The sequence below is a fragment of the Mesorhizobium sp. B3-2-1 genome (assembly GCF_006439515.1).
Lineage (GTDB): Bacteria > Pseudomonadota > Alphaproteobacteria > Rhizobiales > Rhizobiaceae > Mesorhizobium.
On record NZ_VFTI01000018.1, the window covers coordinates 1 to 111,263 of the forward strand.

Sequence of the window (111,263 nt, forward strand, 5' to 3'; positions counted from 1 at the left end):
GCCCGACCGGACAATCTGCATCGCGCGTTGAATGCTGCGGCGGATCGGCTGCGTGACGTGCTGTGCAAGCGGGAGCAACGTTATGTCGGCGAGCAATTGTCGTTCTCCTACGAACGCAGGCAAATCATGCTTGAGAAGAACGAGCTTTCGTGCGGACTGGTCGGCAAATACGTCGATATCTACGAGTTCGCCGACGGTCGGCTGGACGTTCGCTGGAAGGCGTGTTCCTTGCCCTACACCGTGTTCGACAAGGAGCAGCGCATCACGCACACGGCGGTCACCGAGAACAAGCGGCTCGGCGAAGTGCTGACTTGGATCAAGGCTCAGCAGGACGAGGCGCGGCCTGCGCCGAAGATCAAGACCAACAGCGAGCAGACCGCCTACAAGAAGCGCGGAACGAAACCGGGCCGCAGGACGGATTTCATAAACGATCCTGCAGTTATCGCGCGACGAGAACAGGCACTGGCAAGGTTGACCGCTGCCGAGTGAAGCGGCTCTCAAAGCTAAAGCCAGGGAGCCAAGCTGGAACGCCCCCGATCGGGCTGCGCAACCCGGACCAGCTTACGCCCGATCGGGCGCTCATGTCGGCGCCAGGAAGTGCGTCACTGTCGCATTTCTAACTTGCTGCACCCTGCCCCTTTGGAACGGCCAATGCGACATTTCTACTTTGCAGAGCGAGCGACATTTCTACATCGCCGCCACATCTGCCATAAGTCGGTGGATGGCGAAATGCGATGCCACGCGCGCGCTCGCGTCGCGCCCCGCACGCAATCTGCATACCTCTGGCAATTTTCAAATTGCGCCCAAACCTTCACTTACAGTTCTGGCGGCTTGGGGTATCCTGAAGCAACTTGGGATGGAGATTTGCGCCATGGCTAAGCTCGTCTTCGGAATGAACCTGTCCTTGGATGGCTATGTCGACCACCAGGCATTTGGGCCCGATGCCACGCTCTTCCGTCATTGGATCGAGCACGTCCGCGGCCTGACGGGCAGCGTGTACGGTCGCGGCATGTACGAGGTCATGCGCTATTGGGATGAAGACCATCCGGAGTGGACGCCGGATTTACGCGAGTTCGCGGCGGCATGGCGACGGCAACCGAAATGGGTTGTCTCGCGCTCGCTGAAGTCGGTCGGCCCTAACGCCACGCTTGTCGCTGATGACACGGAGGCTGCGATACGCAGGCTGAAAGATCAGCTGACGGGTGAGATTTCCGTTTCCGGACCAGACCTGGCGCGAAGCCTGACCGGTTTCATCGATGAGTATCGACTCTACTTCCATCCTGCCGTGCTCGGTCACGGCAAGCCGTTCTTCGCCGGTCCCCGGCCACCGCTCCGCCTCGTGGCCAGCGACCGGATCGGCAAGGACGTGGTCAGATTGACATACGTTTCTGCCTGATCAGGACCCTCAATGTCCCAGCCAAAAGGTGCCTCAAAGCCAAGACCGGCGGAACCCTCCGGGCGGCGATTTCGGCAATGGAATCCGGCCGGCGAAGCAATTACCCTGTCCCAAACTGCTCATCAGGCTTCGGCTGGATTTCAAGGCAATCAGATGATCACTCGATCTTCCTTTCTCGGCCTGCCCGATCGCCTCGCCGATGGCACGGTGCCCCGTGCGGTGATCTTCGGTGCCGGTCACGGCAGCACCTATCCCGGCAAAGACAGCGGCGGCCACGCCTTGGCCGCCGATGCCATCCGTGTTGCAAGCCAGGATGATGCTGCGCTCTTCGAGCATTGGGATTTCGATCTCGGCGGCCCGTTGTTCGACGGCAGGCCGATCTGCTGCGTCGACGCCGGCGACATCCTGACCATCATGCATGACAATGCCGGCAACCGCGCCCGGATCGAGGCGAAGACGCGCGAAGTCCTGACCTTGCCGGCCGTGCCCATCCTGCTCGGCGGCGACGATTCCGTGGTCAGTCCCTTCCTCGCCGGCTTCGCGGATCACGGACCTGTCTGGATCCTGCAGATCGACGCCCATATCGACTGGCGTGACGAAGTGCATGGCGAACGCCACGGTTACTCCAGCCCGATGCGCCGGGCGAGCGAGATGGCGCATGTCGCCGGCATGGTGCAGGTCGGACTGCGCAGCGTCGGCAGCGCACGCCTCACGGAGATCGAAGCGGCGCGGCACTATGGCAGCCGTTTCGTCACCGCCCGCGAGGTCCACGCCCAAGGTGTCGAAGCGGCGCTCAGCCATATTCCGGAAGGCGCGCGGGTCGTCGTCACCTTCGACTGCGACAGTCTCGACCCAGGCATCATGCCCGGCGTGGCCGCGCGTACGCCCGGCGGCCTCACTTACACGCATGTCATCGATCTCATCGCAGGCCTCGGCAAGCGGGCGAGGATCGCCGGATTCGATCTTGTCGAGCTCTATCCGCCAGCCGACATTGACGGCCTGTCGGCGCTCATCGCCGCGCGCCTTCTCGTCAATGTGATCGGCGCCGTGGTCCGGCAGGTTTGAAACCCGACCTGAGGTCGAATATGCCCCCGGTCCGGCTTGCAGGAAACTTTACCGAGGCCCCTGCTCCAGCCTGATCCGGTAACTCAACGAACGCTTCGCGCCCGGCGCGATCAGCATCAGGCCCGGCTTGTCGATGAACTCTCCATCGAAATCCAGCGGGCTGGCAATGCCGTGCCAAGGCTCGATGCACAGGAACGGTGCGCCGCCGGGTTTGGACCAGATGCCCAGTTCCTGAAGTCCCTGCCACGAGACCTCAATCGCCGGGCCGTGACCGGCGCCGTAGCGAATGCTGTTGCTGGCCGGCCGGTCCATGATCACGGCGTCGTCCTCGAAAAGCCCTTCGGAGAGCTCGAGGATATTGCCTTTGACAGGCGTTGGCTGCGGCGTCGCGGTGAGCAGGCCATCCTTCAGCCGGCGGATCGGCGCTGGCTCGTCATCGGAAAAGATCAGCCGATAATCCGTTTTGGCCACACCGGGCAGAAGTGGCCAGTTGAATGCCGGATGCGCCCCGATCGAGGCCGGCAACGGCTCGTCGCCGGTGTTGGTGATCTCTAATCCTATGTCGAGTTGACCCTCGCCCAGCGTATAGGTCACAGCCAGGCGGAATGCGAACGGGTAGTGCGTTCGGGTTTCCGCGTCATCGGCGAGCACCAGCGTGCAGGATCGAGGCCCCCTCTCCGCCCAGGCAAATGGCATATCGCGGGCGAAGCCGTGCTGCGTCATCGGATAGGTCTGGCCGCGATGGCGCAGTTGATCGCCCTTCAGCCGGCCGACGATCGGAAACAGCACCGGTGAATGGCGCCGCCAGGCTGGTCCGGCCTGCCACAGGAACTCAAATCCTTGCGCATCCCTCAGCGAAACCAGTTCGGCGCCCTGCCCGGCAATGGTTGCCGATATACCGTCGCCGTGAAGCGTCAGGCTGTCCTGTTCCATTTGTCCTCGCGGTCTGTCTGGCATGGCCGGCAGGTTAGCAAATGGCCGGGCGTGAACTCAAGGCGGCGGACGGCGTTTGCATTTCACACAGTCGCGATGAACGTCGATGGCGCCAAGGGCCAGGCGCCCTTTCGAATGAAAATGGCCGGAGGTTTCCCTCCGGCCACGGCAGGATGCCAGATGTTGCCTGCTACGGTTCTGACTATTCCCGCTCGCCGGTGAAATTCAACAGCAGCTGGAAGATGTTGATGAAGTTCAGATAGAGCGAGAAGGCGCCGAAGACGGCGAGCTTCTGGCGCGACTCCGCGTCGAAGTTCTCCGCATACTGCTCCTTGATCGTCTGCGTGTCCCAGGCGGTCAGGCCGATGAATACGGCGATGCCGATCACCGAAATGGCGAACTGCAGCGCGGTCGAGCCGAGGAAGATGTTGACAATGCTGGCGATCACCACGCCGATCAGGCCCATGATCAGGAAGGACGAGAACTGGGTCAGGTCGCGCCTGGTCGTGTAGCCATAGAGGCTGGTGGCACCGAACATGGTAGCGGCGATGAAGAAGGTGCGCGCGATGCTGGTTCCGGTGAAGACCAGGAACACCGAGGCCAGCGACAGGCCCATGACGGCACAAAAGGCCCAGAACATTGCCTGCGCGCTTGCCGCCGACATGGTCTGCATCTTGAACGAGAACAGGAGCACGAAGGCGAGCGGCGCCAGCATCACCACCCATTTCAGCGGGCTGGAAAAGATCGGCACATAGAGGGCGGGCGTCGACGACACCAGGAAGGCGACAAGGCCGGTAACCACCAGGCCGAGGCCCATATAATTGTAGACGCGCAGCATGTGCTGGCGCAGGCCCTCGTCATAGACGGCTCCGGTCCGGGCGCCCGCGCCGACGCGGTATCCAAGATTGGGCGTATTCATTTTCAGGTCTCCTTTGAGGATCGGTCAGTAAAGCGTTCTGGCGAGCGTTTCGGCGGCGCGGTCGAGATCGTGAACCTCGCTCTTCGCGACAACCGCGTAGGCGACATCGCCGATCTGGAAGTAGGCCGAGGAGATATCGCCGGAGGGCGCGACGGTCGGTTTGACCACATCGAAAGTGCCCGGCCGGATCGCGAACAGCGACACCAGGCCCATCTCCTTCGTTTCAACCGCAATCTCGACGCTCGGGCCGAAGCGCGACGGATAGATCTGCACGTCGCGGACTTTCCAGTCCTTCGGCAGCGATGGCATGACGATGGCGGTGGCGGCGCGGATCTCGCCGGCATTGTAATTGGGCGCCTCGGTCTGCGAGGGCATGTTTTCGCGCAGCAGCGTCGTCCTGTGTGCCTGTACCGCCTCGTCGACATAGGCGGGCGGCTGCGGCGAAGCGACGACCTTGGTCACCGACATCGGCCCGACGATGCCGTTGGCCAGCCAGCCGGCGGCAACGAAAGCGGCGACCGCCGCCGCGCGTTGCAGCACGCCGAAGATGCGGCCCCGGCCAAGGCCCCTCTCCAGCCGCCGCGCGGCATCGGCCGTCGCGGGTCGCGCCATGCCCTCGGAGCCGGCCAGCGCCACGCGCAGTTCGTCGCGGGTGCGCAGATCCGCCATCACGCGCGCGGCCGCCTCCGGACGCGCGGACAGGAAAGCTTCGACCTCGATGCGGCGAGCGACATCAAGCTGGTCGTCGACATAGGCGTCGAGATCGGCGTCCGTAACCGGGTCGACAAGAGCGATCATGAGTCACCTCCCACGATCCTGAGATGATTTTTGCCCCGCGCCGGCGCCTCTTCCAGCTGGCGCAGGGCCGCGCGCGCCCTGCCGATACGCGACATCAGCGTGCCCAGCGGCACGCCGCTGGCATTTGCCGCCTGCTGGTAGGAGAGCCCCTCGATGGCGACCAGATGCAGCGCCGATCGCTGCTCTTCCGGCAGGCTGAAAAAGGCTTCGCGCACCTGCGCCAGGCGCACGGAATGTTCCTGCGGCGCCGGCGTGCTGCCGTCGGCCAGATATCCGGCCTGTTCGAGACGTGCCGCTTCCGAGCGGCGTGAGCGCATGCGGTCGATGAAGGTGTTGTGGACGATCGACAGCAGCCATGCCCGCAGGTTTCCGCCGGAGCGGAAGGTGCCGCGCCGCTCATAGGCGCGTACCAGCGCGTCATGCACGAGATCCTCGGCCTCGACGCCGTCGCGCGTCAGCGAACGCGCGTAGCGCCGCAGCGACCCGAGCTGTCCTATGATGTCAAAGCGTGGCATCGACGGTTTCATGCCCTGTTTACGGAGCATGTGGGGATTCTAATCCCGGCGGCTGTCTTTTTCTTCGCCGATATCCAGCTCTGCTCTTCAGTCCCGACGCGGACTTGCCCGTTTGGGAGCGCTCACGCCGCAGGCGCGCAGCATCCACCTGCGGCCGTCGCTGCGAAAATCGGTGATGCTCAGCGGCTCGATGTCGATCTTCCAACCGGCGGCAAGCGGCGCGCTGAGAACGTGCAGGATCGCGGCGCGGATGACGCTGGCATGCGTCACGGCGATCGTGTGACCACGTTCGGCGATCAATCGATCCATCAAACCAGCGGCCCGTTGGGCAATGTCGGCCAGCGATTCACCACCATGCGGGGCCGCACTCGGATCCGTGCGCCAGGCGGCGATCTCGTCCGGGTGTAGCGCCTGCACCTCGTCAAAGCTCTTGCCTGCCCATCGTCCGCAATTCTGGTCCGCCAGCATCGTATCGACAGACGCATCCAGCGATAGCGCCTCAGCGGTCTGACAGGCGCGAAGCGCAGGGCCCGTCAACACACGGTCGGCGCGGCGCAGCGTCCCGCGCATCGCCTTTGCCAATGTCAGCGATCGTGGTTCCAGCGGTTCATCCGAAGGAAACGATCCTTTGCGGGTCGCCGCCGTGGCGCCGGCGCAGATCATGGTCAGACGGACGAGCATGGAGAATGCTTTCTCTGAGTAGGTGGAAGCTATCCCGACAGGTGCCGCTTTTCGTGTCGGCGCACCGAAACCGCTGGTGAAACCTGGCCAATTTGCGTATCACTCCGCCGCGCCAACGGAACCATAATGATGTTCGAACACCTGCAGCCAGCTCCCGCCGACAAGATTCTTGCGCTGATCGGGCTTTATCGCGCCGATCCGCGCCCTGGCAAGGTCGACCTCGGCGTCGGCGTCTACAAGGATCGCGACGGCAAGACGCCGGTCATGCGCGCCGTGCGCGAAGCCGAGAAGCGGCTGCTGGAGGGACAGGATACCAAGACCTATCTCGGCCTTGCCGGCGATACCGCTTTCAACACTGTGATGGCCAAGCTCGCCTTCGGTCCGGGTGCGGACCTGTCGCGCATCCGTGCGGCGCAGGCGCCTGGCGGCTCCGGCGCGTTACGGCTGGTGGCCGAACTGCTCAAGCGCACACGATCGGACGCGACGGTCTGGGTCTCCGATCCGACCTGGCCGAACCATATGCCGGTGATGCGTGCCGCCGGCCTGCAGATTCGCGAATATCCCTATTTCGATGCAGCCTCGGGTGCGGTTCGTTTCGACGACATGCTGGCGGCATTGCGGACGGCAGACAGCGGTGACGTGGTGCTGCTGCATGGCTGCTGCCACAACCCGACCGGCGCCAATCTGGATGTGGCTCAGTGGGAGGCCGTCACCGATCTCATCGTCGAGCGTGGCTTGCTGCCATTTGTCGACATCGCCTATCAGGGCTTTGGCGACGGCCTCGAGGCCGATGCGCTCGGCTTGCGGCTGCTGGCCGCGAAACTCCCGGAAATGGTCGTCGCATCGAGTTGCTCGAAGAATTTCGCCGTCTACCGTGATCGTGTCGGCGCGGCGATGGTCCTGGCCAGGGACGGCGCGCACGCCGACGTCGCGATGAGCCAGATGCTGTCGGCGGCGCGCGCGATGTATTCGATGCCGCCGGACCATGGCGCGGCCGCGGTGCGCATCGTGCTGGAAGACGCCACGCTGCGTGCCGACTGGGAAGCAGAGTTGGAAGAGATGCGCCTGCGTATGCTGAGGCTTAGGGTCGCGTTCGCCGAGGCTCTGCGCCGGCAATCCAATTCCGACCGTTTCGACTTCGTTGCCAGCCATCGCGGCATGTTCTCCCGGCTTGGCCTCACGGAAGCGCAGGTCGAACGGCTGCGCGCCGAGCACGCCGTCTACATGGTCGGCGACAGCCGCATCAACGTGGCCGGCCTGCCCGAGGACGGCATGGATGGCCTCGCCAAGGCGATCGTTTCCGTGCTGGACTGACGAAGCGGGTACGGTGCAACTGTGGACAAGGCCCCCTCGCCGGCTGACAGCGTTGGCCGCGCGGCGGTTCGCGCGATAGCATCCGCCGCATGACGCCATCGAAAGACATTTCACGCCTGATCGAGATCATGGCCGCGTTGCGCGCGCCGAAGACCGGCTGCCCGTGGGACATCGAGCAGAATTTCTCCACCATCGCCCCCTATACGATCGAGGAGGCCTATGAGGTGGCGGACGCCATTGCGCGCGCCGATCTCGACGACCTGCGCGACGAGCTTGGCGACCTCCTGCTGCAGGTCGTCTACCATGCCCAGATGGCGCAGGAGGCCGGTGAATTCGCGTTCCCTGACGTGGTCCAGGCCATCACCACCAAGATGATCCGCCGCCATCCACACGTCTTTGGCGACGAGAAGGCTCGCAGCGCCGGCATGGCCAAGGGCATGTGGGAGAAGATCAAGGCGCAGGAGAAGGCCGAGAAGCGGCAAGCCCGCCTCGCGCGTGGCCTCGACCCCGAGGACAATGGCAAGGGATTCCTGGACAGTGTTCCGGTCGCCCTGCCCGCCTTGACGCGAGCCTTGAAACTTCAGGAAAAGGCCGCCCGTGTCGGCTTCGACTGGAGCGAGGCTGCTCCCATCCTGGACAAGATCGAGGAAGAGATCGGGGAGTTGCGCGAGGCTCTGGCCAAGGGTGAAACGGCTGAGATCAAGGACGAGTTCGGCGACATGTTGTTTGCCGTCGTCAATCTTGGGCGTCACCTGAAGCTCGATTCGGAAGCGGCGCTGAGCGGCACCAACGAGAAATTCCGCTCACGCTTCCACTATGTCGAGCAGGCCCTGGAAAAGGCAGGCGGCTCGCTGGAGGAAGCTACCCTGGAGGAAATGGAAGCGCTCTGGCAGGAAGCAAAAAACGCGAAGTAGCACTTCTTCCTGGATTGCTGCGCGTTAGCCATTGTTTCTGCGGCGCAATCGGCTTTCGATCTCTTCACGGGCGCTTTGCGTGGCCCGGAGCGAGATGGTGGCGCTGCCGTCGTCATTGTCGGTTCGCGAAACGACATCGCCATTGCGGTAAAGCCAATCGAGAAGGCCAAACTGGGCCGGCTCGATCGTCACCGTCAGATCTCGCAGCTCGCCGGCCATCCGCGTTTCGATGATCGCCTTCAGCGCATCGATGCCTTCGCCCGATACCGCCGATACGGCGATTGGCGGCTCCTTGCCGCCGCCGGCGCCGTCGGCGAGCAGCCGTTGCCTGTTGCCTTCGTCCAGCAGGTCGATCTTGTTCCAGACTTCGATCATGCGCTTGGTGTCGCTGGCGTCGACGCCGAGGTCGGCGAGGATGCGTTCGACATCTTCGGCCTGCGCCGCCGTATCGGGATCGGAAATGTCGCGCAGATGGATAACGAGATCGGCCTCTACGACCTCTTCCAAGGTCGCGCGGAACGCCGCAATCAGATGCGTCGGCAGGTCCGAAATGAAGCCCACCGTGTCGGAAAGAATGATCGGCGTGCCATGCGGCAGCCGCACGCGGCGCAGTGTCGGATCAAGCGTGGCAAACAGCATGTCCTGCGCCAGCACCCCTGCCCCGGTCAGCTTGTTGAACAGCGTCGACTTCCCGGCGTTGGTGTAGCCGACGATCGCCACCACCGGAAATGGCACCTTCTTGCGCTTGGCGCGATGCAGGTCGCGGGTGCGGCGCACGGTTTCCAGCTCGTGCTTCAGCTTTATGATCTTTTCCTGCAACTGCCGCCGATCGGATTCGATCTGCGTTTCACCGGGGCCGCCGAGGAAGCCGGCACCGCCACGCTGACGCTCCAGGTGGGTCCAGCTGCGCACCAGGCGGCCCTTCTGGTAGTTGAGATGGGCAAGCTCGACTTGCAGCGTGCCTTCCTTGGTGCGCGCCCGCTCGCCGAAAATCTCCAGGATCAGCCCCGTGCGATCCAGCACCTTGGCGTTGAATTCCTTCTCGAGATTGCGCTGCTGCACCGGCGTCAGCGGATGGTCGACGATGACCACTTCCGCGTGCCCTTCCTTGACGATCCCGGCGAACTCCTCGACCTTGCCGCTGCCCAGCAATGTCGCCGGACGCGGGTCGTTGACGGTGACGACCGCCGTATGGATCAGATCAAGGTCGATGGCGCGGGCAAGGCCGACTGCTTCATCATGGCGCGCCTCGGCCGAGCGTGTCAGCCGGGGACGGCTCGTGTCATCGTCATTGCGCGGTTGGCGGGTAAGCACAGGCACAATGACAACGGCCCGGGTCGGGGCTTCGGCTTCCGTCCCGGGATGATGCGCTGATTTTCCGCGAACCGTGCCGTCCGCGTCTCTCTCACGTGCCAATCAGGCGCCCTGGCTTTCCTCGCCATCGAACATCTGAACCGGCTGGCTCGGCATGATCGTGGAAATGGCGTGCTTGTAGACGAGCTGGGAGTGGCCGTCGCGGCGCAACAGGACGCAGAAATTGTCGAAGGAGGTGACCACGCCGGTCAGCTTCACGCCGTTGATGAGGAAGATGGTGAGCGGGTTCTTGCTCTTGCGAACTGAATTCAGGAACAGGTCCTGAAGGTTTTGCGATCGTTCCGCCATTGTTTTTGTCTTTCGCCGATCCCCTTCGGTTTGCAGCCAATGCGCCAAATTACCGGGCACATGTCAAGCGCGCAAACAGCCTCTTGCCGTCAGTAACGACAAGCAGAACGAGATATATTGATGTTCATTCCACCTGTGCGGTTATCAGGCTGGACTTTTTTCCGCAATGTCAAAAAAGGCCTGCCGCAACGAAAGTGTTATTGAGCCGGGGTGTCCATTGGCTATGGGATCACCGTCAATGGTCACGATCGGCATGGCAATAGTCGTCGCCGAACTGATGAATGCTTCGCGAGCCGCCTTGGCCTCGGCAACGGAAAATCCACGCTCCTCGATCTTCAGGCCGAGCTTTGCCGCGACTTCGAACATGGTGGTGCGCGTGATGCCGCGCAGAATGCCATGTTCGGCCGGCCTGGTGACCAGAACGCCATCCCTGGTAACGATCCAGGCATTCGACGAGCCGCCTTCCTTGACGTTGCCATCCGTGTCCACGAACCAGGCTTCCTGGGCACCGGCTTCCCTGGCCTTCTGCTTGGCCAATACATTGGGCAGCAAACCGGTACTCTTGATGTCGACGCGATCCCAACGGTTCTCGGGCACGGTGATGACCGCGATACCCGTCTCGGCCCGTTTCGTGCCGGCGGCAGGATCCGCCTTCTTGGCGGTCACCACCAGAGCCGGCTTCGTGTCCGCCGACGGAAAAACGAAATCGCGGCTGGCGACCCCGCGCGTCACCTGGACATAGACCAGGCCGTTGGCGACATGATTGCGGTTGACCACTTCGCGCAGGATCAGCGGCAATACGTTGCGCGTCACCGGCCAGGCGATCGACAGTTCGGTCAGCGAGCGGTTCAGCCGGGCAAGGTGACGCGGCATGTCGACGATGAAGCCGCGTGCCACCTCGCAGACCTCGTAGACGCCGTCGGCGAACTGGTAACCGCGATCCTCGATATGCACGGAAGCGTCCGCATGAGCGACGTAGCGCCCGTTGACATAGGCAATGCGCGGCATTGGCAACCCCTGGAAAATTCTCGGGCTTTCTTATGCGATTCCGCCGCCGCCGTAACCGGCAAATGCTTGGCCCAGGCGCGGCCGATGGACGCCGCGCGTCAGACGCCCAGCGACTTCAGCTTGCGATGCAAAGCGGAGCGCTCCATGCCGATGAACTCGGCCGTCTTCGAGATGTTGCCGCCGAACCGGTTGATCTGGGCGATCAGATAGTCCTTTTCGAACTGTTCGCGTGCCTCGCGCAGCGGAAGCGCCATGATGTGCTGGTCCGACTGGTTGGGCGTGCGCGGCATGACATCGCCGATTTCGGACGGCAGCAGATCCGCGGTGATCGGCGCGTCGACATCCTCGCCGCGCGCCAGGATCATCAGCCGCTCGACGTTGTTGCGGAGCTGACGCACGTTGCCCGGCCAGTTGTGCGCCTGCAGCACGGCCAGCGCATCGTCGCCGATGCGGCGCGGCTTGATGCCGGCTTGGCGGGCGATCTGCTTCATGAAATTGTCGACGAGATAGGGAATGTCCTCGCGCCGTTCGGCCAGCCCTGGCACCATGACCGGAACCACGGCGAGCCGATGGTAAAGATCCTCGCGGAATCGCCCGTCGGCGATCATCGCCTCCAGGTTCTGCGAGGTTGAGGAAATGATGCGGACATCGACCTTGACCCGCTTTGTACCGCCCACCCGCTCGAACTGCTGTTCGACCAGCACGCGCAAAATCTTGTTCTGCGTTTCGCGCGGCATGTCGGCCACTTCGTCGATGTAGAGAATACCGCGATGGGCTTCCTCCAGCGCTCCCACCTTGCGCTCGACTCCGTTCGATTCGGTGCCGAACAGTTCGATCTCCATGCGTTCGGGCGTGATGTTGGCGGCGCTCAGCGTCACGAACGGCGCGCCCTTGCGGGCCGAAAGCGTATGGATGGCGCGCGCTGCCAGCTCCTTGCCCGAACCGGAGGGCCCAACGATCATCACGCGGCTGTTGGTCGGCGCGACACGCTCGATGGTCTGGCGCAACTGGCTCATCGCCGACGACATGCCGATCAGGTCGAAGGTCTCGCCGCTACGCAGCTTGAGATCGGAAACCTCGCGGCGCAATTTCGAGGTCTCGAGCGCACGTTCGGCGATGAGGATCAGCCTGTCGGCCTTGAACGGCTTCTCGATGAAGTCATAGGCGCCGCGACGGATGGCGGAAACCGCGGTTTCGATGTTGCCGTGGCCTGAAATCATCACCACGGGCAGGTTCGGGTGCATGGTCTTGATCTCGTCCAGCAGCGCCAACCCGTCCAGGCGCGAACCTTGCAGCCAGATGTCCAGGAAGATCAGCCTCGGCGCTCGATCGGCGATGGCCGCCAGGGCGCTGTCGGCATCGAATGCCGTACGGGTTTCGTGACCCTCGTCACTCAGGATGCCCGCGACGAGTTCGCGGATGTCTTCCTCGTCATCGACGATCAGAATATCAGACGCCATTACCGACCTTTTCAGTTTCTCTTTCGTGGTCCGCCCTGCTTTCGCCCCGCGGCAGAGTGCTGGCCGCGGGCGGCAGGATGATGCTGATCATCGCGCCGCGCCCGCCATGGAAGTCCGCAGGCGCGTCATGGAGTTCCAGCCTGCCGCCATGGTCCTCCACGATCTTTTTGACGATAGCGAGACCAAGCCCGGTGCCCTTTTCGCGTGTGGTCATATAAGGCTCCAGCAACCGCTGGCGATTCTCGCGCGGCAGGCCTTTGCCATTGTCGATGACGTCGATGCGAATCGCGCCATTCTGGCGCCCGGCTTGAATCCGGATTATGCCGTGCGAACCATCCTTCTGTTCCAGCCCGTCGATCGCCTCGGCGGCATTCTTGATCACATTGCCGAAGGCCTGGGCCATCAACCGGCTGTCGAAAGTGCCCTTGAGCGGCTCATTGCCGAATATCCGCTCGAAGGTGATGTCGGCACGGCTGACTTCGACCAGGAAGGAAGCCTCGCGCAGCGATTCGCGCAGGTCGATGGCCTTCATCTCGGGCTTTGGCATGCGCGCAAAGGCCGAGAACTCGTCGACCATGCGGCCGATATCCTCCACCTGCCGGATGATCGTGTCGGTACATTGGTCGAAAACTTCGCGGTCCTCGGTGATGACCTTGCCGTAGCGGCGCTTGATACGCTCGGCGGAAAGTTGGATCGGCGTCAGTGGATTCTTGATCTCGTGGGCGATGCGCCGCGCCACGTCGGCCCAGGCGGACGAACGCTGGGCCTGAACCAGGTCGGTAATGTCATCCACCGTCACGACGTAGGACTTTTCCTCGGAGCCGTCGTCGCCGGCCTCGATGGTGACCTGCACATTGAAGGTCCGCTCGGCACCGGCGCGATAGAAGGTCACCTGCTCGCGATAGACCGGCTTGCCGGACTTACGGCCGATCTCGAAGACGCGGCCGACATGAGGCAGGATCGCGGAAAGGTTCTGCCCGAGTGCCGCGCTGGCGGAAATGGCCAGCATCGATTCGGCGGAACGGTTGACGATGGTGATGATGCCGTAGGGGTCGACGCCGATGACGCCGGCGGTGACACCGGCAAGCACGGCTTCCGAAAAACGCCGCCTCTCGTCGATCAGGTCCTTCGCCGACAGGATCTCGTTGCGCTGTGATTTGAGCTCCAGCAGCATCTTGTTGAACGTATCGCCGAGCGAGGCGACGTCGCCATCGGATGGCCGCACCGGCACCGCGACGTCGAGATTGCCGGTCGCGACTTCATCGGCAGCGCCGATCAGCTGACGGATTGGCCGCACCAGTCGGTCGGCAACGGCTATGCCGGTCCAGATTGCCGACAGGATGATGATCAGGGTCAGCGACAGATAGGGCAGCGCAAATGCCACTTGCGAGGTGCGCCTGTTGTCCTCGAGATTGCGATACTCGTCGGTGTTGGACCTGACGATCTGCCGCGCCTTGATCACCTCTGGGTCGACCAGACGGATGGTGTAGAGATAGAGGCCCTCGATCTGGCGCAACTTGACGATGGCGCCCATGATGTTGCGCGTGCGCGGCTCGATCAGCACCGGCTTACCGTCGGTGGCGGTGGCAACCGCTCCTTCCGGCGGTTCCGGCATGGCGAAATCGGCATCGGTCTTGGCGCTCATGACGAAGGAGCCGTCGGGCTTGATCAGCGCGGCGTGCGCCAGCGAGCGGCCCACGGCTTCCTTGTTCATGAGGTCGAGAAAGCCGGTGCGATCGAGGCCGTACAGCGTGCGGGAGGCATCGAGATCGTAGGCCATCGACAGCGTCGTGCCCTGCAGGTTGCGGGCGTTTTCCTGGACATAGGCATCGGCGATCGACAACGAAGAATTGACGATCGTCTTGGTGCGAATCTCGAACCAGCGATCAAGGCCGATATCGAGCGTGATCGAGGCGATGATCGCCACCATGATGGCGGGAATGGCGGCAACCAGCGCGAACATGGCAACGATGCGCACATGCAGCCGGGAAGCCGCCTTGCCGTGGCGGCGGGCCATGACGATGCGATGCACCTCGCGCCCGACCAGCGCGATGAGAACGAGCACGAAGGCGGCGTTGAGAGCGATCAGCGCCCACGTCGCCTTGGCGTCCGGCGCGATCGGTGTCGCACCGACCAGGATCGCGAACGAGATAGCCGCCATGATCAGGGCGCCGACGACCGCGATCACGCCCGGCAGCGCCAGCAGCCGGCGTCCGTCGCGCGCGCCTGGTTCGCTGAAAAGCGGTTGGTTGGGTACAGGTGCCTGCGGAGCCATGTCGCCGTGTAGAGCCAATGATTGCGTCCGATCTATGCAACGCATTGTGGCGATTATGCAACAAGTGTGACAGCGACGGGACTCTTTCCCCGTTCGGTCCCCTGAAAAAGATCGTGTGCCCGGCGCCGGCTCAGGCCTGGCGGGACGACTTATAGACGTTGACGCCCAACTCGCGAATCTTCTTGCGCAAGGTGTTGCGGTTGAGGCCCAAAAGCTCCGCGGCCTTGATCTGGTTGCCGCGGGTTGCCGTCATCGAAGCCAGCACCAACGGGTATTCGACTTCGGATAGAATACGTTCGTAGAGGCCAGCGGGCGGCAATTCGCCTGCAAAGGAGGCGAAATAGCGCTGCAGGAAGTGCTCCACCGCCTGGCCGATGGAAAGATCGTCGGGAATGAGGTTGCCGGCGCCTGGCACCACCGGGCGTTCCCCTGTCTTGAGCTCCGCCTCGATGATCTCGGCGGAAATCTCGTCCTGCGAATAAAGCGCGGCGAGCCTGCGAACGAGGTTTTCCAGCTCGCGCACATTGCCTGGCCATGGATAGCGCTTCATCAATTCGATGCCGCCGGAAGAGATACGCTTGGTCTGCAGCCCCTCCATCTCGCCAAGCTTGAAGAAATGGCGCACCAGATCTGGCACGTCCTCGGAGCGCTCGCGCAGCGCCGGCAACCTGAGCGGTACGACGTTGAGACGGTAGAAAAGGTCCTCGCGGAAAAGACCCTGGTTGATCAGCGTGCGCAGGTCCTTGTTGGTGGCAGCGACGATGCGCACATCGGTCTTGATCGGCGTACGGCCGCCAACCGTCGTGTACTCGCCCTGCTGCAGGACGCGCAGCAGGCGCGTCTGCGCCTCCATCGGCATGTCGCCGATCTCGTCGAGGAACAGCGTGCCGCCCTCTGCCTGCTCGAAGCGGCCGGTCGAGCGGTTCTGAGCGCCGGTGAAGGCGCCCTTCTCGTGGCCGAACAATTCCGATTCGATCAGGTCGCGCGGGATCGCCGCCATGTTGATGGCAACGAACGGACCGCCACGACGGCGTCCATATTCATGCAGCGCGCGCGCCACCAGTTCCTTGCCAGTGCCCGATTCGCCCGAGATCATGACCGTCAGGTCGGTCTGCATCATGCGCGCCAGCATACGGTAGATGTCCTGCATGGCCGCCGAACGGCCGACCAGCGGCATCGTTTCGGGCTGCTCTTCCTGCCGGGCATCGATCTTGGGCCGCCGGGGCTCGGACAGTGCTCGGTTGACGATGTTGAGGAGTTCAGTGAGGTCGAAAGGCTTCGGCAGATATTCGTAGGCGCCGGTTTCGGAAGCGCGGATCGCCGTCATGAACGTATTCTGGGCGCTCATGACGATGACGGGCAGTTCCGGCCGCGCCTTCTTGATGCGCGGCAGCATGTCGAAAGCGTTCTCGTCCGGCATCACGACGTCGGTGATGACGAGGTCACCCTCGCCGGCGGCCACCCAGCGCCACAGCGTCGAGGCGTTGGAGGTCACGCGCACCTCGTGACCGACACGCGACAGCGCCTGATTGAGCACGGTGCGGATCGCCGCGTCGTCGTCGGCGACGAGAATATTGCCGCGAACGGTCATTTGCGGTCTCCTTCGCCGTCTTGATCGGCGCCCAGCGCCGTTTCCTTCCAGGCCGGCATCAGGACCCGGAACGTTGTCGCGCGCGGCGTCGAATCGCACTCGATGATGCCGCCATGCTCACCGACGATCTTGGCGACCAGCGCCAGCCCGAGACCCGAGCCGTTCGGCTTGGTGGTGATGAAGGGATCGAACAGGATCGGCAGGATATCTTCCGAGACGCCGGAACCATTGTCGCGCACGCAGAACTCCAGCGGCAGCGATACACGATCCTGCGTGCCCGGGACCGAAACCCGAATACCGGGCCGGAAGGCGGTGGACAGCACGATTTCGCCCTGTGGATCGCTGCCGATTGCCTCGGCGGCGTTCTTGATCAGGTTGAGGAACACCTGGATCAGCTGGTCGCGGTTTGCAAATACTGGAGGCAATGATGGATCATAATCCTCCAATATCTTGATTTTCTTCGCGAAACCGTTCTTTGCGATTGCCTTCACGTGATCGAGCACGACATGGATGTTGACGGGATAGCGATCGATCGGCCGCTCGTCGGAAAAAACCTCCATACGATCGACCAGCGACACGATACGGTCCGTTTCGTCGGTGATCAGCCGCGTCAGCGCGCGATCCTCATCGGAGGCGGACAGTTCGAGCAGTTGGGCCGCCCCCCTGATGCCGGAAAGCGGATTCTTGATCTCATGCGCTAGCATCGCCGCCAGGCCGGTCACCGAGCGCGCCGCGCCGCGATGCGTCATCTGCCGGTCGATCTTGTCGGCCATCGACCGCTCCTGGAACATGACCACGACGGAGCCCGGAAACTCCGGCACCGGCGCGACATAGAGATCGACGACCTTCTCGATGCCGAGGCGGGGTGACGAGACGTCGACCCGATACTCGTTGACGGGCGCTCGGCGCTCGCGCACCTGGTCGACCAGCGTCAGCAACGGGCTGCCGAAGGGTATGAGCTTGGAAAGGGTGTTGCGCGCCAGCATGGTCGCGCTGGAGCGAAAGAAATCCTCAGCATCGGCGTTGGCGAAGGTGATGAAGCCTTCCTCGCTGATCATGATCACCGGGCGGCGGATCGTATTCAGCACGATCTGGGCGGCATCCGCCATTTCAACGCTCTGGCTAGCGGTGGCGGTCATGCGGCACTCCGCAGGTTCATGGTTTGCGGATCGCGCGAAAACACATCGCGTAGCAAGGCGATGACACGGGCTGGTTCGAACGCGGTCATTATCGCCTTTCTACCGTCGCCAGCGACGCACCCGGCATGTCGATCAAGATACCAGCCCAGATGCTTGCGGGCCTGGCGCAGGCCGCTCTCGGCGCCGTAAAGCGCCAGCATGTCCTCGTAATGGGCAACGACATAGTCGGCGAGCGCTTGCGGGGTCTCGGGAATGCCGGGCGAAAATGCCCCGGCGGCAGCCGCAGCGATGCTGCCGGCGACCCACGGCGCGCCATAGTGGGCGCGGCCGACCATCACTGCGTCGGCGCCGGACTGTTCGAGAATGACCGAGGCTTCAGCCGGGGAGCAGACATCGCCATTGGCGACGACCGGGATGGATACGGCCTCCTTGACGCGAGCGATGGCGCGCCAATCCGCCTTACCTTGGTAGAACTGGCAGCGTGTGCGGCCATGGACCGTGACCATCTTGACGCCCGCCTGCTCGGCACGGCGCGCCAGGACGGGAGCGTTGAGTGCCGCCTCGTCCCAACCCAGCCGCATCTTGACCGTGACCGGCACCTTGACCGCGCCGACCACGGCCTCGATCAGCGAGATCGCGTGGTCGAGGTCCAGCATCAATGCCGAACCGGCATAGCCACCGGTGACCTTCTTGGCCGGGCAGCCCATGTTGATGTCGATGATGTCGGCGCCCTCGCCGGCGGCGATCCGTGCGCCTTCGGCCATATGGATCGCCTCGCGGCCGGCAAGCTGCACCATATGGACGGGCAGGCCGGAATGACGTATGCGCAGGTCGCAGCCGGCCCTGCCCTTGGCGAGTTCGCCGCTGGCCACCATTTCGGACACGACTAGGCCGGCGCCATGCGCATGGGCGCGCTGCCTGAACGCCTCGTCGGTAATCCCAGACATCGGCGCGAGGAAGACGCGGTTGCGGATTCTCACACCGCCGACGTCGAGAGGCGCGGCCAATCTGATCAAGTTAACCATGCACAAAAACCAAGCATGTCCATTCGCTGCACATTCTCTAGCCAGATCGAGAGAAATGTGCAACGCGGAATGACGCCACATTAAGGCGCAATTGGGAAAATGCTGGCCTTCGGCCTTGGCCGCGACTAGGACCAGACTAAATGATTGGCGCAACTGAAAATCAGGCTTCGGATCCGGGTGGCAAAGTCGCGGTGGTTATCGTCGCGGCCGGCCGCGGCGCGCGCGCCGGACAGGCCGATGGCCCGAAGCAATATCAACGAATTGCCGGCCGCGCCGTCATCGCTCGTGTCATCGATATTTTTCTGGCGCACCCGCTCATCGGCCGGATCGTCGTGGCCATTCATGCCGAGGACCAGGAGCTTTTTCGGCAGGCGGTGGGCACCGATGCCGATCGGGTGACGGCAATCGCCGGAGGCGCGACTAGGCAGGATTCGGTTCGGCTCGGGCTGCACGCGTTAAGAAGCTACGCGCCGGACAAGGTCCTCATCCACGACGCCGCGCGCCCTTTTGTCGACATGGATCTCATCGACCGCACCATCGCGGCCATCGGCGAGCGTGAAGGCGCGCTTCCCGCCCTGCCCGTTGCCGACACGCTGAAACGCGAATCGGCCAGCGGCATGGTTGGCGAAACAGTCCCCAGAAACGGGCTGCACGCGGCGCAAACGCCGCAAGGCTTTCCCTTCCTCGCGATCATGACGATGCATGAAGAAGCCTATAACCGAGGCAAAACCGACTTTACCGACGACGCGTCGATTGCCGAATGGATGCAAATGCCGGTGAAGCTCGTTCCCGGCTCGCCGGACAATATCAAACTCACATGGGCACGGGACATCGCCATGGCGCACCAGCGACTTTCCAGCGAGCGGGCACACTTCCCCGATATCCGCACCGGCAACGGCTATGACGTCCATGCCTTCGAGCCGGGAGACCATGTCACGCTCTGCGGCGTCGCCATTCCGCACGACAGGAAATTGTCGGGCCATTCCGACGCCGATGTCGGCCTGCACGCCCTGACCGACGCGCTGCTGGCGACCTGCGGGGCCGGCGACATCGGCACGCACTTCCCGCCGTCCGATCCGCAGTGGAAAGGCGCTGCGTCGCGGATATTCGTCGAACATGCGGCAAGACTAGTGCGGGAGCGCGGCGGGCGCATCGCCAATGCCGACATCACGCTGATCTGCGAGGCACCGCGTGTCGGCCCGCACCGCGAGGCGATGACGGCGGTTCTTTCCCTGATGCTGGGCATTTCCGCCGACCGAATCTCGATCAAGGCGACAACCAACGAGAAGCTCGGCTTCGTCGGCCGCGAGGAAGGCATTGCGGCGATCGCCACCGCCAGCGTGGTGTTTCCCGGCGAGGTTCCGGAATGACCGACAGCGGCCTGGCAAACGCGCTGCTCAAGGCCTGCCGCGAGCGCGGCATCATGCTTGCGACCGCCGAAAGCTGCACCGGCGGCATGATCATCGCCGCGCTGACCGACATCGCCGGTTCTTCGGCCGTGGTCGATCGCGGCTTCATCACCTATTCCAACGAAGCTAAGATGGACATGCTCGGCGTGCGAACAACCACGCTCGACGCGCATGGCGCGGTTTCCCGCGAGACAGCCATCGAGATGGCAAAGGGCGCGCTCACCCGTTCACGCGCCGGGCTGACTCTGGCCGTTACCGGCATTGCCGGTCCGGGTGGCGGTTCTGCCGAAAAGCCGGTCGGGCTGGTCTGGTTTGGCGTTGCGGTGAACGGCCAACCCGTGACGGCCGAATACAAGCTGTTTGCCGACAATGGCCGTGACTTCATCCGCCGGGAAACGGTCGACCATGCGCTCAAGCTCGGCTTGCAGACGCTTGGCGGGAGTCAGGCCGCCGGTGTCTTGCCGTAGATGACGTCGGCGCGCTTTTCGAAAGCCTCGGCGAACATGCGGAAGGCACGGTCGAACATCGTGCCCATCAGCGCGCCCAAGATGCGGCTCTTGAATTCGTAGTCGATGAAGAAGCGCACGACACAGCCGGCACCGTCTGGCTCGAAACGCCAGACATTGCTCAGATATTTGAACGGGCCATCGATGTATTTCACATCGATGGCGTTCTCGTCGGGCTTCAGCAGCACCTGCGTGGTGAAGGTCTCGCGGATCGCCTTGTAGCCAATGCTCATATCGGCGACGAGGATGGTGCGTCCGTCACGCTCCTTGTGCGAACGAACCGTCAGTGCTTCGCAAAGCGGCAGGAATTGCGGGTAAGTCTCGATGTCGGCGACCAGCGCGAACATCTGCTCAGGCGTATGGGCAACGTGGCGGGTGGCTTCGAATTTCGGCATGAACCCGGCTCTAGAGCGCGTCGCGTCGAAGACGCATCAGAGCGATTTCGCGAGCTGCGCTTCGCGCGCCGCGCGCAGCCTGGCGAAATCGTCGCCGGCGTGATGCGACGAGCGCGTCAGCGGGCTCGATGCCACCAGCAGGAAACCCTTGGTCTTGCCAATCGTCTCGAAGGACTTGAATTCCTCGGGCGTGACGAAGCGGATCACCGGATGGTGCTTTTTCGAAGGCTGCAGGTATTGGCCGATGGTCATGAAGTCGACATTGGCCGAACGCAGGTCGTCCATCAACTGCAGGATTTCGTTCCGCTCTTCGCCCAGACCCACCATGATGCCGGACTTGGTGAAGATCGACGGATCGAGTTCCTTGACCCGCTGCAGCAGCCGGATCGAGTGGAAATAGCGGGCGCCCGGCCGGACCTTCAGATAATTCGACGGCACGGTTTCGAGATTGTGGTTGAAGACGTCGGGCCTGGCCGCCACGACGATCTCCAGCGCGCCGTCCTTGCGCAGGAAATCCGGCGTCAGGATTTCGATCGTCGTCAGAGGCGTTGCCGCCCGAATCTCACGGATGACATCGGCGAAGTGCTGCGCGCCGCCATCGGCGAGATCGTCGCGGTCGACCGAGGTGATGACGACATGGGTAAGGCCCATCTGCTTGACGGCATGGGCGACGCGGGCCGGCTCGTCGGGATCGAGCGCGGTCGGAATGCCGGTGGCGACATTGCAGAAGGCGCAGGCGCGCGTGCAGATCTCGCCCATTATCATGAAGGTGGCGTGCTTCTTTTCCCAGCACTCACCGATGTTCGGGCAACCGGCTTCTTCGCACACGGTCACCAGCTTGTGGGATTTGACGATCTCGCGCGTCTCGGCATAGCCCTTCGAGACCGGCGCCTTGACGCGGATCCAGTCCGGCTTGCGCAACACCTCCTGGTCGGGCTTATGCGCTTTCTCGGGATGCCGCAGCCGCGGCGCGTTGGCGATCGTGTCGAGGACAATGACCATCTGAACCCTGGCTTTTTTCTCGCGACCGCCGTCGGCGATCGTCACTTTCACGTCATCTAGGACTTTTCAACACAAAGAAAAAGGCTGCAGCGGCGCATGCCGCCACAACCGTTTTCGCATAGCCGGAACGATATCGACTAGCGGCGCACCAGGCGACCGACCCAGATCAGCAGGCAGGCACCGATAAAGCCGGTGATCAGATAGGCGGTCCAGCCTACGCCGAACACGCCGATGTTGAGCGCCTGCAGGATGGCGTTCAGCACCACAGCGCCAAGGATCCCCATGATAATGTTCACGAATATGCCGGTGTTGCTCTTCATGACCATTTCGGCCAACCAGCCTGCCAGGCCGCCGATGATGATGGCTGCGATCCAGCCCACGCCGTTCAAGTGCATATGCCTTCTCCTTGCGCCAGTAAAAATGCATCCGGAAACGAACTGCCTCGCCGTCGCGACCCTGCGGCTTTCGAAGCTGAGTCTCCCGCGGCGAATCTATCATGCGTTCAAGGCGCGGCCATAGGCGTCGAGCACGCTTTCCTTCATCATCTCCGACAGCGTCGGGTGCGGGAAAATCGTGTGCATCAGCTCTTCCTCGGTCGTTTCGAGGTTCATCGCCACGACAAAGCCCTGGATCAATTCGGTGACTTCGGCGCCGACCATGTGCGCGCCGAGCAACTGACCGGTCTTCTTGTCGAAGATGGTCTTGATGAAGCCCTGGTCTTCGCCAAGCGCGATCGCCTTGCCATTGGCTGCGAACTGGAAGCGGCCGACGCGAATATCCCAGCCTTCGGCCTTGGCCTTGGCTTCCGTCAAGCCAACCGACGCGACCTGTGGATTGCAGTAGGTGCAACCGGGGATCTTGAGCTTGTCGATGGCGTGAACACCGGGGAAGTTCGCAATCTTCTCGACGCACACGACGCCCTCATGCTCGGCCTTGTGGGCAAGCATCGGCGGGCCGGCGACATCGCCGATGGCGTAAATGCCAGGCACATTGGTCTTGCCGTAACCATCGACGACAACGCAGCCACGGTCCGTCTTCACGCCGAGCGCCTCAAGGCCGAGATTCTCGATGTTGCCTTGGACGCCGACGGCCGAAATCATGCGGTCGGCTGATATCTTCTCGACCTTGCCGTCCTTCATCTCGACATGCGCGGTGACCGAGTTCGCCCCCTTCTCGACCTTGGTCACCTTGGCCTCGAGGATGATCTTCATGCCTTGCTTCTCGAACTGCTTTTGCGCGAATTTCGAGACTTCGGCATCCTCGACAGGCATCACAGCCGGCAGCAGCTCGACCACGGTCACGTCGGCGCCCATTGTGCGGTAGAAGGAGGCGAATTCGATACCGATTGCGCCCGAGCCCATCACCAGCAGAGATTTCGGCATCTCCTTGGGCACCATGGCCTCGAAATAGGTCCAGATCAGCTTGCCATCCGGCTCGATGCCGGGCAGCGCGCGCGGCCGCGCGCCGGTCGCCAGGATGATGTGCTTGGCGGTGTAGGTGCCCTCGCCCTTGACGCCTTTCGGCACCGGCGGCTGCGGCTCCATCGGCTTCTTGGCCGTCTTGGAGACCACGATCTCGCCGGGCTTCGACAATTTGGCCTCGCCCCAGATGACGTCGACCTTGTTCTTCTTCATCAGGAAGGCGACGCCGCCATTGAGCCTGAGCGACACTTTTCGCGACCGATCGACGACAGCGGCGGTATCGGCACTGATCTTGCCGCCGTCGAGCTTCAGGCCATAATCCTTCAGGTGATCCGAATAGTGCATGATCTCGGCCGAGCGCAGCAGCGCCTTGGTCGGAATGCAGCCCCAGTTCAGGCAGATGCCGCCCAGATGCTCGCGCTCGACGATGGCCGTCTTGAAGCCGAGCTGGGCGGAACGCACCGCCGCGACATAGCCGCCGGGACCGGAGCCGATGATGATGACGTCGTAGTTCTCAGCCACGGGTTTTTCTCCTTCAATCACAATTCCAGCATGACGCGCACGACTGACGTCAGCGCCTTGCCGATGTTTCGCGTGTTTTCGATGTCGAGGTGGACGCCATCGAGAGGTGTTGTTTGCGCCACCGTGCCAGCGTCGAAAAAGCCGCAACCGACTTCGTCGGCGAGTGCTGCGTATTGCGGTGCAAGCTGCTTCGAGGCGTCATCCCCGCCGGCGAACATCTCCTTGAAGTCGGCATTTTCGGTGCGACTGACAAGAGGCGGCGAAACGATCAGGATCTGCGGCGCCGGCCAGTCGAACGGATAATCGTGGCCACGCACGATGTCGATCAGCCGCTGGATGCCTTGCTTGGCGGCAACCGGCTTGCCATGGATCCACGGCTTCATGTCGTTGGCGCCGAGCATGATGACGATCAGGTCGATCGGCGCATGCGTCGTCAGCACCGTCGGCAGCAGCCGCGCACCGTTGCGGTCGGCTCCGGCCAGATGATCGTCGAAGGCGGTGGTGCGGCCGTTGAGGCCGTCGGCGATAACCTGAACGTCTTCGCCAAGTCCAGCTTGCAGCACGCTTGGCCAGCGATCCCCGAGCGCATGACGCCCGCCTTCGGCATTGTAGCCCCAGGTCAGCGAGTCGCCGTAACAAAGAACCGTCTTCATTCGTTCAACCCGCCTTTATGTCGGCCACATCGCGCTTCACGCGCCAGCGCACGAACAACCAATGGATGATGATCGTCACCAGGCCCGGCAGACCAAGACCGGCAACCACCGGCATGTCTCTCCTGACCACCGCGGCGCTGCTGTCGCTGTAGAGGATCAGCGCGACCAAGAGGAGAAGCAGCGCCACAAATACAATCAGCGTCCACTTTCCCGCCGTCGCCACGGCCGCGACCGGATCGTTCGTCAATTGCGCGACGAAGAAGACGAAGGTGACGACAAAAGTCACCAGCACCGAGAACATGAAGACGATGATGTATTCTTCCTCGGCGCCGGTGGCGACGGCCAACCATTGCGCGATCAGCCCGCCGGCCAACCCGGAAATGAGAAAGGTAAAAAGGCTGGTGAAGAATATCCGCACAGCCTTTTCCTTTCCTACACCAGCATGCCCATCGGGTTCTCGATCAGCTTCTTGAAGGCGACCAGCAGTTCGGCCCCCAGGGCTCCGTCGACCGCACGATGATCGGTCGACAGCGTCACCGACATCACGGTGGCTATCTTGATCTCGCCATTCCTGACCACCGCCCGCTCCTCGCCGGCGCCCACCGCCAGGATCGTCGCATGCGGCGGATTGATCACCGCGGCAAAGTCCTTGATGCCGAACATGCCGAGATTGGAGACCGCCGTGGTGCCGCCCTGATACTCCTCGGGCTTCAGCTTGCGGCTGCGGGCACGGCTCGCCAGATCCTTCATCTCGTTGGAGATGACGGACAGCGTCTTTTCGTCCGCATGCCGGATGATCGGCGTGATCAGGCCGCCGGGAATGGACACGGCAACGCCGACATCGGCATGCTTGTGCTTGACCATGGCGCTCTCGGTCCACGAGGCATTGGCATCCGGCACCGCCTTCAGGGCCATGGCCATCGCCTTGATCACCATGTCGTTGACCGACAGCTTGTAGGCTGGGGCCTCACCCTTGTCGGTCTTCTTCACCGGTGCGGCGGCATTGAGCTGCGTGCGCAGCGAAAGCAGCGCATCGAGTTCGCACTCGAGCGTCAGGTAGAAATGCGGGATGGTGGTTTTGGCTTCGACCAGGCGCCGCGCGATGGTCTTGCGCATGTTGTCATGCGGGACGAGGTCATAAGAGCCCTGCTCGAACAGCTTCAGCACCTGATCGTCCGACATTGCCTTTACTGCCGGCGCGGCGGCTACTGCGCCAGCCGGAGCCTTGGAGGCGGTCGCTGCCTTGGCACCACCGCCGGAGATCGCGGCATCAACGTCTGCTTTCACCACCCGGCCATGCGGGCCGGTGCCGGTCACGGCCGACACATCGACCCCCGCCTCCTTGGCGATGCGGCGCGCGAGCGGCGATGCAAAGGTGCGGTCGCCAGCCGCATGACCGTTGGCGGCCGGAGCTGCCGAGGCGGGCTCGGGCTTCGATGTCTCGGTCTTTGGCGCCTCGGGCTGCGGCACTTCAGCCTTGGCAGCTTCAGCCTTCGGTGCCTCGGCTTTCGCCGGCGCGGCATCGCCACCGCTCTTGGCGGCGGCGCCCGCATCCTCGCCTTCGGCGGCAAGCACGGCGATCAGCGCGTTGACCTTGACCCCTTCGGTTCCGGCCGGCACGACCAGCTTGGCAACCGTACCCTCATCGACGGCCTCGACCTCCATCGTCGCCTTGTCGGTCTCGATCTCGGCGATCACATCGCCCGGCGAAACCTTGTCGCCTTCCTTGACCAGCCATTTTGACAGATTGCCTTCTTCCATCGTGGGCGATAGCGCCGGCATGGTGATGTTGATTGGCATTTTGTCCTCCCGCCCGGTTCAGCGATATGCGACGGCTTTGACGGCCTCGATGACCTCGCCGACGTTCGGCAATGCCAGCTTTTCGAGGTTGGCCGCATAGGGCATCGGCACGTCCTTGCCGGCAATGGTGATGACCGGTGCGTCGAGGAAATCGAAAGCGCGCTGCGAGACCTGGTTGGCGATATGGTCGCCGACCGAATTCTGCGGGTAGCCTTCTTCGACCACGACCAGCCGGTTGGTCTTCTTGACCGAGGTGATGACGGTGTCGAGATCGAGCGGACGGATGGTCCTGAGATCGATGATCTCGGCCTCGATACCCATGCCGCGCAGCTCGGCTTCAGCCTTGACGGCATAGGTCATGCCGATGCCGAAGGAGACGATGGTGACGTCCTTGCCTGCCTTGTGGATGCGCGCCTTGCCGATCGGCAGCACGAAGTCGTCCAGCTTCGGCACGTCGAAGGACTGGCCGTAGAGGATCTCGTTCTCGAGGAAGATGATCGGGTTCGGATCGCGGATCGCCGCCTTGAGCAAACCCTTGGCGTCGGCGGCCGTATACGGCATCACGACCTTCAGGCCCGGAATGTGGCTGTACCAGGCGGCATAGCACTGCGAGTGCTGGGCGGCGACGCGGGCCGCGGCGCCGTTCGGCCCACGGAACACAATCGGCGCGCCCATCTGGCCGCCCGACATATAGAGCGTCTTGGCGGCGGAGTTGATGATCTGGTCGATCGCCTGCATGGCGAAGTTGAAGGTCATGAACTCGACGATCGGCTTCAGGCCGGCCATCGCCGCACCGACGCCAACGCCGGCAAAACCATGTTCGGTGATCGGCGTGTCGACGACGCGACGCGGTCCGAATTCCTGCAGCAGGCCTTGCGTGATCTTGTAGGCGCCCTGGTATTCGGCGACTTCCTCACCCATGACGAAGACATCGCCGTCGCGGCGCATTTCCTCGGCCATGGCATCGCGCAGCGCTTCACGCACGGTGGTCGAGACCATCTCGGTACCGGCCGGAATGTCCGGATTGGCGGCAATTTCCGTTTTCGGGGCAGCCGCGACGGGTGCGGCGGCTGGCTTTGCCACCTCCGCCTTGTCCTGGGCCGGCGCTTCCGCCTTTGCCGGCGCTTCCGCCTTGGCAGGAGCCGCGGACTTGGCGACATCGGCGGCGCTCTCGCCGTCCTGCAGCAGAACGGCGATCACCGCGTTGACCTTGACGCCTTCGGTGCCGGCGGGAACCACGATCTTGCCCAGCGTACCTTCGTCGACGGCTTCGACCTCCATCGTCGCCTTGTCAGTTTCGATCTCGGCGAGGACGTCACCCGCGACGACCTTGTCGCCCTCGTTCTTCAACCACTTGGAAAGATTGCCCTCTTCCATGGTCGGCGAGAGAGCGGGCATGAGAATTTCGATCGGCATGTCCTGGCCCTCCCCTTACAATACGATATCGGTCCAGAGCTCGGACGGATCCGGCTCTGCATCGTTCTGGGCAAATTCGGCGGCATCGGCGACGATGTCGCGAACCTCCTTGTCGATGGTCTTGAGCTCGTCCTCGATCGCCCACTTCTTCTCGATCAGCCGCGCCTTGACCTGCTCGATCGGGTCGTGCTCGGAGCGCATCTTCTGCACTTCTTCCTTCGACCGGTATTTTGCGGGATCGGACATCGAGTGGCCGCGATAACGGTAGGTCTGCATTTCGAGGATCAGCGGGCCATTGCCGGCGCGGCACCATTCGGTCGCGAGATCGCCGGCGGCCTTGACCGCGCGTACGTCCATGCCGTCGACCTGAATGCCGGGAATCTTGAAGGAAGCGCCGCGATGCGAGAAGTCTGTCTCCGCTGAAGAGCGCGAAACCGAGGTGCCCATGGCGTAGCGGTTGTTCTCGATGATGTAGATCACCGGCAGCTTCCACAGCGAGGCCATGTTGAAGCTTTCATAGACCTGGCCCTGGTTGGCGGCGCCGTCGCCGAAATAGGTCAGCGAGACATTGTTGTTGTCGCGGTAGCGGTTGGCGAAGGCCAGACCCGTGCCGAGCGACACCTGCGCACCGACAATGCCGTGACCGCCATAAAAATGCTTCTCCTTGGAGAACATGTGCATGGAGCCGCCCTTGCCCCTCGACAAGCCGCCGCGGCGTCCGGTCAACTCGGCCATCACGCCACGCGGCGACAACTCCATCGCCAGCATGTGACCGTGGTCGCGATAGGCCGTGATCATCTGGTCGCCGTCGATCAGCGCCATCTTCATGCCGGTGACGACGGCTTCCTGGCCGATATAGAGGTGGCAGAAGCCACCGATGAAGCCCATGCCGTAGAGCTGGCCGGCCTTTTCCTCGAAGCGGCGGATGAGCAGCATGTGCCGGTAGGCGGCAAGCTCTTCGTCCTTGGTGAAGTCAGCAGGCTTGGGTGCCGACAGACCGGATTTGCCGTCGGATTTCGATTTGGCAGGCGCTTTTCTGGCTGCGGTGGCCATGCATCACTCCCTGTTGGCGTCTCTTTGCGGACACTGGAGCAAGATGAACCTGCTCCGGGGAGATCGCCCTCCCCTTCGATTTATGGGAGGCTAACACGTAGAAAGGCGTTCCGCCATGTCGAAATTGCATAGCTGGCATGCACCTAAGCAATTAAAATCATTGAAAATATTGGTGATTAACCTGATATCGGTTATTTTGTCGGAGCCGGCAGCATGATGGTGATCTCATCGGCCTGGGACAGATTGAGCGCCTTACGCGCCTGCTCGTCGAGCATGTCCTTCTCCAGCGTGCCATCGTGCATGAGCTTGACGCGCCGCTCAAGCTCCATCCTGCGCGCCTTGATCGCATCGAGCTGACCCTGCAGCGCGGCCGTCTCGGCCTCCAGCTTGTATTTCGAATTGATGCCGAATTCGCCGTGATAGGCGTGGAAGCCGAAATAGGCCAGGAACACCACGCACAGCGAGGGAATGATCAGGCGCCCGGTGTTTCTCTGCTTGTGCTGACGCGTCCACATGACCGATTCCCCGTGGCCGCGAACTCAAACGGCTCGAAGCCTTTTTCACCTGATTGTGCTTAACGGACGGTTACGGGGGCCGCCCCAGGCCGGGCCTGAAATAAAAAAGGGCGGGATGTCCCGCCCTCTCCGTATCGACGATGTCCGGCCGGATCAGCTCTTGATCACCGATCTGCCGGCGTAACGCGCCTGCTTGCCGAGTTCTTCCTCGATGCGGATCAGTTGGTTGTATTTGGCCATGCGGTCGGAGCGCGACAGCGAGCCGGTCTTGATCTGCCCGCAATTGGTGGCGACGGCGAGATCGGCGATGGTCGAATCCTCGGTCTCGCCCGAACGGTGCGACATGACGGCGGTGTAGGCAGCCTTGTGCGCGGTCTCGACCGCGTCGAGCGTCTCGGTCAGCGAGCCGATCTGATTGACCTTGACCAGGATCGAATTGGCGACGCCCATGCGAATGCCGTCGCGCAGGCGAGCCGTGTTGGTGACGAAGAGATCGTCGCCGACAAGCTGCGTCTTCTTGCCGATCAGGTCGGTCAGATATTTCCAGCCTTCCCAGTCATCCTCGGCAAGGCCGTCCTCGATCGAGATGATCGGGTAGTCGGCGGCGAGCTTGGCGAGGTACTTGGCCTGCGCCTTGGGGTCACGCGTCTTCTTCTCGCCCTCGTAGACATAGTTGCCGTCCTTGAAGAACTCGGTCGCGGCGCAATCGAGGCCGAGCGCGATCTCTTCGCCCGGCTTGAATCCGGCCTTCTCGATCGATTCCATGATGAAGTCGAGCGCCACCGGCGCGCTCTTCAGGTTCGGCGCGAAGCCACCCTCGTCGCCGACATTGGTGTTGTGGCCGGCATCCTTCAGCTTCTTGCGTAGCGTGTGGAAGATTTCCGAACCCCAGCGCACGCCTTCGCGCAGCGTCGGCGCGCCGACCGGCAGGATCATGAATTCCTGGAAGTCGATCGGATTGTCGGCATGCGCGCCGCCATTGATGATGTTCATCATCGGCACCGGCAGGACATGCGCCTTGGTGCCGCCGACATAGCGATAGAGCGGCAGGCCGGCGGCATCGGCCGCGGCCTTCGCCACCGCCAGCGAAACGCCCAGGATGGCGTTGGCGCCGAGCCGGCTCTTGTTGGGCGTGCCGTCAAGCTCGATCATGGTCTGATCGATATGGATCTGGTTTTCGGCCTCCATGCCGCCGATCGCCTCGAACAGTTCGCCGTTGACAGCTTCGACGGCCTTGAGCACGCCCTTGCCAAGATAGCGGGCGCCGCCGTCGCGAAGCTCGACGGCTTCGTGGGCGCCGGTCGAGGCACCCGACGGCACCGCGGCGCGGCCCATCGAACCGTCTTCGAGAACGACATCGACCTCGACGGTCGGGTTTCCACGGCTGTCCAGGATTTCACGCCCGACAATATCGATGATGGCGGTCATTGCGATGTCCTCGATTGATCTGGAGAAAGGGTCGCGCCCGTCTTAGCCAAAGCGACGCAAAAGGCAATCGGGCGCTGGCCGAATATTGCCGTTCGCTCGATTCACGAAGCGCAAGTTTCCGTCATCATAAGTCATGCCACCAGACGCGCATTCCGGGTTATAGATGTTGTCGCGCGGGGCGAAACAGGAGGAGTTTCGCCATGTCTGAGTTGAGCGGTATCGTCAGTCTGTTCCTGATCGCCGCGGCGTTCCTGACGTCGTGCGACAATCAGCAGTCACCGCCAAAGGCCATCGCGCCTTTGCCGGCCTTGCACACTAGCGAGTAGCGTTGCGTTGAATCGAAAAGGGGGGCCGTCGAAACGACCCCCTTTTTCAATTGTGGCGTCAATGCCAATAGGGCCTGACTTTGTAATACTGATAGGATTCGTCGCGCGCGCTCTCGCCATCCGCGCCGGCCAGTTCGTTGATCGAATGGGCAGGCGCTGCCTTCAGCTGTTCCTTGGTGAAGGGCACGACATAGCCGCCCTTATCCTCGTCGTAGTCGAGGCTCGCCCATGGAATGGCATGGTACTTTTCGCTGATGCCGAGAAAGCCGCCAAACCCGATCACAGCGAACATGATGCCGTTCGACGTCTTGTCGAGCATGACGTCCTCGATGCTGCCGATGCTGTCGCCTTGGGTGTTGTAGACGCTGGTGCCGATCACCCGCGAAGCGGCAATGGCTTCGGTGTGGCCTGTCTGGGTTGTCATAATCATACTCCTCGTTGTCGTTGAACTCTGCCTGACAATGAGGGGCGTCGGCGAAAGTTCCCGACTTTTTTGGCGGCTGCCTGATCACTCCGCGAGGATGAAAGTCACCTTCATGTTGACGCGATAGGCCGCGATCTTGCCGTCCTCGACAACGATCTTCTGGTCCTGAATCCAAGCGCCCTCGACGTTCTTCAGGGTCTTCGAGGCGCGCGCAATTCCCTGCTCGATGGCGTCCTGAAAGCTCTTGCTGGACGACGAGGTGATTTCGGTGACGCGGGCTACGGACATGGCTTCCTCCTGCCAAACGCTTATTTGCCGGACAAGCGTACAACTGGGGCTTGTTTGCTACAAGACGTTGGCTTTTCAGCCCTTTGCAATCCTGTCGAAGGCCATCAGCCGTTCCAGAAGTGCCGGCATGTCTTTCAGCGGCAGCATATTCGGGCCGTCGGACGAGGTCGAATTGTCAGGGTCCTGGTGGGTCTCGATAAAGACGCCGGCAACCCCAACGGCAACGGCCGCGCGGGCCAGCGTCTCGACAAAGCGGCGCTCGCCGCCAGACGACCCGCCCTGCCCGCCCGGCTGCTGCACCGAATGCGTGGCGTCGAAGATCACCGGGGCGCCGATCTCGGCCATGACAGGCAGAGCGCGCATATCCGACACCAGCGTGTTGTAGCCGAAAGAAGCGCCGCGCTCGGTGGTCAGCACATTGGCATTGCCCGAACCGGTGATCTTGGCGACCACGTTCTTCATGTCCCAGGGGGCAAGGAACTGCCCCTTCTTGACATTGATGACCTTGCCCGTCCTTGCGGCGGCGACCAGCATATCTGTCTGGCGCGACAGGAAAGCCGGTATCTGCAGCACATCGACATGCGGCGCAACGATCGCGCACTGTTCCTCGGTGTGAACATCGGTCAGCACGGGAAGCGAGAATTCCTTGCGCAATTCGTCGAAGACCGGAAGTGCGGCGTCCATGCCGGCGCCTCGCGTCGCCGACAGCGAAGTGCGGTTGGCCTTGTCGTAGCTCGTCTTGTAGACGAGGCCGATGCCGAGCCTGCCGGTCAGTTCCTTCAGCGTACCGGCCATGTCGAAGGCGTGCTGGCGCGATTCGAACTGGCATGGACCGGCGATCAGCGCCAGGGGTGCCGCATTGTCGAAGACGACATTGCCGACGGTTACCGACGAATTGGGCGCCAGGGGGTTGTTCATTGTATCTCCCGAAAGATGAAAGCCGCGCCCTGCCCGGATGCCGGCCGCACGATGATGTCATTGCCCGACATATCGTGCTGGATGGCATTGGCCGCAAGCAGGCTTGCGGCGGCGCCAATGTCACGGATCGAAAATATCACGGCCGCGAAGCGCAATTCCGATGGCACCCCGGCCGGTATTCCAAAGCGCGCCGTGAAAGAGGCGGCGTCCAGCACGGTCAAGACCACATTCGGCAGATGAAAAGCGCCGCCTTGCGCATCGGCGGACGGGTCGTTGACCGCCACTGAAATCAGCCGGTGCTGCTCGGCGGGAGCGCCGCTGATTGCAATCACCTCGACAATTCCGTCGACGCCATTGGGGTGAGCCTGCAATGCTGCACGGTCCACTTTCGGCGCATTGATGCGCTGGCAGGCAAAAAGAAATGCGTCCGTTTGGCCATGAGCCGCAGCAAAGGCGAGTTTGAACGACGCCGTGTCGCTTTTCCCCGCCGTGTCGGTGAAGGCTCGCGAGAACCTCAGCGTGTCTCCCGCCGACAGGCCGGCTTCGACATAGCGTTCATGGTCGCCATCGGCATTGTCCGTGCCAAGAACCACCGCGGAAAATCCCTCATCGCCACGACTTTCGCGATAAAGGCAGTCGCGCGCGACAAAGACATTGCCCTCGGCGCAGGCCCTCGCCGCCGCTTGCCGATCACCGATCGCGAGCGGCTCCAGATAGGTGCCGTCGGCGAAGAAGACACAGCAATTTTCCGTACCGAACGGATGGATGCCTGCCGGCGCAACGACGAAGCCAAGTGCGTTGAGCCGGGCGCGCGCCGCATCGAGGCTCTGCGTCGGCAGAACCAGATGATCGAGCGGATGAATGCCTGATGAGGTCATGGAAGCGCGATGTGCATCATTCGGAAGATCGGTTCAAGACTTGATCGCCGGCGGCGGCATCGCGTGGACTTTGCCTTTGGCGTCGCGCTGGCCGAATTGAGGGCCTGGCGGAAGGCCAATAACCTTCCCGGCGGCCTTCACGTGCTGCCCGGCTACTTCATGGGGCGCCGCGAACGGCACCTTCTGGAGCAAGCGCTGGATCAGCTTCCGGCCACGACATCGGCGGAATAGCGCAGTTCGCGCATTGGTTTGACCTTGCTGGTGGTCTGCGCATAGAGCGGGTGCGCCTTGTAGGCGGCCAGCGCCGCATCATCGGCGAATTCCGCGTAGACAACGACATCGACTTCATCCGACAGCGGGTCGACCTTGGTGTTCAACGTGACCTCGAAGAGGCTGGAATGAGGAATATCGCCAAGCGCCAGCAGACCCGTGCGAACTGCTTCCACATCTTCCTTGCGCCCTGCGCTGAAGAAAACGATATGCCGGATCAATCCCGCCTCCTCGATCTGAATGTCGGGGTCTTTTGTGACGGCGGTCTCTTCGCGTCAACCGGTCATGGCGCCACGCGTCCTTGCGACGCGCCTCGACCGATGCTGGACCTCAGCTGCCCAATTTGAAGGGGATGTCTAGGTCTTGCCGGTGACGTAGCGGACCGCATGGGAAACCTCCCTGACCGTGACGTCGAGATACCGGCCCTGATTGTAGAGGCCATCCCAGATCAGGAAGAACGCGATGGCGGCAATGACAATTACATAACGCATGGCTAAAGCTATCGCACCAGCGCTGCTGCTGCCATAGGGGTTTTTGATTTCGGGCTGCAGCAACCTTACACAAGGCGTCGGATGCCGGCGCCGCGTGGCACAGTTCAGCTCTCGGCATGCCTCTTGAAGTTCCCCCTCATGACGTGGAAGATTGTGGCAGGCATTCACTGGAAGCGCTGAAGCTCTGGCCAAAAGGGGTGTGCGCTTTGTTCGAGCCCGCCTGTCGCCGGATTCGCAAGCTGCCGGTCGAGGCAAGGCGTTCGAACCCGGCGGATGATCCAAGAGAACCGTGGCTCGGCAATTGCACCGACACCACGGAGATCCAGGGGCATGGAATGGGACACGGGGAACATCACGGCATAGCGCCGGGCGACGCGGTCAGGCTCGATGAATTCAACTTCGCCGAGATCGTCAAGGGACTGCCGGCCAAGGCGCGCATGGTACTGTCGGCGGCCATGAACTTGCCGCGCGGTTCGCTGAAGGTCAGAATGCCGGACGGCCGCGCCGTTCTCGTCGGCGGCAAGGCGCCGGGTCCCGACGCCGAACTCGTGCTCAAGAACTGGCGCTTGCCGGGCCGCGCCTTTTCGGGCGGCACGATCGGCGTTGCCGAATCCTATATGGACGGCGATTGGGAAAGCCCTGACGTCACCAGCTTCCTCGAACTGTTCGTGGTCAATTCGGCGATTGGCGAACGCGTCGCGGGCGGCGCCAACTGGCTCATCAACACGGTCCAGCGCATCCGCCACTGGTTCAACGAGAACACACGCACGGGGTCGAAGCGCAATATTTCGGCGCATTACGATCTCGGCAACGCCTTCTATAATGAATGGCTCGACCCGAGCATGACCTATTCCTCGGCGCTTTATGCCAATGGCGCCGATGATCTCGAGAGCGCCCAGGCCGCCAAGTACAGGGCGCTGGCCAGGGATACGGGTATCGGCGGAAAGGATCATGTGCTGGAGATAGGCTGCGGCTGGGGCGGCTTTGCCGAATTCGCGGCACGCGAAATCGGCTGCCGGGTTACCGGATTGACCATCAGCCGCGAGCAGCATGACTTCGCCAAGGCGCGCATCGCCAGGGCCGGGCTGACGGACAAGGTCGACATCAAGTTGCAGGATTACCGCGACGAAACCGGCACCTACGATCGCATCGCCTCGATCGAGATGTTCGAAGCGGTCGGCGAGAAATACTGGCCGGTATTCTTCTCCAAGATGAAGACCTGCCTGAAGCCTGGCGGCACTGCGGGCCTCCAGATCATCACCATCAACGAAGCCGCCTACGACACCTATCGCGCCAGGCCGGATTTCATCCAGCGCTACGTCTTCCCGGGCGGCATGCTGCCAACGCCGTCCATCTTGAAGTCGCTTGGCGCCACGCATGGCCTTGCCCATTTACGCGAACACGTTTTCCCCGAGGACTATGCCCGCACGCTTGCAGAATGGCGCCAGCGCTTCCGGGAGTCGTGGGAGAAGATCGTGCCGCTCGGCTTCGACGATCGTTTCAAGAAGCTATGGGAATTCTACCTGCATTACTGCGAGGCCGGTTTCCGCACCAGCTATATCGACGTGCGCCAGGTGGTCTACAAGGCGTAGGCTGGGCACGCACGTCGACTTCCTTGCCAATGCGAATATCTGGCATGATCTCGACATCGCCCTTTTGAAGCATTGGCTTCGTGGCTGACTAGGGGCCTGGAGATGCGGCCAAGACTGACCGCATCCGGCTTTGACGGCCTTATCCGAGAAGGATGCGGTATCTGGCAAAACCAGCTTCACCCTCGCCGGCCGGCTCGATCTTCAGCGACTTCACATCGGCAATGAAGTCCTTTGCCTTGACACCTGTTTCGAAGACGACGCTGGTTCCCGGCAACGGCGCGAACGACCAGTTGCCATCCGCCGAGGGGTTGATGGTGCCTTGGCTGACGACGTAGCGGACGATGACGTCGCGGTTGGTGTCCGGCGCCTCGTAGATGATCTTCGAGGCATTGATGTCGGGAAAATTGCCGCCGCCGCCGGCACGGTAGTTGTTGGTCGCAACGACGAATTTCGCGACTGGATCAATTGGCTTGCCGTCGAATTTCAGGTCGACAATGCGATTGGAACCGGCATTGGCGATCCCGCCCTTGGCATCGTATTTCGGCGGCTGCGACAAGTCGATCCTGTAGCTGACACCGTCGATCACGTCGAAATTGTAGGATGGGAATTCGGTGTCGATCAGCGGCTGGTCGGCCTTCCCTGCCTCGATCTTCTTGAAGATGCCGGCCGACATCTCCAGCCATTCCTTCACCTGCGCACCAGTGATCTCAACCGCGCGAACCGTGTTCGGATAGAGATAGAGGTCGGCGACGTTCTTGATTGCGATATCGCCCACCGGCACGTCGGTGTAGTAGTCGGCGCCGCTGCGCCCGCCGGCCTTGAAGGGCGCCGCCGCCGACAACATCGGCACGTCCTTCCACTGGGTGCTCTTCAGGATATCCTTGAGATACCAGCTCTGCGCCTGGTTGACGATTTGCACCGACGGATCATCGGCCACCAGCGCGAAATAGGAATAGAGTGGAGCCGAGGTCTTGCCGACAGGGCGGCGCACATAGGCGAGCGTCGCCTCGTGGTCCTGCTCGAGAGCGGCGATGATGCGCTTGTCGTCCGGGACAGTCGGCTTGTTCTTGTTGTCGACCCGCTCGAAGATCGGCCGTGCCTCCGATGTCGCCGAGACCACTTTCCACTTCGACCCGTCGCGTTCCAGCATCAGGTCGATCAGGCCCATATGCGAGCCCCAGAAACCGCCCATGACGGCGGGCTTGCCCTGCAGCGTCCCCTTCTGGGCGTCAACGCCCTCGAGCGCCTGGAAATCCTTCTTGCCGGGGAAGACCAGGTGCTGGTGGCCGGTGAAGACCGCGTCGATGCCTTCGACACCGGCGACGAAGAACGAGGCGTTCTCCATCATGTCGCCCTGCTTGACGTCGATGCCGGAATGCGAGAGCGCGATGACGATATCGGCGCCCTCCTCCTTCATCTGCGGCACCCAGGCCTTCGCCGCCTCGACGATGTCGCGCGTCTTGACGTTGCCTTCGAGATTCTTGAGGTCCCAGACCATGATCTGCGGCGGTACGAAGCCGATGATGCCGATCCTGATCGGCTGCTCCGCGCCTGACCCGTCCTTGATCTTCTTGTCCAGGATTATGTAGGGCTTAAGGTAGAGCTTGTCGTCGCGTGGGTTGGCGGCAAGCACGGTGCCCCGGATCAGATTGGCGCAGACAAACGGGAAATTGGCGCCGGCCAGCACCTTGTCCAGAAAAGACAGGCCGTAGTTGAACTCGTGGTTGCCAAGTGTCGAACACTCGTAGCCGAGCAGGTTCATGCCTTTCATGATCGGATGGAGATCGCCCTCCTTCAGCCCCTTCTCATAGGCGATGTAGTCGCCCATCGGGTTGCCCTGCAAAAGGTCGCCATTGTCGATCAGCATCGAATTGGCGGCTTCCTTGCGCACCGCATCGATCAGCGACGCCGTGCGCGACAGGCCCATCGTGTCATTGGCTTTGTCGGCGTAGTAATCATAGGGCAGCACGTTCACATGGATATCGGTGGTTTCCATGATTCTCAGATGCGCCTGGTTGGCCTGCGCACGGGCGGAGAAGGGATGAAGCATGATTAGCGCCCCTGTGACGGCGGCCCCCGCAAGGAGACCACGGCGAGAGACGGGATGGAGCAGTTGCGACATGGTTTCTCCTTCTTCGACGACCTGACAAGCCCTGCCCCGAAGCGAACTTCGCGCCGAAATCGGCTCAAGTCCACTCAAGAAGTCGCACGCATCGGCACGCCAATCCATCAGCAACAGATGACGGCCAGATGAAAAGCGCGGTGAAGAAAGTCAGCTCTTGTCGTCGTCACCCTGTGTGATCAGCCGGGCGCTGCGCTGGCCTGTGACGTATATCCATAGCCAGCTCAGCGAAACCGCAAGCCGGTTGCGGAAACCGATCAGGAAATAGATATGGGCGATGCCCCACAGCCACCAGGCGAGCCAGCCGGTCAGCTTGATCCAGCCGAAATCGATCGCGGCGGCGCGCTTGCCAATCGTCGCCAGATCACCGGCATGCTTGTAGTGGAAAGGCCGCGGGCTCGTATCGCCGGCAAGCCTGGTCCTGACGGTCGCGGCAACATGCCGTCCCTCCTGCTTGGCGGAAGGCGCCACGCCGGGCACCGGCCGTCCGTCGGGCCGCAGCACAAGTGCTGCGTCGCCGATGACAAAAATTTCCGGGCTTCCGGGCACGCTGAGATCAGGCTCGACCAATACCCTGCCGGCCCGGTCCGCCTTCGCTCCCAGCCATTCGGCGGCTGGCGAAGCGGCAACCCCGGCTGCCCACAGGATCGTGCGGGCCGGCAGAACCGTGTCGCCAAAAACCACGCCTTCGGCATCGCAGCGCGTAACGGCCCGGCCAAGTTCGACCACAACACCAAGCCGTTCCAGCGCCTTCCCGGCATAATCGGAGAGCTTCGGCGCGAAATTGGCCAGAATGCGGTCGCCGGCCTCGATCAGCACCACGCGCGTCTGGCGCGTATCGATGTTGCGGAATTCGCCGCGCAGCGTGTCATGTGCCAGTTCGGCAATGGTTCCGGCGAGTTCGACGCCGGTCGGCCCGCCGCCGACGATGGCAATGGTCAGCAGCGCCTGGCGCCTTGCGGGGTCGGGTTCCCGCTCCGCCTGCTCGAAGGCCAGAAGGATGCGGCGCCGAATGGTGGTGGCGTCCTCCAACGTCTTTAGGCCCGGCGCGAAAGGCTCCCATTCGTCATGGCCGAAATAGGCATGGCGTGCCCCGGTGGCGAGCACCAGCGTATCGTAAGTGACGGCGCTGCCGTCCTCCAGCAAAACACGTCTGCCGGTCCGGTCGACCCCCGTGACATTGGCCAGCAGCGTGGTCGCATCCTTGCGCTTGCGCAGGAGATGGCGGATCGGCCAGGCCACCTCCGAGGTCGCCAGCGCCGTGGTTGCCACCTGATAGAGCAGCGGCTGAAACAGATGATGGTTGCGCTTGTCGATCATGGTGATGCGCACCGGCACGCCAGCCAGAGCGCGGGTGAATTCGAGGCCGCCGAACCCGGCACCGACGACGACGACATGATGTCTGGCATCGCTCATTTCATTCACCCTTGATGGGCAAAATTGCCTGGCTAGATGTAGGTGGTTTTGTGCAATGCAACAATGGCGGGACAGTGTGCGAGACTCGTCGTTCCATGTCGTGAATGCACATGTTGTATCGTATCGCGAGGTATAGCGTCATCGAACACGAGATGAGGTGAAGCATGGCTAAAGATCATGACGAACAGGGTCCGGCACAGTATGCCTCGTCGCCCTGCTTCATGCATGAACTCGATCCCGCGTTCCAAGCACCGCTCAGCGACTGGACCGACGTCAGACGCTGGCGCAAGGCCGAGCGTGAACGCCTGATCGCGGCACGCCTTGCCGTTTCCGCCGATGCGCGAACGGCAATGTCGCAACGCATTGCGGAAGGCCTCGACGCCGTGATCGGTGGCATGGCAGGCCTGATGGTCAGCCTCTACTGGCCGTTTCGCGGCGAGCCGGATTTGCGGCCATGGATGGCGTCGATCAACGCGCACGGCGGCCGCACCGCGTTGCCCGTCGTCGTCGAAAAGGGTCAGCCGTTGATCTTTCGCGCCTACAAACCGGGCGACCGCCTGGAAAAAGGTGTCTGGAACATACCGATCCCGGCCGAAGGCGATCCAGTGCTGCCGGACATCGTCATCTCACCCATTGTCGGCATTGATCCCGCAAGCTATCGGCTGGGCTATGGCGGCGGCTTCTTCGACCGCACGCTGGCCGCCATGTCGTTCAAGCCATTGGTCATCGGCGTCGGCTACGAATTGCAGCGCATCGCCACCATCTATCCGCAGTGGCACGACATCCCCATGGACCGGATCGTGACGGAGGCTGCCACGGCGTAAGTTGGAGCCGGTTTCGAAGCTCGTTCATGAAAGAGGTTTCGGACGGGCGCTAGGCCATTTCCGGCTTCAGCCCCATGGCCGTCCGGTCGACGATTTCGCGCAAGGCGAAGGACGAGTTGATCTTCGTTACATGCGGCATCGCCGACAGCCATTCCTTGTGAATGCGCTCATAGTCGACGAGATCCTTGGCCGCGACCCTCAGGATATAGTCGTACTCGCCCGACATCAGGTGGCACGACAGCACATTCGGACAGCGTTTGATCGCCGCCTCGAAGTCCGACAGCGTCTTCTCGAACTGGCCGGACAGGGATATGTGGACGATTGCAGTCATCTGGTGGCCAAGGGCTGCGTTGGAAAGCCGGGCGTGATAACCGCGGATGGTTCCGGATTTTTCCAGATTGTCGAGCCGGCGCGAGCAGGCCGACTGCGACAGGCCGACCTTTTCGGCAAGGGCTGCGTTCGGCATCCGGCCATCCTTCTGCAATGTCTCCAGAATGGCGATATCAATCCTGTCGAGCGGCATTCTTCGTGATTCCTGCGAATATCAGTGTATTTTGCGCAACGATTATCGAAGGACGCGCTCTCCTGCAAGCGCATTCGCAAACACCTGCGCGCCGATTCATGGTTCACTGAAGCAATACAGGGAGTGAGCCCCAGAGGGCCCGGATCAGGAGAAGAAAATGCGCGTCGGATGCCCCAAGGAAATCAAGAATCACGAATACCGTGTCGGCCTCACGCCGGGCTCGGTCCGCGAATATGTCGCCCATGGCCATGAAGTATTGGTCGAAGCCGGCGCAGGCGCCGGCATCGGCGCCGATGACAACGCCTATCGCGCCGCCGGCGCCACCATTGCCAAGACGGCAGCCGACGTGTTCGCCAAGTCGGACATGATCGTCAAGGTCAAGGAACCGCAGCCCAGTGAATGGGCGCAGCTGCGCGAAGGCCAGATCCTGTACACCTATCTCCACCTGGCCCCGGATCCGGAGCAGACCAAGGGCCTGCTCGCTTCGGGCGTGACGGCAATCGCTTACGAAACCGTGACCGACGATCGTGGCGGGCTGCCGCTGCTGGCGCCGATGTCGGAAGTCGCCGGCCGCCTGTCGATCCAGGCCGGCGCCACGGCGTTGCAGAAGGCCAATGGCGGCCGCGGCGTGCTGCTTGGCGGCGTACCCGGCGTGCTGCCAGGCAAGGTCACCGTGCTCGGCGGTGGCGTCGTTGGCCTCCACGCGGCCCGCATGGCCGCCGGCCTTGGCGCCGACGTGACCATCATCGACCGCTCGATCCCGCGGCTGCGCCAGCTCGACGACCTCTTCGCCGGCCGGGTCCACACCCGTTACTCGACAGTCGAGGCGCTCGAGGAAGAATGTTTCTCGGCCGACATCGTCGTCGGCGCCGTGCTCATCCCGGGCGCTGCCGCACCGAAGCTCGTCACCCGCGAAATGCTGTCCGGCATGAAGAAGGGCTCGGTATTGGTCGATGTCGCCATCGACCAGGGCGGATGCTTCGAGACCTCGCACGCGACCACCCATGCCGAGCCGACCTACGAAGTCGACGGCGTCATCCACTACTGCGTCGCCAACATGCCAGGTGCCGTGCCGGTCACTTCCGCCCATGCGCTGAACAACGCGACGCTGCATTACGGCCTGCAGCTCGCCGACAAGGGCCTGAAGGCCCTGGTCGACGACCATCACCTGCGCAACGGTCTCAACGTCCACAAGGGCAAGATCACCAACCGCGCGGTCGCCGAAGCGCTCGGCTATGAACTGGTCGAGCCGAAAGCAGTGCTAGCGGCCTAATACACCCAGAAAAAGTCAACTTATACTCTTGCCCGCCGGTTTGCTCCGGCGGGCTTTTTCTTTGGCGATGATGCGCCAAATCTGCTTCCCAGAAGATCCATTGAAGCACGTGCCGTAAGGGCACTTCGCCCCCCATTGTTGCATTTTTGTCATACCTGTATTGGCCATCTCCCTGCTAGAAACATCTTGGGCTTATTAATTAGGGGTACGGGCTATGTTTGTTCGCGTTTCAGCGAAATCTATTCTTCTCGGTGCGGTTTCGGCGGCGGCACTTATGTCAGCCGCGCATGCGGCCGACGTCGTGCAGCCGGTGGAAGCATCCGGTTTTAACTGGAGCGGAGCTTATGTCGGCATCGGTGGCGGGTTCGGCGCAAACGTGCACAAGTTCAGTGTCGCTCCAGTGTTCGAGCTCAACGGCGTCGGTGGGAATGGCGTATTCGGTGAGCTGACCGCTGGCTACGACTATATGGTCAACGAACGCTTCCTCCTCGGCGGCTTTATCGATGCCAATTTCGGGAATATCGGCCCGTCGATCAGCGTCCCAGGCGTCGACATCGACCTGACCAATTCCTACGGTTTCGACGTCGGCCTGCGCGCTGGCTATCTCCTCAATCCCAGCACGCTCGGCTACGTGCTCGGCGGCTACAGCTGGCAGCATTTCAAGCTTGATGGATCGGGCGGTGCTGATGGGTTGAACTTTACAGAAAACCGCAGCGGCTACGTGCTCGGCGTCGGCGTGGAAACCGTGCTGCGCGGCAACTGGACGCTGAAGACCGAATACCGGTACGCGAACTTTGGCGACAAGTCGCTGATCGATCTGGGTGGCGCTTCGTTGAACGGGGAACCGTCCTCCCACACCTTCCATATCGCCGCGAACTATCGCTTCGGTGCGCAGAACGGTGGCGGCGCTTCATTTGCTGCCCCGGCCTACAACTGGACCGGTTTCTATGCGGGTGGCGCGCTCGGAGCCGGCACGGCGGTCCACGACTTGGGCGTCGACCTTGGTGGCGGCACTCTCGATGTCAACGGCATTGGCAGCGAAGGCGTGTTTGGCGAGTTGAGCGCGGGCTACGACTACGATTTCGGCACTTGGGTCGCCGGCGTGCAAATCGACGGTCGCTATTCTGGAATTCGATCGAAACTCGACATTTTCGGCACTTCCGTCAAACTCGATTCCGACTACGGCTTCGATGCTTTGGCCCGCGTCGGCGCCAAGGTCAACGAGTCGACCTTGGCCTACGTAATCGGCGGCTACAGCTACCAGCATTTCGACCTCAAGGCATCAGATCCGATCGGCGACATCATCGATTGGGGCAAGAGCGGCTTCACGATCGGTGGCGGCCTGGAAACCGCAGTCACCAGCAACATGACCGTCGGTCTCGAATACCGTTACTCGCAGTTTGGCAAGAAGGATTTCTCGTCCGAATTCGGTGCGCCGGATGGCACGCTGACCGACAAGGCCTCGTTCCAGACCGTTCGCATCGGCGCGAAGTACAAGTTCAACTAAGCCCCTCCAGGCAAACAGTCGAAGCCCGTCGGCATGCCGGCGGGCTTTTCTTTGCGGCGATGACTTGGGCTGAACGCAGGCAACAAAAAAGCGGAGCCAAGGCCCTGCTTCCTCGATATCGAGATTGCCGCCGGTTCATCCGCGGTCGGCCAATCGATCGACAATCTCTTTCTAGCGCGTCCATGCGACAGCAGTGCGACAGAAGCTTTCTGCCGCCAATCCTGGACCTCATGCGCGCTCTATGCGGCACTGGTAACAATTGTTGCGCGCCGAGCGGACATGCACATAGGCAATGTCTTCACGCTCGAACAAGGTTTCTGCCCGCGTCACAATAGCGTCGGTTGGAATGATGCCGCCGCTGCCGTAGACGATACGATCATCGCTGCCATAGCCGCGCACGATATAGTCCGGGCTGTCGAGAATCTCCGGCGGTAGCCTAGCCCCGACGGCACGCTCGCATTCCTGGGCATGCAGGAAGATCGGCCCCGTTTCGGCATAGGGCTGAGGGTTCGGAAACGGACGGTAGGCGAGGATGAGGTAGACATCGCCGGCGGCGATATTCCTGAGGCAATGCCGGCAAGGCATGCCGTCACCGTCAGAGATTTTCCGCTCGGGCGGCCGGCCATAGGCATCGGGGCCGCCGCGCTGCAAGGCCCTTACATTTTCGGTCGGCAGAGCTGTGAACTGGATGGTCATGGCAATATCTCCGGTGCTGTCGACCGGAAATTACGTGCTCGCGACAGGGCTTCCCACCCGATTCCCGCCAACCATCCGGGAGCCGATCCGACTTGGGGATCGGTCCCCGTCGACCTTCGATAGGGATCACCAGCATCGTCAAGCCGGCTAATCAATTCGACAACTCCTTGACGAAATCGTCGAAGCGGCGGTCAGATTCCAGCTGGAGTTACGGCCGCATCACGCTGGCCGAGCGCTCGGCGAAAGGCAGAGGATGCACGACTTCCTTCTTCTGTGCGACCGGCTTGAAACCGAGCTTCTGGTAGAGCGGCAGGGCTGCGGGGTGGTCGAGCGTGCAGGTCTGCACCGTCACCCTTTTCGGCCCGTACGACCATGCTGCCGCGATCGCCGAGCCAAGGAACCAGCGGCCGATGCCTTGCCCGGTGGCGTGTTCCATCATGCCAAAATAAGCGAGTTCGACTTCCTCCGGCAGATGCGGCTTGAGGTCGAAGAAGCCTGCCGGCGAACCGTCGAGGTAGAGCACCCTGATGTCGCGATCCTCGCGGTGGATTCCGGCCGACAGCTCATCATCATTCAGCCTCAGAACATTCACCCAGTGCCATTTGCGCCCCACCCGGTCCATCAGGTAGCGGTAGAAATGCAAGGGTATGTCCCTGGTCTTCAGCAATGCGACCTGGCGGTTGTAGGGCACTGGTGGCGAGGCGGCGGGTGGAGCATGCATTTCGAGAAAAGTCACGGTGACTTCAATATCCTGCAGCACGCCGTTTTCCATCAATTCATTCCTTGCCGGCGGGGCCGGTCACGACCGGCGTATCGGACAGCCCGCCCCACTCGGTCCATGAGCCGTCATAAAGCCTGTTGTCGGTATGGCCAAGCGTCTCAAGCGCCAGCGTGACCACCGCGGCGGTGACGCCGGAACCGCAGGATGTAACGACGGGTTTGGACAGGTCGATACCGGCGTCCTCCATCACCTTGCGCAAACGGTCGTTCGGCAGCAGCGTGCCGTTTTCGGAAAGCGCCGAATAGGGGATATTGCGTGCGCCTGGCATGTGACCGGAGCGAATGCCGGCACGGGGCTCGGGTTCGGCGCCGGTAAAGCGGCCCGGCCCGCGGGCGTCGGCAATCTGGCTTGCCTTCGTATCGACGATCCGGCGCATGTCGGCCAGACCGACGACGCGACCGGCGTCGAAATCGGCATGAAAGACGCTTGGCGCGATCTTGGTCGGCTCGGCCGTTACCGGCCGGCCGGACGCCTTCCAGCCGTCAAAGCCGCCGTCCAGAATATAGGTCTGGAAAACGCCCATGATGCGGAACATCCACCATGCCCGGGGTGCGGAGAAGAAACCCGGGCCATCATAGACGACGATGGTGTCATCGGCCGAAACGCCCATCGCGCCGACATACTGGGCAAAATGCCGCGGCGATGCGAGCGTATGCGGCAAGGCGGCGTCTGGATCCGAAACGGCATCCTGGTCCAGGAAACGGGCGCCTGGAATATGGGCTGCATCATACTCGGCGCGCGCGTCACGTTTTTGTGCCGGCAGATACCAGGAGGCGTCTATGATCGTCAGGCCCGGCTGACCCAGGCGCTCCTGCAGCCAGTCCGCATCGACGGTGAAAGGACTGTCTTCGGCCATTTTGTTTCTCTCTATTCCGGTTCAGGCAAAGTTTGTCGTATCAGGCCGCCGGCATCGGACCAAAGCGGATGCGGAAGCGCCTGTTCTCCCGACCTTTCTTCTCGATCTTGCCGATGTGGATTTCGCCGATTTCGCCGGTGCTCTTCACATGGGTGCCGCCGCAGGGTTGGCTGTCCACCGAGGCGCTTTCGCCGATGCAGACCAGGCGGATCTTCCCCGTGCCAACGGGCGGTCGGACATTCTTGGATTTCACCAGGCCGGGATTCGCGGCCAATTCCTCGTCGCTGATCAACCTGGTGAAAATCGGATGATCAGCCCGCACCAGATCCATCAGGCTCGCCGTCACCTCCTCCTTGCTGAAGCTGGCGTCGGGAATGTCGAAATCGACACGGCTGTCGTCCTCGGAAACCGCCGCACCGGTGATCGGGAACGGACAGACGACGGTGAGCAGGTGGCAGGCAGCGTGCATGCGCATCAGAAGATGCCGACGCTCCCAGTCGATCGCCAGGTTCACCCGCTCGCCGATCTGCGGCGTGGCCTGCTCCGGTGCCGGGACATGGATGATCTCGTCCTTGGTCTCGCCGGTGATCGTGGCGGCGATCGCGATGCGGCTACCATCGGCGCGTTCGAGATAACCGGAATCGCCCGGTTGACCGCCCGAGGTGGCATAAAAGATGGTCCGCTCGAGGATGATGCCGCCGCGCTCATTGATGGCGACGACCGTGGCGTCAGCCGTCCTGAGATAGGCGTCGTCGCGAAACAGCGCTTCTGTCTTGTGCGCCATCATGCGACCTTTTCGAACGGCACCGAAATCTTGCTCTGCAGTTCCATCCAGCCCGGCACCGGCAGCTGCTTGTCGCGCAGGAATTCCGGGTTGAACAATTTCGACTGATAACGCGTGCCGTAGTCACAAAGGATCGTCACGATGGTGTGGCCCGGGCCCAATTCCCTGGCCAGCCGCATGGCGCCGGCAATGTTGATGCCGGTCGAGCCGCCCACACACAGGCCTTCTTCCTGGATCAGATCGAAGACGATCGGCAGCGCGTCCTCATCCTTGACCTGGTAGGAGAAGTCAGGCGTGAAGCCTTCGAGATTGGCGGTGATGCGCCCCTGCCCGATGCCTTCGGTTATCGAACTGCCTTCGGATTTCAGCTCACCGCTGGTGTAGAAACTGTAGAGGGCGGCGCCGAGTGGGTCGGCGAGCGCAATCTTGACGTTCCTGCTCTTGGCCCTCAAACCGAGCCCGACACCGGCCAGCGTACCGCCCGACCCCACCGCCGAGACAAAACCGTCGACCTTGCCGCCGGTCTGGGCCCAGATTTCCTCGGCCGTGGTGCGGATATGGCCATCGCGGTTGGCGACATTGTCGAACTGGTTGGCCCAGATGGCGCCGTTCGACTCGGTTCTCGCCATCTGCTCGGCCAGCCGCCCCGACAGCTTCACGTAGTTGTTGGGGTTCTTGTAAGGCACGGCAGGCACTTCGATCAATTCGGCGCCGAGCAGCCTGATCGTGTCCTTCTTTTCCTGGCTTTGCGTATCCGGGATGACGATGACGGTGCGATAGCCGAGCGCCTTGGCGACGAGCGTCAACCCAATACCAGTGTTGCCGGCTGTCCCCTCGACGATGACACCGCCCGGCTTCAACAGGCCGCGTTGTTCGGCGTCGCGGATGATGAACAGGCCGGCGCGATCCTTGACCGACTGGCCCGGATTCATGAACTCGGCCTTGCCCAGGATCTCGCAGCCGGTCTCTTCGGAAGCTTTATTGAGGCGGATCAGAGGCGTGTTGCCGATCGCGTCGATCACAGAACGGGGCATTCAGGATTCCTTGTGTACGTGCGCCGAAACCCTAGAAACCCAACGCTGCGGTTTCAAGGCAAGAATTCGTCTGGTCCAGTCGCATTTCCGGCGCTGCGGTGTATGGATGTCGCTGGGGACCGGATGGACACAGGACAGTTCATTTGCACCCGGCGTCGAGAAGCACTCTTTTCATTCGATTTCTTCGCCGCTAGAGCAAGGCACCAACAACTCGGCAGGGCGCAGCATGACACTCTATCGGGCCGATCCGAAACACGGCGTCGCCTGGGTCACGGGCGGCAGCAGCGGTATCGGCCGCTCGCTGGCCAGGGATCTGGCGTCACAAGGCTATGCGGTGGCGGTGACGGCGCTGGACGACGATCCGATCGACACGCTCATCGTCGAGACCGCGCAGATGCCGGGCAAGGTCGTGTCCTTTCCCTGCGACGTCACCGACGAGCCGCGCATGGCGAGAACTGTCGCCGCGATCGAGAAGGACCTCGGGCCGATCGTGCTCGCCATATTCAATGCCGGAAATTACATCCCGACACCCGGAGAGTCCCTCGTCGTCAAGGACTTCCGCCGCTCCTTCGAGGTCAACTATTTCGGCATCATCAATGGGCTGGTGCCGGTCGTCGAGTATATGCGGGTGCGCGCGCGTGGCCATGTCGTCCTTGTCGGCTCGGTGACCGCCTATTTCGGCTGGCCGACCACTGCGGCCTATGGCGGCACCAAGGCGGCGATCAACATTCTGGCCGAGTCGCTGAAATATGATTTCGACAAGATGAACATCCGCGTCCAGGTGATAAACCCCGGTTTCGTCGACACGCCATTGACCGAAAAGAACATGCTGCCGATGCCGGGCCTGATGCCGGTCGGCCGCGCGACGCGCCGCATGGTGAAGGGAATCAAGTCCGGCCGCTTCGAAGTCACCTTCCCGTACCGGACGAGCTGGCCGCTGAAATTTCTCGGCATGCTGCCAAGGCCGCTATGCAGATGGGTGATCACCCTGACGACCAGTTGGAAGGCACGGCCACTGCATTACGAGCGCAAACCGCCGAACCAATAGATGCCCACAGGATTGGTGGCATGGCTGCCTGAACGGCCGTTGCCTGTTCATGGCCATAGTTTGAATATTGTTGCGTGGAGTCTGCGATGGGGCGACGGATCGTGCTTGCTGTGCTGGGCCTGATCGCCGTCCTTGCACTGGCCTTCCTATTGGGTCCACGCGTACCCGTCGACACCACGATCCGTTTCGATCCTTCCGTCATCGGCGACGACCCACAGGCTTATGTGGCAAAGGTGGAAGCCGCCGTGCCCGGTATCCGCGACGGGCTGGAAAAGGAGATCGTCTGGGCGAACCCGATGGTGCACGCCAAGACGCCGCTGTCGATCGTCTACATCCACGGCTTTTCCGCATCGAAGGGCGAGGTCCGGCCCTTGCCCGACGACGTTGCCGACCAGCTCGACGCCAACCTGTTCTACACCCGCCTCACCGGTCACGGGCAGGACGGCGATGCGATGACGCAAGGCAGCGTCAATGCCTGGATCAACGACTATGAAGAGGCGCTCGCCATCGGCCGGGCCATCGGCGACAAGGTGGTCGTCATCTCGACATCGACCGGCGGCTCGCTGGCGGCCTGGGCCGCAACGCAGCCCGGAGCTTCGGACGGAGTAGCGGCCATTGCATTCATTTCGCCCAATTTCGGCGTGAAGGCATCCGGCGCCGAAATCCTGACCATGCCATGGGGCAAGCAGATCGCCGAACTCGTCGCCGGCAAGGAACGCAGCTTCGTGCCGCGCAACGCGCTGCACGAGAAGTTCTGGACCAGCCGATATCCGATCGCCGCGACAATGCCGATGCAGGCCCTGACGGAGCTTGCCTATGGCGCGCCCGTGGAGAAGGCGACCATCCCGGCTTTGTTGATCTTCTCGGATTTGGACAGAGTGGTGCGGCCCGACCGGACCCGCGAAATCGCCTCACGCTGGGGTGGAGCGCATGAGCTGGTCCCCATCGAAAGCACTGGCGATCCCGACAATCATGTCATCGCCGGCGACGCGTTGTCGCCATCCACCACGGCATTCCTGGCGCAACGGATTGCCGTCTGGATCGCAGCGGTGGCGAAGTAGACTTCAAGACGAAAAGGGCTGATGAAGCATTGCTTCATCAGCCCTTTTCTTCGCTTAGTCAGTCACCAGCCAACCGCCCGGATTGGCCGACCGCCATGAGACGTATCAAGCAGCCCGTGCCGCCGGACGCTTGCCGCCGAAGCGGCGTTTGTTGTTGCCCTTGAAGGGTTTTGCACCTTCCGGCTTACGCTCACCGGCAAACGCCGGCTTGTCGCCGAAGCGCTTCTTGCCGAAGCCGTGGTTCTGCTTCTTTTCGCCGCCCGGCCGCCGGCCGTCGCGACGACCATTACGGTCGCTGCGATCGTTGGCGGGTTCGAAGCGCTCGTTCTTTTCCGCCGGATTGCGTGCCGGATCGGGGCTGCCGAGATGGTCGGCAACGATTGGCAGCTTGGTGCGGATGATCCGCTCGACCTGACGCAGCTTGCTGTTCTCCGAAGGATCGCAAAGCGTGATCGCGATGCCATCCATGCCGTTGCGACCGGTGCGGCCGATGCGGTGGACGTAGCTTTCGGCCTCGTCCGGCAGGTCGAAATTCACGACATGGCTGATGCCGGGCACGTCGATACCGCGCGCCGCGATGTCGGTCGCGACCAGGATGCGTACCGAGCCGTCGCGGAAGTCATTCAATGCCTTCTGACGGGCATTTTGCGACTTGTTGCCGTGGATGACGGCGGCCTTGAAGCCGTCGCGCTCTAGGTCCTTGGTCACCCGGTCCGCACCATGCTTGGTGCGCGAAAAGATGATGACGGACTTCATCGCCGCGTCGGCGAGCATCGTCGACAACACCTGGCGCTTCTGCTTGGTGCGGGCGAAGACGACGCCCTGGACGATTTCGGCGGCCGCGGTGCTTTGCGGCGAGACTTCGACACGGACAGGGTTCTTCAAGAGGCCCTTGGCCAGTTCAGCGATCTCGTCCGGCATGGTGGCCGAGAACAGCGCCGTCTGGCGATCGGGTGCGGTCGCCTTGGCAATGCGCTTGACGTCGTTGATGAAGCCCATGTCGAGCATGCGATCGCCCTCGTCGAGCACCAGCCATTTGGTGTCGGAGAGGATGAGGTCGCCCTCACGCACCAGATCGGTCAACCGGCCGGGTGTGGCGATGAGGATATCAACGCCGGGAGCAACCTTCTTCACCTGGCTGAAGCGCGAGACGCCGCCCAGCACGAGCGCCGTCGAAACATGCGCGCCCTTGGCGAGGATCTTGATGGTGTCCTCGATCTGCACGGCGAGTTCGCGGGTCGGCGCCAGGATCAGCGCCCGGGTCGTCTTGGCGCGCCGCTTGGTGCCGAGCGCGATGATCTTCGACAGGATCGGCAGCGCGAAGGCCGCGGTCTTGCCGGAGCCGGTCTGCGCGATGCCGAAAATATCACGGCCTTCCAGCTGCGGCGGGATCGCCTGCATCTGGATCGGCTTCGGCTCGGTGAAGCCGGCATTGTGGGTGGCCTTGAGCAGCGCACCGGTAATTCCCAGCGCCGCGAAACCGGAGAGTTCCGCGGTGTCGTTGCCGGGCAAAGTGTTTTCGTTGGTCAAAATAATCTTCTTTCACGCGGCCTCTGGCCGCAAATATCAATGGCGGCAGGGCGCAACCTGCCGTCGGATAAACTGTCATGGAACGACAAGGCGGCGGACAGGATTGTCCGCGCGGCTGCGCTGTCGTGCCCGCAGGCGTCATGCCACGGGGCTTTTTCGCCGCTTTGTGATGTACCGGAAAGAGGGGCCGATATACCGGAAAGAGGGAAAACAGACGCAACCAGTCTCATTCGTCGAGAAGGCCGGTGAGTCCGGCCCAAGCGCCTATGTCGCTGCATATGGCTGAGTTCGCCCCGAAATGCAAGGGCTCGATGTTGCAGCGCAGCAAAAACGGACCAAAAGCCGACGCTTGCGCTCCCCGACGGGCATCATTACCACAAACGCAGCTTCCGTTTTCTGGGGACCGAGCGATGAAGGACGTGCTGAAGGAACTCGAGCGGCGGCGCGACATCGCCCGCATGGGTGGCGGCCAGGCGCGCATCGACGCCCAGCACAAGAAAGGCAAGCTCACCGCGCGCGAACGCATCGAGGTCTTTCTCGACGAAGGTTCGTTCGAGGAGTTCGACATGTATGTCGAGCACCGCTCGACCGATTTCGGCATGGAGAAGACCAAGATCGCCGGCGATGGCGTCGTCACCGGCTGGGGCACGGTCAACGGCCGTCCCGTCTATCTCTTCGCCAAGGATTTCACCGTGTTCGGCGGCTCGCTGTCGGAAGCCCATGCCGAAAAGGTCATCAAGGTGCAGGAGATGGCGCTGCGCAACCGGGCGCCGATCATCGGCCTCTACGATGCCGGCGGCGCACGCATCCAGGAGGGCGTCGCTGCCCTTGGCGGTTATGCCGAAATCTTCCAGCGCAACGTGCTCGCTTCCGGCGTCATTCCGCAAATCTCCGTCATCATGGGCCCTTGTGCCGGCGGTGACGTCTATTCGCCCGCCATGACCGACTTCATCTTCATGGTGCGCGACACTTCCTACATGTTCGTCACCGGGCCGGACGTGGTGAAGACCGTGACCAACGAGACGGTGACCGCCGAGAGCCTCGGCGGCGCTTCCGTCCACACGACGAAATCCTCGATCGCCGACGGCGCCTATGACAATGACGTCGAAGCACTCTTGCAGATGCGCCGTCTGATCGACCTGCTGCCAGCTTCCAACACGGCCGAGGTCCCCGAGATCGAATGCTACCAGTCGGTCACCGACCACGACATGTCGCTCGACCGGCTGATCCCCGACAATGCCAACAAGCCCTACGACATCAAGGAATTGATCCTGAAGGTCGCCGACGAGGGTGATTTCTTCGAGATCCAGCAGAGTTTCGCGAAGAACATCGTCACCGGTTTCGGCCGGGTCGAGGGCCGCACGGTCGGCTTCGTCGCCAACCAGCCAATGGTGCTGGCGGGCGTGCTCGATTCCGACGCCAGCCGCAAGGCGGCCCGCTTCGTGCGCTTCTGCGACTGTTTTTCTATTCCCATCGTCACCTTCGTCGATGTTCCCGGCTTTCTGCCGGGCACCGCGCAGGAGTATGGCGGGCTGATCAAGCATGGCGCCAAGCTGCTCTTCGCCTATGCCGAGGCGACCGTGCCGAAGATCACCGTCATCACCCGCAAAGCCTATGGCGGCGCCTATGACGTCATGGCGTCAAAGCATCTGCGCGGCGACATGAACTATGCCTGGCCGACGGCGCAGATCGCCGTCATGGGTGCGAGAGGCGCGGTCGAGATCATCTACCGCAAGGACATCGGCGATGCCGAAAAAATTGCTGCCCATACAAAGGCTTACGAGGACCGCTTCCTGTCGCCTTTCGTCGCTGCCGAACGCGGCTATGTCGACGAGGTGATCATGCCGCACTCGACCCGCCGCCGTATCGCCCGGGCGCTTCGCATGCTGCGCAACAAGGACATGCAGAACCCCTGGAAGAAGCACGACAACATCCCGCTGTGAACTGGTGTCGCGGGCGTTGCGGTTGATCAGCGCCCGCTTTCGGCAGCAACCAGTTCGCGCAGCACCGGCACCAGTGCTAGCGGCAAATCCTCGGCGATCAGTCCCGGCCCGAACCGACTCCCGGCCTCGGCATGGATCCAGACCGCCGCGCAGGCCGCTTCGAAAGCCGGCACGCCCTGGGCAAGCAGTCCGGCCGTGATGCCGGACAACACGTCGCCCGACCCTGCGGTGGCAAGCCACGCCGCGCCATTGGAATTGATTGCTGCCCTGCCGTCCGGAGCGGCGATCACCGTATCGGCGCCCTTGTAGACGAGGACGGCATTGGCAGCCGCTGCAGCCACGCGAGCCTTGTCCAGCTTCGACAAGGCATTGTCATCGGCGATGCCAGGAAACAGCCTGGCGAACTCGCCTTCATGCGGTGTCATCACCAGCGCGGGCGCGTCCGGCCTGCGGGCGGCGTCGAACAAAATATCTGGCGCCTCACGAAACGAAGTGATCGCGTCTGCGTCGAAGACCAGGCCGTCAATTCCGGTGGAGGCGCCCGCCGACTGGCCCGACGCGAGCAGCGCAAGCGCGAACGCCCGGGTTTTTTCACCGATGCCAAAGCCGGGCCCGAGAACAAAGGCCGATGGCCGGCGCTCGCCGACAAATGTCTCAATGTCGGCAGCGTCGTCGGCCCTGCGCAACATGATCGAAGTCAGGTGCGCGGCATTGACCTGCATGGCGTTGCCCGGCGACAGAACCGTCACCGCCCCTGCCCCGCTTCGGGCAGCGCCAAGCGCCGAGAGCCGCGCCGCGCCCGTGGCATCGGGGCCACCGGAAAAGACACCGACATGGCCGCGCTTGTATTTGTGCGCGTCGACGGCCGGCACCGGCAAATCGCGCAACCAAAGTGCCGGTCCGTTCTCGAATGTCCGGGGCTGGAGCCTTGCAATGATCTGCGCGCCGATGCCGATATCGGCGAGCACGATCTCTCCGCATCGTTCCCGGCCCGGCAGGAGCAGATGGCCGGGCTTCTTGCGCGCAAAGGTCACGGTGAGGTCGGCTGAAAACGATGTGCCGAGCACCTTGCCGCTGTCGCCGGAGATGCCGGAAGGCAGGTCTGCCGCGACAACCGGCAGATGCAGGTCGGTGACCAGATCGACCGCCCTGGCGGCCTCGCCCGACAGCGGCTTGGACAGCCCCGCCCCGTAAAGCGCATCGACCACGATCGAGCCGAGACCTGCATCAAAATCCGATAGCGGCCGGGGCTTGATTGGGCATTCCGCGGCGGCGAGTGCCGCGTCGCTATCCGGCCTCGGCGGGCCAGACGCCCAGACCGTGGTGGCGACGCCGCTGCCAGCCAGGATGCGAGCGACGACGTAGCCGTCGCCACCATTGTTGCCCGGGCCGCACAACACGTGGACGTGCGCCGCCGCAGGATAGCGCCTGAGCACTTCGGCCGCGACGGCTTGCCCTGCACGGCGCATCAATCCAATGCCGTCGGTTGGACCCGCTGCAATTGTCCGCCGATCCGCTTCGCCCATCTCGGCGGAAGTAAGAAGTTCGTGGCTCATGGATTGCCGATCCGCATTCGATCAAGCATTGTCCAGTTTTCGATCCGACGCAAACTGGGAGGAGCTGGCACTGTCATGACCACGTCGATCAGCGCGAGGATCGAAGGCACCAAGCTGCCCGCCAGATGAGCAATTTGCCCAGATATTGGGCAGACATGCACGGTGGCGCCGGATAGGCTACGGCCATTCATGCCGCTTCCAATGCAGCGAACGACGCGAATTTGCATCTGGGGGTGACATGGCTTTGAAATCGTATGACACCGCTTCTGTTCCCTCCGACTGGCACAGTTCGTGCTTGATTGAGGCGCAAGCGGGGGCTCACAACCCGTTTTTTTGGCAGTGGAGGCCACTTTTTACATGAAAAAGATCGAAGCGATCATCAAGCCATTCAAGCTGGACGAAGTGAAGGAAGCGCTTCAGGAGGCCGGACTGCAAGGCATCACCGTGACCGAGGCCAAGGGTTTCGGGCGCCAGAAGGGTCACACCGAACTCTACCGCGGCGCCGAATATGTCGTCGACTTCCTGCCCAAGGTGAAGATCGAGGTCGTGCTCGGCGACGATGCCGTGGAAGGCGCGATCGAGGCCATCCGCAAGGCGGCCCAGACCGGCCGCATCGGCGACGGCAAGATCTTCGTCTCCAACATCGAGGAAGTCGTGCGCATCCGCACCGGCGAAACCGGAATGGACGCGGTTTGATCCGACCCGGCCATCCTCTAAGAAACGTCATCCATCAAAAAACGTCAGCACACAGGGATACATGACATGACGACAGCCAAAGACATCATGAAGCAGATCAAGGACAACGACGTGAAATTCGTCGACCTGCGCTTCACCGACCCGAAGGGCAAGCTGCAGCACGTGACCATGGATGTCGTCGAGGTCGAGGAAGACATGTTCGCCGACGGCGTCATGTTCGACGGCTCCTCGATCGCCGGCTGGAAGGCCATCAACGAGTCCGACATGGTGCTGATGCCCGATCCGGACACGGTCCACATGGATCCGTTCTTCGCGCAGTCGACCATGGTCATCCTGTGCGACATCCTCGATCCGGTCTCGGGCGAATCCTACAACCGCGATCCGCGCGGCACGGCCAAGAAGGCCGAGGCTTACATGAAGTCGGAAGGCATCGGCGACACCATCTATGTCGGTCCGGAAGCCGAATTCTTCGTGTTCGATGACGTCAAGTACAAGGCCGATCCCTACAACACCGGCTTCAAGCTCGATTCGACCGAACTGCCGTCGAATGACGACACCGATTACGAGACCGGCAATCTCGGCCACCGCCCGCGCATCAAGGGCGGCTATTTCCCGGTGCCGCCGATCGATTCGGCACAGGACATGCGCTCCGAAATGCTGACGGTGCTGGCCGAAATGGGGGTCCGCGTCGAAAAGCATCACCACGAGGTGGCCGCCGCCCAGCACGAGCTCGGCATCAAGTTCGACACGCTGGTCCGCAACGCCGACAAGATGCTGATCTACAAGTACGTCGTGCACCAGGTCGCCAACGCCTATGGCAAGACGGCGACCTTCATGCCGAAGCCGATCTTCGGCGACAATGGCTCGGGCATGCACGTCCACCAGTCGATCTGGAAGGGCGGCAAGCCGACCTTCGCCGGCAATGAATATGCCGGTCTGTCGGAGAGCTGCCTGTTCTACATCGGCGGCATCATCAAGCATGCCAAGGCGATCAATGCCTTCACCAACCCGCTGACCAACTCCTACAAGCGTCTGGTGCCGGGCTACGAGGCGCCGGTGCTGCTCGCCTATTCGGCGCGCAACCGCTCGGCGTCCTGCCGCATCCCGTTCGGCAGTTCACCGAAAGCCAAGCGCGTCGAGGTCCGCTTTCCCGATCCGGGCGCGAACCCCTATCTCGCTTTCGCCGCCATGCTGATGGCCGGCCTCGATGGCATCAAGAACAAGATCCATCCGGGACAGCCGATGGACAAGGATCTCTACGACCTGCCGCCGAAGGAGTTGAAGAAGATCCCGACCGTCTGCGGTTCGCTGCGCGAAGCGCTGCAGAGCCTCGACAAGGACCGAGGCTTCCTGAAGGCCGGCGGCGTCTTCGATGACGATCAGATCGACAGCTATATCGAGCTCAAGATGGCTGAAGTGATGCGCTTCGAAATGACCCCGCACCCAGTCGAATACGACATGTACTATTCGGTGTAAGGTTTCGTTCGGACGGTGTTTCAAAGCCCTTGAAGGATTTCCCCCTTCAAGGGCTTTTTTGCTGATCCAGCGGGCCCCATCAATGGATGGCGTGCGGCCAGCCCGCAACGATGGTCAACTTGCTTTTTTTGGGGACGCATCACAACTGGAGCAGCCAGGCCTTGTGGCCGCAGGCAGAAGACCCCAGGTCAAGGTGGCAAGACCCAGCCAGCGCCCCGTTCAAGCAATTTGGCGGATGGCCTTTCGGGCGCAATCAAACGCCAGGAGCGAGCGGCACACTGCCTCAGGCTGCAATGCCCGCTCGTCCGGCGCCCCCGCCAATGCCGTCGTTCACGAAACCCCCGCCCCGTTCGAACAGCATCGCTTTGGCGTAACCCCCGAGGCCACGAATACGCATGCGGCGGCGTGGCCTGTCAACGCCGCCGGCCGGAGGCATAAATCGCCGATTTCGATGTATTACCAGCAGCTTATATAAAGATTCGTTGGTGTACTGACGAGCTGAAAAAGGCTGTTTTCCGGGCTTTTTCGACGAAACTCGGAAACGCACGAGACGAGCGGCGGCAAGGGGCGCCGACCAAAGCCTCTTGTTCCGCTAAAATTGCTCGTCCCTTTTCAACCTGACTTTTTTTGGGGGAATTCGCCGATCCGGGCCAATCCGGCAAAAAGGCCCGGGCGTTTCCGCCCGGGCCTTTTCCATAACGAGCATCCGTGCGCGGTGCGGAGCTGCCCGCGCCGCAAAGAGGATCAGGCGGCGGCCGAAACCTCTGCGCTCGCCGGCACCGAAGCGATCGTCTTCAGGATCTGCGAGGCGATCTGGTAGGGGTCGCCCTGCGAGTTCGGGCGGCGGTCTTCCAGATAGCCCTTGTAGTCGTTCTTGACGAACGAATGCGGGACGCGGATCGAGGCGCCGCGATCGGCGATGCCATAGCTGAACCTGTTCCACGGCGCGGTCTCGTGCTTGCCGGTCAAACGCTTGTCGTTGTCCGGGCCGTAGACGGCGATGTGGTCCATCAGGTTCTTGTCGAAGGCCGCCATCAGCGCTTCGAAATAGGCCTTGCCGCCGACTTCACGCATATAGGACGTCGAGAAATTGGCATGCATGCCCGAGCCATTCCAGTCGGTGTCGCCGAGCGGCTTGCAGTGGTATTCGATGTCGATGCCGTACTTTTCGGTCAGGCGCTGCATCAGATAGCGGGCCATCCACATCTGGTCGGCGGCCTTCTTGGAACCCTTGCCGAAAATCTGGAATTCCCACTGGCCCTTGGCCACTTCGGCGTTGATGCCTTCGTGGTTGATGCCGGCCGCAAGGCAGAGATCGAGATGCTCCTCGACGATCTGACGCGCAACGGAGCCGACATTCGAATAGCCGACGCCGGTATAGTACGGACCCTGCGGTGCGGGATAGCCGCTCTCGGGGAAGCCGAGCGGACGGCCGTCCTTGTAGAAGAAATACTCCTGCTCGAAGCCGAACCAGGCGCCTTCGTCGTCGAGGATGGTGGCGCGCTTGTTGGATGCGTGCGGCGTAACGCCATCGGGCATCATGACTTCGCACATGACGAGAACGCCGTTGGTGCGGGCCGGATCCGGATAGACGGCGACCGGCTTCAGCACGCAATCGGAGCTATGCCCCTCGGCCTGCTGCGTCGAGGACCCGTCGAAGCCCCACAGCGGCAGCTGCTCGAGCGTCGGGAACTCGGCGAATTCCTTGATCTGCGTCTTGCCGCGAAGATTGGGGACCGGGGTGTATCCATCGAGCCAGATATACTCGAGCTTGTATTTGGTCATTCTAGAGCCTCTCGTTGCTTGGACACCGCAAGCAGGCGATGTCGATGCATGGCCGAAACAGGCCGGCCTGCCGGTGATTAAAAAGCAATTCGTATGCCACTCGGCTTTCGCGGGGTGCGGCAAAATGGTCATGCCAAGGCTTTGATTTTGCTGAGCCGTCTCAGCAATGCGTCAAGATCGTCCAAACGGCAATATTGCTTAAATGCTAGGCAAATCATGATCTTTTCGTAGGCATATTGCCTAAATGAATCGCAGAACCTATTTTGATGAGAATTGAATCGGCTAGCTTCTGAAAAAGTAGGGAGACCGGCAATGCAAGTCACGCAGTCGCGTCCGTCGGCGAAAATCCTGATGTTCCCACTGGCAGCGCGCAAGTCTGCCTTAACTTTAGGCGCCAAGGCCAAATTCGCGGCAGAGCTTGCCGCGCTTCGCGGCGAGCATACCGATTTCGATGGCTGGTATCACGAGGCCGCCGTCGAGGCAGAAAACCCGCAACGGAAGAGCTGAAGCCCTTCCACGTCGATCTCATATGAAGAAGCCCGGCGCGATCGCTCGCGCCGGGCTTTTCGTTCGTATCGGCCGACCGGCTCTACTGCTTGGTGTGCAGGTCTGTTCCGAGCGTGTCCTTGACGAAGATCATGCCGATGACCAGCGTGAACGCCGCGATCACCACCGGATACCAAAGGCCGTAGTAGATGTCGCCCTTGTAGGCGCTGAGCGCGAACACCGTCGCCGGCAGCAGGCCGCCGAACCAGCCATTGCCGATGTGATAGGGCAACGACATGCCGGTGTAGCGAATGCGGGTCGGGAACATCTCGACAAGGATCGCCGCGATCGGCCCGTAGACCATGGTCACGAACAGCACCAGGATGAACAGGATGCCGATTGTCATCGGCCAGTTCACCGCTGCCGGATCGGCGAACATGGCAAAGGCACCGCCGCCCGGTATGTTGTAGACGGTGACCTCGGGTGCACCCGCTGCCTCGTCGATGGTCAAGAGCTTGTCCTTGACCGCCTGATCAATCGGCACGGTCGCCTTCTCACTGGCACGGATTGCGGCAGCGTCCAGCTTCAGTTCCGGGTTCGCGGCAACAAACGCATCGAGTTTCTGGTCCGCAACCTTGGTCGCCGCACGCTTCAGCGGATAACCGTTGTCCTGCAGGGACATGTTGACGGCCTTGACGAAGGCCGCGTCCTTGGCCTTGGCCTGATCGCCGGCGGCGACCGCGTCGTAGGACGCCACCGTCTCTGTACCAATCTTGACTGACGCAGCCGTCCCGGGCGCAGCCGTCGACACCACGTCGTACGGAACCGAGTTCTTGGTCAGGAACGAAGTCGCGATGTCGCAGGACGTCGTGAATTTCGCGGTTCCGACCGGATTGAACTGGAACCTGCAGTCGCCGGGGGCCGCCGTCACAGTTGCCCGAGTGCTCTGTTGTGCCTTGGCGAGCGCCGGATTGGCGGCCCAGGTCAACGCCTTGAACAGTGGGAAGGTGCAGACGACGGCGAGCGCAAGGCCAGCCATGATGATCGGCTTGCGACCGATCTTGTCGGAGAGCCAGCCGAACACGACGAAGAAGATCGAGCCGAGCGCCAGCGCGATGGCGATCATGATGTTGACCGACTGGGCATCGACCTTCAGCACGTTCTGCAGGAAGAACAGCGCGTAGAACTGGCCATTGTACCAGACGACGGCCTGACCGGCGGTGAGGCCGAGCAGCGCCAGGAGCGCGATCTTGGCGTTCTTCCACTGGCCAAAGGCCTCCGAGAGCGGCGCCTTGGAGCCCTTGCCTTCGTCCTTCATCTTCTGGAAAGTCGGAGACTCCGAGAGGGACAACCGGATCCAGATCGAAACGGCGAGCAGGAGGAAAGAGACGATGAAAGGAATGCGCCAGCCCCAGGCGGCGTACGTCTCCTTGCTCAACGATCCCTGCACGATCAGGATCACGATCAGCGACAGGAACAGGCCGAGTGTCGCTGTCGTCTGGATCCATGAGGTGTAGAAGCCGCGGCGGTCATCGGGCGCGTGCTCGGCGACATAGGTCGCCGCACCACCATATTCGCCGCCCAGCGCCAAGCCCTGCAGCATGCGCAGCCCGATCAGGATCACAGGAGCCGCGATACCCAAGGTTGCGTAGCCGGGCAGCAGGCCGACCAGGAAGGTCGACAGGCCCATGATCGTCATGGTGACCAGGAACGTGTATTTGCGGCCGACGAGGTCGCCGATGCGACCGAACAGCAGCGCGCCGAACGGGCGCACCAGAAAGCCTGCGGCAAAGGCCAGCAACGCGAAGATGTTGCGCGTTGCCTCGGGAATCGTCGGACTGAAAAAGGTCGAGCCGATGAAAGCCGCCAGCGAGCCGTAGAGATAGAAATCGTACCATTCGAAAACGGTGCCGAGCGAGGAAGCGAAGATGACTTTCTTCTCCTCCCGCGTCATGCCGCGGCTCGTTCCGCGGGCGGTCGATGCCATTGCCATTGAGTTATCCTCCCGTGAGACCCAGTCCTCGATGCTGTGCGCCACCGTCCGCGTTCTCCTCCGAACGCGGACTCAAAAAACGCAGCCAGCACAAGAGAAATGGCAGAAAGCGCCGGGGAAAGGCACCGCGACGATGGGATTATGACTTTGGTATTAGGTGCAGTGCGAAGGCGGCGCGAAGCGCTCAGGCCCGCAGCGCTTCGAGCAATTTGACGGCGGCCATCATGTCTCGTTTGCGGGCGGCACGACGCGCGACTGCTTCGGCGTCCTGTCCCCACTGCGCTATCTGCCAGTCCTCGTCGACATGGCCGGCGGCCCAGGCCTCCTCGCCATCGAGCTCGCCGAAATCGACCGCCAACGCCAGCAATGCCGACCCGGTCAGCGAAGTCATGACGTGAATGGCGGCAAGGCGCAGCGGCTCGGCGCGCTGAGCCATATGGCTGCCCAGCACGGCAATGGTTTCGCGCGGCTGCTCGACATGGATGATGCCTTCGGCGAGGTTGAAGCGAACCCCAAGTGCGGTGCGTGCCCAGTCGATGACGGGATCCCACTGCTCGTTCTGGCGCCCGACCAGCCCTTGCGGGGCGTCGGCGCGGTAACAGAGCAGATCCGACGAGGCAAAACGCAGAATGTCTTCCAGCACCGCCTGCGGATCGCTGGCCACGCCATCGATGGCGGTGTTGACCAGCCGCATCACCGGCATCGTCACCGGATTGATCGTCTCGCCCTGTTGCGCAAACTCGGCGGCAACCAGCGCCGCGGCCGCCTCGGTCGGCAGCGCCAGCAGAGCCTTTCCCGGCGTGCGCACCGGCCTGCCGTCGAGTTGCACGGCAAAGCCGGCTTCCACCGGCGCGACCGAGACCTCCTTGTAGAAGCGTTTGGGCAGCGGCGTCTTCATCTGGATCTGGGCGCGACGCACCGGATCCGGATCGGAAAGATACTTGCCCGTTTCGAGGTCGTTGAGGATGTCACGCATGAAGAAACTTTCTCACACCGGTGTCAGCTTGCGTGCCGGCCGGTTGACGATGATCAGCCCCGCCGCAATCAAGCCAAGTGCCAGAAAGATGCGGATGGTCAGCGGCTCGTTCAAGATGATCGCACCGCATAAAACACCGAAGACCGGCGACAGGAAGGTGAAGCTAGACAGGCCCGAGGCGGGATAGCGGCGCAGCAGCCAGAACCACAGCACGTAGGTAACGGCGACGATATAGATCGCCTGGAAAAGCAGTGCCAATGTCGGCACCAAGGCTGGATCGCGAACCGGCGGGCCGGCGAGAGGCATCACCAACACGCCAACGATTGCGGCGCCGGCGAGTTGATAGAGCAGCAGCTTCTCCGCGCTTGCCTCGACCAGTTTCGATCGTTTGATGAGGATATTGGTCAATGCCCAGAAAAACCCGGAAACAAGGCTCAGGAGGTCGCCGAACAGCATGTCTCCGCCACCGCCGAGCTTGTCGGAAAAAACAGTGGCAAGGCCGGCAAAGGCCAACAGCAGGCCAAGGAACTTGCGCGTGGTGATCTGTTCGCCGAGCAGGAAATGGCCGCCGATCAGCATCCAGAACGGCATCGAGTTGACCAGCAGCGTGTTGCGGGCCACGGTCGTGTGCTCCAGGCCGACATAGAGGCAAAGGAACTCGATGCCGAAAAGCACGCCGACCGCGATGCCGGCCAGCAATGTCCCATCCCTGGTGAACAGCGCAATGCCGCGCCAGCGGCACCAGAGAAAGACGCAGAAACCACCGATGACCGAACGTGCGATCGACAGGAAGACGGGGTCGTAGCCGGCATAGGAGATCTTGGCGGCGACGTAGTTCAGGCCCCAGGAAAAGGTCAGGCCGACCATGATGGCGGCCGCCGCCATGTCGACCGTGTCGCGCCGATCGAGCGCGTCGGTGGCGCCGCTCACGGTCAATCCTCAGCGCTGGCGTCGTCGAAGCCGATCAGGTTCCAGCTCTGGCGCATATGCGGCGGCATCGGCGCGGTGACGTCGATGACGCCCTTGTCCGGGTGCGGAATAATGATGCGGCGCGCGTGCAGGTGCAGGCGGTTTTGAATGCCGCCGGGAAAATCCCAGTTGGTGTCGGCTTCGAAGTATTTCGGATCGCCGATGATCGGGCAGCCGATATAGGCGGCATGGACGCGGAGCTGGTGGGTGCGTCCCGTGTAAGGCTCCATCTCCAACCAGGTCATGGTCTGCGCCGCCTGCTCGATGATGCGGTAGTAGGACACGGCATGGTCGGCGCCCTTTTCACCATGGGCGGCGACGCGCACACGGTCGCCGTCCGGCGTAGCCTCCTTGATCAGCCAGGTCGAGATCTTGTCCTCTCGCTTGGTCGGCACGCCCTTGACCAGCGCCCAGTAGGTCTTCTTGGTTTCCCGCGCCCGGAACGCCTCGGAGAGCTTCATGGCGGCCAGCCTGGTGCGGGCGACGACCAGCACGCCCGACGTATCGCGGTCGAGCCGATGCACCAGCCGCGGCTTCTCGCCCTTCTGGTTGCGCCAGGCTTCCAGCATGTCGTCGACATTGCGCGTGACGCCGGAGCCGCCCTGAACGGCGAGGCCCGCCGGCTTGTTGAAGACGAAGACCTTAGGGTCCTCATGGATCAGCATCTTGGCGAGTACATCGGCGTCGCCCTGGTTGCGGATCGAGTGACCCGTCAGCGCGCTCTCGCCCTTCTTGTCCACCTCGAGCGGCGGTACACGCACCATCTGGCCCGGCTCGACACGGGTGTCGGCCTTGACCCGGCCGCCATCGACGCGGATCTGGCCGGAGCGCAGCAGTTTCTGCAGATGGCCGAAGCCAAGACCCGGGAAATGCGTTTTGAACCAGCGATCGAGCCGCATGCCCGCCTCGCCGGCCTCCACCGTGATCTGTTCAACGCCTGCCATGTTTTTTCGCTTGTCCGTTTCCCGAGCAGGGCTCTTGGCCCGCGCTAGGCGCGGCAATAGCACTAATGCATGCCGCCCAAAACCACAAAGCACGCCATGGCGTGCTTTATGGCAGGCTTCTTACCAACCAAAGACCCAAAAGCAGGGCGACAATGGCGACAATGACCCTGGCCAGTGCGTAATCAAACGCGGGCAGCGTGGCCCCCGCTCCCACAACAGCCCCATCGCGAAGGAGCCGATGATGTTGATCGCCATCGTGCCACAGGGGTAGTTGGCGCCGAGAGGCGCAGCGCGCCCATACTGGTCAAATAGCGGACGCCAGCACGGATGCCGCCGCCGACAACAACAAGAGGCAGATTGAACGTAGCCGTTACTGCCGGTGCGAGGGTGCCGGCGTCAATCCCTGAATCCGGTGCCCTTGAATCCGGTGCCCTTGGAGCCGGTGACGCTGCTTCGGGATGCCACGGACAGTCGACCCATCAGGAAACGCGCTTCCAACCCAGGTTGCGATATCGGGCGATCATCGCCAGATCGCGGTTCACCAGACAGGCGTTGTCCAGTCCGGATATTCCTTCCGGAATTCGCCGTACAGCGCGTTGAGTTCCTGCTGCGTGACGGGGCGAATCTGCTCATACAGATAGGCGGTAACGCCGCCGGACAATTGGTACCGCGCAACGCGCTTGTAGGCGGCACCGATGCCTTGCCCGTCAAGAATATATTGGTTCGGAAGCGTGACGCAAATCTGCGCACCCGGTTGCAGATGAGTAACCGGCGGGTCGGTCACAATCACAAATCTGGATTGCAATGCGTTCGGCCGAAACCCATCACGACTGTCCACCTGGCAAATCCAGCCGACATGAGGAACGAGGTCCCGATCCATCCCGAACAACAGCGCATCGCTCATCACAGCTCCCGAGGCAAAAACCGAAAAGCGATCCTCTGGTCCCAATCTGCTGGTCAGATCATCGATCATGCGCCTGTATTCGGGGAGATTGTCGAGATGGAGCGGGAGCGTGGCCTCTCGCGCAAAAACGAAATCGACCGGAGACAGGAGTTGACGACCCGTCGGGAAAAATGTGCCCAAGAAAGCGAGTCCAGCGACGACCGCCATGCCGGCGGTCCACCATCGCGATTTCAAGGCGGGTACGGAAACGATCGCGACGATGGCCTGGGCGTATGCGGGAAAAAGCCAAAGAAACATCGGCAGTGAATGATGGCGGTCCGGATCCTGCGTCCGGGTGAAAATCAAAAATGTGAGCATCGAGACGATGGCGCAGAATAGGGAGAACCTGTTGCGGCGGACAATGGAGATGTAAAGCCCGGCAATGATCAGCAGCCAATTTACATAGCTGAGCCGGCTCCCCATTTCACCGAGCTGGGTGACAAAGGTCGTCTTGTATCCGCTGTAGAGGTCGCCGTAGCTCGTTCCCACAATTCTGGCGATCAGCGGCAGTTGAAAGCTCAATGCGGTTGCGGCGATAACGAAGGTCGCGCACAGGCCACCCCCTACCGCCGCACGGAACGCCGGAAGGTCTCGATCCCTTGCGATCCGCAGCAAACCCAGGAACGCCGCGGAAAGGGCAACCCCGATAGCGGCGTAGGCGTACCAGCGACGCAGCGTGAACGCCAACCATAGGCTCGCGCCGACGGATATTCCGCTCACCACCGGTTCGCGGGTCAGGAATTTGGACTTCCACAGGAAATAGGTTGCCGCGGTGAGAGCGAGGCAACCGGCAACATCAGGCATTCCACGAAGTGTCGGCGCCCAGAACGGCGTGTAGAGCAAGGCCGCGATCCAGACGGCTGGCCAGCTTCGAGAAGGTGCTTCGGAAACCGCCTCGAGATAACTTATCCTGCCTATGAAGAGAGCCGCTGGAGCCAGGTAGACCGACACTATTCCAGCAACGAAGGAAAGCCTCGAACCACCGAAGACGATGTGAAAGGGCATCAACGGCACCAGGATCGCCACACCATAATCTTCCGTGGCGATGGAGGTGGCCAACTGGCTCAGCCAGTCCAAGGGGTTCTCGACCAGGAGCGCTCCCTGCCGGTTGAACACATTGAAATAAGCAGCGTTGTCCCAATAATAGACTGGTTCTTCAAGCTTTATGTACGCGGCGCTGATGGCAATGCCTAGCATCACGGTGCATATGTAGGCTCCCGTCCAGAATCCGAAGACTTTGTTCTTTGACACTTGGATCCGCCAAGGAAGGAAGAGGGACAGAACTGCCGACGGCAGAATCGAGACGCCCTGACGCAGCCGTAGCCATTCGGGCAAATGCGAATCCTGCTACACAGTTCATATAATGAATTGTCGGTAGCCCAAAGAGGTCGAGGTCTGAACCAACGTAACGCTAAAGCTGCCCGTCTTGGAGGAGCATAGCCTGGCGGCCCTCAATACACCTGCGCCGGCAGCGACTCTTGTCTTGACGCAATACCCTGCGGAAAGTCGTCTGCATTTCATGGAATTGCGCCAAATTCCATAGTGGGATGCTGCCGGCTTCGCCGACAGCACCGATAGATATTCAACTCAGGTGGTTTCGACCTTCTTTGGCTTTGTGGAGCCAATCATTTTCCAGTTCTTGTAGAACATCGAATTGATGCGCTCGACGCTCACCGAGACGACCGCGAGCATGCCAGCGATCAGGCGAGGCACCGGGGACGGCCTGATAATATCCATGAACACGCAGTAGCGGCGGCCATCATACTCGTTGACCGAGCGATGCAGCAGCGTGTCGTCGAAAATGAACTGCGGATTGTCGTACCAGTAGTTCTTGACGTTGCCGCATTCGACGAAAATCTCAGCTTTCACCGGGATCAGATTGTAGAGGATGCGTAGGCTGAGCCGCAGCGGCCCGAAATGCCAGGAGGTCGATTCGCGCTTGCTGAAGACGGAAACGGCAATCGTCTTGATGTATTTGAAATCCTTATTGAATTCCTCGACGTTGTCTATCCTGTGCTTGCCATACCACTGGTAGACATACATGCCGCGCCGGCCGGCGCCGAAATTGGCGTCGATATCGGCGATGATCTCATCCTTGCGCGCCTTGAAGACATCAAGGACCTCGTTGACTTCACGCTGATAGTCGGCGGGAAACTGCTCCAGCTTCCACACGCCCGGATTCCTGTAGCACAGAAGATCGACCAACAGGTTGAAGGGTGAAAGCAACCAGGTGAAGAGCCCGTTGCCAAGGAAGTAGCCGCTGAACAGCGCCAGATCCTTCCTGTCGTTGCGCAGCACGTCGATCAGGCCACAGACGATGAAGATCGTCGTCAGGATCGGGATGAAATAGAAGCCAAGGGCAAGAAGCGGGATGGCAATGGCGAACTTGCGAAGGGATTTGCGAAGGTTTTTTGTCATTTTTCCACGCGCGAAGCGCGATCCTGTTGCGAATGAGGTGCCCAAATCATGGCAACGGCCACCGCCCGACCGTGCGCCTTGATAAGGTTTTTTGGGTGACCGCACAACGGCCATGGTATCTGGCCGGGCTGGCTGCCTGGTGGAGCCTGCCGGGCCGTCAGTGCACTTCCGGCAAGCCAAGCTCGTCCCATTTATCCCTGGACACGGGATCGCCGACCAGGAATTCAAAGCCAATCACGCTTTCGCCGTCCTGCGCGAGCAGGCATTTGAACTTCAAACTGTACCAGTTTCTACGGCTGCGAAAAGCCGCACCGTCAGCGGCGATCGTCGTGCCGGTGATCTTTTCCTCGGCGGTTGCGTAGGGCACCACCTGCTCCGGCCGGAAATCCGCGCGCCATTGGCGGATCTGATCCATGGCCTCCAGATTGCAAAGCTGCACCATGCGCTCGTCGGATGCGAAGGTCTCGAGATCGGCGCGCGCCTGCTTGCTACGCGGATCGGCCAGGGTCTTGGCCGACAGCATCCGCGTCGGACGAATCATGGCAGGCGCGACGGGCGGTTGAGTTTTGGGCGGGTTCGAAGCAGGTGGTGGCTCTGCCGCCCGCGCCTCCGGTACCGCTGGAGCCGCAGGGGCCGGCGGCGGTTTCGTCGATGCCTCGAACTGTTCAGGCGTCAGGATGTCGACCGACACCCGCTCGTCCTCCAGCCGGGTCGGCCGCTTCGGCAACGGCATCAATGCCAGTGTCGCGGCGAACAGTATATGGAGGACGACCGAAGTTGAAATGCCCCAGGGCGAAGCCTCGTCCCGAAGCGTGACGACCACCGGGCCACGCAAACCGGTTATTCCCGCTCTTTGCGCAGCTTTGCCCAGTAGTCGAGCCGCTTTCTAATATCGCGCTCGAAACCACGCTCGGGCGGATCGTAGAAGGTTTGTCGACCCATCTTCTCGGGAAAATAGTCCTGGCCTGAAAAGGCGTCCGGCTCATCATGGTCGTAACGGTAGCCGGCGCCGTAATCCTCCTCTTTCATCAGCTTGGTCGGCGCGTTGAGGATGTGCTTCGGCGGCAGCAGCGAGCCATGTTCCTTCGCGGCCCGCGTAGCTGCCTTGAAAGCCGTATAGACGGCGTTGGATTTCGGCGCGGTGGCGAGATAGACAGTGGCCTCGGCGAAAGCGAGTTCGCCCTCCGGAGAGCCGAGATAGTCATAGGCATCCTTGGCGGCGTTGGCGACGACCAGTGCCTGCGGATCGGCCAGCCCGATGTCCTCCATCGCCATGCGCACCAGCCGGCGGCCGAGATAGAGCGGATCCTCGCCGGCATCGAACATGCGCGCGAGATAGTAGAGTGCGGCATCCGGATCCGAGCCGCGCACCGACTTGTGCAGCGCCGAGATCAGATTGTAGTGGCCGTCCTGGCCCTTGTCGTAGATCGGCGCGCGGCGCTGCACGATGCGCTGCAGCCCCTCGGGATCGAATATCTCGCCAGGCTTGGCCGCACGCCAGACTTCCTCGGCCAGCGTTAGCGATGCGCGTCCGTCGCCATCGCTCATGCGGATCAGCATCGCCCGCGCCTCGTCATCGAGCGGCAGCGCCCTGCCCTCGGTCTCCTCCGCCCGCGTCATCAGCTTGGCGATGCTGTCTTCGCCGAGCGAATGAAAGACCATGACCCGCGCGCGCGACAACAAGGCCGCGTTGAGTTCGAAGGACGGGTTTTCAGTCGTGGCGCCGACCAGGACAACCGTTCCATCCTCCATGACGGGAAGAAAAGAATCCTGCTGGGCACGGTTGAAGCGGTGAATCTCGTCGACGAAGAGGAGGGTTTGGCGGCCGTTGGCGCGGCGCAGCTTGGCCGCCTCGAACACCTTCTTCAGATCGGCGACGCCGGAAAAGACGGCGGATATCTGCTCGAACGCAAGGCTGGTCTCGCCGGCAAGCAATCGCGCCACCGTGGTCTTGCCGGTGCCGGGCGGCCCCCAGAAGATCATCGAGCCCAGCGAACCGGAGCCGATCAGCCGGGTCAGCGCGCCGTCGGGACCCGTCAGATGCTCCTGGCCGACGACCTCGCCAAGGTTCTTCGGACGCAACCTGTCGGCCAGCGGCCGCCCGGGCGACACCTTTTCCGGTTCGTCAACGCTGAACAGATCGGCCATGCACTTCTTTTAGGTTTGGAGCGCGATCCTTCAGGGGATCGAACTCAGTAACGCAACACCTGGCGTAGTATCTGCCCACCGCGCTCGACGGTAAAGCGCCACCAGCGCGTATCCTGCTGGGCTACCTGCGCCAGGACAGCTGCCGTATCGATAGTCGTACCGTTGACCTCGCGCACGATGTCGCCCGGCTGGAAGCCGAAATCGGCGGCCGGCGAATCACGGTTGATGTCGATCACGGTCACGCCCTTGAGATCGGTCCGCAGGCCGAGTTTCTGGGCAAGCCGCGGCGACAGTTCCGAGACCTTGGCGCCAGAGAACGGGCTGCGGCCATGCAGCGTCACTTCCGAGGCTTTCGCACCCTCCGGCGCACGCTCCAGCGCGATATCCATCGCTGCCTGCTGGCCCTTGGTCAGGATCGCGAAATTCGCCTTGGTGCCGATCGACAGCGTCGCCATGCGATAGTCCAGCGCCTCGATGCTCTCGACCGGCTTGCCGTTGATCTGCAGCACGACATCGCCGGGCTTCAGCCCTGCCTTGCCGGCGGGACCCGTCGCGTCGACCGAGGAGACCAGCGCTCCGGTCGGTTTTTCCATGCCGAGCGATTCGGCGATCTGCGGTGTCACCGCTTCGAACTCGGCGCCGATATAGGGGCGTTCGAAGAAATCGAGACCGGCTTTGGCGGCATCGGCAAAAGCCCGCACCATGTTGGCGGGGATGGCAAAGCCGATACCGATCGAGCCGCCGCTGCGGCTGTAGATGGCGGTGTTGATGCCGACGAGCTGGCCGCCCATGTTGATCAGCGCACCGCCGGAATTGCCGGGATTGATGGCGGCGTCGGTCTGGATGAAATAGCCCGAATCCGAGACGCCGATATGGCTGCGCGCAAGCGCGGAAACGATGCCGCTGGTGGTGGTCTGGCCAACGCCGAAGGGATTGCCGATGGCCAGCACCAGGTCGCCCACCTCGAGCGCGTCGGAATCGCCGATGGCGATCACCGGGAACGGTTTGTCGGACTCGATCTTGAGCACGGCAAGGTCGAGCGTCTCATCCTTCAGCATCACCTTGCTGGTGAATTCGCGGCCGTCGGCGGTCGCCACCTTCACCTCGTCGGCGTCCTTGATGACGTGGAAATTGGTGACGATGACACCGCTCGGATCGACCAGCACGCCCGAGCCCAGCGAAGACTGCGCGCGCGGCTGGGCACGGCCGAAAAACTCCTCGAAGAAGGGGTCGCCTTCAAAGGGTGACGTCACCTTGGCCGTCTGCGAGGCATAGACGTTGACCACGGCGGGCGCCGTCTGCTTGACCAGCGGCGCGAAGGAAAGCTGGACCTCCTCGCGGCCGAACGGCACGCGCTTGTCCGGGCCGGAAGTGGCATTCTCGCCTTCGACGCCATGCAGCAAGTCGGTCAGCACATCGGAGAGCCCGGGATCGGCTGGCTTGGCGGCGTCCTCGGCCAGCGCCTGCCGGACTGCCGGTGCGGCTGCGAACACCATGAAGGCGCAGAGCAGAACAAGGGACAGTCTTTTGGCGCGCATTGCGAATCCTCCAAGCGAGTTCGGGCGCATTGTCCCGACGAATGTGCAAAATGAAAGGCTAAGCCGCTGAAATCCGATTATTTTAAGCAGCAAAGCAGCTACAGTTGGGCTTGAACATGAAAACCTTCGTTGGCCCCCATGAAAAAACAACTCCTGTCATTCCGTGACTTTTTGAAGACCGGCAAATTGGGTCCAGTCTCCCCCGGCATGACAATGGCCGAGATCGCTGCGGTGCTCGGCGCGCCTGAGCACGCCGATCCGAATTACTGGACGTTCGGAAAGCTCGAAATCTCATTTGATGGTGAGGCACCTTACCAGATGAATTGGTTCCAAATCGAGGAGGCCGGTTACCTGAAAGGCGACGTGGAGGTTCTCGCTGATGGCCTTGCGCTTTCCCTGGATGGGTTCAGTGGAAAGACAAAGGCATCGAAATTTCTGGGTGTTGGCCTTTGGACCGCGGATCAGGCCAAGGTTTTCTATGCACCTTGCGATGATAGTATCCTGCTGAACATCTGCGCCGGACCAATTCAGATGCACTTTCGCGTTGATGCCGACTTCACCGGCGACCAAAACGCCGAAACATATTTAAACAGTTCCGTCATATCGCAATTGATAGCCGAGATCGATTCCCGAGCCATCCTCGACAGTATCTATTCATATCCTTACCCGAAGACCGAGATGGTACCGGGTTCGTTCAATTGGAAGCTGTTGAGCGGCAGCCAATACCTGACTCTGTCCGCTGGACAACCAACACCGGCGAACGGAAAAGGGGCCCGCGGGCCCCTTTGAATTCAATCTGAAAAGTCGAAACCTTATGCGGCCGCGGCTTCGTCCGTGCCTTCCGCCTCGAGGCGGGCGCGGTCGCCGGCGCCCTTGGCGTCGGTGTCGCGGTCGACGAACTCGATGACCGCCATCGCGGCATTGTCGCCGTGACGGAAGCCCGCCTTCATGATGCGCAAATAGCCGCCGTTGCGGGTGGCATAGCGCGGGGCGATGGTGTCGAACAGGCGCTTGACGACGCCTTCATTGCCTATCTGGGCGATCACCTGGCGGCGGGCGTGCAGGTCGCCGCGCTTGCCGAGCGTCACCAGCTTCTCGACGATCGGACGCAGGTCCTTCGCCTTCGGCAAGGTGGTGACGATCTGCTCGTGTTCGAGCAGCGACACCGCCAGGTTGGCGAACATCGACTTGCGGTGGCTTATGCTGCGGGCGAAGCGGCGGCCTTTGAAACCGTGGCGCATGGCTCTTTTCCTTCTTCAGTTGTTCAAGAGGCCACGGCCTCTGATGGTTTTCCGCACGACCGTCGGATCGAGCGGCTCACGCCGCCGATCCTTGGAGTTCATGCTCAATATTGGTCTTCGTAACGTTTTGCGAGGTCTTCGATATTTTCCGGCGGCCAGTCCGGCACTTCCATACCGAGGTGCAGGCCCATCGCCGCCAGCACTTCCTTGATCTCGTTCAGCGACTTGCGGCCGAAGTTCGGGGTGCGCAGCATCTCGGCTTCGGTCTTCTGGATGAGATCGCCGATGTAGACGATGTTGTCGTTCTTCAGGCAGTTGGCCGAACGCACCGAAAGCTCGAGCTCGTCGACCTTCTTGAGCAGCGCCGGATTGAAGGCGAGTTCGGTGACGGCTTCCGCGGCGACTTCCTTCTGCGGCTCGTCGAAGTTGACGAACAGGCCAAGCTGATCCTGCAGGATGCGGGCGGCGAAAGCCACCGCGTCCTCGCCCGAGATCGAACCGTCGGTCTCGATGGTCATGGTCAGCTTGTCATAGTCGAGAACCTGGCCCTCGCGGGTGTTCTCGACCTTGTAGGAGACCTTCTTGACCGGCGAATAGAGGCTGTCGACGGGAATCAGGCCAATCGGCGCGTCCTCGGCGCGGTTGCGCTCGGCCGGCACGTAGCCCTTGCCGGTGTCGACGGTGAATTCCATGCGGATTTCAGCGCCTTCGTCCAGCGTGCAGATGACGTGGTCGGGGTTGAGGATCTCGACATCGCCAACCGTCTGGATGTCGCCGGCGAGAACCGCGCCCGGGCCCTGCTTGCGCACGACCATGCGCTTGGGGCCATCGCCTTCCATGCGGATGGCGATTTCCTTGATGTTGAGGACGATGTCGGTCACGTCCTCGCGCACACCGGCGATGGACGAGAATTCATGCAGAACGCCGTCGATCTGCACGGCGGTGACGGCCGCACCGCGCAGCGAAGACAGAAGCACGCGGCGCAGCGCGTTGCCGAGCGTGAGACCAAAGCCACGCTCGAGCGGCTCGGCGACCAGCGTGGTCAGCGTCTTCTTCTTCGACGAGAACTCGATCTTGTTCGGCTTGATCAGTTCCTGCCAATTTTTCTGGATCATGATGCTTTCCTTCCGTTGACCCGCCACCATCCAATCGTGGCGGGCGACCTGGAATACCGTGGAGGAACGCTCTGGGCGCTCACACGGCGTTCGATAGTGTTAGACGCGGCGCTTCTTGCGCGGGCGGCAGCCATTGTGCGGGATCGGCGTCACATCACGGATCGAGGTGATGGTGAAGCCGGCCGCCTGCAGGGCGCGCAGCGCCGATTCGCGACCGGAGCCTGGTCCGCAGACCTCGACTTCGAGCATGCGCATGCCGTGTTCCTGGGCCTTCTTGGCAACGTCCTCGGCAGCCATCTGGGCGGCGAACGGGGTCGACTTGCGCGAACCCTTGAAGCCCTGGGCACCGGCCGACGACCAGGCGATCGAATTGCCCTGCGCGTCGGTGATGGTGATCATCGTGTTGTTGAAGGTCGAATTGACGTGGGCAACGCCCGACGAGATGTTCTTGCGTTCGCGGCGGCGAACACGTGCGGCTTCCTTGGCCATGGTAGTCCTTTCAATTGATCTCTACACCGCCGTAATGCCAGCGGCTCCACCTGGAAAAGTGAGCAGTGAATTAGTGAGTAGTGACAGTGCAGGCGTCAACGCCGCAATCCACTACCCACTACCAGCTACTCACTCTCTTACTTCTTCTTGCCGGCGATCGATTTGGCCGGGCCCTTGCGGGTACGAGCATTGGTATGGGTGCGCTGACCGCGAACCGGCAGCGAGCGGCGATGACGCAGACCGCGGTAGCAGCCGAGATCCATCAGGCGCTTGATGTTCATCGACACTTCGCGGCGCAGGTCGCCTTCGACCTGGTAATCGCGGTCGATGGTCTCGCGGATCTGCAGCACTTCCGCGTCGGTCAACTGGTTGACGCGGCGCTCGGCCGGGATGCCGACCTTGTCGACGATCTCCTGGGCGAACTTCTTGCCAATGCCGTGAATGTACTGAAGCGCGATGACGACGCGCTTGTTGGTCGGAATGTTGACGCCGGCTATACGAGCCATGTTCTTCTCTTCTCCATATGGGCCGGCCACCCCTCGAAAACAAGGCAGATCCAGCGCTGTCCACATTGCCCCGCGTCCGGTGGAGGCCGGCCCTTGCGGGAGTTTCCAGTTCAAAGCGACTACCTTGCCCTTGCGGACAAGCAAAGTGCGCATCTGACAGGAAGACGGGCCGCCATACCGCAGCGAACCGTCTCCGTCAAGCTCAATCTTTAAATTCCCTTACCGCGCCTTTGTAGCCGCCGCGAGCACGGCTTCGATCTCGGCTGTTACCGCGTCGATACTAGCCATGCCGTCCACAGTCTTGAGCTTGCCCTTGGCGTAATAGTAGCCGGTCAGCGGAGCGGTCTTCTTGTAGTATTCCCGCAGGCGCTCTTCGAACACAGCCGGATTGTCGTCCTTGCGCACCGGCTGGCCGGCCGCCTTGGCATCATCGGCGCGCTTGACGATCCGGCCGACCAGGGCCCTGTCGTCGACGACGAGTTCGACAACCGTGTCGAGGCCGATGCCACGCTCCGAGAGCATCGATTCAACCGCATCGGCCTGCACCAGCGTACGCGGGTAGCCGTCGAGGATAAACCCCCTGGCGCAGTCGGCCTGATCGATACGCTCGGCGACGATGGCGTTGACGATGGCGTCGGAGACCAGCTCGCCGGCATCCATCACCGCCTTGGCACGCTTGCCGACCTCGGTACCCGCCTGGACGGCAGCACGCAGCATGTCACCCGTCGAGAGCTGGGGTATGCCGTGTTTTTCTACCAGTCTTTGTGCTTGTGTCCCCTTGCCCGCCCCCGGCGGCCCAAGCAAAATCAACCTCATCTGGCTTTCTTCCCCCCGCGCAGCTTCGACTTCTTGATCAGCCCTTCATACTGGTGCGCGATCAGGTGACCCTGAATCTGCGCAACCGTATCGAGCGTGACACTGACCACGATCAGAAGCGATGTGCCACCGAGGTAGAATGGTACGCCAGTCGCCGAGATCAGGAACTCCGGCAGCAGGCACACCAGCACCAGATAGATGGCGCCGACGACGGTGATGCGGGTGAGAACGTAATCGATGTAATCGGCGGTGCGCTCGCCCGGCCGGTAGCCCGGGATGAAGCCCGAATGCTTCTTGAGCTGGTCGGCGGTGTCCTTCGGGTTGAAGACAATCGCAGTGTAGAAGAAGGCGAAGAACACGATCATCGCCGCGTAGAATGCCATGTAGAGCGGCTGGCCGTGGCCGAGCGAGGCCAGGATGGTGCTGGCCCAGGCCGGCATGTTGGTCGCCTGCGAGAAACCGGCGACGGTCGCCGGCAGCAAGAGCAGCGACGACGCGAAGATCGGCGGGATGACGCCCGACGTGTTGAGCTTGAGCGGCAGGTGCGAGGTATCGCCCTGGAACATGCGATTGCCGACTTGGCGCTTCGGATACTGGATCAGCAGGCGGCGCTGAGCCCGCTCGAAGAAGACGATGAGCGCGATGACGACAATGGCCAGCACGATGATCGCCAGGATCAGGCCGGTCGACAGCGCGCCGGTGCGGCCGAGTTCCAGTGTCCCCGATATGGCGCGCGGCAGGCCGGCGACGATGCCGGAGAAGATGATCAGCGAAATGCCGTTGCCGATGCCGCGCGCGGTGATCTGTTCGCCGAGCCACATCAGGAACATGGTGCCGCCGACCAGCGTGACGACGGTCGAGAGACGGAAGAACATGCCGGGATCATTGACGATGCCGTTGCCGTTCTCCAGTCCCACCGAAATACCATAGGCCTGCACGAGCGCCAGGAGCACGGTGCCGTAGCGCGTATATTGGTTGATGACCTTGCGGCCCTGTTCGCCTTCCTTCTTCAGTGCTTCCAGCGAGGGAATGACCGAGGTCATCAGCTGCATGATGATGGAGGCGGAGATATAGGGCATGATGCCGAGCGCGAAGATCGCCATGCGCTGCACGGCACCGCCGGCGAACATGTTGAACATGCCGAGCACGCCCTTGCTCTGCGAGGAGAAGGCATGGGCGAAGGCGTCGGGATTGATCCCGGGAAGCGGGATGTAGGTGCCGAGACGGTAGACGAGCAACGCGCCGATGGTGAACCAGATTCGTTTCTTCAGGTCCTCCGCCTTGGCGAAGGCCGAGAAATTCAGATTCGAGGCTAGTTGTTCAGCAGCCGAAGCCATGCCTGATTCTCCGCTTGGTAACGCTTGATGGCCCGTGGGGTCAGGCGGTGCGTTTCACCGAAGCTCACGAGATAAGCTCCGGGCTGTAAACATGCAAGCGGCCGCGTTGACGCGGCCGCTAAATTGAGCAGATCAAAGCGCGATCGAAAGCAAAAACGAATGCCACTCTTGCCGGCCGCGCTTCAAATTGCCGTTACTCGGCAGCTGCCTTTTCCGGCAGCTTGACCGAACCGCCGGCCTTTTCGATCTTCTCGATCGCGGCCTTGGAGGCGCCGGCGACGTCGAAGGCGAGCTTGGCCTTGAGTTCGCCATCGGACAACACGCGCACGCCATCCTTGACGCGACGGATGACGCCGGCAGCGACAAGCGCCTCGGCCGTCACGGTTGCCTTGACGTCAAGCTTCTTGGCATCGACGGCTTCCTGAATGCGGGCCAGCGACACGACAACGAAGCTCTTGGCGAAGATGTTGTTGAAGCCACGCTTCGGCAGGCGCCGATAGAGCGGCATCTGGCCACCCTCGAAGCCGTTGACGGCAACGCCGGAGCGCGCCTTCTGGCCCTTGACGCCGCGACCGGCGGTCTTGCCCGAACCGGAGCCGATACCGCGGCCGAGACGCTTCTTGGAGTGCGTCGCGCCGTCCTTGTCACGCAGATCGTTGAGTTTCATCTTGCTTCTCCTGCGCTTTGGCTCAGCCCTCGTCCACGACGCGGACGAGATGCTGGACGGCAGCGATCATGCCGCGCACGGAGGGCGTATCTTCCAGCGTGCGCTGCTTGTGCATCTTGTTGAGGCCGAGGCCGACCAGCGTCGCGCGCTGTTCCTTCGGACGGCGGATCGGCGAGCCGATCTGCTCAACGGTGATGGTCTTGGTTGCTTTCTTGGCCATGGTCAAAATCCCTGGTCAGATCGACTATTCTTCAGCCGCAACGGCGGTGCCGCGGCGGGCCTGAAGGGTCGAATACTTGATGCCGCGCGCAGCAGCCACATCCTTGGGATGCATCTGGCTCTTCAGCGCGTCGAAGGTGGCGCGAACCATGTTGTAGGGGTTCGACGAACCCATCGACTTGGCGACCACGTCATGCATGCCGAGCGTCTCGAAGACGGCGCGCATCGGGCCGCCGGCGATGATGCCGGTACCCTGCTTGGCGGCGCGCAGCAGCACGCGGCCCGCACCCCAGCGTCCTTCGACGTCGTGATGCAGCGTGCGGCCCGAGCGCAGCGGCACGAAGATCATGTCGCGCTTGGCCGATTCGGTCGCCTTGCGGATGGCTTCCGGCACTTCGCGCGCCTTGCCGTGACCGAAGCCGACACGGCCCTTCTGGTCGCCGACGACGACGAGTGCGGCGAAGCCGAAGCGGCGGCCACCCTTGACGACCTTGGCGACGCGATTGATGTGGACGAGCTTGTCCACCATGCCATCGTCGCGCTCTTCACGCTCGCGGCCGCGGCCGCCTTCCCTACGTTCCTGTGCCATATCCTGTTCCTTGTTCTTTTCCGGAAGCACGGGTTGCTGATTGCTGACGCCACTTTTGGGTCGTCAGCGGTGAACTTCTCCTTTGCATGATCTTGTCCGAAAAGTCTGCAACTTTTCGGGATCATGCATTAGAAGCTGAGACCGCCTTCGCGGGCTGCCTCGGCCAGCGCCTTGACGCGGCCGTGATAGATGTACGGGCCACGATCGAAGACGACCTCCTTGACGCCGGCCTTGGCGGCGCGCTCGGCGATCAGCTTGCCGATCGCGGCCGCCGCGGCGGTGTCGGCGCCGGTCTTGAGCGAACCCTTGAGGTCCTTCTCGAGCGTCGAGGCGGCAGCGATGGTGTGCCCCTTGGCGTCGTCGATCACCTGGACATAGATGTTTTTCGACGTGCGGTGCACCGAAAGACGCGGACGTTCGCCGGCGACTTTCTTGATCTGGCGACGGACGCGTTGCGCACGGCGCTGGATGGCTTCCTTGGTACCCATGATGTCTTCCTTGCCTTCAAAAAACGGGGGCCGCCATATGCGGTAGGCGAAACGCCTCCCGCGACCGCTCCCCGCGGCGTTACACTTCCGTGGCTTGGCCGGGTCCGAAAAGTCCGCGACTTTTCAGGGCCAAGCCGACTACTTCTTCTTGCCTTCCTTGCGGACGATCTTCTCGCCGGCGTAACGGACACCCTTGCCCTTGTAAGGCTCGGGACCGCGGTATTCGCGGATCTCCGCGGCAACCTGGCCGACCTGCTGCTTGTCGATGCCGGCCACGGTGATTTCGGTCGGCTTCGGCACGGTGATCGTGATGCCGGCAGGCGTCTCGTAGACGACATCGTGGCTGAAGCCAAGAGCCAGCTGCAGGTTCTTACCCTGCAAGGCAGCGCGATAGCCGACGCCGGTGATCTCGAGCTTCTTCTCGAAACCGTCCTTGACACCCTGCAGGATGTTGACGATCTGCGTGCGCGACATGCCCCACTTGGAGCGGGCAGTCTTGGTCTGGTCGCGCGGCTGGACAGCGATCTCGCTGCCTTCCATCTTGACCAGCACTTCGTCGTTCACCACGAACTTCAGCTCGCCCTTGGGGCCCTTCGCCGTCACGGTCTGGCCGTTGACGGTCGCGGTCACGCCCTGCGGCAGCGAAACGGGTTTCTTTCCAATACGAGACATTTTGTTGTCCTCGTCACTTCTCTTGTTTCAGGTCTCTGTCTTCGGAACGATCCGCAGACCGGATTCCAATTTGCGGTGAGCTGCCAGATCAAAAGATCTGGCAGAGGATCTCGCCGCCGACGTTCTGCTCGCGTGCTTCGTGGTCGGCCATCACGCCCTTCGGTGTCGAAAGGATGGCGATCCCGAGGCCGTTGGCGACGTGCGGGATCGACTTGGCCGAAACGTAAACGCGGCGGCCGGGCTTCGAAACGCGGGCTATTTCGCGCACGACCGGAGCACCGTCGAAATACTTCAGCTCGATTTCGATTTCGGACTTGCCGTTGTCGAAGTCGGTCTGGCTGTAATCGCGGATATAGCCTTCAGCCTTCAGCACGTCGAGGACACGGGTGCGCAGACGCGAGGCCGGCGTCGAGACACTCGACTTCTTGCGGCCATAGGCGTTGCGGATGCGGGTCAGCATATCGCCGAGAGGATCGCTCAATGACATGTTATGTCCTCCTTACCAGCTCGACTTGACCAGGCCCGGGATCTGGCCGTTATTGCCGAGATCCCGAAGCGCGATGCGCGATACTTTGAGCTTGCGATAGTAGGCGCGCGGACGGCCGGTGACTTCGCAGCGGTTGCGGATGCGGATCTTGGCCGAGTTGCGCGGCAGGGCAGCAAGCTTCAGCTGAGCGCGGAAGCGCTCTTCCATCGGCTTGGACTGATCCATGATGATCGCCTTCAGCGCGGCGCGCTTGGGACCGTACTGGTCGGCAAGCTTGCGGCGCCTGTTGTTCTTCTCGACTGAGCTGGTCTTTGCCATTTCAGATTTTTCCTTTTCTCGCTGCCGTTACTGGCGGAAGGGGAAGTTGAAAGCCTTGAGCAAAGCCCTGGCTTCGTCATCCGTCTTCGCAGTCGTACAAACGATGACGTCCATGCCCCAGATCTGATCAACCTTGTCGTAGTTGATCTCCGGAAACACGATGTGTTCCTTGATGCCCATGGCGTAGTTGCCACGGCCATCGAAGCTCTTGGGGTTCAGTCCGCGGAAGTCGCGGACGCGCGGCAGCGCGATGTTCACGAGGCGGTCGAGGAACTCGTACATACGTTCCTTGCGCAGCGTGACTTTGGCGCCGATCGGCATGTTCTCGCGGACCTTGAAGCCAGCGATCGAATTGCGAGCGCGGGTGACGACGGCCTTCTGGCCGGCGATCATCGCCAGGTCCTCGGCCGCGACCGAAGGCTTCTTCGAATCGGCGGTCGCTTCGCCGACACCCATGTTCAGCACGATCTTGTCGAGGCGCGGAACCTGCATGTCGTTGTCGTAGCCGAACTGCTCCTGCAGCGCCTTGCGAATGGTCTCGTTATAGACCTGCTTGAGGCGCGGCGTGTTGTTGGCAGTCGCCTGCTTGGTTTGAGCCTTAGCCATTGATGACTTCTCCCGAGCGCTTGGCGACGCGCACCTTCTTGCCGTCCTTCTGGAAGATGAATCCGACACGGGTCGGCTTGCCATCCTTCGGGTCGGCCAGCGCGATGTTCGACAGCTGGATCGGCGCTTCCTTGGTGATGATCCCGCCCTCTTGGGACTGGGACTGCTTCTGGTGACGACGGATCATGTTGACGCCGCGCACCAGCGCGGTGTCATCCTTCGGCTGAACCGAGAGGACTTCGCCCGAACGGCCCTTGTCCTTGCCGGCCAGCACGACGACCTTGTCGCCTTTTCTAATCTTTTGCATTGGTCCGGCTCCTTACAGCACTTCAGGCGCGAGCGAGATGATCTTCATGTGGTTCTTGGCGCGGAGTTCGCGCGGAACCGGTCCGAAGATACGCGTGCCGATCGGCTCTTTCTTGTTGTCGACGAGAACGGCCGCGTTCTTGTCGAAACGGATCACGCTGCCGTCCGGGCGGCGGATGTCCTTGGCCGTGCGAACCACGACCGCCTTCATCACATCGCCCTTCTTAACGCGGCCGCGCGGAATGGCTTCCTTGATCGACACCACGATGATGTCGCCCACGGAAGCGTATTTCCGCTTCGAGCCGCCCAGCACCTTGATGCACATGACACGACGCGCGCCGGAATTATCCGCCACGTCGAGGTTTGTTTGCATCTGAATCATGACTGGCCGCCTTCTTCTTTTCTAACGGGACGGGCTCGAAGCCCCTCCCCGGTCTGTCCAAAATTCGTTGTTTACGCCCAGAGGTCAGGCTTGGTCCGAGGACACGACGATCCAGCGCTTGTCCTTGGAAATCGGCTTCGATTCCTGGATGAACACCTGATCGCCGACCTTGTGGGCGTTGTTCTCGTCGTGCGCCTTGTACTTCTTGGTCATGCGCACGGTCTTCTTCATCACGGGATGCGTGAAGCGCCGTTCGACCTTGACGACAACCGTCTTCTCGTTCTTGTCGCTGACGACGGTGCCCTGCAGAATGCGCTTTGGCATGGTTTTCGTCCTTAAGCCTTCTTGGCCGCGGACTTTTCCGCAGCGATGGTCTTGATACGCGCAATGTCCTTGCGAACCTGCCTCACGCGCGCGGTCTTCTCGAGCTGGCCGGTGGCCTTCTGGAAGCGCAGGTTGAACTGCTCCTTCTTCAGGCTGGCCAGGTCGTCGGTCAGCTGGTCCTGGGTCTTGGTCCGGATGTCTTCGGCTTTCATGATCAGCCCGTCCTTATTCTGCGATGCGCTGTACGAAGCGCGTCCTGACCGAGAGCTTGGCCGCGCCGAGACGCAGCGCCTCACGGGCGGTTTCTTCATTGACGCCGTCGATCTCGAACATGATGCGGCCCGGCTTGACGCGCGCGGCCCAGTAGTCGACCGCGCCCTTGCCCTTGCCCATGCGGACTTCGGTCGGCTTCGAGGTGACCGGCACATCCGGGAAAATACGGATCCAGACGCGGCCAGCGCGCTTCATTTCGCGAGTGATCGCGCGGCGGGCCGCCTCGATCTCACGCGCGGTGACGCGGTTCGGCTCAAGCGCCTTCAGCCCGAAACCACCGAAATCCAGGTTGGTGCCGCCCTTTGCGGTACCATGGATACGGCCCTTGAACTGCTTGCGGAACTTTGTGCGCTTTGGCTGCAGCATCGTTCTAACTCCAAATTCCTAAATGTCTCAGGCGTTTTCGCGACGACGACCGCGTTCGCGATCACCACCACCGCCATGCGCAGCATCACCCTCGGTCGCACGACGCTCCGAAGCCATCGGATCGTGCTCGAGGATCTCGCCCTTGAATACCCAGACCTTGACGCCGCAAATGCCGTAGGCCGTATTCGCCTCGGCCGTGCCGTAGTCGACATCGGCGCGCAGCGTATGCAGCGGCACGCGACCTTCACGATACCATTCCATGCGCGCGATCTCGGCGCCGCCAAGGCGGCCGGCGCAGTTGATGCGGATGCCTTCGGCACCGAGGCGCATGGCCGACTGCACGGCACGCTTCATGGCGCGGCGGAACGCGATGCGGCGCTCGAGCTGCTGGGCGATCGACTGGGCGACCAGGGTCGCGTCGATTTCCGGCTTGCGCACTTCGACGATGTTGAGGTGCGTCTCGGACTTCGTCATCTCCATCAGCTTCTTGCGAAGCTTCTCGATGTCGGCGCCCTTCTTGCCGATGATCAGACCCGGGCGCGCGGCATGGATGGTGACGCGGCACTTCTTGTGCGGACGCTCGATCACGACCTTCGAGATGGCAGCCTGCTTGAGCTCCTTCTCAAGATACTTGCGGATCTTGATGTCCTCGTGCAGCAGCTTGCCGTACTCGCCGGTGTTCGCGAACCAGCGCGAATCCCAGGTGCGGTTGATGCCGAGGCGAAGACCGATCGGATTGACTTTCTGGCCCATTATGCGGCCTCCCCTTTTTCTTCGACTTCACGAACGACGATCGTGAGGTGCGAGAACGGCTTCTCGATACGGCTGGCGCGACCACGGCCACGAGCGTGGAACCGCTTCATGACGATCGACTTGCCGACATAGGCTTCCGCCACGATCAGTGCATCGACGTCGAGGTCGTGGTTGTTTTCCGCGTTGGCGATTGCCGATTCCAGCGTCTTCTTGACCGTGCCGGAAATCCGCTTGGCCGAGAATTCGAGATCGGAAAGCGCTGTCGCGACCTTCTTGCCGCGGATCAGCGCGGCAACCAGGTTCAGCTTCTGCGGGCTGATACGGATCGTGCGCAACACGGCGCGCGCTTCGTTGTCAGCAAGCCTGCGCGGAGCTTTGGCCTTGCCCATGATTATTTCCTCTTCGCCTTCTTATCCGCGCCGTGACCGTAATAGGTCCGCGTCGGAGCGAATTCACCGAACTTGTGACCGACCATGTCCTCGTTCACCGCGACGGGAACATGCTTCTGGCCGTTGTAGACACCGAAGGTGAAGCCGACGAACTGCGGCAGGATGGTGGAGCGACGGCTCCACATCTTGATCACCTCATTGCGACCACCTTCACGAACCTTGTCCACCTTCTTGAGAAGGTAGCCGTCGATGAAGGGGCCTTTCCAAATAGAACGAGTCACTTGGCGTTACCTCTTCTTAGCTCTTGCGCTGATGGCGCGAGCGCAGGATGAACTTGTCGGTCGCCTTGTTGGACCGCGTCTTCTTGCCTTTGGTCGGCTTGCCCCACGGGCTGACCGGATGACGGCCACCAGAGGTGCGGCCTTCGCCGCCGCCATGCGGGTGGTCGACCGGGTTCATGGTCACGCCGCGATTGTGCGGACGCTTGCCACGCCAAACCGTGCGGCCGGCCTTGCCGTCGTTGATGTTGCCGTGGTCCGGATTGGACACGGCACCGACGGTGGCCATGCAGGAGCCGTGAACGACACGCTGCTCGCCCGAGTTGAGGCGCAGGATCGCCATACCCTGGTCGCGGCCGACCAGCTGGCCGTAACCACCTGCCGACCGGGCGACCTGGGCGCCTTTGCCTGGCTTCAGCTCGATGTTGTGGACGATGGTGCCGACCGGCATCGAGGCCAACGGCATCGCATTGCCCGGCTTCACGTCGACCGCTTCGCCGGCCACGATCTTGTCGCCGGGAGCCAGACGCTGCGGAGCGATGATGTAGGACAGCTCACCGTCATCATACTTGATCAGCGCGATGAAGGCGGTGCGGTTCGGATCATATTCGATGCGCTCGACCGTGCCGACAACGTCGAACTTGCGGCGCTTGAAGTCGATGATGCGGTACGAACGCTTGTGACCGCCGCCGATGAAGCGGGCCGTGATGCGGCCGTGATTGTTGCGGCCGCCCGACTTGGTCAGGCCTTCGGTCAGGCCCTTGACGGGCTTGCCCTTGTAGAGACCCGAGCGGTCGACGATGACCAGCTGGCGGGTGCTCGGCGTTATCGGGTTGAATTTCTTAAGTGCCATTGTCCTGTCCTCGCGGCCTTGCTCAGAGACCCGTCGCGACGTCGATCGACTGGCCGTCGGCCAGCGTCACGATCGCCTTCTTGACGTCGCTCTGGCGGCCGATCGTGCCGCGGAAGCGCTTGATCTTGCCCTTGCGGACAAGCGTGTTCACGGCCATCACCTTGACGCCGAACAGCGCTTCGACGGCGGCCTTGATTTCTGGCTTCGACGCCTTCTTGGCGACGTTGAAGACGACCTGGTTCTGCTCGGAGGCCATGGTCGACTTTTCGGTGATCGCCGGCGAGACGATCACGTCGTAGTGACGAAGGTCGGTCATTTAAAGCGCTCCTCGAGAGCCTCGACGGCGGCCTTCGAAAGGACCAGCGTGCCGCGGCGCAGAATGTCGTAGACGTTGATGCCCTGGATGGGCAGCACGTCGATGTTGGGGATGTTGGTGGCTGCCAGCTTGAAGTTCTTGTCAAGCTCGGCGCCGCCAATCACCAAGGCGTTGGTCAGGCCCAGCGTCGCGAAATTCGCGATCAGCGCCTTCGTCTTGGCCTCGGTCAGCTTCAACTCGTCGATGATGATGATCGACGCGCTCTTGGCCTTGGCCGAGAGAGCATGCTTGAGGCCAAGCGCACGAACCTTCTTGGGCAGTTCGTGCTCATGGCTGCGAACGACCGGGCCGTGGGCCTTGCCGCCGCCGCGGAACTGCGGAGCGCGTGCCGAGTGGTGACGAGCGCGGCCCGTACCCTTCTGCTTGTACATTTTGGCGCCGGTGCGCGCGATTTCGGCGCGGCCCTTGGCCTTGTGCGTGCCCTGCTGCTTCTTGGCAAGCTGCCAGCGCACGACGCGCTGCAGGATGTCCTCGCGCGGATCAAGGCCGAAAATTCCGTCGGAAAGTTCCACCTTGCCGGCGTCTTTACCGCCGAGCGTTGTGATCTTGAGATCCATTATTCCGCTCCCTCTGTGGCCGGAGCCTCGTTCTTCGCAGCTGCCGCAACAGCGCGGATCGCGGCGGGCTTCGGCGCATTGGCCGGCAGCGCCACCTTGGCCGCGTCGCGGACCAGGATCCAGGCGCCCTTCGATCCGGGAACCGCTCCGCGGATCAGGATCAGGCCGCGGTCGGCGTCGGTCGAGACGATCTCGACATTCTGCGTGGTGACGCGGGTGTCGCCCATGTGGCCAGCCATATGCTTGCCCTTGAACACCTTGCCCGGGTCCTGACGCTGGCCAGTCGAACCGTGTGTACGGTGCGAGACCGAGTTACCGTGCGTCGCGCGGCCACCACCCATGTGGTGGCGCTTGATGACGCCCTGGAAACCCTTGCCGATCGTCGTGCCCGTCACATCGACCTTCTGGCCGGCGACAAAGTGCTCGACGGTGATCTCGGCGCCAACGTCGATCATGTTGTCGGCGGAGACGCGGAACTCGGCAACCTTCGCCTTCGGCTCGACGGAAGCGGTCGCGAAATGGCCGCGCATCGCCTTCGACGTGTTCTTCACCTTGGCGAGGCCAACGCCGAGCTGAACGGCAGTGTAGCCATTCTTCTCCTGCGTGCGCTGTGCCACGACCTGGCAGTTCTCCATCTGGAGAACGGTGACGGGAACATGTTCCCCGGCATCATTATAGATGCGGGTCATTCCCACCTTCTTTGCAATCACACCTGAACGCATCGGTTCAATTCCTTTAGAGTTCCGGGCCAGGGACACCGCCCCTTACCGCGCTCTCATTCCCTTAGAGCTTGATCTCGACGTCGACGCCGGCGGCCAGATCGAGCTTCATCAAAGCATCGACGGTCTGCGGGGTCGGATCGACGATGTCGAGCAGACGCTTGTGCGTGCGCATCTCGAACTGCTCGCGGCTCTTCTTGTCGACGTGGGGCGACCGGTTGACCGTGAACTTTTCGATCCGCGTCGGCAGCGGAATGGGGCCGCGGACGTTTGCACCAGTGCGCTTGGCCGTCGACACGATTTCCTTCGTCGAGGCGTCGAGCACGCGGTGGTCAAACGCCTTCAGGCGGATGCGGATATTCTGTCCGTTCATGCGTCACTTCCTTGTTCTGGCGCGGCGCGGGCAACTCCGGCGCCCGCGACAGATCGGTTTAAGTCCAAATTACTCTTTGATGGTGACGACGATGCCGGCACCGACGGTGCGGCCGCCTTCACGGATGGCGAAGCGCAGCTTCTCTTCCATGGCGATCGGCACGATCAGCTCGACATCGACCGTGATGTTGTCGCCAGGCATCACCATCTCGGTGCCTTCCGGCAGCGACACGATGCCGGTCACGTCGGTCGTGCGGAAGTAGAACTGCGGACGGTAGTTGGTGAAGAACGGCGTGTGACGGCCACCTTCGTCCTTGGTCAGGATGTAGGCTTCGGCCACGAACTTCTTGTGCGGCTTCACCGTGCCGGGCTTGGCCAGAACCTGGCCGCGCTCGACACCTTCACGGTCGACACCGCGCAGCAGCGCGCCGATGTTGTCGCCAGCCTGGCCCTGATCGAGCAGCTTGCGGAACATTTCCACACCCGTGCAGGTCGTCTTGGTCGTCGGACGGATGCCGATGATTTCCAGCTCCTCGCCGACCTTGACCACGCCGCGCTCGACGCGGCCGGTCACGACCGTGCCACGGCCCGAGATCGAGAACACGTCCTCGATCGGCATCAGGAACGGCTTGTCGAGCGGACGAACCGGCGTCGGGATGTAGGCGTCGACCTGAGCCATCAGCTCGCGGATCGCGTCCTCGCCGATCGTCTTGTTCGAATCCTCGAGCGCTGCCAGCGCCGAACCCTTGACGATCGGAATGTCGTCGCCGGGGAATTCGTTCTTCGACAGCAATTCGCGAACCTCGAGCTCGACCAGTTCGAGCAGCTCGGCGTCGTCAACCTGGTCGACCTTGTTCAGGAACACCACGATCGACGGCACGCCGACCTGACGGGCAAGCAGGATGTGCTCGCGGGTCTGCGGCATCGGGCCGTCGGCGGCCGACACCACCAGGATCGCGCCGTCCATCTGCGCGGCACCGGTGATCATGTTCTTCACATAGTCGGCGTGGCCGGGGCAGTCGACATGCGCGTAGTGGCGGTTGGCCGTCTCGTATTCGACGTGAGCCGTCGAGATCGTGATGCCGCGCGCCTTCTCTTCCGGCGCCGCGTCGATCTGGTCATAGCGCTTGTATTCGCCAAAATACTTGGTGATCGCAGCCGTCAGCGACGTCTTGCCATGGTCAACGTGACCAATCGTGCCGATGTTCACATGAGGCTTAGTGCGCTCGAATTTACCTTTTGCCATGTGATGTCTCCATTTCCTGCTCGCCCATGCGGGCTTTGAATTGCGTTACCGCGGCAGCTCTTTCGAGTTACGCGTATTTCTTCTGGACTTCCTGAGCGACCGCGGTCGGGACCGGCTCGTAGTGATCGAACTGCATCGTGTAGGCCGCGCGGCCCTGGCTCATCGAGCGCAGGTTGTCGACGTACTTGAACATGTTGGCGAGCGGCACCATCGCGTTGATGACGACGGCGACGCCGCGCGCTTCCTGGCCCTGGATCTGGCCACGACGGCCGTTCAGATCGCCAATGACGCTGCCGACGTAGTCTTCCGGCGTCACTACCTCGACCTTCATGATCGGCTCGAGCAGCTGCACGCCGAGCTTGGGCGCTGCTTCACGGAAGCATGCGCGGGATGCGATTTCGAAGGCGAGCACCGAGGAGTCGACGTCATGGTAGGCGCCGTCGATGAGCGTCGCCCTGACGCCGATCATCGGGAAGCCGGCGAACGGACCAGCGCCCATGACGCTCTGGATGCCCTTTTCGACGCCCGGGATGTATTCCTTCGGCACCGCGCCGCCGACGATCTTGGACTCGAACACGAAATCCTCGCTCTCGGAATTCGGCTCGAACACAACCTTGACGCGCGCGAACTGGCCGGTACCGCCGGTCTGCTTCTTGTGGGTGTAGTCCTGCTCGTGCTTGCGGGTGATCGTCTCGCGATAAGCCACCTGCGGCGCGCCGACATTGGCTTCGACCTTGAACTCGCGACGCATGCGGTCGACGATGATGTCGAGGTGCAACTCGCCCATGCCGGAGATGATGGTCTGGCCGCTTTCCTCGTCGGTCTTGACGCGGAAGGACGGATCCTCGGCCGCCAGGCGGTGAAGGGCGAGGCCCATCTTTTCCTGGTCGTTCTTGGTCTTCGGCTCGATGGCGATCTGGATGACCGGATCGGGGAATTCCATGCGCTCGAGGATGACCGGGTGCAGCGGATCGCACAGCGTGTCGCCGGTGGTCGTGTCCTTCAGGCCAGCCAGAGCGACGATGTCGCCGGCGAAAGCTTCTTCGACGTCGGCGCGCGAATTCGCATGCATCTGCAGCATGCGGCCGATGCGCTCCTTCTTGCCCTTCACGGTGTTGTCGACAGAGACGCCCTTGGAGAGCTTGCCCGAATAGATGCGGGCAAAGGTCAGCGAACCGACGAAGGGGTCGTTCATGATCTTGAAGGCAAGCATCGACAGCGGCTCGTTGTCGTCCGCATGACGCTCGATCTCGGCGTCGGTCTTGGCATCGACACCCTTGATGGCGGGAACGTCGGCCGGCGACGGCAGGTATTCGACAACGGCGTCGAGCAGCGGCTGCACGCCCTTGTTCTTGAAGGCCGAGCCGCAGAACATCGGGTAGAACTTGACCGCGATCGTGCCCTTTCGGATCAGCGAACGGATTTCGTCATTCGACGGCATCTTGCCTTCGAGGTAGTTCTCGAGCGCCGTCTCGTCCATCTCGACGGCGGCTTCGATCATCTTCTCGCGATATTCCTCGGCACGCGCCTTGAGGTCGGCCGGGATCTCGACGATGTCCCAGGCAGCGCCGAGCGTCTCGTCGCGCCAGACGAGCGCGTTCATCTCGACGAGGTCGACGACACCCTTGAATTCGGTCTCGGCGCCGATCGGCAGCTGCATGACGACAGCCTGCGCACCGAGGCGCGACCCGATCATCTCGACCGAGCGGTAGAAGTCGGCGCCGATCTTGTCCATCTTGTTGCAGAAGATCATGCGCGGCACGCGGTACTTGTCGGCCTGGCGCCAGACGGTTTCCGTCTGAGGCTCGACACCGGCATTGGCGTCGAGCAGCGCGATGGCGCCGTCGAGCACGCGCAGCGAACGCTCAACTTCGATGGTGAAGTCGACGTGTCCGGGGGTGTCGATGATGTTGAAGCGGTGCATCTTGCCATCACGACCCTTCCAGAAGGTCGTGGTCGCGGCGGACGTGATGGTGATGCCGCGTTCCTGCTCCTGCTCCATCCAGTCCATGGTGGCAGCGCCGTCGTGCACTTCGCCGATCTTGTGCGACTTGCCCGTGTAATAGAGGACGCGCTCGGTGGTCGTCGTCTTGCCGGCGTCAATATGCGCCATGATACCGAAATTGCGGTAGTCTTCGATTTTGTATTCGCGGGCCATCGTAGCTGCCTCTCAGTCCTGTTCGCGCTTTACCAGCGGTAGTGTGCGAAAGCGCGGTTGGCTTCAGCCATCTTGTGGGTGTCTTCACGCTTCTTCACGGCGGTGCCGCGGTTGTTGGCCGCGTCCATCAGCTCGCCGGAGAGGCGGTCGACCATGGTGGTCTCGTTGCGGTTGCGGGCCGCGGCGATCAGCCAGCGGATCGCCAGCGCCTGGCGGCGCTCGGGACGAACGTCGACCGGAACCTGGTAGGTGGCGCCGCCGACGCGACGCGAACGCACTTCCACATGCGGCGCGACATTGTCGAGCGCCTGGTGGAAGACGGTGACCGGCTCCTGCTTGGTCTTCGACTGGACCTGGTCCAACGCGCCGTAGACGATGGTCTCGGCAACCGACTTCTTGCCGTCATACATGACGGCGTTCATGAACTTGGTGACGATCAGATCGCCGAACTTGGGATCCGGGTTGATCTCACGCTTTTCTGCACTGTGACGACGCGACATGGCTTTTGTCTCTCAATCTCGTAGCCTTGCGCCGGAAAGCGCCAAGGCCGGAAAATCTTACTTCGGACGCTTGGCACCGTATTTCGAACGGCGCTGCTTGCGGTTCTTCACGCCCTGCGTGTCGAGCACGCCGCGGATGATGTGGTAGCGCACGCCCGGAAGATCCTTGACGCGGCCGCCGCGGATCATGACCACGGAGTGTTCCTGAAGGTTGTGACCTTCGCCGGGGATGTAACCGATCACTTCAAAACCATTGGTCAGGCGGATCTTGGCCACCTTGCGCAGCGCCGAGTTCGGCTTCTTCGGCGTCGTCGTATAGACGCGCGTGCAGACGCCCCGCTTCTGCGGGTTCTGCTGCATGGCCGGGACCTTGTTGCGCTTCACCGGCGCAATGCGCGGCTTGCGGATCAGCTGGTTGACGGTAGGCATTAAACCCTCTTGTCTCTCAATTCCGTGTCTCGTGCCGGTCAAGGCTCGCTCAAAGCGTCATTTCCATACGCAAATTCGGGCCACAAACCGCGCCTCGCGGTCTTGCCCGAACAAATCGCAGAGGAAGCGGAAACCGCTTCGTGCACGCCGGAAATGTCTTTTCGCTCGTAAAACGAACCCTGTTTGAGGCAAACTCCAAAGCGTGTCGCTTCGGAAGGGAGAGCCTCACATCGGTTCTGACTGGGCGGCTTCTACTCGTAAGCCCGCGAACCGTCAACCCCGCAGCGGCAAATATTGCATCGAAGCCGGGGCTTGGCAGCCATGCGAAAACCGCATGTAATTTTCTTTCGCCGTTTTGCAAGGCCGAGGAAGAAAGTGACCGGCCTTTGGTTGTTGCGGGGCCTTGCTTCGTGCGAAAATGGCCACATGAACACAGACAATCCCTCGCCGCGGAGGAATCGGCCCGTGAACGACAATGAAGAACGCCCGGTCACCATCATCACCGGCCGGGTGTGGAAGAAGAAAGGCGGCACGCCGGAAGGCGTGCATGTCATGCTGGTGGCGCCCGATGACGATTCGGCCGTCCGCCGCGCGCTCGAATCGCTCGCGGCGGAAGGCTACGCCGAAGCCGAACTCGACCAGATCGGCGACATGGAGGGCGAGCCCGACGATGAGCCGCATCTTTCGGCCTTCCAGGGCGCACTCGAAGGCGAAGTGTCGATCGTGACCTTCGACGTGCCGATCTGATCGCAGGCGTGATGCCCCTCGCCTGCCCTGCGCCGCAGTGCCGATTCGTTCGGATGGCTGGCATGGTCGACGCTTGCCCGTCATGGCCGATCTGCTAAGAGACGCGCAGTCGTCCAAACCCGGCGGAGCCTCATGTCCTCATCCATCTCGCCCATAAAAATCGGCATTGTCGGCGTCGGCAAGATCGTCCGCGACCAACACCTTCCGGCACTGGCCAAGGATCGGGACTACCAGTTGATCGCGGCGGCCAGCCGGCACGGCAAGGTCGACGGCATCGCGAATTTCCCAGATATAGAGACAATGCTTGGCGCGGTTCCCGAACTCGACGCGGTGTCGTTGTGCATGCCGCCGCAGTTCCGCTACGATTCCGCGCGCAAGGCGCTCGAGGCCGGAAAGCACGTCTTCCTGGAAAAACCGCCGGGTGCCACGGTCAGCGAGGTCGAGGACCTGAAGGCGTTCGCGGCGAAACAAGGCGTTTCGCTGTTCGCCAGCTGGCATTCGCGCTACGCGCCGGCGGTGGAAGCGGCGCGGACATTCCTGGCTTCGACCAAAATCAAATCGGCGGCGATCGTCTGGAAGGAAGATGTGCGCCGCTGGCACCCGAACCAGGACTGGATCTGGCAGCCTGGCGGTTTCGGCGTCTTCGATCCCGGCATCAACGCGCTGTCGATCGCAACCTACATCCTGCCGGCCATGTACATCACCTCGGCCGTGCTCGATTTTCCGGAGAACCGTGATGCACCGATCGCGGCCCAGGTCGTCTTCCGCGCGGCGAACGGATCCGATGTGACGATGGATCTCGACTGGTTGCAGACCGGACCGCAGAGCTGGGACATCCTGGCCGACACGGATGCTGGACAGATGGTGCTCTCGGGTGGCGGCTCGAAGCTCGCCGTCGATGGCAATATCGGACACGAGGAGCCGGAAGCGGAATATCCGATGCTCTATCGGCGATTTGCCGAGATCGTCCACGCCCGAACGTCGGATGTGGACCTGGCGCCACTCCAGCACGTGGCCGACGCGTTCATGCTGGGCAAGCGCAATGTGGTGGAAGCGTTTTTCGACTGAAGGTCACCGGGTGCCCCTGGCCTCAGTCGACGATCGCGATGGCAAAGCCGTCATAACCCTTGGCGCCGACGGTCTGGATGGCGGTGCCGTCCAGGCGTTTGTCGCCGCCGATGAAGGAAAACGCCGCGCGTGCGCCTTCGACATTGGCATCGCGGCCATCCTCATCCAGCACGGCGCCGTCACGGATGACGTTGTCGCAGACGATGACCGTTCCGGAGCGCGACAGCCGCAAGGCCCAGGACAGATAGTTCGGGTTGTTCGGCTTGTCGGCATCGATGAAGACGAGATCGAACGGGCCGGCATTCTCGCCACCGAGTGCGGCGAGCGATTGGAGCGCTGAACCGACGCGCAATTCCACGCGGTCCGCGACATCGGCCCGCTCGAAATTCGAACGCGCGACGCTGGCATGATGCGGATCGAGTTCGAGCGTCACGACCTTGCCCTCGGCGGGCAGACCCCGCGCCATCCAGATGGTCGAATAGCCGCCCAGCGTGCCGATTTCGAGCACCTTTTTCGCGCCGCTGATGCGCACCAGCAGCGAGAGCAGTTTTCCTTGCGCCGCCGAGACGTCGATCGCCGGCAGGCCCTCGTCGCGGTTGGCCGCCAGAACCGCCTCGAGAACGGGATCCGCCTCGAACAGCGAGGAAACGATGTAGTTGTCGACAGCCGTCCAGGTCTCCGTGTTCATCTGCTTTCCTCCGATCTTGAAAACGAAAAAGCCGCCGGGTTGCCCCGACGGCTTCTGTTACCTGAGATTTTTTACCGTCCCGCTTACTGCGCGGCGGTCGTCATGTCCGCCAGCATCGGCTCGGCGACTTCCACACCGGAGGCCTTGCGGCGCTCGTCGATGATGAGTTCGTCGCGCGAGGTGGCGATGCGCCGGATCTGGCTCATCGTGCCGCCGGTACCGGCCGGGATCAGCCGGCCGACGATGACGTTTTCCTTCAAGCCCTGCAGCATGTCGGTCTTGCCGGCAACCGCGGCTTCCGTCAGCACCCTGGTCGTCTCCTGGAAGGAGGCGGCCGAGATGAAGGACGGCGTCTGCAGCGATGCCTTGGTGATGCCGAGCAGCACCGGCTGGCCTTCGGCCGGCTTCTTGCCGTCCTCGACCAGACGCTCGTTGACCTCTTCCAGTTCGATCACGTCGACGTGGTCGCCCGGGATGTAGGTCGAGTCGCCCTGCACCGTGATCTCGACCTTCTGCAGCATCTGGCGAACGATCACCTCGATATGCTTGTCGTTGATCGACACGCCCTGCAGGCGGTAGACTTCCTGGATCTCGTTGACGAGGTAGGAGGCAAGTGCCTCCACGCCCTTGATCGCCAGGATGTCGTGCGGCGCCGGATTGCCGTCGAGGATGTAGTCGCCTTTCTCGATGACGTCGCCGTCCTGGAGATGGAACGGCTTGCCCTTCGGGATCAGGTACTCGACCGGCTCGAGCGTCGAGTCGTGCGGCTCGATGATGATGCGGCGCTTGTTCTTGTAGTCGCGGCCGAAGCGGATCGTGCCATCGATCTCGGCGATGATGGCGTGATCCTTCGGACGACGTGCCTCGAACAGTTCGGCAACACGCGGCAGACCGCCGGTGATGTCCTTGGTCTTGGCGCTTTCCATCGGGATACGCGCCAAGACGTCGCCGGGGCGAACCTGGGCACCCGGCTCGACCGAGAGAATGGCCTCGACCGAGAGCAGGAAGCGGGCATCGCCGCCCTTCGACAGCTTGCCGACCTTGCCCTTGGAGTCCAGGATGGCAATCGCGGGCTTGAGGTCGTTGCCGCGCGGCGTCGAACGCCAGTCGATGACCTCACGCTTGGTGATGCCGGTCGACTCGTCGGCCGTTTCCTGAACGGAAATGCCGTCGACCAGATCCTCATACGACACCTTGCCCTCGATTTCAGTGAGGACAGGACGGGTATAGGGATCCCACTCGGCGATACGCTGACCGCGCTTCACCTTGTCGCCATCGTCCACGAAGATGCGTGAACCATAGGTGACACGGTGCGTCGCGCGCTCCTTGCCGGCTTCGTCGAGGATCAGCACCGCCATGTTGCGGCCCATGACCATCTGCTGGCCGTCCGAGTTGCGCACCACGTTGCGGTTGCGGATCTCGACCTTGCCCTCATAGGAGGCTTCAAGGAACGAGCTATCCACCACCTGCGCGGTACCGCCCATGTGGAAGGTACGCATGGTGAGCTGCGTGCCCGGCTCGCCGATCGACTGCGCCGCGATGACGCCGACGGCTTCGCCCTGGTTGACCGGGGTGCCGCGGGCCAGATCGCGTCCGTAGCAGACCGCGCAGACGCCGATCCTGACTTCGCAGGTCAGGGCCGAGCGGATGCGGACCGACTGCACGCCGGCCTTTTCGATCTGCTCGACGTCACGCTCGTCCATCAGCGTTCCGGCCTTGACCAGAACCTCGCCCGACACCGGATGGGTGATGTCGTCGAGCGATGTACGGCCCAGCACCCGCTGGCCAACCGAGGCGACGACCTGACCGGCATCGACGATCGGCTGCATGGTGAGGCCCTTGTCGGTGCCACAATCCACGGAGTTGACGATGCAGTCCTGCGCCACGTCGACCAGACGACGGGTGAGGTAACCCGAGTTCGCCGTCTTCAAGGCGGTGTCGGCCAGACCCTTGCGGGCGCCGTGGGTCGAGTTGAAGTACTCGAGCACGGTCAGGCCTTCCTTGAAGTTCGAGATGATCGGCGTCTCGATGATTTCACCCGACGGCTTGGCCATCAGGCCGCGCATGCCGGCGAGTTGGCGCATCTGGGTGGGCGAGCCACGCGCACCGGAGTGCGACATCATGTAGATCGAGTTCATCGGCTTCTGACGGCCATTGTCCTCGAACTCGACCGCCTTGATGCGGGCCATCATTTCGTCGGCGACCTTTTCCGAGCACTTGGCCCAGGCGTCGACGACCTTGTTGTACTTCTCGCCCTGTGTGATCAGGCCGTCATTGTACTGCTGCTCGTATTCCTTGGCCAAGGCCTCGGTGTCCGACACCAACTTGATCTTGGTGTCCGGGATCAGCATGTCGTCCTTGCCGAACGAGATGCCGGCACGGCACGCATGAGCAAAGCCGAGCGCCATGATGCGATCGCAGAAAATGACCGTCTCCTTCTGACCGCAATGGCGGTAGACGGTGTCGATCATCTTGGAGATGTTCTTCTTGGTCATCTCCTGGTTGGCGGTCTCGTAAGGCACATTGACGTTCTTCGGCAGAAGCTCGCCGATGATCATGCGGCCAGGCGTGGTGTCATGGATCTTCGACACAACCTTGCCTTCGGCGTCGACCGTGCGGAAGCGGCCCTTGATCTTGGCGTGCAAGGTCACAGCCTTGGTCTCGAGCGCGTGCTGGAGTTCGCCCATGTCGGCAAACACCATGCCCTCGCCCGGCTCGTTCTGGTTGACGATCGAGAGGTAGTAGAGACCCAGAACCATGTCCTGCGACGGCACTATGATCGGCGCGCCGGAGGCCGGGTGCAGGATGTTGTTGGTCGACATCATCAGCACGCGGGCTTCCAACTGCGCTTCCAGCGACAGCGGCACGTGAACGGCCATCTGGTCGCCGTCGAAGTCGGCGTTGAAGGCCGTGCAGACCAGCGGGTGAAGCTGGATCGCCTTGCCTTCGATCAGGATCGGCTCGAACGCCTGGATGCCGAGGCGGTGCAGCGTCGGCGCGCGGTTCAAGAGAACCGGATGCTCGCGGATGACCTCGTCGAGGATATCCCAGACTTCCGGACGCTCCTTCTCGACCAGCTTCTTCGCCTGCTTGACTGTCGAGGAGTAACCCTTGGCGTCGAGGCGGGCGTAGATGAAGGGCTTGAACAGTTCGAGCGCCATCTTCTTCGGCAGGCCGCACTGATGCAGCTTGAGCTCCGGACCGGTGACGATGACCGAGCGGCCGGAATAGTCGACGCGCTTGCCGAGCAGGTTCTGACGGAACCGGCCCTGCTTGCCCTTGAGCATGTCGGACAGCGACTTCAGCGGACGCTTGTTGGCGCCGGTGATGACACGGCCGCGACGGCCGTTGTCGAACAGCGCATCGACGGCTTCCTGCAGCATGCGCTTTTCATTGCGCACGATGATGCCTGGCGCGCGCAGCTCGATCAGCCGCTTCAGGCGGTTGTTGCGGTTGATCACGCGGCGATAGAGATCGTTCAGGTCCGATGTCGCGAAGCGTCCACCATCCAGGGGAACCAGCGGGCGCAGGTCCGGCGGGATCACCGGAACGACCTTCATTATCATCCATTCCGGACGATTGCCGGACTCCATGAAGTTCTCGACGACCTTGAGCCGCTTCAGATACTTCTTCTGCTTCAGCTCGGACGTGGTCGAAGCCAGTTCCGAACGCAGGTCGCCGGCGATCTTCTCCAGGTCCATGCCGGCCAGAAGGTCATGAATGGCCTCGGCGCCGATCATGGCGGTGAAGGAATCCTCGCCATATTCGTCGACGGCGATCATGTACTCTTCCTCGCTGAGCAGCTGGTGCTCCTTCAGCGCGGTGAGGCCGGGCTCGGTGACGATGTAGTTCTCGAAGTAAAGGACGCGCTCGATGTCCTTCAGCGTCATGTCGAGCAGCGTGCCGATGCGCGAGGGCAGCGACTTCAGGAACCAGATATGGGCGACGGGTGCCGCCAGCTCGATATGGCCCATGCGCTCGCGGCGAACGCGCGACAGCGTGACTTCGACGCCGCACTTCTCGCAGATGACGCCCTTGTACTTCATGCGCTTGTACTTGCCGCACAGGCATTCATAGTCCTTGATCGGGCCAAAAATGCGCGCGCAGAACAGACCGTCACGCTCCGGCTTGAAGGTGCGGTAGTTGATGGTCTCCGGCTTCTTGATCTCGCCGAACGACCAGGACAGAATCTTCTCAGGGCTGGCAAGCGAAATCCGGATGGAATCGAACACCTGCGCAGGCGCCTGCGGATTGAAGAGATTCATGACCTCTTGGTTCATGCCGTTCTCCTTTTCGGGGTCCTCGAAAACCCCTTGCATCTAACGCGGGCCGAATGCCCGCTGAGTGGTCGGCCCACCGGCCGTCGAATTTCGTGGACGCGCCGCGGCATTCCGCGACGCGCCATAGCCTTTACTCGGCTGCGTCCGGCAGTCGAACCGGAGCTTCGTCGAGCTTGGTGTTCTCCAGCTCGACATTGAGGCCAAGCGACCGCATTTCCTTGACGAGCACGTTGAAGCTCTCGGGAATGCCTGCCTCGAACGTGTCGTCGCCACGCACGATCGCCTCGTAGACCTTGGTGCGGCCGGCGACGTCGTCCGACTTCACCGTCAGCATCTCCTGCAGCGTGTAGGCGGCGCCGTAGGCTTCCAGCGCCCAGACCTCCATTTCGCCGAAGCGCTGGCCACCAAACTGCGCCTTGCCGCCCAGCGGCTGCTGGGTGACGAGCGAGTACGGGCCGATCGAACGCGCGTGGATCTTGTCGTCCACCAGGTGGTGAAGCTTGAGCATGTAGATATAGCCCATCGTCACCTTGCGATCGAACGGCTCGCCGGTGCGGCCGTCATAGAGCTGCGACTGACCGCTGGTGTGCAGGCCCGCCTGCTCCAGCATGATGTTGATGTCAGCCTCATGCGCGCCGTCGAACACCGGGGTCGCGATGGAGACGCCGCGGCGCATCTGCTCGCTGAGGCGAACGATGCTCTCGTCGTCATATTCGCGGACCGGCTCGTTGCGGTCGTTGGACGGCATGAAGCTTTCCAACGTCTTGCGCAGCGGCTTGATGTCGCCGGCAGCCTTATACGTGTCGATCAGCTCGCCGATCTTCCTGCCCATGCCGGCACAAGCCCAGCCCAGATGCGTTTCCAGGATCTGGCCGACATTCATGCGGCTCGGCACACCCAGCGGGTTGAGCACGATGTCGGCATGCGTGCCGTCCTCGAGGAAAGGCATGTCCTCGACCGGAACGATGCGCGACACGACACCCTTGTTGCCGTGACGGCCGGCCATCTTGTCGCCGGGCTGCATCTTGCGCTTCACCGCCACGAAGACCTTGACCATCTTCATGACGCCCGGAGGCATTTCGTCGCCGCGCTGCACCTTCTCGACCTTGTCCATGAAGCGCTGTTCGAGCGCCTTCTTGGAGTCGTCGTACTGGCCACGCAGGGCTTCCAGTTCGCTCTGGAGCTTCTCGTTCTCCACCGCGAACTGCCACCACTGCGAACGCGGATACTCGTCGAGCGTGTCCTTGGACAGCGTCGAGCCCTTCTTGAAGCCCTTCGGTCCAGCGATCGCTTCCTTGCCGACGAGAACGTCGGAAAGACGCGCATAGACGTTGCGATCCAGGATCGCCTGCTCGTCGTCACGGTCCTTGGCGAGGCGTTCGATCTCCTCGCGCTCGATCGCCATGGCGCGCTCGTCCTTCTCCACACCGTGGCGGTTGAACACGCGCACCTCGACGACCGTGCCGAAGGTACCCGGAGGCATGCGCATCGAAGTGTCGCGCACGTCGGAAGCCTTTTCACCGAAGATGGCGCGCAGAAGCTTCTCTTCCGGCGTCATCGGGCTTTCGCCCTTCGGCGTGATCTTGCCGACCAGGATATCGCCGGGCTGAACTTCCGCACCGATGTAGACGATGCCGGCTTCGTCGAGGTTCTTCAGCGCTTCTTCCGAGACGTTCGGGATGTCGCGCGTGATTTCCTCCGGACCGAGCTTGGTATCGCGGGCCATGACCTCGAACTCCTCGATGTGGATCGAGGTGAAGACGTCGTCGGCAACGATACGCTCGGAGAGCAGGATCGAATCCTCGTAGTTGTAGCCGTTCCACGGCATGAACGCGACCAGCACGTTCCGGCCGAGCGCCAGATCACCGAGCTCGGTCGACGGACCGTCGGCGATGATGTCGCCCTTGTTGACCCGGTCGCCCATGCGCACCAGCGGACGCTGATTGATGCAGGTGTTCTGGTTCGAACGCTGGAACTTCATCAGCCGGTAGATGTCGACGCCGGACTTGCCCGGGTCGAGATCCTCGGTGGCGCGGATAACGATACGCGTAGCGTCCACCTGGTCGACGATGCCGCCGCGGCGGGCGCCGATGGCGGCGCCCGAGTCACGGGCGACGATCGGCTCCATGCCGGTGCCGACGAACGGCGCCTCGGCGCGCACCAGCGGCACGGCCTGACGCTGCATGTTCGAGCCCATCAGAGCGCGGTTGGCGTCGTCGTTCTCGAGGAACGGGATGAGCGCCGCGGCAACAGACACCATCTGCTTGGGCGACACGTCCATCAGGTCGACGTTTTCGCGCGGTGCCATCATCACTTCGCCGGCGCTGCGGCAAATGACGAACTCGTCGACGAAGCCGCCGTTCTTGTCGAGCTCGGCGTTGGCCTGCGCGACATGGTGCTTGGCCTCTTCCATCGCCGAGAGATAGACGACGTCATTGGTCAGCTTGCCGTCGACGATCTTGCGGTACGGGCTTTCGATGAAGCCGTACTTGTTGACGCGCGCGAAGGTCGCCAGCGAGTTGATCAGACCGATATTCGGGCCTTCCGGTGTCTCGATCGGGCAGATGCGGCCGTAATGCGTCGGGTGCACGTCGCGCACTTCGAAGCCGGCACGCTCGCGGGTCAGACCGCCCGGTCCAAGCGCCGAGAGACGACGCTTGTGGGTGATCTCCGACAGCGGATTGGTCTGGTCCATGAACTGCGAGAGCTGCGAGGAACCGAAGAACTCGCGCACGGCGGCGGCCGCCGGCTTGGCGTTGATCAGGTCCTGCGGCATGACCGTGTCGATCTCGATCGAGGACATGCGTTCCTTGATCGCCCGCTCCATGCGAAGCAGGCCGACGCGGTACTGGTTCTCCATCAGTTCGCCGACCGAACGCACGCGGCGGTTGCCGAGATTGTCGATGTCGTCGATCTCGCCCTTGCCGTCACGCAGTTCGACCAGCGTCCTGACCACGGCCAGGATGTCGTCCTTGCGCAGCACGCGCACGGTGTCCTCGGCCTTGAGCTCGAGGCGCATGTTCATCTTGACGCGGCCGACGGCGGACAGGTCGTAGCGCTCGCTGTCGAAGAACAGCGAGTTGAACATGGCTTCGGCGGTCTCGAGCGTCGGCGGCTCGCCCGGGCGCATGACACGGTAGATGTCGAACAGCGCGTCCTGGCGGCTCTCGTTCTTGTCGACGGCGAGCGTGTTGCGGATATAGGCGCCGACATTGACATGGTCGATGTCGAGGACCTGGATCTCCTGCTCGCCAGTGCCGAGCAGCACCTTGAGCGTCTTGTCGTCGATCTCGTCGCCGGCCTCGAGGAAAATCTCGCCGGTGGCGTAGTTGACGATGTCCTCAGCCAGGTAGTTGCCCAGCAGATCCTCGTCGGTCGCCTTGATCGCCTTGAGACCCTTCTCGCCGAGCTGACGCGCCTGGCGGGCGGTGATCTTCTTGCCCGCCTCGACGACGATCTCGCCGGTGTCGGCGTCGACAAGGTCGCCGACGGCTTTGAGGCCGCGGAAACGCTCGACGTTGAACGGAATGCGCCAATGGTCGCCGGCGCGCTTGTAGGTGATCTTGTTGTAGAAGGTCGACAGGATCTCCTCGCCGTCCATGCCGAGCGCCATCAGCAGCGACGTCACGGGGATCTTGCGGCGACGATCGATGCGGGCGTGCACGACGTCCTTGGAATCGAACTCGATGTCGAGCCACGAGCCACGGTAGGGGATGACGCGGGCGGCAAACAGAAGCTTGCCCGACGAGTGCGACTTGCCCTTGTCGTGGTCGAAGAAGACGCCCGGCGAGCGGTGCATCTGCGAGACGATGACGCGCTCGGTGCCGTTGACGATGAAGGTGCCGTTCAAGGTCATGAGCGGCATGTCGCCCATGTAGACGTCCTGCTCCTTGATGTCCTTGATCGACTTGGCACCGGTATCCTCGTCGATATCGAACACGATGAGGCGCAGCGTCACCTTCAGCGGCGCGGCATAGGTCAGGTCGCGCTGGCGGCATTCGTCAACGTCGAATTTCGGTCCTTCGAACTCGTACTTCACGAACTCCAGCATGGAGGAGCCGGAAAAATCGGAGATCGGGAAGACCGACTTGAAAACAGCCTGCAGCCCTTCGTCCGGACGTCCGCCCTTGGGCTCGTCCACCATCAGGAACTGGTCATAGGATGCCTTCTGAACCTCGATGAGGTTCGGCATCTCCGCAACTTCCGGGATCTTTCCGAAGAACTTGCGTACGCGTCTGCGGCCATTGAAAGTCTGGGTCTGGGCCATCGTCGCTCCTTAGCTCTAAACTCGGGACGAACCTCGCCGCGGTTCGTCTTGCATACTTAGCCACCTGGGCGGCGGCTCTCTGTCTGTTCTCCGGCCGCCTTTCCAATTGCTTGGCGGCTACCGGCTAAAACGGGAGAAAACCCGTTTCCTGAAGGCCGGTTTACGGCCCTCAGGAAAGAGGTTTTCGTACATCTCGCGTCACGCAGCCTCCCTGGTCACCCAAGGGAGTGGCGGGCGGCGCGAGGCCGCCCGCCGCTTGATACGCTTACTTCAGGTCGACCTTGGCGCCGGCTGCTTCCAGCTGGGCCTTGAACTTGTCGGCGTCGGCCTTGGAAACGCCTTCCTTGACCGGCTTCGGAGCCGCTTCGACCAGGTCCTTGGCTTCCTTGAGGCCAAGGCCGGTGATGGCGCGGACTTCCTTGATGACGTTGATCTTCTGAGCGCCGGCGTCGGTGAGGACGACGTCGAATTCCGTCTTTTCCTCGACGGGGGCAGCAGCAGCGGCAGCGCCGCCAGCAGCGGCAACCGCGACCGGAGCGGCAGCCGAAACGCCCCACTTTTCTTCCAGAAGCTTCGACAGCTCAGCCGCCTCGAGGACGGTCAGCTTCGAAAGGTCGTCTACGATCTTTGCGAGATCAGCCATTGTTGTATTCCTTCGTTAGGTTCGAACGTGTGTTTTTGATAGCGAGGAACGGCCTCATGCCGCCTCGTCCTTCCGGGCGTAAGCGCCGATGACGCGCGCGACCGAGGCCGCTGGCGCATTGACGATCTGGGCGATCCGGGTTGCCGGCGTGGCGATCATGCCAACCAGCCTGGCGCGCAGCTCATCCAGCGACGGAAGTGTGGCGAGTGCCTTCACACCGTCGGCGTTGAGCGAGGTGGTGCCCATTGCGCCGCCGAGAATGACGAGCTTGTCATTCCCCTTGGCGAAATCGGACGCGACCTTCGGCGCCGCAATCGGATCCTCCGAATAGGCGATCAGCGTCTGTCCCTTGAACAGGTCGATGATCGATGCGGAGTCCGTGCCCTGAAGAGCGATCTTGGCGAGACGGTTCTTCGCGACTTTAACGGTGCCACCGGCGGCGCGCATTTTCGACCGAAGGTCGTTCATTTGCGCGACGGTGATACCGGCATAGTGGGCCACGACGACTGAACCTGCGCCCGAAAACGCATCATTCAGGCCCGTGACGAGTTCGCGTTTTTCCGCTCTGTCCACTGCCTATCTCCAGTTGACCCCAGTCCTGTTGATGGGAACATTCCCATTTTCGAGGACAGGCGTCGGGTTGCCTTTTGCCGGCCGGGCCATCCAGTAACGGATCTCCCGAACGACGCTCGAGGATCCTGCCCCCTTTCGCCACATCGACGGACAAGCCGGCGATGCGCAGACAAAAGGCAAACACGGTTCGAACCTTTCATTGGAGCTTGTTGCTCCGTTGTCCGGTTTTCACCCGTCTCATGCAGGCCCACATGAATTAAGGCCCTCCTCTTGAATCAAGATTTGGGCCGCCCGCAATCTCGGACAGGATGTCCGGAAGCCTTCCGGCTTCCGGTACCGGGCCCAGGATAAATCCAAGGCCCGGAATTCAGTCACGGACCGGCCTTCGAGCGGCCGATCCAAATGGTCCAATCAGGACGCGGCGAGCGTCGAGACGTCGAGCTTGAGGCCCGGGCCCATCGTCGAGGTGACAGACACCTTCTTGACGTAGTTGCCCTTGGCGCCAGTCGGCTTTGCCTTGGTCACCGCATCGGCGAAGGCACGGACGTTCTCTTCCAGCGCCTTGACGTCGAACGAGACCTTGCCGACGCCGGCATGAACGATGCCGGCCTTTTCGACGCGGAACTCGACCGCGCCGCCCTTCGAGGCCTTGACGGCCGCGGCGACGTCGGTGGTGACGGTGCCGACCTTCGGGTTCGGCATCATGCCGCGCGGGCCGAGCACCTTACCGAGACGGCCGACGAGCGGCATCATGTCCGGCGTGGCGATGCAGCGATCGAAATCGATCGTGCCCTTCTGGACGATGTCGACCAGATCCTCGGCACCGACGATGTCGGCGCCGGCGGCCTTGGCCTCTTCAGCCTTGTCGCCACGGGCGAACACGGCGACGCGGACCGAGCGGCCGGTGCCGTTCGGCAGGTTGACCACGCCGCGGACCATCTGGTCGGCATGACGCGGGTCGACGCCGAGGTTCATGGCGACTTCGATGGTCTCGTCGAACTTGACCGAGGAACGATCCTTGAGCAGCTTCAGCGCATCACCGAGCGCGTAAGCCTTGTTGGGATCGATGCCTTCACGGGTCTTCGATACACGCTTTGCAATCTTTGCCATGATCTTAGCCCACCACTTCCAGACCCATCGAGCGGGCGGAGCCCTCGACCATACGCATGGCCGCTTCGACGTCGTTCGCGTTCAGATCCTTCATCTTGGCGGTCGCGATTTCGCGAACCTTGTCGCGCGAAACGGTACCAGCCTTGACCTTGCCCGGTTCCTTCGAGCCCGACTTCAGGTTCGCGGCCTTCTTCAGGAAGTAGCTCACCGGTGGCGTCTTCATGACGAAGGTGAACGACTTGTCCTGGTAATAGGTGATGACGACCGGAACCGGCGATCCCTTTTCCATTTCCTGGGTCTGCGCGTTGAACGCCTTGCAGAACTCCATGATGTTGATGCCACGCTGACCAAGCGCCGGGCCGATCGGGGGCGACGGCGTAGCCGATCCCGCGGAGACCTGGAGCTTGAGCTGGCCTGCAATTTTCTTAGCCATCTCTTTTCCTGCCTTTGTCTATGCCGGCCCCACGATCTGGGAAACACCGGCGGTTGCAGTCTGGTGGTGCGGTTCTTGCGGCCGGCTAAAGCCGCCTTCGCCTCCCACCGTTCTCGAGGCCGCGCGCTGCCGCACCGCCTCCCCTGATCGCCAGACCGGCATCAGGGATTTCGGATCAGCCCTTTTCGACCTGTCCGAATTCCAGATCGACAGGCACGGCGCGCCCGAAGATCGAAACTTCCACCTTGAGCCGCGCCCGCTCCTCGTCCACTTCCTGGACGAAACCGTTGAACGACGCGAAGGGGCCATCCGAAACGCGGATCGCCTCGCCGATCTCGAAGGTGACCGAGGGCTTCGGCCGCTCGACGCCTTCCTGCACCTGGTTCAGGATGCGCTGCGCTTCCGCCTCGGTGATCGGCACCGGCTTGGAATCTCCAAGGAAACCGGTGACCTTCGGCGTGTTCTTGACCAGCGAGAACACGGCGTCGGTCAAGTTGGCCTTCAGAAGCACATAGCCCGGGAAGAACTTGCGCTCGGCGTCGACCTTGCGGCCGCGACGAACCTCGACGACCTTCTCGGTCGGCACCACGATCTGCTCGATATCGGCAGACAGGCCCTTCTGCTTGGCCTTGTTCTCGATGTCCTCGGCGACCTTCTTCTCGAAGTTCGAATAGGCGTGGACGATGTACCAGCGCGTAGCCATTTTTACGACTTCTCCGTAATCGCCGGACTTAACGTCCAATGCCCAGAATCTGCTCGACCGCGAGGCCCATGAGCTGATCGGCGGTGAAGAAGAAGATCATCGCGATCACAGCGAAGGCCAGGACCATGATCGTCGAGATCATCGTCTCGCGGCGAGACGGCCAAGTCACCTTGGCTGTCTCCGCGCGAACCTGCTGGAGAAAGACGAAAGGATTTGTGGTTTTCGAAGCCATATGCCGCCTGTGTTCAAGACCCGTTGGCCGGGCCCCCTGGATGATCCCGCTGGCCGGGACGTGCCGCCTGAGCCCAATCTCGCGCCGAATCAGCGCAATCATTTCGCCCATGCAAATCAGACGCGTAAAGCCGGCTTCCCAGCTTCACGCGTCGCGTGTCTGTTTCGTCTACATAAAACCGATTCTTGATCCACGCAAGTGGCAAGTGCCCGCTTTATGACCAAACGCCGCCTCGGAACCATCCAGTCGTTCCCTCCCGGCTATGGCGCCTTTATGCCCCAATCGGCCCAATATGGCAAGCGGGTCGCCGATTTTCAAAGGCCGCCCGAAAAAAATCGTTGTACTGCCATCTTGGAAAAATGGCACGGGCAGCAGGGCTCGAACCTACGACCTGCGGTTTTGGAGACCGCCGCTCTACCAACTGAGCTATGCCCGTACACGCGCGCCTCGGCGCAGCAGGGGCTTCCTAAAAGCTTCCGCACGCTCTGTAAAGAGCGGTTTGCAGCAAACATGCCTTAACCCTGCGCCAGAAATCGGGATAGTCGACGACCAGCCCATCGGCACCGATCTCCAGCTCCCGCCAGAAGTCGCTGGCGCGCGATTCATAGAGGTATCGCCTGCCCTCTTCGAGGCATGTGTAACGCTGCGGGTTGCACACGACCGCGCCAGCGCACGATCCTGGCATCTTGCGGCATCGATCATCCACCTCCCCGGTAACCGGAAGCTACTTTGCGTCCGGCACCCGGTACGGCCCGCCAGGCACGCCCCAGTCCCAGGCCGGCATCGGTTCGGTCTCGGGATCGCAGGTCTCGCCGAGATTGGAATTCATCTTGGCCAGCCGCGATCCCCATTCGACATAGCCCATGAAGGCTGAACGGAATTCGGGATCGTCCGGCAGGCCGACCTCATCCGCCGCGTCGGCGAGAAGATTGATCCAGCGGCGGCGCTGCTCCTCGGTCAAATGCTTGCCCAGGTGGTGCATGACCATTTCGCGGTGGCCGCCAAATTCCTCGCTGTAGGTTTTCGGTCCACCGAAGACCTCGCCGATGAAGGCCGCGACGTGGGCGGGGTGATCCGGCGACATGTGCTTGAACACCGGGCCAACGACCGGATCTCGTGCCACCTTGTCGTAGAAGGTTTGCGTCAGCCGGTTCAGTGCCTCGCTGCCGCCGGCCCATTCGTAGAGTGTCGGAACGTCCTGGCTCATTTCGCTTCCTCTGTCCGGCCCCCGAAACGATGGTGACGATGACGATAGCGGAAATACCGAGGACGGCTCAACCTGCCTCGATGGCCAGTCCGGACGCTACAGCTTCGCGTGCGCGTCGGCCTCGGCGTTGGCTGACGGCATGACCCGGCAGTTGTCCGGCTTCGGCGCCGACTTGCAGATGGTGGCGCCGGTCAACTCGTCCGCGGACTGGCGCCCGGTCGCCAACCCGAATTTCAGCATTGTGTCCTGATCGAGCTGTCGTTGGCTCGTGGAGAGTTGCATGGCCGCAAACAGGCCGGGCCCGATCGTCATCTCCTTGAGATAGGCCTTGATCTTCTGCGGCTGATCAAGCGAACCCACGCTGAGGCGTACATCCGGCCCGACGAGGCGCCTGGCGCCGGCAGCAACCATGATCGGGCAGGCAGAAGCGCATTCGGCCCCTGAATCGATGGTGAGACCGGTGTGGACGCCATCCTTGGCCAGGCAATTCGCCGAGGGTTCACAGTCGACGAAATCGGTGCGGGCGACGACCACGTCGAGCTTGCGTTCGCGGATCAGCCTGCCGGCGGCAAGCGCGCCCTCGACGTCGCCGCCTTGCGAACTGATCACGATCGGCAGCCTCCGCCCGCCCGCGGCATCGAGTGCAGCGCGCAGCCACTCTGGCGTGTCGCCGGTGATCGTGCCTTCCGCCGATATCCATTCCGGACAGTCGGGATTGCAAAGCGGGTTGCTGCCGCGCACGATGATAAAGCGCATTTCCGAGCCCTTCGGCGGCTCGGTCCCGGTTGGTTGAGGAGGAGTGTTGGCCTCGACGGTCGGGACGTCGGCCCGCCTCGCGTCCTTGTTACCCGGCATCTCCCGGCAGTTCGCCGGCACTGGATTTGCCTCGCAGACGGTTCCGGCGGTGAAGAGATCGACGGAATCAAGGGAGGTGACGAGATTCATCCCGAGCATGTCTTCCAGAACCAGCTGATGGATTTCGCTGGCCGGCGTGTTCTTCATCGTTTCAAGCACACCATCGCCTATTCCCATCTCCTTCAGATAGGCTGAGAGCCGCTCCTCAACCGCCTTGCTCATTTCGTAGGTCTTGTAGCTGCCTGCGTCCTTCCGGCTGATCACTTTGGTGCTAATGATCTTCTTCTTGCCGTTCACGATCCGGTAGGTGGTCCGGTACAGCAACTTCTCCCGCTGGTAGGTGGTAGTGATCTGGTGGACGCCGAGATAGGCGAAATCCCCGACCACGCGCCGGATACCGCCAGAAAACATCAGCGGGCAGGCCGAATTGCACATGGCGCCACTGTCATAAGCCATGCCGAGATAGTCGACACCCTTGCCCGCATTGCAGTCCCTGATCTCCGGCGCGCAACCGGAAAGCGCCGTCGTGCCGACGGCTATATCGAGCTTGTTCTCGCGGATCATCTGACCTAGCGCCAGCGCAGCGTCGACATTGCCGCCGGGAGAGTTGACGACGACTGGCAGTTGTCGGCCTTTGAGCATCCTGAGCGCGCGCTTGAACAGCGCCGGCGTGTCCGCCTCTATGGTGCCTTCCGCCGAAATCCATTCCGGGCAATTTGGTTCGCAACCGGGGGCGCTGCTGCGCACGACGACAAAACGCATCGACGGAATCATGTCCGATGTCTCGTCTCCGGCATGCGCTGCAAAGGAGACCAGCCCCGTGGCGACCGCAAGCGCGATGCTGACCAGCGCTCGCCACCACCATGCATTCCTGTCCAAACGGCGCCTTGGAACCACTGTTGGCAAAGCCCCCTCTATGCAACCTATACTAGTTGCAGCCATGGCGCTTGCAACAGTTTTGAACCAACCCTCGCAATACTTGCGCTGCCAAGCGCACGAAAAAGGGCGGCCCGAAGACCGCCCTTTTCTTGTCGATCCGGCAGAAGCCGGTCTCGATTATTCCTTGATGGTGACGACGATGCCGGCACCGACGGTGCGGCCGCCTTCACGGATGGCGAAGCGCAGCTTCTCTTCCATGGCGATCGGCACGATCAGCTCGACATCGACCGTGATGTTGTCGCCAGGCATCACCATCTCGGTGCCTTCCGGCAGCGACACGATGCCGGTCACGTCGGTCGTGCGGAAGTAGAACTGCGGACGGTAGTTGGTGAAGAACGGCGTGTGACGGCCACCTTCGTCCTTGGTCAGGATGTAGGCTTCGGCCACGAACTTCTTGTGCGGCTTCACCGTGCCGGGCTTGGCCAGAACCTGGCCGCGCTCGACACCTTCACGGTCGACACCGCGCAGCAGCGCGCCGATGTTGTCGCCAGCCTGGCCCTGGTCGAGCAGCTTGCGGAACATTTCGACACCCGTGCAGGTCGTCTTGGTCGTCGGACGGATGCCGATGATTTCCAGCTCCTCGCCGACCTTGACCACGCCGCGCTCGACGCGGCCGGTCACGACCGTGCCACGGCCCGAGATCGAGAACACGTCCTCGATCGGCATCAGGAACGGCTTGTCGAGCGGACGAACCGGGGTCGGGATGTAGGCGTCGACCTGAGCCATCAGCTCGCGGATTGCGTCCTCGCCGATCGTCTTGTTCGAATCCTCGAGCGCTGCCAGCGCCGAACCCTTGACGATCGGAATGTCGTCGCCGGGGAATTCGTTCTTCGACAGCAATTCGCGAACCTCGAGCTCGACCAGTTCGAGCAGCTCGGCATCGTCGACCTGGTCGACCTTGTTCAGGAACACCACGATCGACGGCACGCCGACCTGACGGGCAAGCAGGATGTGCTCGCGGGTCTGCGGCATCGGGCCGTCGGCGGCCGACACCACCAGGATCGCGCCGTCCATCTGCGCGGCACCGGTGATCATGTTCTTCACATAGTCGGCGTGGCCGGGGCAGTCGACATGCGCGTAGTGGCGGTTGGCCGTCTCGTATTCGACGTGAGCCGTCGAGATCGTGATGCCGCGCGCCTTCTCTTCCGGCGCCGCGTCGATCTGGTCATAGCGCTTGTATTCGCCAAAATACTTGGTGATCGCAGCCGTCAGCGACGTCTTGCCATGGTCAACGTGACCAATCGTGCCGATGTTCACATGAGGCTTAGTGCGCTCGAATTTACCTTTTGCCATAGTCTCTTTCCTTGGACGGCCTGGACCTTCAGTTCAGTCGAATGCGGGGCGATTAACGAGAAAGGCCAAAAAACACAAGCGTCTTTTGGCCAAGCGCCATCTCACTCGGCCAGAACCCATGATCCGATTGCGGGGATATGGCGTTGATATAGGGAACCGCCGTTGAAAATGGAATGGGCGAAACCCTGGCGGAACGACGGGAGGATTCCGCAAGCCCGGGCATCCGTCACTGTCGGATTTGTTGGCGGTTCATGGCCCATTGCGGCGGCGATCCGCGTCTGATTTCCTGCGCCGATGCATTTCATCCCGACTGCCATTCGCGGCCCGCTGTTCATGATCGTCTCGACCGGGTCATATCTGGTCAACGACACGATGATGAAGCTCGCCACTGCCGGTTTGCCTTCCTACGAAGTGCTCTTCCTGCGTGGTGCCGCGGCAGCGCTATGGGGCTTTCCGCTGTTGTTTGCGCTCGGCTACGGCAAGCAGGTCCCGCTGATCTTCGACAAGCGGGTGCTGGGCAGAAACCTGCTCGAGCTGGCGGCGATCCTCTGTTACGTCGTCGCGCTCGCCAACATGCAGATCGCCGATTCCACCGCGCTGGGGCAGATAACACCGCTGCTGATGCTGGTCGGATCCTCGATCCTGTTCGGCGAGCGTATCGGCGGCCAGCGCATGGCGCTGATCGGGCTGGGCTTCATCGGCGCGCTGATGGTGGCGCAGCCGACCATGCAAGGCATTTCGGTCTACGCCTTGCTGGCGCTCGGCAACGCGACATTCGCCGCCGCCCGCGATCTGGCGGGCCGCAAGATCACCGCCGAAGTGCCAGGAATGATCGTGGCGATCTCGGCGGTCGTCGTGGTCCTGATCGGCGCCGGCGCCGCGCATCTGGTTTCCGAGCGCTGGGTGGCGCCGGAGGCGCACCACCTGCTGCTGATGGCGGGAGCCGGTTTCTTCCTGATCTTCGGCCACTTCTTCATCTTCATGGCCTATCGCATCGGGCCGACCGGAGCGGTAGCGCCGTTCTACTACTGCTTCACGGTCTGGGCCGTCATTTCGGGCCTGCTGG

116 protein-coding genes, 1 tRNA gene and 2 pseudogenes (1 of these 119 running past the window's edge) are annotated in these 111,263 nt (G+C 62.1%); 23 read left to right on the top strand and 96 right to left on the bottom strand.

What is annotated here, in order from left to right; genetic code table 11:
* From FJW08_RS18965 to FJW08_RS18975, 3 genes and pseudogenes are all read left to right on the top strand, one after another.
* Positions 1-489, top strand: a pseudogene (locus FJW08_RS18965) (ISNCY family transposase); the annotation flags it as partial.
* Positions 490-871: 382 nt separating this feature from the next.
* Positions 872-1,396 carry a dihydrofolate reductase family protein gene (locus FJW08_RS18970; protein ID WP_140811848.1) on the top strand — a complete coding sequence of 175 codons (525 nt, stop codon included), beginning with the start codon at positions 872-874 and terminating at the stop codon, positions 1,394-1,396.
* A gap of 153 nt (positions 1,397-1,549) precedes the next feature.
* The gene (locus tag FJW08_RS18975) at positions 1,550-2,461 is read left to right on the top strand and encodes an agmatinase (RefSeq protein WP_140811849.1); all 912 of its coding nucleotides are present in this window, start codon (positions 1,550-1,552) and stop codon (positions 2,459-2,461) included.
* Positions 2,462-2,509: 48 nt separating this feature from the next.
* Here FJW08_RS18975 and FJW08_RS18980 read toward each other — a convergent pair whose 3' ends face one another.
* From FJW08_RS18980 to FJW08_RS19000, 5 genes are all read right to left on the bottom strand, one after another.
* Positions 2,510-3,394 carry an aldose 1-epimerase family protein gene (locus FJW08_RS18980; RefSeq protein WP_140811850.1) on the bottom strand — a complete coding sequence of 295 codons (885 nt, stop codon included), beginning with the start codon at positions 3,392-3,394 and terminating at the stop codon, positions 2,510-2,512.
* Positions 3,395-3,596: 202 nt separating this feature from the next.
* Entirely contained in the window at positions 3,597-4,313 is a 717-nt protein-coding gene (locus FJW08_RS18985; protein ID WP_140758656.1) for a Bax inhibitor-1/YccA family protein, read from the bottom strand.
* 24 nt (positions 4,314-4,337) lie between these two features.
* Complete coding sequence (locus tag FJW08_RS18990; protein ID WP_140811851.1) at positions 4,338-5,111, bottom strand: anti-sigma factor; 774 nt, start codon at positions 5,109-5,111, stop codon at positions 4,338-4,340.
* On the bottom strand, positions 5,108-5,626 hold the full coding sequence (locus FJW08_RS18995; RefSeq protein WP_246682433.1) for a sigma-70 family RNA polymerase sigma factor: 519 nt from the start codon (positions 5,624-5,626) through the stop codon (positions 5,108-5,110). The genes FJW08_RS18990 and FJW08_RS18995 overlap by 4 nt, the downstream gene beginning before the upstream one ends.
* An 87-nt stretch (positions 5,627-5,713) precedes the next feature.
* On the bottom strand, positions 5,714-6,307 hold the full coding sequence (locus FJW08_RS19000; RefSeq protein ID WP_140811853.1) for a histidine phosphatase family protein: 594 nt from the start codon (positions 6,305-6,307) through the stop codon (positions 5,714-5,716).
* A gap of 129 nt (positions 6,308-6,436) precedes the next feature.
* Between FJW08_RS19000 and FJW08_RS19005 the strand changes: the two genes are divergently transcribed.
* Both FJW08_RS19005 and mazG read left to right on the top strand, forming a co-directional pair.
* The gene (locus FJW08_RS19005; protein ID WP_140811924.1) at positions 6,437-7,621 is read left to right on the top strand and encodes an amino acid aminotransferase; all 1,185 of its coding nucleotides are present in this window, start codon (positions 6,437-6,439) and stop codon (positions 7,619-7,621) included.
* A gap of 89 nt (positions 7,622-7,710) precedes the next feature.
* Positions 7,711-8,535 carry a nucleoside triphosphate pyrophosphohydrolase gene (gene mazG, locus FJW08_RS19010; protein ID WP_140811854.1) on the top strand — a complete coding sequence of 275 codons (825 nt, stop codon included), beginning with the start codon at positions 7,711-7,713 and terminating at the stop codon, positions 8,533-8,535.
* A 24-nt stretch (positions 8,536-8,559) separates the two neighbouring features.
* Here the strand turns inward: mazG and hflX are convergent, their stop codons facing one another.
* The 8 genes from hflX to dusB all read right to left on the bottom strand — a co-directional run bounded on the left by hflX (position 8,560) and on the right by dusB (position 18,695).
* A complete protein-coding gene (hflX, locus tag FJW08_RS19015; RefSeq protein ID WP_140811855.1) occupies positions 8,560-9,951 on the bottom strand; it encodes a GTPase HflX in 1,392 nt (463 codons plus the stop codon).
* Positions 9,952-10,197, bottom strand: a complete 246-nt coding sequence (gene hfq / locus FJW08_RS19020) for an RNA chaperone Hfq (RefSeq protein ID WP_006202172.1) — start codon at positions 10,195-10,197, stop codon at positions 9,952-9,954. It lies immediately after the preceding gene.
* A 144-nt stretch (positions 10,198-10,341) separates the two neighbouring features.
* A complete protein-coding gene (locus tag FJW08_RS19025; RefSeq protein WP_140811856.1) occupies positions 10,342-11,205 on the bottom strand; it encodes a D-amino-acid transaminase in 864 nt (287 codons plus the stop codon).
* A gap of 98 nt (positions 11,206-11,303) precedes the next feature.
* Positions 11,304-12,665 carry a sigma-54 dependent transcriptional regulator gene (locus FJW08_RS19030; protein ID WP_140758649.1) on the bottom strand — a complete coding sequence of 454 codons (1,362 nt, stop codon included), beginning with the start codon at positions 12,663-12,665 and terminating at the stop codon, positions 11,304-11,306.
* Positions 12,655-14,940 carry a PAS domain-containing sensor histidine kinase gene (locus tag FJW08_RS19035; protein ID WP_181182976.1) on the bottom strand — a complete coding sequence of 762 codons (2,286 nt, stop codon included), beginning with the start codon at positions 14,938-14,940 and terminating at the stop codon, positions 12,655-12,657. Before FJW08_RS19035 ends, FJW08_RS19030 begins: the two co-directional genes overlap by 11 nt.
* A 130-nt stretch (positions 14,941-15,070) precedes the next feature.
* Entirely contained in the window at positions 15,071-16,531 is a 1,461-nt protein-coding gene (gene ntrC / locus FJW08_RS19040; protein ID WP_140758647.1) for a nitrogen regulation protein NR(I), read from the bottom strand.
* The gene (locus tag FJW08_RS19045; RefSeq protein ID WP_140758646.1) at positions 16,528-17,670 is read right to left on the bottom strand and encodes a nitrogen regulation protein NR(II); all 1,143 of its coding nucleotides are present in this window, start codon (positions 17,668-17,670) and stop codon (positions 16,528-16,530) included. Before FJW08_RS19045 ends, ntrC begins: the two co-directional genes overlap by 4 nt.
* Complete coding sequence (gene dusB / locus FJW08_RS19050) at positions 17,667-18,695, bottom strand: tRNA dihydrouridine synthase DusB (RefSeq protein ID WP_140811858.1); 1,029 nt, start codon at positions 18,693-18,695, stop codon at positions 17,667-17,669. Before dusB ends, FJW08_RS19045 begins: the two co-directional genes overlap by 4 nt.
* Before the next feature lie 140 nt (positions 18,696-18,835).
* On the opposite strand from dusB, the gene FJW08_RS19055 reads away from it, so the two are divergent.
* Together FJW08_RS19055 and FJW08_RS19060 are read left to right on the top strand one after the other, a co-directional pair.
* Positions 18,836-20,065 (top strand): bifunctional 2-C-methyl-D-erythritol 4-phosphate cytidylyltransferase/2-C-methyl-D-erythritol 2,4-cyclodiphosphate synthase, encoded by a 1,230-nt coding sequence (locus FJW08_RS19055; RefSeq protein WP_140758644.1) that lies wholly within the window; start codon positions 18,836-18,838, stop codon positions 20,063-20,065.
* Positions 20,062-20,571 carry a CinA family protein gene (locus FJW08_RS19060; protein WP_140811859.1) on the top strand — a complete coding sequence of 170 codons (510 nt, stop codon included), beginning with the start codon at positions 20,062-20,064 and terminating at the stop codon, positions 20,569-20,571. Before FJW08_RS19055 ends, FJW08_RS19060 begins: the two co-directional genes overlap by 4 nt.
* Here the strand turns inward: FJW08_RS19060 and FJW08_RS19065 are convergent.
* The 11 genes from FJW08_RS19065 to eno all read right to left on the bottom strand — a co-directional run bounded on the left by FJW08_RS19065 (position 20,547) and on the right by eno (position 30,815).
* Positions 20,547-21,005, bottom strand: a complete 459-nt coding sequence (locus tag FJW08_RS19065) for a type II toxin-antitoxin system RatA family toxin (RefSeq protein WP_140811860.1) — start codon at positions 21,003-21,005, stop codon at positions 20,547-20,549. The genes FJW08_RS19060 and FJW08_RS19065 overlap by 25 nt on opposite strands.
* 36 nt (positions 21,006-21,041) lie before the next feature.
* Positions 21,042-22,007, bottom strand: a complete 966-nt coding sequence (gene lipA / locus FJW08_RS19070) for a lipoyl synthase (RefSeq protein WP_140811925.1) — start codon at positions 22,005-22,007, stop codon at positions 21,042-21,044.
* Between the two features lie 137 nt (positions 22,008-22,144).
* Positions 22,145-22,402 carry a GlsB/YeaQ/YmgE family stress response membrane protein gene (locus FJW08_RS19075; RefSeq protein ID WP_140811861.1) on the bottom strand — a complete coding sequence of 86 codons (258 nt, stop codon included), beginning with the start codon at positions 22,400-22,402 and terminating at the stop codon, positions 22,145-22,147.
* Positions 22,403-22,501: 99 nt separating this feature from the next.
* On the bottom strand, positions 22,502-23,950 hold the full coding sequence (gene lpdA / locus FJW08_RS19080; protein ID WP_140811862.1) for a dihydrolipoyl dehydrogenase: 1,449 nt from the start codon (positions 23,948-23,950) through the stop codon (positions 22,502-22,504).
* Positions 23,951-23,967: 17 nt separating this feature from the next.
* On the bottom strand, positions 23,968-24,603 hold the full coding sequence (locus FJW08_RS19085) for an SGNH/GDSL hydrolase family protein (protein ID WP_140811863.1): 636 nt from the start codon (positions 24,601-24,603) through the stop codon (positions 23,968-23,970).
* Between the two features lie 4 nt (positions 24,604-24,607).
* Positions 24,608-25,021, bottom strand: coding sequence for a hypothetical protein (locus tag FJW08_RS19090; RefSeq protein ID WP_140811864.1), 414 nt, complete (start codon positions 25,019-25,021; stop codon positions 24,608-24,610).
* A 14-nt stretch (positions 25,022-25,035) separates the two neighbouring features.
* On the bottom strand, positions 25,036-26,403 hold the full coding sequence (locus FJW08_RS19095; protein ID WP_140811865.1) for a pyruvate dehydrogenase complex dihydrolipoamide acetyltransferase: 1,368 nt from the start codon (positions 26,401-26,403) through the stop codon (positions 25,036-25,038).
* 18 nt (positions 26,404-26,421) lie between these two features.
* Positions 26,422-27,819: a pyruvate dehydrogenase complex E1 component subunit beta gene (locus tag FJW08_RS19100; protein WP_140811866.1), complete on the bottom strand. Its 1,398-nt coding sequence runs from the start codon at positions 27,817-27,819 to the stop codon at positions 26,422-26,424.
* 15 nt (positions 27,820-27,834) lie between these two features.
* Positions 27,835-28,872, bottom strand: coding sequence for a pyruvate dehydrogenase (acetyl-transferring) E1 component subunit alpha (gene pdhA / locus FJW08_RS19105; protein ID WP_140811867.1), 1,038 nt, complete (start codon positions 28,870-28,872; stop codon positions 27,835-27,837).
* A 191-nt stretch (positions 28,873-29,063) separates the two neighbouring features.
* Positions 29,064-29,387 carry a septum formation initiator family protein gene (locus tag FJW08_RS19110; RefSeq protein ID WP_140758634.1) on the bottom strand — a complete coding sequence of 108 codons (324 nt, stop codon included), beginning with the start codon at positions 29,385-29,387 and terminating at the stop codon, positions 29,064-29,066.
* A gap of 153 nt (positions 29,388-29,540) precedes the next feature.
* Complete coding sequence (gene eno, locus FJW08_RS19115) at positions 29,541-30,815, bottom strand: phosphopyruvate hydratase (protein ID WP_140811868.1); 1,275 nt, start codon at positions 30,813-30,815, stop codon at positions 29,541-29,543.
* Positions 30,816-31,015: 200 nt separating this feature from the next.
* On the opposite strand from eno, the gene FJW08_RS33290 reads away from it, so the two are divergent.
* The gene (locus tag FJW08_RS33290) at positions 31,016-31,141 is read left to right on the top strand and encodes a hypothetical protein (RefSeq protein WP_140758632.1); all 126 of its coding nucleotides are present in this window, start codon (positions 31,016-31,018) and stop codon (positions 31,139-31,141) included.
* A 58-nt stretch (positions 31,142-31,199) separates the two neighbouring features.
* On the opposite strand, the gene FJW08_RS19125 is transcribed toward FJW08_RS33290, so the two are convergent.
* The 4 genes from FJW08_RS19125 to FJW08_RS19140 all read right to left on the bottom strand — a co-directional run bounded on the left by FJW08_RS19125 (position 31,200) and on the right by FJW08_RS19140 (position 33,649).
* The gene (locus FJW08_RS19125) at positions 31,200-31,565 is read right to left on the bottom strand and encodes a PRC-barrel domain-containing protein (RefSeq protein WP_140811869.1); all 366 of its coding nucleotides are present in this window, start codon (positions 31,563-31,565) and stop codon (positions 31,200-31,202) included.
* An 84-nt stretch (positions 31,566-31,649) separates the two neighbouring features.
* Positions 31,650-31,853 (bottom strand): dodecin family protein, encoded by a 204-nt coding sequence (locus tag FJW08_RS19130; protein ID WP_140758630.1) that lies wholly within the window; start codon positions 31,851-31,853, stop codon positions 31,650-31,652.
* A 75-nt stretch (positions 31,854-31,928) separates the two neighbouring features.
* Positions 31,929-32,771 (bottom strand): 3-deoxy-8-phosphooctulonate synthase, encoded by an 843-nt coding sequence (gene kdsA, locus FJW08_RS19135; protein ID WP_140811870.1) that lies wholly within the window; start codon positions 32,769-32,771, stop codon positions 31,929-31,931.
* Entirely contained in the window at positions 32,768-33,649 is an 882-nt protein-coding gene (locus FJW08_RS19140) for a VOC family protein (RefSeq protein WP_140811871.1), read from the bottom strand. Before FJW08_RS19140 ends, kdsA begins: the two co-directional genes overlap by 4 nt.
* 9 nt (positions 33,650-33,658) lie before the next feature.
* Here FJW08_RS19140 and FJW08_RS19145 point away from each other — a divergent pair, with 9 nt between their 5' ends.
* Positions 33,659-33,880 (top strand): hypothetical protein, encoded by a 222-nt coding sequence (locus tag FJW08_RS19145; protein ID WP_140811872.1) that lies wholly within the window; start codon positions 33,659-33,661, stop codon positions 33,878-33,880.
* On the opposite strand, the gene FJW08_RS19150 is transcribed toward FJW08_RS19145, so the two are convergent.
* On the bottom strand, positions 33,850-34,140 hold the full coding sequence (locus tag FJW08_RS19150; RefSeq protein ID WP_140758627.1) for a Dabb family protein: 291 nt from the start codon (positions 34,138-34,140) through the stop codon (positions 33,850-33,852). The two genes, FJW08_RS19145 and FJW08_RS19150, sit on opposite strands and share 31 nt — an antisense overlap.
* Before the next feature lie 135 nt (positions 34,141-34,275).
* Positions 34,276-34,410 carry a hypothetical protein gene (locus tag FJW08_RS33295; RefSeq protein ID WP_263489212.1) on the bottom strand — a complete coding sequence of 45 codons (135 nt, stop codon included), beginning with the start codon at positions 34,408-34,410 and terminating at the stop codon, positions 34,276-34,278.
* A 335-nt stretch (positions 34,411-34,745) separates the two neighbouring features.
* On the opposite strand from FJW08_RS33295, the gene FJW08_RS19155 reads away from it, so the two are divergent.
* On the top strand, positions 34,746-36,002 hold the full coding sequence (locus FJW08_RS19155) for a cyclopropane-fatty-acyl-phospholipid synthase family protein (protein ID WP_140811873.1): 1,257 nt from the start codon (positions 34,746-34,748) through the stop codon (positions 36,000-36,002).
* A 139-nt stretch (positions 36,003-36,141) separates the two neighbouring features.
* Here the strand turns inward: FJW08_RS19155 and FJW08_RS19160 are convergent, their stop codons facing one another.
* Positions 36,142-38,124, bottom strand: a complete 1,983-nt coding sequence (locus tag FJW08_RS19160; RefSeq protein WP_140811874.1) for a bifunctional 2',3'-cyclic-nucleotide 2'-phosphodiesterase/3'-nucleotidase — start codon at positions 38,122-38,124, stop codon at positions 36,142-36,144.
* A gap of 150 nt (positions 38,125-38,274) precedes the next feature.
* Positions 38,275-39,540, bottom strand: a complete 1,266-nt coding sequence (locus FJW08_RS19165; protein ID WP_140811875.1) for an NAD(P)/FAD-dependent oxidoreductase — start codon at positions 39,538-39,540, stop codon at positions 38,275-38,277.
* A 164-nt stretch (positions 39,541-39,704) separates the two neighbouring features.
* Between FJW08_RS19165 and FJW08_RS19170 the strand changes: the two genes are divergently transcribed.
* On the top strand, positions 39,705-40,364 hold the full coding sequence (locus FJW08_RS19170) for a 5-formyltetrahydrofolate cyclo-ligase (RefSeq protein WP_140811876.1): 660 nt from the start codon (positions 39,705-39,707) through the stop codon (positions 40,362-40,364).
* Positions 40,365-40,413: 49 nt separating this feature from the next.
* Here the strand turns inward: FJW08_RS19170 and FJW08_RS19175 are convergent, their stop codons facing one another.
* The gene (locus tag FJW08_RS19175) at positions 40,414-40,887 is read right to left on the bottom strand and encodes an Lrp/AsnC family transcriptional regulator (protein WP_140758622.1); all 474 of its coding nucleotides are present in this window, start codon (positions 40,885-40,887) and stop codon (positions 40,414-40,416) included.
* 157 nt (positions 40,888-41,044) lie between these two features.
* Here FJW08_RS19175 and ald point away from each other — a divergent pair, with 157 nt between their 5' ends.
* Together ald and FJW08_RS19185 are read left to right on the top strand one after the other, a co-directional pair.
* Positions 41,045-42,160: an alanine dehydrogenase gene (ald, locus tag FJW08_RS19180; RefSeq protein WP_140811877.1), complete on the top strand. Its 1,116-nt coding sequence runs from the start codon at positions 41,045-41,047 to the stop codon at positions 42,158-42,160.
* 274 nt (positions 42,161-42,434) lie between these two features.
* Entirely contained in the window at positions 42,435-43,667 is a 1,233-nt protein-coding gene (locus FJW08_RS19185) for an outer membrane beta-barrel protein (RefSeq protein WP_140811878.1), read from the top strand.
* 228 nt (positions 43,668-43,895) lie between these two features.
* Here the strand turns inward: FJW08_RS19185 and FJW08_RS19190 are convergent, their stop codons facing one another.
* The 5 genes from FJW08_RS19190 to FJW08_RS19210 form a co-directional block, all read right to left on the bottom strand.
* Positions 43,896-44,363: a DUF1203 domain-containing protein gene (locus tag FJW08_RS19190; RefSeq protein ID WP_140758619.1), complete on the bottom strand. Its 468-nt coding sequence runs from the start codon at positions 44,361-44,363 to the stop codon at positions 43,896-43,898.
* 208 nt (positions 44,364-44,571) lie between these two features.
* Entirely contained in the window at positions 44,572-45,135 is a 564-nt protein-coding gene (locus tag FJW08_RS19195; protein WP_140811879.1) for a GNAT family N-acetyltransferase, read from the bottom strand.
* A gap of 4 nt (positions 45,136-45,139) precedes the next feature.
* Complete coding sequence (gene sseA, locus FJW08_RS19200; protein WP_140811880.1) at positions 45,140-46,000, bottom strand: 3-mercaptopyruvate sulfurtransferase; 861 nt, start codon at positions 45,998-46,000, stop codon at positions 45,140-45,142.
* Between the two features lie 40 nt (positions 46,001-46,040).
* Positions 46,041-46,784: an alanyl-tRNA editing protein gene (locus FJW08_RS19205; protein ID WP_140811881.1), complete on the bottom strand. Its 744-nt coding sequence runs from the start codon at positions 46,782-46,784 to the stop codon at positions 46,041-46,043.
* Positions 46,784-47,818 (bottom strand): cysteine synthase A, encoded by a 1,035-nt coding sequence (locus FJW08_RS19210; RefSeq protein WP_140811882.1) that lies wholly within the window; start codon positions 47,816-47,818, stop codon positions 46,784-46,786. Before FJW08_RS19210 ends, FJW08_RS19205 begins: the two co-directional genes overlap by 1 nt.
* A 226-nt stretch (positions 47,819-48,044) precedes the next feature.
* Here FJW08_RS19210 and FJW08_RS19215 point away from each other — a divergent pair, with 226 nt between their 5' ends.
* Together FJW08_RS19215 and FJW08_RS19220 are read left to right on the top strand one after the other, a co-directional pair.
* Positions 48,045-48,866 carry an SDR family oxidoreductase gene (locus FJW08_RS19215; RefSeq protein ID WP_140811883.1) on the top strand — a complete coding sequence of 274 codons (822 nt, stop codon included), beginning with the start codon at positions 48,045-48,047 and terminating at the stop codon, positions 48,864-48,866.
* A gap of 86 nt (positions 48,867-48,952) precedes the next feature.
* Entirely contained in the window at positions 48,953-49,927 is a 975-nt protein-coding gene (locus FJW08_RS19220) for an alpha/beta fold hydrolase (protein WP_140811884.1), read from the top strand.
* Between the two features lie 105 nt (positions 49,928-50,032).
* Here FJW08_RS19220 and FJW08_RS19225 read toward each other — a convergent pair whose 3' ends face one another.
* Positions 50,033-51,457: a DEAD/DEAH box helicase gene (locus FJW08_RS19225; RefSeq protein WP_140811885.1), complete on the bottom strand. Its 1,425-nt coding sequence runs from the start codon at positions 51,455-51,457 to the stop codon at positions 50,033-50,035.
* Positions 51,458-51,867: 410 nt separating this feature from the next.
* On the opposite strand from FJW08_RS19225, the gene FJW08_RS19230 reads away from it, so the two are divergent.
* Positions 51,868-53,400: an acyl-CoA carboxylase subunit beta gene (locus FJW08_RS19230; protein WP_140811886.1), complete on the top strand. Its 1,533-nt coding sequence runs from the start codon at positions 51,868-51,870 to the stop codon at positions 53,398-53,400.
* Between the two features lie 26 nt (positions 53,401-53,426).
* Here FJW08_RS19230 and FJW08_RS19235 read toward each other — a convergent pair whose 3' ends face one another.
* Positions 53,427-54,956, bottom strand: a complete 1,530-nt coding sequence (locus FJW08_RS19235; RefSeq protein ID WP_140811887.1) for an NAD(P)H-hydrate dehydratase — start codon at positions 54,954-54,956, stop codon at positions 53,427-53,429.
* A 357-nt stretch (positions 54,957-55,313) separates the two neighbouring features.
* Between FJW08_RS19235 and FJW08_RS19240 the strand changes: the two genes are divergently transcribed.
* Positions 55,314-55,652 carry a P-II family nitrogen regulator gene (locus FJW08_RS19240; protein ID WP_006205430.1) on the top strand — a complete coding sequence of 113 codons (339 nt, stop codon included), beginning with the start codon at positions 55,314-55,316 and terminating at the stop codon, positions 55,650-55,652.
* A 66-nt stretch (positions 55,653-55,718) separates the two neighbouring features.
* The gene (gene glnA / locus FJW08_RS19245) at positions 55,719-57,128 is read left to right on the top strand and encodes a type I glutamate--ammonia ligase (protein ID WP_015317961.1); all 1,410 of its coding nucleotides are present in this window, start codon (positions 55,719-55,721) and stop codon (positions 57,126-57,128) included.
* A 744-nt stretch (positions 57,129-57,872) separates the two neighbouring features.
* On the opposite strand, the gene FJW08_RS19250 is transcribed toward glnA, so the two are convergent.
* Positions 57,873-58,913 carry a glutamine synthetase beta-grasp domain-containing protein gene (locus FJW08_RS19250; protein WP_140758610.1) on the bottom strand — a complete coding sequence of 347 codons (1,041 nt, stop codon included), beginning with the start codon at positions 58,911-58,913 and terminating at the stop codon, positions 57,873-57,875.
* Between the two features lie 312 nt (positions 58,914-59,225).
* On the opposite strand from FJW08_RS19250, the gene FJW08_RS19255 reads away from it, so the two are divergent.
* Complete coding sequence (locus FJW08_RS19255) at positions 59,226-59,420, top strand: DUF2735 domain-containing protein (RefSeq protein WP_140758609.1); 195 nt, start codon at positions 59,226-59,228, stop codon at positions 59,418-59,420.
* Positions 59,421-59,502: 82 nt separating this feature from the next.
* Here the strand turns inward: FJW08_RS19255 and FJW08_RS19260 are convergent, their stop codons facing one another.
* From FJW08_RS19260 to FJW08_RS19305, 10 genes and pseudogenes are all read right to left on the bottom strand, one after another.
* Positions 59,503-61,392 carry an MFS transporter gene (locus FJW08_RS19260; protein WP_140811888.1) on the bottom strand — a complete coding sequence of 630 codons (1,890 nt, stop codon included), beginning with the start codon at positions 61,390-61,392 and terminating at the stop codon, positions 59,503-59,505.
* Positions 61,393-61,576: 184 nt separating this feature from the next.
* Positions 61,577-62,368, bottom strand: a complete 792-nt coding sequence (locus FJW08_RS19265; protein WP_140811889.1) for an ATP12 family protein — start codon at positions 62,366-62,368, stop codon at positions 61,577-61,579.
* A gap of 12 nt (positions 62,369-62,380) precedes the next feature.
* Entirely contained in the window at positions 62,381-63,253 is an 873-nt protein-coding gene (locus tag FJW08_RS19270; RefSeq protein WP_181182977.1) for a DMT family transporter, read from the bottom strand.
* Positions 63,254-63,300: 47 nt separating this feature from the next.
* Positions 63,301-64,281 carry an RluA family pseudouridine synthase gene (locus FJW08_RS19275; protein ID WP_140811891.1) on the bottom strand — a complete coding sequence of 327 codons (981 nt, stop codon included), beginning with the start codon at positions 64,279-64,281 and terminating at the stop codon, positions 63,301-63,303.
* A 106-nt stretch (positions 64,282-64,387) separates the two neighbouring features.
* Positions 64,388-64,682, bottom strand: a pseudogene (locus FJW08_RS32985) (hypothetical protein).
* A 137-nt stretch (positions 64,683-64,819) separates the two neighbouring features.
* Positions 64,820-66,559, bottom strand: coding sequence for a hypothetical protein (locus tag FJW08_RS19285; protein WP_246682436.1), 1,740 nt, complete (start codon positions 66,557-66,559; stop codon positions 64,820-64,822).
* A gap of 252 nt (positions 66,560-66,811) precedes the next feature.
* The gene (locus FJW08_RS19290; protein ID WP_140758603.1) at positions 66,812-67,642 is read right to left on the bottom strand and encodes an aspartyl/asparaginyl beta-hydroxylase domain-containing protein; all 831 of its coding nucleotides are present in this window, start codon (positions 67,640-67,642) and stop codon (positions 66,812-66,814) included.
* Positions 67,643-67,799: 157 nt separating this feature from the next.
* Positions 67,800-68,375: a DUF930 domain-containing protein gene (locus tag FJW08_RS19295; protein WP_246682437.1), complete on the bottom strand. Its 576-nt coding sequence runs from the start codon at positions 68,373-68,375 to the stop codon at positions 67,800-67,802.
* 107 nt (positions 68,376-68,482) lie between these two features.
* Complete coding sequence (locus FJW08_RS19300) at positions 68,483-69,790, bottom strand: replication-associated recombination protein A (protein ID WP_140811892.1); 1,308 nt, start codon at positions 69,788-69,790, stop codon at positions 68,483-68,485.
* Between the two features lie 44 nt (positions 69,791-69,834).
* Positions 69,835-71,328, bottom strand: coding sequence for a DegQ family serine endoprotease (locus FJW08_RS19305; RefSeq protein ID WP_140792842.1), 1,494 nt, complete (start codon positions 71,326-71,328; stop codon positions 69,835-69,837).
* Positions 71,329-71,466: 138 nt separating this feature from the next.
* On the opposite strand from FJW08_RS19305, the gene FJW08_RS19310 reads away from it, so the two are divergent.
* On the top strand, positions 71,467-72,117 hold the full coding sequence (locus tag FJW08_RS19310; protein ID WP_140811893.1) for a hypothetical protein: 651 nt from the start codon (positions 71,467-71,469) through the stop codon (positions 72,115-72,117).
* A 23-nt stretch (positions 72,118-72,140) separates the two neighbouring features.
* Here the strand turns inward: FJW08_RS19310 and rplQ are convergent, their stop codons facing one another.
* From rplQ to rpsL, 31 genes are all read right to left on the bottom strand, one after another.
* Positions 72,141-72,569, bottom strand: coding sequence for a 50S ribosomal protein L17 (gene rplQ / locus FJW08_RS19315; protein ID WP_127279754.1), 429 nt, complete (start codon positions 72,567-72,569; stop codon positions 72,141-72,143).
* 104 nt (positions 72,570-72,673) lie between these two features.
* Positions 72,674-73,684, bottom strand: a complete 1,011-nt coding sequence (locus FJW08_RS19320; RefSeq protein WP_006205443.1) for a DNA-directed RNA polymerase subunit alpha — start codon at positions 73,682-73,684, stop codon at positions 72,674-72,676.
* Between the two features lie 99 nt (positions 73,685-73,783).
* Positions 73,784-74,173 (bottom strand): 30S ribosomal protein S11, encoded by a 390-nt coding sequence (gene rpsK / locus FJW08_RS19325; RefSeq protein WP_006205444.1) that lies wholly within the window; start codon positions 74,171-74,173, stop codon positions 73,784-73,786.
* A gap of 137 nt (positions 74,174-74,310) precedes the next feature.
* Positions 74,311-74,679: a 30S ribosomal protein S13 gene (gene rpsM, locus FJW08_RS19330; protein ID WP_006205445.1), complete on the bottom strand. Its 369-nt coding sequence runs from the start codon at positions 74,677-74,679 to the stop codon at positions 74,311-74,313.
* 219 nt (positions 74,680-74,898) lie between these two features.
* Entirely contained in the window at positions 74,899-75,495 is a 597-nt protein-coding gene (locus tag FJW08_RS19335) for an adenylate kinase (protein WP_140758600.1), read from the bottom strand.
* The gene (secY, locus tag FJW08_RS19340; RefSeq protein WP_140758599.1) at positions 75,492-76,832 is read right to left on the bottom strand and encodes a preprotein translocase subunit SecY; all 1,341 of its coding nucleotides are present in this window, start codon (positions 76,830-76,832) and stop codon (positions 75,492-75,494) included. Before secY ends, FJW08_RS19335 begins: the two co-directional genes overlap by 4 nt.
* A 193-nt stretch (positions 76,833-77,025) precedes the next feature.
* The gene (gene rplO / locus FJW08_RS19345) at positions 77,026-77,499 is read right to left on the bottom strand and encodes a 50S ribosomal protein L15 (protein ID WP_140758598.1); all 474 of its coding nucleotides are present in this window, start codon (positions 77,497-77,499) and stop codon (positions 77,026-77,028) included.
* A 22-nt stretch (positions 77,500-77,521) separates the two neighbouring features.
* Positions 77,522-77,719 carry a 50S ribosomal protein L30 gene (gene rpmD, locus FJW08_RS19350; RefSeq protein ID WP_006205449.1) on the bottom strand — a complete coding sequence of 66 codons (198 nt, stop codon included), beginning with the start codon at positions 77,717-77,719 and terminating at the stop codon, positions 77,522-77,524.
* A gap of 24 nt (positions 77,720-77,743) precedes the next feature.
* Positions 77,744-78,307 carry a 30S ribosomal protein S5 gene (rpsE, locus tag FJW08_RS19355; RefSeq protein WP_032933400.1) on the bottom strand — a complete coding sequence of 188 codons (564 nt, stop codon included), beginning with the start codon at positions 78,305-78,307 and terminating at the stop codon, positions 77,744-77,746.
* 128 nt (positions 78,308-78,435) lie between these two features.
* Positions 78,436-78,795 carry a 50S ribosomal protein L18 gene (gene rplR / locus FJW08_RS19360; protein ID WP_140505212.1) on the bottom strand — a complete coding sequence of 120 codons (360 nt, stop codon included), beginning with the start codon at positions 78,793-78,795 and terminating at the stop codon, positions 78,436-78,438.
* 138 nt (positions 78,796-78,933) lie between these two features.
* Positions 78,934-79,467, bottom strand: coding sequence for a 50S ribosomal protein L6 (gene rplF, locus FJW08_RS19365; RefSeq protein WP_013895694.1), 534 nt, complete (start codon positions 79,465-79,467; stop codon positions 78,934-78,936).
* Positions 79,468-79,555: 88 nt separating this feature from the next.
* The gene (gene rpsH / locus FJW08_RS19370) at positions 79,556-79,954 is read right to left on the bottom strand and encodes a 30S ribosomal protein S8 (protein WP_006205453.1); all 399 of its coding nucleotides are present in this window, start codon (positions 79,952-79,954) and stop codon (positions 79,556-79,558) included.
* Positions 79,955-79,966: 12 nt separating this feature from the next.
* Positions 79,967-80,272 (bottom strand): 30S ribosomal protein S14, encoded by a 306-nt coding sequence (rpsN, locus tag FJW08_RS19375; RefSeq protein ID WP_010909282.1) that lies wholly within the window; start codon positions 80,270-80,272, stop codon positions 79,967-79,969.
* Positions 80,273-80,299: 27 nt separating this feature from the next.
* On the bottom strand, positions 80,300-80,878 hold the full coding sequence (rplE, locus tag FJW08_RS19380; protein ID WP_127278265.1) for a 50S ribosomal protein L5: 579 nt from the start codon (positions 80,876-80,878) through the stop codon (positions 80,300-80,302).
* Positions 80,871-81,185, bottom strand: coding sequence for a 50S ribosomal protein L24 (rplX, locus tag FJW08_RS19385; RefSeq protein ID WP_006205456.1), 315 nt, complete (start codon positions 81,183-81,185; stop codon positions 80,871-80,873). The genes rplE and rplX overlap by 8 nt, the downstream gene beginning before the upstream one ends.
* 12 nt (positions 81,186-81,197) lie before the next feature.
* Positions 81,198-81,566 carry a 50S ribosomal protein L14 gene (gene rplN, locus FJW08_RS19390; RefSeq protein ID WP_006205457.1) on the bottom strand — a complete coding sequence of 123 codons (369 nt, stop codon included), beginning with the start codon at positions 81,564-81,566 and terminating at the stop codon, positions 81,198-81,200.
* A gap of 84 nt (positions 81,567-81,650) precedes the next feature.
* A complete protein-coding gene (gene rpsQ / locus FJW08_RS19395; RefSeq protein WP_010909280.1) occupies positions 81,651-81,890 on the bottom strand; it encodes a 30S ribosomal protein S17 in 240 nt (79 codons plus the stop codon).
* 11 nt (positions 81,891-81,901) lie between these two features.
* Positions 81,902-82,102: a 50S ribosomal protein L29 gene (gene rpmC / locus FJW08_RS19400; RefSeq protein WP_006205459.1), complete on the bottom strand. Its 201-nt coding sequence runs from the start codon at positions 82,100-82,102 to the stop codon at positions 81,902-81,904.
* 13 nt (positions 82,103-82,115) lie between these two features.
* Positions 82,116-82,529 carry a 50S ribosomal protein L16 gene (rplP, locus tag FJW08_RS19405; RefSeq protein WP_006205460.1) on the bottom strand — a complete coding sequence of 138 codons (414 nt, stop codon included), beginning with the start codon at positions 82,527-82,529 and terminating at the stop codon, positions 82,116-82,118.
* 27 nt (positions 82,530-82,556) lie between these two features.
* Complete coding sequence (gene rpsC, locus FJW08_RS19410; protein ID WP_013895697.1) at positions 82,557-83,282, bottom strand: 30S ribosomal protein S3; 726 nt, start codon at positions 83,280-83,282, stop codon at positions 82,557-82,559.
* On the bottom strand, positions 83,282-83,671 hold the full coding sequence (gene rplV, locus FJW08_RS19415; RefSeq protein ID WP_006205462.1) for a 50S ribosomal protein L22: 390 nt from the start codon (positions 83,669-83,671) through the stop codon (positions 83,282-83,284). Before rplV ends, rpsC begins: the two co-directional genes overlap by 1 nt.
* Positions 83,672-83,673: 2 nt before the next feature.
* Positions 83,674-83,952: a 30S ribosomal protein S19 gene (gene rpsS / locus FJW08_RS19420; protein WP_027044977.1), complete on the bottom strand. Its 279-nt coding sequence runs from the start codon at positions 83,950-83,952 to the stop codon at positions 83,674-83,676.
* A gap of 16 nt (positions 83,953-83,968) precedes the next feature.
* Entirely contained in the window at positions 83,969-84,802 is an 834-nt protein-coding gene (gene rplB, locus FJW08_RS19425) for a 50S ribosomal protein L2 (protein ID WP_027145574.1), read from the bottom strand.
* 22 nt (positions 84,803-84,824) lie between these two features.
* Positions 84,825-85,118 (bottom strand): 50S ribosomal protein L23, encoded by a 294-nt coding sequence (locus tag FJW08_RS19430; protein WP_010909275.1) that lies wholly within the window; start codon positions 85,116-85,118, stop codon positions 84,825-84,827.
* Positions 85,115-85,735 (bottom strand): 50S ribosomal protein L4, encoded by a 621-nt coding sequence (gene rplD, locus FJW08_RS19435; RefSeq protein WP_015317984.1) that lies wholly within the window; start codon positions 85,733-85,735, stop codon positions 85,115-85,117. Before rplD ends, FJW08_RS19430 begins: the two co-directional genes overlap by 4 nt.
* The gene (gene rplC, locus FJW08_RS19440) at positions 85,735-86,457 is read right to left on the bottom strand and encodes a 50S ribosomal protein L3 (protein WP_023757978.1); all 723 of its coding nucleotides are present in this window, start codon (positions 86,455-86,457) and stop codon (positions 85,735-85,737) included. The genes rplD and rplC overlap by 1 nt, the downstream gene beginning before the upstream one ends.
* 61 nt (positions 86,458-86,518) lie before the next feature.
* Positions 86,519-86,827: a 30S ribosomal protein S10 gene (gene rpsJ, locus FJW08_RS19445; protein ID WP_010909272.1), complete on the bottom strand. Its 309-nt coding sequence runs from the start codon at positions 86,825-86,827 to the stop codon at positions 86,519-86,521.
* A 69-nt stretch (positions 86,828-86,896) separates the two neighbouring features.
* Positions 86,897-88,072, bottom strand: a complete 1,176-nt coding sequence (gene tuf / locus FJW08_RS19450) for an elongation factor Tu (RefSeq protein ID WP_013895701.1) — start codon at positions 88,070-88,072, stop codon at positions 86,897-86,899.
* A gap of 67 nt (positions 88,073-88,139) precedes the next feature.
* Positions 88,140-90,230 (bottom strand): elongation factor G, encoded by a 2,091-nt coding sequence (gene fusA, locus FJW08_RS19455; RefSeq protein ID WP_140811894.1) that lies wholly within the window; start codon positions 90,228-90,230, stop codon positions 88,140-88,142.
* Positions 90,231-90,259: 29 nt separating this feature from the next.
* Positions 90,260-90,730, bottom strand: a complete 471-nt coding sequence (rpsG, locus tag FJW08_RS19460) for a 30S ribosomal protein S7 (protein WP_008875664.1) — start codon at positions 90,728-90,730, stop codon at positions 90,260-90,262.
* Between the two features lie 57 nt (positions 90,731-90,787).
* The gene (gene rpsL, locus FJW08_RS19465) at positions 90,788-91,159 is read right to left on the bottom strand and encodes a 30S ribosomal protein S12 (RefSeq protein ID WP_006333356.1); all 372 of its coding nucleotides are present in this window, start codon (positions 91,157-91,159) and stop codon (positions 90,788-90,790) included.
* 465 nt (positions 91,160-91,624) lie between these two features.
* Between rpsL and FJW08_RS19470 the strand changes: the two genes are divergently transcribed.
* Complete coding sequence (locus tag FJW08_RS19470) at positions 91,625-91,906, top strand: transcriptional regulator (protein ID WP_140765477.1); 282 nt, start codon at positions 91,625-91,627, stop codon at positions 91,904-91,906.
* A 144-nt stretch (positions 91,907-92,050) separates the two neighbouring features.
* Entirely contained in the window at positions 92,051-92,974 is a 924-nt protein-coding gene (locus FJW08_RS19475) for a Gfo/Idh/MocA family oxidoreductase (RefSeq protein WP_181182978.1), read from the top strand.
* A 22-nt stretch (positions 92,975-92,996) separates the two neighbouring features.
* Here the strand turns inward: FJW08_RS19475 and FJW08_RS19480 are convergent, their stop codons facing one another.
* The 14 genes from FJW08_RS19480 to tuf (FJW08_RS19545) all read right to left on the bottom strand — a co-directional run bounded on the left by FJW08_RS19480 (position 92,997) and on the right by tuf (FJW08_RS19545) (position 110,197).
* The gene (locus FJW08_RS19480) at positions 92,997-93,662 is read right to left on the bottom strand and encodes an O-methyltransferase (protein ID WP_140811896.1); all 666 of its coding nucleotides are present in this window, start codon (positions 93,660-93,662) and stop codon (positions 92,997-92,999) included.
* Positions 93,663-93,745: 83 nt separating this feature from the next.
* Positions 93,746-97,942, bottom strand: a complete 4,197-nt coding sequence (gene rpoC, locus FJW08_RS19485) for a DNA-directed RNA polymerase subunit beta' (RefSeq protein WP_140620685.1) — start codon at positions 97,940-97,942, stop codon at positions 93,746-93,748.
* Positions 97,943-98,072: 130 nt separating this feature from the next.
* Entirely contained in the window at positions 98,073-102,209 is a 4,137-nt protein-coding gene (gene rpoB, locus FJW08_RS19490) for a DNA-directed RNA polymerase subunit beta (RefSeq protein WP_140765471.1), read from the bottom strand.
* A gap of 265 nt (positions 102,210-102,474) precedes the next feature.
* On the bottom strand, positions 102,475-102,852 hold the full coding sequence (rplL, locus tag FJW08_RS19495; RefSeq protein WP_006202136.1) for a 50S ribosomal protein L7/L12: 378 nt from the start codon (positions 102,850-102,852) through the stop codon (positions 102,475-102,477).
* A 54-nt stretch (positions 102,853-102,906) separates the two neighbouring features.
* Positions 102,907-103,425, bottom strand: a complete 519-nt coding sequence (gene rplJ / locus FJW08_RS19500; RefSeq protein ID WP_027146631.1) for a 50S ribosomal protein L10 — start codon at positions 103,423-103,425, stop codon at positions 102,907-102,909.
* Between the two features lie 411 nt (positions 103,426-103,836).
* On the bottom strand, positions 103,837-104,535 hold the full coding sequence (rplA, locus tag FJW08_RS19505) for a 50S ribosomal protein L1 (protein WP_140811897.1): 699 nt from the start codon (positions 104,533-104,535) through the stop codon (positions 103,837-103,839).
* Between the two features lie 4 nt (positions 104,536-104,539).
* On the bottom strand, positions 104,540-104,968 hold the full coding sequence (gene rplK / locus FJW08_RS19510; protein ID WP_010909262.1) for a 50S ribosomal protein L11: 429 nt from the start codon (positions 104,966-104,968) through the stop codon (positions 104,540-104,542).
* A 175-nt stretch (positions 104,969-105,143) separates the two neighbouring features.
* Positions 105,144-105,671 (bottom strand): transcription termination/antitermination protein NusG, encoded by a 528-nt coding sequence (gene nusG / locus FJW08_RS19515; protein WP_015317996.1) that lies wholly within the window; start codon positions 105,669-105,671, stop codon positions 105,144-105,146.
* Positions 105,672-105,699: 28 nt separating this feature from the next.
* Complete coding sequence (secE, locus tag FJW08_RS19520; protein ID WP_027146633.1) at positions 105,700-105,903, bottom strand: preprotein translocase subunit SecE; 204 nt, start codon at positions 105,901-105,903, stop codon at positions 105,700-105,702.
* A gap of 360 nt (positions 105,904-106,263) precedes the next feature.
* Positions 106,264-106,339, bottom strand: a tRNA-Trp gene (locus FJW08_RS19525).
* A gap of 30 nt (positions 106,340-106,369) precedes the next feature.
* Complete coding sequence (locus FJW08_RS19530) at positions 106,370-106,588, bottom strand: putative glycolipid-binding domain-containing protein (RefSeq protein ID WP_246682438.1); 219 nt, start codon at positions 106,586-106,588, stop codon at positions 106,370-106,372.
* A gap of 39 nt (positions 106,589-106,627) precedes the next feature.
* Positions 106,628-107,110 carry a group II truncated hemoglobin gene (locus tag FJW08_RS19535; protein WP_140811898.1) on the bottom strand — a complete coding sequence of 161 codons (483 nt, stop codon included), beginning with the start codon at positions 107,108-107,110 and terminating at the stop codon, positions 106,628-106,630.
* 96 nt (positions 107,111-107,206) lie between these two features.
* Positions 107,207-108,727, bottom strand: coding sequence for a hypothetical protein (locus FJW08_RS19540; RefSeq protein ID WP_246682444.1), 1,521 nt, complete (start codon positions 108,725-108,727; stop codon positions 107,207-107,209).
* Between the two features lie 294 nt (positions 108,728-109,021).
* Complete coding sequence (tuf, locus tag FJW08_RS19545; RefSeq protein ID WP_013895701.1) at positions 109,022-110,197, bottom strand: elongation factor Tu; 1,176 nt, start codon at positions 110,195-110,197, stop codon at positions 109,022-109,024.
* Positions 110,198-110,491: 294 nt separating this feature from the next.
* On the opposite strand from tuf (FJW08_RS19545), the gene FJW08_RS19550 reads away from it, so the two are divergent.
* Positions 110,492-111,263 carry the 5' portion of a DMT family transporter gene (locus tag FJW08_RS19550; protein ID WP_140811900.1) on the top strand. The gene runs 116 nt beyond the window's last position, so only the first 772 of its 888 coding nucleotides appear in the window; it begins with the start codon at positions 110,492-110,494; its stop codon lies off the right edge, out of view.

Bases quoted from the DNA above. Each gene is read 5' to 3' on its own strand.
- FJW08_RS18970 (WP_140811848.1), top strand. From the start codon at position 872: ATGGCTAAGCTCGTCTTCGGAATGAACCTGTCCTTGGATGGCTATGTC.
- FJW08_RS18975 (WP_140811849.1), top strand. From the start codon at position 1,550: ATGATCACTCGATCTTCCTTTCTCGGCCTGCCCGATCGCCTCGCCGAT.
- FJW08_RS18980 (WP_140811850.1), bottom strand. From the start codon at position 3,394: ATGGAACAGGACAGCCTGACGCTTCACGGCGACGGTATATCGGCAACC.
- FJW08_RS18985 (WP_140758656.1), bottom strand. From the start codon at position 4,313: ATGAATACGCCCAATCTTGGATACCGCGTCGGCGCGGGCGCCCGGACC.
- FJW08_RS18990 (WP_140811851.1), bottom strand. From the start codon at position 5,111: ATGATCGCTCTTGTCGACCCGGTTACGGACGCCGATCTCGACGCCTAT.
- FJW08_RS18995 (WP_246682433.1), bottom strand. From the start codon at position 5,626: ATGCCACGCTTTGACATCATAGGACAGCTCGGGTCGCTGCGGCGCTAC.
- FJW08_RS19000 (WP_140811853.1), bottom strand. From the start codon at position 6,307: ATGCTCGTCCGTCTGACCATGATCTGCGCCGGCGCCACGGCGGCGACC.
- FJW08_RS19005 (WP_140811924.1), top strand. From the start codon at position 6,437: ATGTTCGAACACCTGCAGCCAGCTCCCGCCGACAAGATTCTTGCGCTG.
- mazG (WP_140811854.1), top strand. From the start codon at position 7,711: ATGACGCCATCGAAAGACATTTCACGCCTGATCGAGATCATGGCCGCG.
- hfq (WP_006202172.1), bottom strand. From the start codon at position 10,197: ATGGCGGAACGATCGCAAAACCTTCAGGACCTGTTCCTGAATTCAGTT.
- FJW08_RS19025 (WP_140811856.1), bottom strand. From the start codon at position 11,205: ATGCCGCGCATTGCCTATGTCAACGGGCGCTACGTCGCTCATGCGGAC.
- FJW08_RS19030 (WP_140758649.1), bottom strand. From the start codon at position 12,665: ATGGCGTCTGATATTCTGATCGTCGATGACGAGGAAGACATCCGCGAA.
- FJW08_RS19035 (WP_181182976.1), bottom strand. From the start codon at position 14,940: ATGGCTCCGCAGGCACCTGTACCCAACCAACCGCTTTTCAGCGAACCA.
- ntrC (WP_140758647.1), bottom strand. From the start codon at position 16,531: ATGACCGTTCGCGGCAATATTCTCGTCGCCGACGACGACGCGGCGATC.
- FJW08_RS19045 (WP_140758646.1), bottom strand. From the start codon at position 17,670: ATGACCGCCACCGCTAGCCAGAGCGTTGAAATGGCGGATGCCGCCCAG.
- dusB (WP_140811858.1), bottom strand. From the start codon at position 18,695: ATGGTTAACTTGATCAGATTGGCCGCGCCTCTCGACGTCGGCGGTGTG.
- FJW08_RS19055 (WP_140758644.1), top strand. From the start codon at position 18,836: ATGATTGGCGCAACTGAAAATCAGGCTTCGGATCCGGGTGGCAAAGTC.
- FJW08_RS19060 (WP_140811859.1), top strand. From the start codon at position 20,062: ATGACCGACAGCGGCCTGGCAAACGCGCTGCTCAAGGCCTGCCGCGAG.
- FJW08_RS19065 (WP_140811860.1), bottom strand. From the start codon at position 21,005: ATGCCGAAATTCGAAGCCACCCGCCACGTTGCCCATACGCCTGAGCAG.
- lipA (WP_140811925.1), bottom strand. From the start codon at position 22,007: ATGGTCATTGTCCTCGACACGATCGCCAACGCGCCGCGGCTGCGGCAT.
- FJW08_RS19075 (WP_140811861.1), bottom strand. From the start codon at position 22,402: ATGCACTTGAACGGCGTGGGCTGGATCGCAGCCATCATCATCGGCGGC.
- FJW08_RS19085 (WP_140811863.1), bottom strand. From the start codon at position 24,603: ATGAAGACGGTTCTTTGTTACGGCGACTCGCTGACCTGGGGCTACAAT.
- FJW08_RS19095 (WP_140811865.1), bottom strand. From the start codon at position 26,403: ATGCCAATCAACATCACCATGCCGGCGCTATCGCCCACGATGGAAGAA.
- FJW08_RS19100 (WP_140811866.1), bottom strand. From the start codon at position 27,819: ATGCCGATCGAAATTCTCATGCCCGCTCTCTCGCCGACCATGGAAGAG.
- pdhA (WP_140811867.1), bottom strand. From the start codon at position 28,872: ATGGCCACCGCAGCCAGAAAAGCGCCTGCCAAATCGAAATCCGACGGC.
- FJW08_RS19110 (WP_140758634.1), bottom strand. From the start codon at position 29,387: ATGTGGACGCGTCAGCACAAGCAGAGAAACACCGGGCGCCTGATCATT.
- eno (WP_140811868.1), bottom strand. From the start codon at position 30,815: ATGACCGCCATCATCGATATTGTCGGGCGTGAAATCCTGGACAGCCGT.
- FJW08_RS33290 (WP_140758632.1), top strand. From the start codon at position 31,016: ATGTCTGAGTTGAGCGGTATCGTCAGTCTGTTCCTGATCGCCGCGGCG.
- FJW08_RS19125 (WP_140811869.1), bottom strand. From the start codon at position 31,565: ATGACAACCCAGACAGGCCACACCGAAGCCATTGCCGCTTCGCGGGTG.
- FJW08_RS19130 (WP_140758630.1), bottom strand. From the start codon at position 31,853: ATGTCCGTAGCCCGCGTCACCGAAATCACCTCGTCGTCCAGCAAGAGC.
- kdsA (WP_140811870.1), bottom strand. From the start codon at position 32,771: ATGAACAACCCCCTGGCGCCCAATTCGTCGGTAACCGTCGGCAATGTC.
- FJW08_RS19140 (WP_140811871.1), bottom strand. From the start codon at position 33,649: ATGACCTCATCAGGCATTCATCCGCTCGATCATCTGGTTCTGCCGACG.
- FJW08_RS19145 (WP_140811872.1), top strand. From the start codon at position 33,659: ATGTGCATCATTCGGAAGATCGGTTCAAGACTTGATCGCCGGCGGCGG.
- FJW08_RS33295 (WP_263489212.1), bottom strand. From the start codon at position 34,410: ATGCGTTATGTAATTGTCATTGCCGCCATCGCGTTCTTCCTGATCTGG.
- FJW08_RS19155 (WP_140811873.1), top strand. From the start codon at position 34,746: ATGGGACACGGGGAACATCACGGCATAGCGCCGGGCGACGCGGTCAGG.
- FJW08_RS19160 (WP_140811874.1), bottom strand. From the start codon at position 38,124: ATGTCGCAACTGCTCCATCCCGTCTCTCGCCGTGGTCTCCTTGCGGGG.
- FJW08_RS19165 (WP_140811875.1), bottom strand. From the start codon at position 39,540: ATGAGCGATGCCAGACATCATGTCGTCGTCGTCGGTGCCGGGTTCGGC.
- FJW08_RS19170 (WP_140811876.1), top strand. From the start codon at position 39,705: ATGGCTAAAGATCATGACGAACAGGGTCCGGCACAGTATGCCTCGTCG.
- FJW08_RS19175 (WP_140758622.1), bottom strand. From the start codon at position 40,887: ATGCCGCTCGACAGGATTGATATCGCCATTCTGGAGACATTGCAGAAG.
- ald (WP_140811877.1), top strand. From the start codon at position 41,045: ATGCGCGTCGGATGCCCCAAGGAAATCAAGAATCACGAATACCGTGTC.
- FJW08_RS19185 (WP_140811878.1), top strand. From the start codon at position 42,435: ATGTCAGCCGCGCATGCGGCCGACGTCGTGCAGCCGGTGGAAGCATCC.
- FJW08_RS19190 (WP_140758619.1), bottom strand. From the start codon at position 44,363: ATGACCATCCAGTTCACAGCTCTGCCGACCGAAAATGTAAGGGCCTTG.
- FJW08_RS19195 (WP_140811879.1), bottom strand. From the start codon at position 45,135: ATGGAAAACGGCGTGCTGCAGGATATTGAAGTCACCGTGACTTTTCTC.
- sseA (WP_140811880.1), bottom strand. From the start codon at position 46,000: ATGGCCGAAGACAGTCCTTTCACCGTCGATGCGGACTGGCTGCAGGAG.
- FJW08_RS19205 (WP_140811881.1), bottom strand. From the start codon at position 46,784: ATGGCGCACAAGACAGAAGCGCTGTTTCGCGACGACGCCTATCTCAGG.
- FJW08_RS19210 (WP_140811882.1), bottom strand. From the start codon at position 47,818: ATGCCCCGTTCTGTGATCGACGCGATCGGCAACACGCCTCTGATCCGC.
- FJW08_RS19215 (WP_140811883.1), top strand. From the start codon at position 48,045: ATGACACTCTATCGGGCCGATCCGAAACACGGCGTCGCCTGGGTCACG.
- FJW08_RS19220 (WP_140811884.1), top strand. From the start codon at position 48,953: ATGGGGCGACGGATCGTGCTTGCTGTGCTGGGCCTGATCGCCGTCCTT.
- FJW08_RS19230 (WP_140811886.1), top strand. From the start codon at position 51,868: ATGAAGGACGTGCTGAAGGAACTCGAGCGGCGGCGCGACATCGCCCGC.
- FJW08_RS19235 (WP_140811887.1), bottom strand. From the start codon at position 54,956: ATGAGCCACGAACTTCTTACTTCCGCCGAGATGGGCGAAGCGGATCGG.
- FJW08_RS19240 (WP_006205430.1), top strand. From the start codon at position 55,314: ATGAAAAAGATCGAAGCGATCATCAAGCCATTCAAGCTGGACGAAGTG.
- glnA (WP_015317961.1), top strand. From the start codon at position 55,719: ATGACGACAGCCAAAGACATCATGAAGCAGATCAAGGACAACGACGTG.
- FJW08_RS19250 (WP_140758610.1), bottom strand. From the start codon at position 58,913: ATGACCAAATACAAGCTCGAGTATATCTGGCTCGATGGATACACCCCG.
- FJW08_RS19255 (WP_140758609.1), top strand. From the start codon at position 59,226: ATGCAAGTCACGCAGTCGCGTCCGTCGGCGAAAATCCTGATGTTCCCA.
- FJW08_RS19260 (WP_140811888.1), bottom strand. From the start codon at position 61,392: ATGGCAATGGCATCGACCGCCCGCGGAACGAGCCGCGGCATGACGCGG.
- FJW08_RS19265 (WP_140811889.1), bottom strand. From the start codon at position 62,368: ATGCGTGACATCCTCAACGACCTCGAAACGGGCAAGTATCTTTCCGAT.
- FJW08_RS19270 (WP_181182977.1), bottom strand. From the start codon at position 63,253: ATGGCGGCGGCCGCCATCATGGTCGGCCTGACCTTTTCCTGGGGCCTG.
- FJW08_RS19275 (WP_140811891.1), bottom strand. From the start codon at position 64,281: ATGGCAGGCGTTGAACAGATCACGGTGGAGGCCGGCGAGGCGGGCATG.
- FJW08_RS19290 (WP_140758603.1), bottom strand. From the start codon at position 67,642: ATGACAAAAAACCTTCGCAAATCCCTTCGCAAGTTCGCCATTGCCATC.
- FJW08_RS19295 (WP_246682437.1), bottom strand. From the start codon at position 68,375: ATGCCGTTGCCGAAGCGGCCGACCCGGCTGGAGGACGAGCGGGTGTCG.
- FJW08_RS19300 (WP_140811892.1), bottom strand. From the start codon at position 69,790: ATGGCCGATCTGTTCAGCGTTGACGAACCGGAAAAGGTGTCGCCCGGG.
- FJW08_RS19305 (WP_140792842.1), bottom strand. From the start codon at position 71,328: ATGCGCGCCAAAAGACTGTCCCTTGTTCTGCTCTGCGCCTTCATGGTG.
- FJW08_RS19310 (WP_140811893.1), top strand. From the start codon at position 71,467: ATGAAAAAACAACTCCTGTCATTCCGTGACTTTTTGAAGACCGGCAAA.
- rplQ (WP_127279754.1), bottom strand. From the start codon at position 72,569: ATGCGCCACGGTTTCAAAGGCCGCCGCTTCGCCCGCAGCATAAGCCAC.
- FJW08_RS19320 (WP_006205443.1), bottom strand. From the start codon at position 73,684: ATGATCCAGAAAAATTGGCAGGAACTGATCAAGCCGAACAAGATCGAG.
- rpsK (WP_006205444.1), bottom strand. From the start codon at position 74,173: ATGGCCAAGGAAGCCGCACGTGTTCGCCGCCGCGAACGCAAGAACATC.
- rpsM (WP_006205445.1), bottom strand. From the start codon at position 74,679: ATGGCTCGTATAGCCGGCGTCAACATTCCGACCAACAAGCGCGTCGTC.
- FJW08_RS19335 (WP_140758600.1), bottom strand. From the start codon at position 75,495: ATGAGGTTGATTTTGCTTGGGCCGCCGGGGGCGGGCAAGGGGACACAA.
- secY (WP_140758599.1), bottom strand. From the start codon at position 76,832: ATGGCTTCGGCTGCTGAACAACTAGCCTCGAATCTGAATTTCTCGGCC.
- rplO (WP_140758598.1), bottom strand. From the start codon at position 77,499: ATGAAACTCAACGATCTGCGTGACAAGGACGGCGCGACGCACTCCAAG.
- rpmD (WP_006205449.1), bottom strand. From the start codon at position 77,719: ATGGCCAAGAAAGCAACCAAGACCATCACCGTTGAGCAGATCGGCTCG.
- rpsE (WP_032933400.1), bottom strand. From the start codon at position 78,307: ATGGCACAGGAACGTAGGGAAGGCGGCCGCGGCCGCGAGCGTGAAGAG.
- rplR (WP_140505212.1), bottom strand. From the start codon at position 78,795: ATGGGTACCAAGGAAGCCATCCAGCGCCGTGCGCAACGCGTCCGTCGC.
- rplF (WP_013895694.1), bottom strand. From the start codon at position 79,467: ATGTCTCGTATTGGAAAGAAACCCGTTTCGCTGCCGCAGGGCGTGACC.
- rpsH (WP_006205453.1), bottom strand. From the start codon at position 79,954: ATGTCATTGAGCGATCCTCTCGGCGATATGCTGACCCGCATCCGCAAC.
- rpsN (WP_010909282.1), bottom strand. From the start codon at position 80,272: ATGGCAAAGACCAGCTCAGTCGAGAAGAACAACAGGCGCCGCAAGCTT.
- rplE (WP_127278265.1), bottom strand. From the start codon at position 80,878: ATGGCTAAGGCTCAAACCAAGCAGGCGACTGCCAACAACACGCCGCGC.
- rplX (WP_006205456.1), bottom strand. From the start codon at position 81,185: ATGCAAAAGATTAGAAAAGGCGACAAGGTCGTCGTGCTGGCCGGCAAG.
- rplN (WP_006205457.1), bottom strand. From the start codon at position 81,566: ATGATTCAGATGCAAACAAACCTCGACGTGGCGGATAATTCCGGCGCG.
- rpsQ (WP_010909280.1), bottom strand. From the start codon at position 81,890: ATGCCAAAGCGCATTCTGCAGGGCACCGTCGTCAGCGACAAGAACGAG.
- rpmC (WP_006205459.1), bottom strand. From the start codon at position 82,102: ATGAAAGCCGAAGACATCCGGACCAAGACCCAGGACCAGCTGACCGAC.
- rplP (WP_006205460.1), bottom strand. From the start codon at position 82,529: ATGCTGCAGCCAAAGCGCACAAAGTTCCGCAAGCAGTTCAAGGGCCGT.
- rpsC (WP_013895697.1), bottom strand. From the start codon at position 83,282: ATGGGCCAGAAAGTCAATCCGATCGGTCTTCGCCTCGGCATCAACCGC.
- rplV (WP_006205462.1), bottom strand. From the start codon at position 83,671: ATGGGCAAGGCCAAAGCTCCGCGCAGGCTTGCTGACAACGAAGCGCGC.
- rplB (WP_027145574.1), bottom strand. From the start codon at position 84,802: ATGGCACTTAAGAAATTCAACCCGATAACGCCGAGCACCCGCCAGCTG.
- FJW08_RS19430 (WP_010909275.1), bottom strand. From the start codon at position 85,118: ATGACCGACCTTCGTCACTACGACGTGATCGTCTCGCCGGCGATCACC.
- rplD (WP_015317984.1), bottom strand. From the start codon at position 85,735: ATGGATCTCAAGATCACAACGCTCGGCGGTAAAGACGCCGGCAAGGTG.
- rplC (WP_023757978.1), bottom strand. From the start codon at position 86,457: ATGCGTTCAGGTGTGATTGCAAAGAAGGTGGGAATGACCCGCATCTAT.
- rpsJ (WP_010909272.1), bottom strand. From the start codon at position 86,827: ATGAACGGACAGAATATCCGCATCCGCCTGAAGGCGTTTGACCACCGC.
- tuf (WP_013895701.1), bottom strand. From the start codon at position 88,072: ATGGCAAAAGGTAAATTCGAGCGCACTAAGCCTCATGTGAACATCGGC.
- fusA (WP_140811894.1), bottom strand. From the start codon at position 90,230: ATGGCCCGCGAATACAAAATCGAAGACTACCGCAATTTCGGTATCATG.
- rpsG (WP_008875664.1), bottom strand. From the start codon at position 90,730: ATGTCGCGTCGTCACAGTGCAGAAAAGCGTGAGATCAACCCGGATCCC.
- rpsL (WP_006333356.1), bottom strand. From the start codon at position 91,159: ATGCCTACCGTCAACCAGCTGATCCGCAAGCCGCGCATTGCGCCGGTG.
- FJW08_RS19480 (WP_140811896.1), bottom strand. From the start codon at position 93,662: ATGAACACGGAGACCTGGACGGCTGTCGACAACTACATCGTTTCCTCG.
- rpoC (WP_140620685.1), bottom strand. From the start codon at position 97,942: ATGAACCAAGAGGTCATGAATCTCTTCAATCCGCAGGCGCCTGCGCAG.
- rpoB (WP_140765471.1), bottom strand. From the start codon at position 102,209: ATGGCCCAGACCCAGACTTTCAATGGCCGCAGACGCGTACGCAAGTTC.
- rplL (WP_006202136.1), bottom strand. From the start codon at position 102,852: ATGGCTGATCTCGCAAAGATCGTAGACGACCTTTCGAAGCTGACCGTC.
- rplA (WP_140811897.1), bottom strand. From the start codon at position 104,535: ATGGCAAAGATTGCAAAGCGTGTATCGAAGACCCGTGAAGGCATCGAT.
- rplK (WP_010909262.1), bottom strand. From the start codon at position 104,968: ATGGCTAAGAAAATTGCAGGCCAGCTCAAGCTCCAGGTCTCCGCGGGA.
- nusG (WP_015317996.1), bottom strand. From the start codon at position 105,671: ATGGCTACGCGCTGGTACATCGTCCACGCCTATTCGAACTTCGAGAAG.
- secE (WP_027146633.1), bottom strand. From the start codon at position 105,903: ATGGCTTCGAAAACCACAAATCCTTTCGTCTTTCTCCAGCAGGTTCGC.
- FJW08_RS19530 (WP_246682438.1), bottom strand. From the start codon at position 106,588: ATGCCAGGATCGTGCGCTGGCGCGGTCGTGTGCAACCCGCAGCGTTAC.
- FJW08_RS19535 (WP_140811898.1), bottom strand. From the start codon at position 107,110: ATGAGCCAGGACGTTCCGACACTCTACGAATGGGCCGGCGGCAGCGAG.
- FJW08_RS19540 (WP_246682444.1), bottom strand. From the start codon at position 108,727: ATGCGTTTTGTCGTCGTGCGCAGCAGCGCCCCCGGTTGCGAACCAAAT.
- tuf (WP_013895701.1), bottom strand. From the start codon at position 110,197: ATGGCAAAAGGTAAATTCGAGCGCACTAAGCCTCATGTGAACATCGGC.